The sequence below is a fragment of the Bacillus sp. FSL M7-0558 genome (assembly GCF_038003245.1).
In the GTDB taxonomy this organism is placed as follows: Bacteria; Bacillota; Bacilli; order Bacillales; family Bacillaceae; genus Bacillus; species Bacillus pumilus.
The window spans coordinates 230,686-346,028 of sequence record NZ_JBBOOU010000001.1 but is presented as its reverse complement, the minus strand read 5'-3'; the positions used below and the strand labels follow the sequence as shown (position 1 = coordinate 346,028).

At 42.7% G+C, this 115,343-nt stretch carries 106 protein-coding genes and 1 pseudogene (2 of these 107 only partly in view); 31 read left to right on the top strand and 76 right to left on the bottom strand.

Translation table 11 applies throughout. From position 1 onward, the window contains the following. The 3 genes from pruA to MHB79_RS01845 all read right to left on the bottom strand — a co-directional run. Positions 1 to 522, bottom strand: the 5' end (the start) of a protein-coding gene (gene pruA, locus MHB79_RS01855) for an L-glutamate gamma-semialdehyde dehydrogenase (protein WP_137055252.1). The gene continues 1,026 nt to the left of window position 1, outside the view; 522 of the gene's 1,548 nt are visible here — the first part of the coding sequence; the start codon lies at positions 520 to 522; the stop codon falls past the left edge of the window. Positions 523 to 545: 23 nt separating this feature from the next. Further along, positions 546 to 1,463, bottom strand: a complete 918-nt coding sequence (locus MHB79_RS01850) for a proline dehydrogenase family protein (protein WP_050943247.1) — start codon at positions 1,461 to 1,463, stop codon at positions 546 to 548. Between the two features lie 160 nt (positions 1,464 to 1,623). Further along, entirely contained in the window at positions 1,624 to 2,427 is an 804-nt protein-coding gene (locus MHB79_RS01845) for a nucleotidyltransferase domain-containing protein (RefSeq protein ID WP_050943249.1), read from the bottom strand. Positions 2,428 to 2,487: 60 nt separating this feature from the next. On the opposite strand from MHB79_RS01845, the gene MHB79_RS01840 reads away from it, so the two are divergent. Then, positions 2,488 to 2,802, top strand: a complete 315-nt coding sequence (locus MHB79_RS01840) for a hypothetical protein (RefSeq protein WP_003213913.1) — start codon at positions 2,488 to 2,490, stop codon at positions 2,800 to 2,802. A 35-nt stretch (positions 2,803 to 2,837) separates the two neighbouring features. On the opposite strand, the pseudogene MHB79_RS01835 reads toward MHB79_RS01840, so the two are convergent. After that, positions 2,838 to 3,783, bottom strand: a pseudogene (locus tag MHB79_RS01835) (acetylxylan esterase). A gap of 235 nt (positions 3,784 to 4,018) precedes the next feature. Here MHB79_RS01835 and MHB79_RS01830 point away from each other — a divergent pair. Next, positions 4,019 to 4,804 (top strand): carbon-nitrogen family hydrolase, encoded by a 786-nt coding sequence (locus tag MHB79_RS01830; protein WP_212046228.1) that lies wholly within the window; start codon positions 4,019 to 4,021, stop codon positions 4,802 to 4,804. Between the two features lie 45 nt (positions 4,805 to 4,849). Here the strand turns inward: MHB79_RS01830 and MHB79_RS01825 are convergent, their stop codons facing one another. Further along, complete coding sequence (locus MHB79_RS01825) at positions 4,850 to 5,746, bottom strand: LysR family transcriptional regulator (protein WP_335365127.1); 897 nt, start codon at positions 5,744 to 5,746, stop codon at positions 4,850 to 4,852. A gap of 117 nt (positions 5,747 to 5,863) precedes the next feature. On the opposite strand from MHB79_RS01825, the gene MHB79_RS01820 reads away from it, so the two are divergent. Further along, entirely contained in the window at positions 5,864 to 6,637 is a 774-nt protein-coding gene (locus MHB79_RS01820) for a class I SAM-dependent methyltransferase (RefSeq protein ID WP_340988782.1), read from the top strand. Positions 6,638 to 6,884: 247 nt separating this feature from the next. Here the strand turns inward: MHB79_RS01820 and MHB79_RS01815 are convergent, their stop codons facing one another. From MHB79_RS01815 to MHB79_RS01795, 5 genes are all read right to left on the bottom strand, one after another. Then, positions 6,885 to 8,258: an MFS transporter gene (locus MHB79_RS01815; RefSeq protein WP_106035951.1), complete on the bottom strand. Its 1,374-nt coding sequence runs from the start codon at positions 8,256 to 8,258 to the stop codon at positions 6,885 to 6,887. A 120-nt stretch (positions 8,259 to 8,378) separates the two neighbouring features. Further along, on the bottom strand, positions 8,379 to 9,386 hold the full coding sequence (locus tag MHB79_RS01810) for a LacI family DNA-binding transcriptional regulator (RefSeq protein ID WP_339161132.1): 1,008 nt from the start codon (positions 9,384 to 9,386) through the stop codon (positions 8,379 to 8,381). A 77-nt stretch (positions 9,387 to 9,463) separates the two neighbouring features. Continuing rightward, entirely contained in the window at positions 9,464 to 10,411 is a 948-nt protein-coding gene (locus MHB79_RS01805) for a dihydrodipicolinate synthase family protein (protein WP_003213849.1), read from the bottom strand. A 362-nt stretch (positions 10,412 to 10,773) separates the two neighbouring features. Next, positions 10,774 to 11,331 (bottom strand): shikimate kinase, encoded by a 558-nt coding sequence (locus tag MHB79_RS01800; protein ID WP_310025946.1) that lies wholly within the window; start codon positions 11,329 to 11,331, stop codon positions 10,774 to 10,776. An 85-nt stretch (positions 11,332 to 11,416) separates the two neighbouring features. Continuing rightward, on the bottom strand, positions 11,417 to 12,190 hold the full coding sequence (locus tag MHB79_RS01795; RefSeq protein ID WP_050943261.1) for an IclR family transcriptional regulator: 774 nt from the start codon (positions 12,188 to 12,190) through the stop codon (positions 11,417 to 11,419). A gap of 148 nt (positions 12,191 to 12,338) precedes the next feature. Here MHB79_RS01795 and MHB79_RS01790 point away from each other — a divergent pair, with 148 nt between their 5' ends. Beyond that, the gene (locus MHB79_RS01790; protein WP_050943263.1) at positions 12,339 to 13,697 is read left to right on the top strand and encodes a hypothetical protein; all 1,359 of its coding nucleotides are present in this window, start codon (positions 12,339 to 12,341) and stop codon (positions 13,695 to 13,697) included. 40 nt (positions 13,698 to 13,737) lie between these two features. Here MHB79_RS01790 and MHB79_RS01785 read toward each other — a convergent pair whose 3' ends face one another. The 9 genes from MHB79_RS01785 to MHB79_RS01745 all read right to left on the bottom strand — a co-directional run bounded on the left by MHB79_RS01785 (position 13,738) and on the right by MHB79_RS01745 (position 23,621). After that, entirely contained in the window at positions 13,738 to 15,054 is a 1,317-nt protein-coding gene (locus MHB79_RS01785) for an MFS transporter (protein ID WP_050943265.1), read from the bottom strand. A gap of 45 nt (positions 15,055 to 15,099) precedes the next feature. After that, entirely contained in the window at positions 15,100 to 16,302 is a 1,203-nt protein-coding gene (locus MHB79_RS01780) for a CaiB/BaiF CoA transferase family protein (RefSeq protein ID WP_080984713.1), read from the bottom strand. 124 nt (positions 16,303 to 16,426) lie between these two features. Beyond that, a complete protein-coding gene (locus MHB79_RS01775) occupies positions 16,427 to 16,807 on the bottom strand; it encodes a cupin domain-containing protein (protein ID WP_003216877.1) in 381 nt (126 codons plus the stop codon). A 22-nt stretch (positions 16,808 to 16,829) separates the two neighbouring features. Then, on the bottom strand, positions 16,830 to 18,590 hold the full coding sequence (locus tag MHB79_RS01770; RefSeq protein WP_340988779.1) for a thiamine pyrophosphate-binding protein: 1,761 nt from the start codon (positions 18,588 to 18,590) through the stop codon (positions 16,830 to 16,832). 24 nt (positions 18,591 to 18,614) lie between these two features. Next, a complete protein-coding gene (gene aroD, locus MHB79_RS01765; protein ID WP_340988777.1) occupies positions 18,615 to 19,391 on the bottom strand; it encodes a type I 3-dehydroquinate dehydratase in 777 nt (258 codons plus the stop codon). 9 nt (positions 19,392 to 19,400) lie between these two features. Then, complete coding sequence (locus MHB79_RS01760) at positions 19,401 to 20,834, bottom strand: aldehyde dehydrogenase family protein (protein WP_050943270.1); 1,434 nt, start codon at positions 20,832 to 20,834, stop codon at positions 19,401 to 19,403. Beyond that, the gene (locus tag MHB79_RS01755) at positions 20,831 to 21,688 is read right to left on the bottom strand and encodes a citryl-CoA lyase (RefSeq protein WP_226804624.1); all 858 of its coding nucleotides are present in this window, start codon (positions 21,686 to 21,688) and stop codon (positions 20,831 to 20,833) included. The genes MHB79_RS01760 and MHB79_RS01755 overlap by 4 nt, the downstream gene beginning before the upstream one ends. 320 nt (positions 21,689 to 22,008) lie before the next feature. After that, positions 22,009 to 22,830: an ammonia-dependent NAD(+) synthetase gene (gene nadE / locus MHB79_RS01750; RefSeq protein WP_050943271.1), complete on the bottom strand. Its 822-nt coding sequence runs from the start codon at positions 22,828 to 22,830 to the stop codon at positions 22,009 to 22,011. Positions 22,831 to 23,024: 194 nt separating this feature from the next. Then, positions 23,025 to 23,621 (bottom strand): DUF1989 domain-containing protein, encoded by a 597-nt coding sequence (locus MHB79_RS01745; protein WP_003217259.1) that lies wholly within the window; start codon positions 23,619 to 23,621, stop codon positions 23,025 to 23,027. A 79-nt stretch (positions 23,622 to 23,700) separates the two neighbouring features. Between MHB79_RS01745 and MHB79_RS01740 the strand changes: the two genes are divergently transcribed. After that, positions 23,701 to 25,053: an amino acid permease gene (locus tag MHB79_RS01740; RefSeq protein WP_003217176.1), complete on the top strand. Its 1,353-nt coding sequence runs from the start codon at positions 23,701 to 23,703 to the stop codon at positions 25,051 to 25,053. Here the strand turns inward: MHB79_RS01740 and MHB79_RS01735 are convergent. The 7 genes from MHB79_RS01735 to MHB79_RS01705 form a co-directional block, all read right to left on the bottom strand. Continuing rightward, a complete protein-coding gene (locus tag MHB79_RS01735; RefSeq protein ID WP_003216950.1) occupies positions 25,048 to 25,806 on the bottom strand; it encodes a YqcI/YcgG family protein in 759 nt (252 codons plus the stop codon). The genes MHB79_RS01740 and MHB79_RS01735 overlap by 6 nt on opposite strands. Before the next feature lie 179 nt (positions 25,807 to 25,985). Continuing rightward, the gene (locus tag MHB79_RS01730; RefSeq protein WP_003216904.1) at positions 25,986 to 26,369 is read right to left on the bottom strand and encodes a UPF0715 family protein; all 384 of its coding nucleotides are present in this window, start codon (positions 26,367 to 26,369) and stop codon (positions 25,986 to 25,988) included. 101 nt (positions 26,370 to 26,470) lie between these two features. Then, positions 26,471 to 27,100, bottom strand: a complete 630-nt coding sequence (locus MHB79_RS01725) for a LysE family translocator (protein ID WP_309216140.1) — start codon at positions 27,098 to 27,100, stop codon at positions 26,471 to 26,473. Between the two features lie 112 nt (positions 27,101 to 27,212). Beyond that, a complete protein-coding gene (locus MHB79_RS01720) occupies positions 27,213 to 28,400 on the bottom strand; it encodes an MFS transporter (RefSeq protein ID WP_340988774.1) in 1,188 nt (395 codons plus the stop codon). Between the two features lie 54 nt (positions 28,401 to 28,454). After that, positions 28,455 to 29,501, bottom strand: coding sequence for a Gfo/Idh/MocA family protein (locus tag MHB79_RS01715; RefSeq protein ID WP_050943283.1), 1,047 nt, complete (start codon positions 29,499 to 29,501; stop codon positions 28,455 to 28,457). Continuing rightward, the gene (locus tag MHB79_RS01710) at positions 29,498 to 30,364 is read right to left on the bottom strand and encodes an HAD-IIB family hydrolase (protein WP_251191162.1); all 867 of its coding nucleotides are present in this window, start codon (positions 30,362 to 30,364) and stop codon (positions 29,498 to 29,500) included. The genes MHB79_RS01715 and MHB79_RS01710 overlap by 4 nt, the downstream gene beginning before the upstream one ends. Beyond that, positions 30,339 to 31,664 (bottom strand): DegT/DnrJ/EryC1/StrS family aminotransferase, encoded by a 1,326-nt coding sequence (locus MHB79_RS01705; RefSeq protein WP_003217022.1) that lies wholly within the window; start codon positions 31,662 to 31,664, stop codon positions 30,339 to 30,341. Before MHB79_RS01705 ends, MHB79_RS01710 begins: the two co-directional genes overlap by 26 nt. Before the next feature lie 109 nt (positions 31,665 to 31,773). Here MHB79_RS01705 and MHB79_RS01700 point away from each other — a divergent pair, with 109 nt between their 5' ends. Continuing rightward, a complete protein-coding gene (locus MHB79_RS01700) occupies positions 31,774 to 32,763 on the top strand; it encodes a LacI family DNA-binding transcriptional regulator (protein WP_340988767.1) in 990 nt (329 codons plus the stop codon). 238 nt (positions 32,764 to 33,001) lie between these two features. Here the strand turns inward: MHB79_RS01700 and MHB79_RS01695 are convergent, their stop codons facing one another. The 3 genes from MHB79_RS01695 to MHB79_RS01685 form a co-directional block, all read right to left on the bottom strand. Further along, the gene (locus MHB79_RS01695; protein ID WP_050943287.1) at positions 33,002 to 34,624 is read right to left on the bottom strand and encodes an L-lactate permease; all 1,623 of its coding nucleotides are present in this window, start codon (positions 34,622 to 34,624) and stop codon (positions 33,002 to 33,004) included. Positions 34,625 to 34,663: 39 nt separating this feature from the next. Then, on the bottom strand, positions 34,664 to 35,611 hold the full coding sequence (locus MHB79_RS01690) for an L-lactate dehydrogenase (RefSeq protein WP_003217251.1): 948 nt from the start codon (positions 35,609 to 35,611) through the stop codon (positions 34,664 to 34,666). 216 nt (positions 35,612 to 35,827) lie between these two features. Further along, on the bottom strand, positions 35,828 to 37,258 hold the full coding sequence (locus MHB79_RS01685; protein WP_003217247.1) for a YfcC family protein: 1,431 nt from the start codon (positions 37,256 to 37,258) through the stop codon (positions 35,828 to 35,830). A 153-nt stretch (positions 37,259 to 37,411) separates the two neighbouring features. Between MHB79_RS01685 and MHB79_RS01680 the strand changes: the two genes are divergently transcribed. Continuing rightward, complete coding sequence (locus tag MHB79_RS01680) at positions 37,412 to 38,539, top strand: M20 peptidase aminoacylase family protein (protein ID WP_106032920.1); 1,128 nt, start codon at positions 37,412 to 37,414, stop codon at positions 38,537 to 38,539. Positions 38,540 to 38,586: 47 nt separating this feature from the next. On the opposite strand, the gene MHB79_RS01675 is transcribed toward MHB79_RS01680, so the two are convergent. The 15 genes from MHB79_RS01675 to MHB79_RS01605 form a co-directional block, all read right to left on the bottom strand. Further along, a complete protein-coding gene (locus MHB79_RS01675) occupies positions 38,587 to 39,309 on the bottom strand; it encodes an SDR family oxidoreductase (RefSeq protein WP_050943293.1) in 723 nt (240 codons plus the stop codon). 123 nt (positions 39,310 to 39,432) lie between these two features. Then, positions 39,433 to 40,257 carry an alpha/beta fold hydrolase gene (locus MHB79_RS01670; protein WP_003217161.1) on the bottom strand — a complete coding sequence of 275 codons (825 nt, stop codon included), beginning with the start codon at positions 40,255 to 40,257 and terminating at the stop codon, positions 39,433 to 39,435. 39 nt (positions 40,258 to 40,296) lie between these two features. Continuing rightward, complete coding sequence (locus MHB79_RS01665; protein ID WP_284905763.1) at positions 40,297 to 41,178, bottom strand: glycine betaine ABC transporter substrate-binding protein; 882 nt, start codon at positions 41,176 to 41,178, stop codon at positions 40,297 to 40,299. Next, positions 41,178 to 42,023: a glycine/proline betaine ABC transporter permease subunit OpuAB gene (gene opuAB, locus MHB79_RS01660; RefSeq protein ID WP_034620780.1), complete on the bottom strand. Its 846-nt coding sequence runs from the start codon at positions 42,021 to 42,023 to the stop codon at positions 41,178 to 41,180. Before opuAB ends, MHB79_RS01665 begins: the two co-directional genes overlap by 1 nt. A 10-nt stretch (positions 42,024 to 42,033) precedes the next feature. Next, positions 42,034 to 43,302 (bottom strand): glycine/proline betaine ABC transporter ATP-binding protein OpuAA, encoded by a 1,269-nt coding sequence (gene opuAA / locus MHB79_RS01655; protein ID WP_003216978.1) that lies wholly within the window; start codon positions 43,300 to 43,302, stop codon positions 42,034 to 42,036. A gap of 401 nt (positions 43,303 to 43,703) precedes the next feature. Next, positions 43,704 to 44,798 (bottom strand): toxic anion resistance protein, encoded by a 1,095-nt coding sequence (locus MHB79_RS01650; RefSeq protein ID WP_340988764.1) that lies wholly within the window; start codon positions 44,796 to 44,798, stop codon positions 43,704 to 43,706. Positions 44,799 to 44,812: 14 nt separating this feature from the next. Next, positions 44,813 to 46,429: a YceG family protein gene (locus MHB79_RS01645; RefSeq protein WP_340988762.1), complete on the bottom strand. Its 1,617-nt coding sequence runs from the start codon at positions 46,427 to 46,429 to the stop codon at positions 44,813 to 44,815. 70 nt (positions 46,430 to 46,499) lie between these two features. After that, complete coding sequence (locus tag MHB79_RS01640) at positions 46,500 to 47,315, bottom strand: HAD family hydrolase (RefSeq protein WP_137055217.1); 816 nt, start codon at positions 47,313 to 47,315, stop codon at positions 46,500 to 46,502. After that, positions 47,312 to 48,421: a cysteine protease StiP family protein gene (locus MHB79_RS01635; RefSeq protein ID WP_106029646.1), complete on the bottom strand. Its 1,110-nt coding sequence runs from the start codon at positions 48,419 to 48,421 to the stop codon at positions 47,312 to 47,314. The genes MHB79_RS01640 and MHB79_RS01635 overlap by 4 nt, the downstream gene beginning before the upstream one ends. After that, positions 48,414 to 49,745, bottom strand: coding sequence for a phosphoribosyltransferase family protein (locus MHB79_RS01630; RefSeq protein WP_335355843.1), 1,332 nt, complete (start codon positions 49,743 to 49,745; stop codon positions 48,414 to 48,416). Before MHB79_RS01630 ends, MHB79_RS01635 begins: the two co-directional genes overlap by 8 nt. Further along, positions 49,735 to 50,925, bottom strand: coding sequence for an HpcH/HpaI aldolase/citrate lyase family protein (locus MHB79_RS01625; protein WP_340865463.1), 1,191 nt, complete (start codon positions 50,923 to 50,925; stop codon positions 49,735 to 49,737). The genes MHB79_RS01630 and MHB79_RS01625 overlap by 11 nt, the downstream gene beginning before the upstream one ends. A gap of 95 nt (positions 50,926 to 51,020) precedes the next feature. Further along, positions 51,021 to 51,800 (bottom strand): TerC family protein, encoded by a 780-nt coding sequence (locus MHB79_RS01620; RefSeq protein WP_012008834.1) that lies wholly within the window; start codon positions 51,798 to 51,800, stop codon positions 51,021 to 51,023. Positions 51,801 to 51,937: 137 nt separating this feature from the next. Next, the gene (locus tag MHB79_RS01615) at positions 51,938 to 52,516 is read right to left on the bottom strand and encodes a TerD family protein (protein ID WP_003216935.1); all 579 of its coding nucleotides are present in this window, start codon (positions 52,514 to 52,516) and stop codon (positions 51,938 to 51,940) included. Positions 52,517 to 52,558: 42 nt separating this feature from the next. Further along, positions 52,559 to 53,140 carry a TerD family protein gene (locus MHB79_RS01610; protein ID WP_003217119.1) on the bottom strand — a complete coding sequence of 194 codons (582 nt, stop codon included), beginning with the start codon at positions 53,138 to 53,140 and terminating at the stop codon, positions 52,559 to 52,561. 21 nt (positions 53,141 to 53,161) lie between these two features. Next, entirely contained in the window at positions 53,162 to 53,764 is a 603-nt protein-coding gene (locus MHB79_RS01605) for a TerD family protein (RefSeq protein WP_044139240.1), read from the bottom strand. Positions 53,765 to 54,176: 412 nt separating this feature from the next. On the opposite strand from MHB79_RS01605, the gene MHB79_RS01600 reads away from it, so the two are divergent. Beyond that, positions 54,177 to 55,169, top strand: a complete 993-nt coding sequence (locus tag MHB79_RS01600) for an LLM class flavin-dependent oxidoreductase (RefSeq protein ID WP_340988759.1) — start codon at positions 54,177 to 54,179, stop codon at positions 55,167 to 55,169. Between the two features lie 210 nt (positions 55,170 to 55,379). After that, entirely contained in the window at positions 55,380 to 56,420 is a 1,041-nt protein-coding gene (locus MHB79_RS01595; protein ID WP_340988757.1) for an acyltransferase family protein, read from the top strand. Between the two features lie 20 nt (positions 56,421 to 56,440). Here the strand turns inward: MHB79_RS01595 and MHB79_RS01590 are convergent, their stop codons facing one another. Further along, on the bottom strand, positions 56,441 to 57,220 hold the full coding sequence (locus tag MHB79_RS01590; protein WP_340988756.1) for a glucose 1-dehydrogenase: 780 nt from the start codon (positions 57,218 to 57,220) through the stop codon (positions 56,441 to 56,443). Positions 57,221 to 57,339: 119 nt separating this feature from the next. Then, complete coding sequence (locus MHB79_RS01585) at positions 57,340 to 57,768, bottom strand: cell wall hydrolase (protein ID WP_003217242.1); 429 nt, start codon at positions 57,766 to 57,768, stop codon at positions 57,340 to 57,342. A gap of 536 nt (positions 57,769 to 58,304) precedes the next feature. Between MHB79_RS01585 and MHB79_RS01580 the strand changes: the two genes are divergently transcribed. Further along, positions 58,305 to 59,363 carry a DUF4352 domain-containing protein gene (locus MHB79_RS01580; RefSeq protein ID WP_003217128.1) on the top strand — a complete coding sequence of 353 codons (1,059 nt, stop codon included), beginning with the start codon at positions 58,305 to 58,307 and terminating at the stop codon, positions 59,361 to 59,363. A 97-nt stretch (positions 59,364 to 59,460) separates the two neighbouring features. Here the strand turns inward: MHB79_RS01580 and MHB79_RS01575 are convergent, their stop codons facing one another. From MHB79_RS01575 to MHB79_RS01565, 3 genes are all read right to left on the bottom strand, one after another. After that, positions 59,461 to 59,796 (bottom strand): hypothetical protein, encoded by a 336-nt coding sequence (locus MHB79_RS01575; RefSeq protein WP_106032914.1) that lies wholly within the window; start codon positions 59,794 to 59,796, stop codon positions 59,461 to 59,463. 148 nt (positions 59,797 to 59,944) lie between these two features. Continuing rightward, complete coding sequence (locus MHB79_RS01570; RefSeq protein WP_003216965.1) at positions 59,945 to 61,120, bottom strand: ABC transporter permease; 1,176 nt, start codon at positions 61,118 to 61,120, stop codon at positions 59,945 to 59,947. After that, positions 61,120 to 61,860, bottom strand: a complete 741-nt coding sequence (locus MHB79_RS01565; protein WP_003217123.1) for an ATP-binding cassette domain-containing protein — start codon at positions 61,858 to 61,860, stop codon at positions 61,120 to 61,122. Before MHB79_RS01565 ends, MHB79_RS01570 begins: the two co-directional genes overlap by 1 nt. 160 nt (positions 61,861 to 62,020) lie before the next feature. Between MHB79_RS01565 and MHB79_RS01560 the strand changes: the two genes are divergently transcribed. Next, a complete protein-coding gene (locus MHB79_RS01560; protein WP_106032912.1) occupies positions 62,021 to 62,722 on the top strand; it encodes a LytR/AlgR family response regulator transcription factor in 702 nt (233 codons plus the stop codon). Between the two features lie 11 nt (positions 62,723 to 62,733). Continuing rightward, positions 62,734 to 63,699, top strand: coding sequence for a sensor histidine kinase (locus tag MHB79_RS01555; protein ID WP_340988752.1), 966 nt, complete (start codon positions 62,734 to 62,736; stop codon positions 63,697 to 63,699). 30 nt (positions 63,700 to 63,729) lie between these two features. Here the strand turns inward: MHB79_RS01555 and MHB79_RS01550 are convergent, their stop codons facing one another. Continuing rightward, positions 63,730 to 64,659 carry an aldo/keto reductase gene (locus tag MHB79_RS01550; protein WP_034620710.1) on the bottom strand — a complete coding sequence of 310 codons (930 nt, stop codon included), beginning with the start codon at positions 64,657 to 64,659 and terminating at the stop codon, positions 63,730 to 63,732. Positions 64,660 to 65,055: 396 nt separating this feature from the next. Between MHB79_RS01550 and MHB79_RS01545 the strand changes: the two genes are divergently transcribed. Continuing rightward, positions 65,056 to 66,096, top strand: a complete 1,041-nt coding sequence (locus tag MHB79_RS01545) for a DUF4352 domain-containing protein (RefSeq protein WP_340988750.1) — start codon at positions 65,056 to 65,058, stop codon at positions 66,094 to 66,096. A gap of 53 nt (positions 66,097 to 66,149) precedes the next feature. On the opposite strand, the gene MHB79_RS01540 is transcribed toward MHB79_RS01545, so the two are convergent. The 3 genes from MHB79_RS01540 to MHB79_RS01530 all read right to left on the bottom strand — a co-directional run bounded on the left by MHB79_RS01540 (position 66,150) and on the right by MHB79_RS01530 (position 69,659). Next, positions 66,150 to 67,235 (bottom strand): SEC-C metal-binding domain-containing protein, encoded by a 1,086-nt coding sequence (locus MHB79_RS01540; protein WP_106035971.1) that lies wholly within the window; start codon positions 67,233 to 67,235, stop codon positions 66,150 to 66,152. A 191-nt stretch (positions 67,236 to 67,426) separates the two neighbouring features. Continuing rightward, the gene (locus MHB79_RS01535) at positions 67,427 to 68,368 is read right to left on the bottom strand and encodes a response regulator (RefSeq protein WP_003217000.1); all 942 of its coding nucleotides are present in this window, start codon (positions 68,366 to 68,368) and stop codon (positions 67,427 to 67,429) included. Between the two features lie 4 nt (positions 68,369 to 68,372). After that, entirely contained in the window at positions 68,373 to 69,659 is a 1,287-nt protein-coding gene (locus tag MHB79_RS01530; RefSeq protein WP_003216917.1) for an ATP-binding protein, read from the bottom strand. Between the two features lie 517 nt (positions 69,660 to 70,176). Here MHB79_RS01530 and MHB79_RS01525 point away from each other — a divergent pair. Continuing rightward, positions 70,177 to 71,157, top strand: a complete 981-nt coding sequence (locus MHB79_RS01525; RefSeq protein ID WP_003217260.1) for a glutaminase — start codon at positions 70,177 to 70,179, stop codon at positions 71,155 to 71,157. 33 nt (positions 71,158 to 71,190) lie between these two features. After that, a complete protein-coding gene (locus MHB79_RS01520) occupies positions 71,191 to 72,618 on the top strand; it encodes an alanine/glycine:cation symporter family protein (protein WP_003216901.1) in 1,428 nt (475 codons plus the stop codon). Between the two features lie 161 nt (positions 72,619 to 72,779). Here the strand turns inward: MHB79_RS01520 and MHB79_RS01515 are convergent, their stop codons facing one another. The 4 genes from MHB79_RS01515 to MHB79_RS01500 all read right to left on the bottom strand — a co-directional run bounded on the left by MHB79_RS01515 (position 72,780) and on the right by MHB79_RS01500 (position 77,373). Continuing rightward, positions 72,780 to 73,640 (bottom strand): alpha/beta fold hydrolase, encoded by an 861-nt coding sequence (locus MHB79_RS01515; RefSeq protein WP_034620713.1) that lies wholly within the window; start codon positions 73,638 to 73,640, stop codon positions 72,780 to 72,782. A 309-nt stretch (positions 73,641 to 73,949) separates the two neighbouring features. Continuing rightward, positions 73,950 to 74,315: a VOC family protein gene (locus tag MHB79_RS01510; RefSeq protein ID WP_003217104.1), complete on the bottom strand. Its 366-nt coding sequence runs from the start codon at positions 74,313 to 74,315 to the stop codon at positions 73,950 to 73,952. A 100-nt stretch (positions 74,316 to 74,415) separates the two neighbouring features. Beyond that, the gene (locus MHB79_RS01505; RefSeq protein ID WP_050943329.1) at positions 74,416 to 75,798 is read right to left on the bottom strand and encodes an amino acid permease; all 1,383 of its coding nucleotides are present in this window, start codon (positions 75,796 to 75,798) and stop codon (positions 74,416 to 74,418) included. 66 nt (positions 75,799 to 75,864) lie between these two features. Next, positions 75,865 to 77,373 carry a class I adenylate-forming enzyme family protein gene (locus tag MHB79_RS01500; protein ID WP_050943330.1) on the bottom strand — a complete coding sequence of 503 codons (1,509 nt, stop codon included), beginning with the start codon at positions 77,371 to 77,373 and terminating at the stop codon, positions 75,865 to 75,867. A gap of 261 nt (positions 77,374 to 77,634) precedes the next feature. On the opposite strand from MHB79_RS01500, the gene MHB79_RS01495 reads away from it, so the two are divergent. Beyond that, the gene (locus MHB79_RS01495) at positions 77,635 to 78,069 is read left to right on the top strand and encodes a MarR family winged helix-turn-helix transcriptional regulator (RefSeq protein ID WP_050943332.1); all 435 of its coding nucleotides are present in this window, start codon (positions 77,635 to 77,637) and stop codon (positions 78,067 to 78,069) included. Positions 78,070 to 78,236: 167 nt separating this feature from the next. Here the strand turns inward: MHB79_RS01495 and MHB79_RS01490 are convergent, their stop codons facing one another. The 4 genes from MHB79_RS01490 to MHB79_RS01475 all read right to left on the bottom strand — a co-directional run bounded on the left by MHB79_RS01490 (position 78,237) and on the right by MHB79_RS01475 (position 82,705). Next, on the bottom strand, positions 78,237 to 79,370 hold the full coding sequence (locus MHB79_RS01490; RefSeq protein ID WP_050943334.1) for a zinc-dependent alcohol dehydrogenase: 1,134 nt from the start codon (positions 79,368 to 79,370) through the stop codon (positions 78,237 to 78,239). A gap of 149 nt (positions 79,371 to 79,519) precedes the next feature. Then, entirely contained in the window at positions 79,520 to 80,542 is a 1,023-nt protein-coding gene (locus MHB79_RS01485) for a quercetin 2,3-dioxygenase (protein WP_050943335.1), read from the bottom strand. A gap of 80 nt (positions 80,543 to 80,622) precedes the next feature. After that, a complete protein-coding gene (locus MHB79_RS01480; RefSeq protein ID WP_340988743.1) occupies positions 80,623 to 81,186 on the bottom strand; it encodes a TetR/AcrR family transcriptional regulator in 564 nt (187 codons plus the stop codon). Between the two features lie 37 nt (positions 81,187 to 81,223). Next, positions 81,224 to 82,705 carry an amidase gene (locus MHB79_RS01475; RefSeq protein ID WP_340988741.1) on the bottom strand — a complete coding sequence of 494 codons (1,482 nt, stop codon included), beginning with the start codon at positions 82,703 to 82,705 and terminating at the stop codon, positions 81,224 to 81,226. 169 nt (positions 82,706 to 82,874) lie between these two features. Here MHB79_RS01475 and MHB79_RS01470 point away from each other — a divergent pair, with 169 nt between their 5' ends. Beyond that, positions 82,875 to 84,506, top strand: coding sequence for a S8 family serine peptidase (locus MHB79_RS01470; RefSeq protein ID WP_445661245.1), 1,632 nt, complete (start codon positions 82,875 to 82,877; stop codon positions 84,504 to 84,506). A 39-nt stretch (positions 84,507 to 84,545) separates the two neighbouring features. On the opposite strand, the gene MHB79_RS01465 is transcribed toward MHB79_RS01470, so the two are convergent. Further along, a complete protein-coding gene (locus tag MHB79_RS01465; RefSeq protein ID WP_340988738.1) occupies positions 84,546 to 85,085 on the bottom strand; it encodes a DUF402 domain-containing protein in 540 nt (179 codons plus the stop codon). Positions 85,086 to 85,200: 115 nt separating this feature from the next. Between MHB79_RS01465 and MHB79_RS01460 the strand changes: the two genes are divergently transcribed. After that, positions 85,201 to 85,404: a hypothetical protein gene (locus MHB79_RS01460; RefSeq protein ID WP_226804604.1), complete on the top strand. Its 204-nt coding sequence runs from the start codon at positions 85,201 to 85,203 to the stop codon at positions 85,402 to 85,404. A gap of 45 nt (positions 85,405 to 85,449) precedes the next feature. On the opposite strand, the gene MHB79_RS01455 is transcribed toward MHB79_RS01460, so the two are convergent. Continuing rightward, complete coding sequence (locus MHB79_RS01455) at positions 85,450 to 85,998, bottom strand: GNAT family N-acetyltransferase (RefSeq protein WP_050943341.1); 549 nt, start codon at positions 85,996 to 85,998, stop codon at positions 85,450 to 85,452. Positions 85,999 to 86,211: 213 nt separating this feature from the next. Here MHB79_RS01455 and MHB79_RS01450 point away from each other — a divergent pair, with 213 nt between their 5' ends. After that, positions 86,212 to 87,426 (top strand): multidrug effflux MFS transporter, encoded by a 1,215-nt coding sequence (locus MHB79_RS01450; protein WP_226804603.1) that lies wholly within the window; start codon positions 86,212 to 86,214, stop codon positions 87,424 to 87,426. A 209-nt stretch (positions 87,427 to 87,635) separates the two neighbouring features. Here the strand turns inward: MHB79_RS01450 and MHB79_RS01445 are convergent, their stop codons facing one another. The 4 genes from MHB79_RS01445 to MHB79_RS01430 form a co-directional block, all read right to left on the bottom strand. Continuing rightward, positions 87,636 to 87,806: a hypothetical protein gene (locus MHB79_RS01445; RefSeq protein WP_170966021.1), complete on the bottom strand. Its 171-nt coding sequence runs from the start codon at positions 87,804 to 87,806 to the stop codon at positions 87,636 to 87,638. Continuing rightward, positions 87,803 to 88,390, bottom strand: a complete 588-nt coding sequence (locus MHB79_RS01440; RefSeq protein WP_050943346.1) for a DUF1700 domain-containing protein — start codon at positions 88,388 to 88,390, stop codon at positions 87,803 to 87,805. The genes MHB79_RS01445 and MHB79_RS01440 overlap by 4 nt, the downstream gene beginning before the upstream one ends. Beyond that, positions 88,383 to 88,700: a PadR family transcriptional regulator gene (locus MHB79_RS01435; RefSeq protein WP_012008800.1), complete on the bottom strand. Its 318-nt coding sequence runs from the start codon at positions 88,698 to 88,700 to the stop codon at positions 88,383 to 88,385. Before MHB79_RS01435 ends, MHB79_RS01440 begins: the two co-directional genes overlap by 8 nt. A gap of 97 nt (positions 88,701 to 88,797) precedes the next feature. Then, entirely contained in the window at positions 88,798 to 89,628 is an 831-nt protein-coding gene (locus MHB79_RS01430; protein ID WP_034320763.1) for a YitT family protein, read from the bottom strand. A 332-nt stretch (positions 89,629 to 89,960) separates the two neighbouring features. Here MHB79_RS01430 and mmuM point away from each other — a divergent pair, with 332 nt between their 5' ends. The 3 genes from mmuM to MHB79_RS01415 all read left to right on the top strand — a co-directional run bounded on the left by mmuM (position 89,961) and on the right by MHB79_RS01415 (position 93,093). Continuing rightward, positions 89,961 to 90,899 carry a homocysteine S-methyltransferase gene (gene mmuM, locus MHB79_RS01425; RefSeq protein WP_284905816.1) on the top strand — a complete coding sequence of 313 codons (939 nt, stop codon included), beginning with the start codon at positions 89,961 to 89,963 and terminating at the stop codon, positions 90,897 to 90,899. Between the two features lie 46 nt (positions 90,900 to 90,945). Then, positions 90,946 to 92,349 (top strand): S-methylmethionine permease, encoded by a 1,404-nt coding sequence (mmuP, locus tag MHB79_RS01420; RefSeq protein WP_050943350.1) that lies wholly within the window; start codon positions 90,946 to 90,948, stop codon positions 92,347 to 92,349. 123 nt (positions 92,350 to 92,472) lie between these two features. Continuing rightward, entirely contained in the window at positions 92,473 to 93,093 is a 621-nt protein-coding gene (locus tag MHB79_RS01415; RefSeq protein WP_340988736.1) for a hypothetical protein, read from the top strand. Between the two features lie 331 nt (positions 93,094 to 93,424). On the opposite strand, the gene MHB79_RS01410 is transcribed toward MHB79_RS01415, so the two are convergent. Continuing rightward, entirely contained in the window at positions 93,425 to 93,907 is a 483-nt protein-coding gene (locus tag MHB79_RS01410; RefSeq protein WP_003217020.1) for a hypothetical protein, read from the bottom strand. 310 nt (positions 93,908 to 94,217) lie between these two features. Then, positions 94,218 to 96,887 carry a S8 family peptidase gene (locus MHB79_RS01405; RefSeq protein ID WP_340988734.1) on the bottom strand — a complete coding sequence of 890 codons (2,670 nt, stop codon included), beginning with the start codon at positions 96,885 to 96,887 and terminating at the stop codon, positions 94,218 to 94,220. 179 nt (positions 96,888 to 97,066) lie between these two features. On the opposite strand from MHB79_RS01405, the gene MHB79_RS01400 reads away from it, so the two are divergent. Genes MHB79_RS01400 through MHB79_RS01375 form a run of 6 tightly spaced genes read left to right on the top strand, consistent with a single transcriptional unit; the run spans position 97,067 to position 104,619 of the window. Then, the gene (locus MHB79_RS01400) at positions 97,067 to 97,588 is read left to right on the top strand and encodes a PTS sugar transporter subunit IIA (RefSeq protein WP_223251400.1); all 522 of its coding nucleotides are present in this window, start codon (positions 97,067 to 97,069) and stop codon (positions 97,586 to 97,588) included. Continuing rightward, complete coding sequence (locus tag MHB79_RS01395) at positions 97,585 to 97,914, top strand: PTS fructose transporter subunit IIB (RefSeq protein ID WP_034620720.1); 330 nt, start codon at positions 97,585 to 97,587, stop codon at positions 97,912 to 97,914. Before MHB79_RS01400 ends, MHB79_RS01395 begins: the two co-directional genes overlap by 4 nt. 36 nt (positions 97,915 to 97,950) lie before the next feature. Further along, positions 97,951 to 99,069 (top strand): PTS fructose transporter subunit IIC, encoded by a 1,119-nt coding sequence (locus MHB79_RS01390; protein WP_003217114.1) that lies wholly within the window; start codon positions 97,951 to 97,953, stop codon positions 99,067 to 99,069. A gap of 28 nt (positions 99,070 to 99,097) precedes the next feature. After that, a complete protein-coding gene (gene mngB / locus MHB79_RS01385; protein WP_340865438.1) occupies positions 99,098 to 101,761 on the top strand; it encodes a mannosylglycerate hydrolase in 2,664 nt (887 codons plus the stop codon). Between the two features lie 57 nt (positions 101,762 to 101,818). Further along, entirely contained in the window at positions 101,819 to 102,703 is an 885-nt protein-coding gene (locus MHB79_RS01380) for an ROK family protein (protein ID WP_284905826.1), read from the top strand. Then, on the top strand, positions 102,700 to 104,619 hold the full coding sequence (locus MHB79_RS01375) for a BglG family transcription antiterminator (protein WP_340865434.1): 1,920 nt from the start codon (positions 102,700 to 102,702) through the stop codon (positions 104,617 to 104,619). The genes MHB79_RS01380 and MHB79_RS01375 overlap by 4 nt, the downstream gene beginning before the upstream one ends. A 58-nt stretch (positions 104,620 to 104,677) precedes the next feature. On the opposite strand, the gene arr is transcribed toward MHB79_RS01375, so the two are convergent. Further along, positions 104,678 to 105,094: an NAD(+)--rifampin ADP-ribosyltransferase gene (arr, locus tag MHB79_RS01370; RefSeq protein ID WP_310427387.1), complete on the bottom strand. Its 417-nt coding sequence runs from the start codon at positions 105,092 to 105,094 to the stop codon at positions 104,678 to 104,680. Between the two features lie 438 nt (positions 105,095 to 105,532). Here arr and MHB79_RS01365 point away from each other — a divergent pair, with 438 nt between their 5' ends. Then, positions 105,533 to 105,853: a hypothetical protein gene (locus MHB79_RS01365; protein WP_223251399.1), complete on the top strand. Its 321-nt coding sequence runs from the start codon at positions 105,533 to 105,535 to the stop codon at positions 105,851 to 105,853. Positions 105,854 to 105,860: 7 nt separating this feature from the next. Here MHB79_RS01365 and MHB79_RS01360 read toward each other — a convergent pair whose 3' ends face one another. The 4 genes from MHB79_RS01360 to licT all read right to left on the bottom strand — a co-directional run bounded on the left by MHB79_RS01360 (position 105,861) and on the right by licT (position 111,617). Further along, entirely contained in the window at positions 105,861 to 106,598 is a 738-nt protein-coding gene (locus MHB79_RS01360) for a hypothetical protein (RefSeq protein WP_340988732.1), read from the bottom strand. A gap of 646 nt (positions 106,599 to 107,244) precedes the next feature. Beyond that, on the bottom strand, positions 107,245 to 108,666 hold the full coding sequence (locus tag MHB79_RS01355; protein ID WP_253621900.1) for a glycoside hydrolase family 1 protein: 1,422 nt from the start codon (positions 108,664 to 108,666) through the stop codon (positions 107,245 to 107,247). A gap of 19 nt (positions 108,667 to 108,685) precedes the next feature. Next, a complete protein-coding gene (locus tag MHB79_RS01350) occupies positions 108,686 to 110,545 on the bottom strand; it encodes a beta-glucoside-specific PTS transporter subunit IIABC (protein WP_003217262.1) in 1,860 nt (619 codons plus the stop codon). 235 nt (positions 110,546 to 110,780) lie between these two features. Next, positions 110,781 to 111,617, bottom strand: coding sequence for a BglG family transcription antiterminator LicT (gene licT, locus MHB79_RS01345; RefSeq protein ID WP_106029677.1), 837 nt, complete (start codon positions 111,615 to 111,617; stop codon positions 110,781 to 110,783). 185 nt (positions 111,618 to 111,802) lie between these two features. On the opposite strand from licT, the gene MHB79_RS01340 reads away from it, so the two are divergent. Continuing rightward, positions 111,803 to 112,003 (top strand): hypothetical protein, encoded by a 201-nt coding sequence (locus MHB79_RS01340; RefSeq protein ID WP_050943366.1) that lies wholly within the window; start codon positions 111,803 to 111,805, stop codon positions 112,001 to 112,003. A gap of 34 nt (positions 112,004 to 112,037) precedes the next feature. On the opposite strand, the gene MHB79_RS01335 is transcribed toward MHB79_RS01340, so the two are convergent. Then, a complete protein-coding gene (locus MHB79_RS01335) occupies positions 112,038 to 113,657 on the bottom strand; it encodes an APC family permease (protein WP_106032893.1) in 1,620 nt (539 codons plus the stop codon). A gap of 344 nt (positions 113,658 to 114,001) precedes the next feature. After that, positions 114,002 to 114,970 (bottom strand): oxygen-dependent tRNA uridine(34) hydroxylase TrhO, encoded by a 969-nt coding sequence (trhO, locus tag MHB79_RS01330; RefSeq protein ID WP_003217237.1) that lies wholly within the window; start codon positions 114,968 to 114,970, stop codon positions 114,002 to 114,004. A gap of 189 nt (positions 114,971 to 115,159) precedes the next feature. Here trhO and MHB79_RS01325 point away from each other — a divergent pair, with 189 nt between their 5' ends. Next, positions 115,160 to 115,343, top strand: the 5' portion of a protein-coding gene (locus tag MHB79_RS01325) for an iron-containing alcohol dehydrogenase family protein (RefSeq protein ID WP_137055281.1). Its footprint extends 890 nt past the window's final position; the window shows 184 of its 1,074 coding nt (coding positions 1-184); it begins with the start codon at positions 115,160 to 115,162; the stop codon falls past the right edge of the window.

Below are 115,343 nucleotides of genomic sequence, written 5' to 3'. Positions count from 1 at the left end.
CACGCCAGTTGGTGTGTATACGTATTGATTGTGTTCCCCTTCGCGGCTGTTCACTGGTTTGCCTTTCGCCAGCTCCAGCATTTGACGAGCATAATATTCAAGGAAGTCGATCGCTTCTGCTGTATCTGCGTCCGCCTCGTTCCAAGGCTTACCTGCTTCTTTGACAAGAAGGGCTGAATACTCATGCTTTTTACGGCGAATGCTTGCCGCAGCACGGAATATGACGCTGGCTCTTTCTTCTGGAGACGTATAGCGCCAAGTTTCAAATGCTTTGGCCGCAGCCTGAACCGCTTGTTCTGCCTCTTCTTTCCCGGCCTTTGATACGGTTCCAACAACTTCATCCTTTTTCGCTGGATTGATCGAGACAATTTGGTCTTTCGTTTCGATTTTTTCGCCATTAATCACGAGCGGATAGGTTTGACCCAGTGATTCTGTTACCTTTGCTAATGCTTGTTCAAACGCTTTGCGGTTTTCTTCCTGGCTAAAATCCGTGAATGGTTCATGTTTGTAAGGTGTTGTCATCTTTGTCACGCTCCCGTTTCAAATTATTTTTTCGTCATTCCTTTTAAAGCAAAGGCAATGTTTGCCGGCCGTTCTGCAAGACGTCTCATGTAGTAGCCATACCACTCTCGTCCATACGGGGTATAGACCCTCATTTGATAGCCTTCCTTCACAAGTGACTGCTGCGTTTCTGATCTCATGCCATACAGCATTTGAAATTCGAACTGACTTGTCGGTATATTGTGTTTTTTTACAATATTTTTCGTGAACTCGATCATTTGATCGTCATGTGTCGCAATGGCTGTATAGTTCCCTGTAAGTAATTGCTTTTCGATCAGTTTCTTGTAATTCTGATCAACGTCTTTTTTGTTCGGATACGCCACTTCGGCGGATTCCTTATAGGCACCCTTTACAAGTCGTAAAAATGGTTGCAGCTCATTGAGGTCATCAAGATCCTTTTCTGTTCTGTACAAATACGCCTGCAGGACCGTACTGACATACTCATATTGAGATTTCATCTCTTTAAAAATGTCCAGCGTTTTTTGACAGCGCTGTTCATCCTCCATATCGATTGTCACCATGATACGGTGTTTTTCTGCCGTATCTAAAATACGTTTCATATTGCGATACACAAGGTCATCGTCAATATCTAGTCCAAGTGATGTCATTTTGAGTGACACGTGGGAATTGAGCTTGGCCTCTGCAATCCGCTGAATGGTTTGAATACACTCATCCGTTCGCTCATTTGCAATCTCTGCCTTTGTGACAAACTCACCAAGGTGATCGACTGTTACAGCCATTCCTTGATCATTTAATCGTTTAATGACAGAGATAGCGCTCTCAAAATCTTTCCCACCGATGATTTTCTTAGATGCAACAGCACTTCCCCAATTACGAGCAATATGGTTCAAGAGACTGCTTTTTGACAAAAACAAGAAGAAATTTCTTGTGACCGACTCCATAAAGGGCACCTCCCACTCTTTGTAAGCTATGTCTTTATTGTAAGGCTCATAAGCTGTCCGCTACAATATTTGAAGATGACAAAAATTCTGACTTTTTTTGTGGTTTTATCACAATAAGAGATAAAAAAGAGCCTGCCGCTATCCGGCTGGCTCTTCCCTCCTACGCCCACACCTCATCAAGGGTAGACTGCAGCAGCTCATTTAATTCTTGCATCAGATTGTCTTTCGGTTGATTGTAGCTTTTCACCAATTCATCAAAACGCGCCAGCTCTTGATCAATAAATGGATGGACATGAGCGAGACGGTTCTCTACATCCATTTCTTCTCCGTCCATTTTACGTTTGAGCAGTTCGTGAATTTCTGCTAAAAGCGGGCCTTCCTCCACTAGCTCTTTGAGCAATTCATGAAAGTCCATTGGTGGAACTGTCCGGTAACGCTCAATCCACTGACAGGCAAGCAGCGGACGAAGCACATAGAAATACTTCTTGATTCGCACCTGCTCTCCTCGTAAATGCCGACTCTCATTCCGCTTTGCCATATTGAGGTAATGATACATCAAAGCCGCAGGGTAAAACGCTCGATCTTTTAATTCTCTTAGCTGCTTTGCCAAAGAGAAAGATTCAGCATAAATGATATCAGAAGACAGCCATTCCATAATGGACGGATTTGATTTATTGAATAAGCGAAGTGCCTTTCTAAGCTCCCAGCCGCTGATGTCAAGCATGTCATCAATCGGTCGTTCAATGACATCACGATGCTCTTCCATTGCCCAATACCATTCTTTCCGGGGAACATATAAAAAACGAACATCATAATCACTATCAGTCGAGGGAAATCCCCATGCCCTGCTGCCTGATTCGACGGCAAGGCAAATCTTTACGTCATACGTTTTTTCAATGATTTTCAGCTCTTCCTTAATTCTCTCTCTCAAGCGTCCATCAACTCTTTCTATAGAATTCTGCATGACTTCTTCACGTTTTGGGAAAATACGAATAAGACATATATGAAAAAGGAGTTGGATCTAATGTCTATATCTCGCATTATGAAATGGATCACTGGGATTTTTGAAGCCTGCCTTGCTATCCCTGTGATCGGAGGTCTATTCGTTATCAGTAATGGCTATACACCGCTCATGGTCATGCTTATTCTGCATATTATCACACTCGTCTTATCGAAGCGAGACCAGGGACCAATGATTGGAAGCATCATCGGAATTGTCACATCCTGTCTTGCCTGGATTCCGATTCTCGGATTCATTCTTCATATCATCACTGCCCTTGCTCTCATTATCACCGCGTTAGTGCCTGATGAAAAAACGAGACAGAATACGAGCTATTAAAAAAGAGGCCCTCCTAGAGAGTGGCCTCTTTTCTTTTAATTCGTTAAATGCTTTTGTAAGAAGGCAAGCTTCTCTGTTTGAAAAGCCGGGATGTACTCATGTCCAAAGTAGCGGTACACCTTTAAATCTTTATCTGTTTCTAAATGGTTGTATACCGCAAACACAGTAGATGGCGGGGTGATTTGGTCGATCAGACCGATCGCCATCAATGTGGGCTGTTTCACCCATCCGGCTAAATTGATTAAATCAAAATAGCTTAACCTTTTCTTCCGCTTCTGGATCGCTGTTTCTGCGAAAGTATGAATTGATTTCTAAATAAGGCTGCTCCAATGCCACATCCACTGCACGCTCGAAATTTGATAAGTACGGATAATCTGCCACGACGACCTTCGGAATGTCTGAAAGTGCTGCAGCTGCAACCGCTAGTGCACCACCCTGGCTGCCGCCCACCACGCCGATTCGGTGTTCATCCACTTCTGGGAAGGACTGAATCACGTCGAGCGCTCGAACCGCATCTAAATAAACACCACGATAATAGTAGGTCTCTTTCGATAAAATACCTTTTGTCATCCATCCCAGAGACTGCCCTGCTGGTGTCACTGTCTTATCTTCACTGCCGCCTTGACCGCGGACGAGCATGCCAAATGTCGCATAGCCATGCAGTGCCCAATTGACGATGTCATGAATGTCGCCGTCATAGCTTGCATTATAGCCATGAAAACGAACGAGTGCTGGATGCGGACCTGTTTGATCTGGTACCGCATACCAGCCTTCAATTTGAGATTGACCAAAGCTTTGAAACGTCAGGCGGTACACCTTAACGCCCTTTACTGGATAATCATAAGGTTCAAGTGCTGGCTCTGCCTCCACTTGGTTCAGTTCTTCAAGCGACGCCTTCCAAAAGTCTGAGAAATCAGGACGTGCTGTTTTCTTCGGTTTATACTTTTTTAGCTCATCTAACGGTAAATCAAACAATTGCATATCCTACTATCCCCCTTTGTTTTATTAGTTGTGTGTATCATATCACTGTTTTCTTGACGAAGAAAGACATTTTCACTACAAAAGACAAAACCTTCTGACATTTCTATTGGCAAAGAAGATTGAAACCTTTATGATAAAGAAACTGGCTTGAAAACTAGAGATTCTCAGTCAAAAAAATCGATCGATCCATTCATGGATTTCATATTTGCAATCATCGAATAAAGGAGGAACCTGTATGAAAATCGCCCTTGTCCAAATGGACGTACAAATTGGAGAACCTGATGTGAACTTTCAAAAAGCAGAAGCATTTTTAGAAGAAGCGATCCGCGAGCAGCCTGATCTGATCATTTTACCCGAAATGTGGAATACTGGTTACGCTCTTGAAAAAGCCGATCAGCTGGCGGATGTAAACGGTGAACGAACAAAACAGCTTTTCTCTTCCTTTGCCCGTAAGCACCAAGTCGTTCTCATTGCAGGAAGTGTATTGAACAAGCGTACAGAAGATGAGAGGATCACCAACACGATGTATGGATTTAATCGCCAAGGTGAGCTTTTAGTCGATTATGACAAAATTCATTTGTTCCGCTTAATGGATGAGCACAACTATTTAACCGCTGGTGATCAGCTTGGTTTATTTGACTATGATGAGGATGTGAAGATCGGGGCGATGATCTGCTACGACCTTCGCTTTCCGCAGCTTTCCAGAACACTTGTCAACAAAGGGGCGAAGGTGCTTATCAATACGGCGCAATGGCCGTCAGCAAGAGTGGATCATTGGCGCAGCTTGCTCATCGCAAGAGCAATAGAAAATCAGTCATTTATGATTGCTGTTAACAGAACAGGCACAAGCAGAGACACTGAATTCCCTGGACACTCCATGGTGATTGATCCACTTGGCCGTATTCTGCTTGAAACAAGTCATGAGGAAGACATTTATTATGCGGACATTGACCTTCAGCTAGTGGATGAAGTGAGACAGCAGATTCCTGTGATGACAGATCAGCGTCTGGATATTTATTAAAAAGCAGGGTGCTCCCCTGCTTTTTGCATTTAATTAAACGTTTGTTTAAGCTTTTTGATAAAGGTCCATTAGGGCTTGAGCTGCTTTCGTTAAATACCTTTCTTCCACATATGCAAACACAAGAGTGCGGGTTGGGCATGAATCAATTTTCAAATAAGTGACTTCGTTCCTGTCCTCTTGTGCCACCATTTTCGGCACAACTGTCACACCTAGTCCATTTTTGACCAATGCCTGCGCTGTTTGAATATGACTTGTTTCAAAGGTAATCTTCGGCTGAAAACCATGATGAAGACATAGTTCCGTGACCACTTGCCGAAAGCCGTATCCCTCTTTCAGCATAATGAATGCTGCGTCTTCCAGAAGGCGAAACGGAACAGCCCCTTTCTGATCTGCTTGATTGATGATTTCGTTCAATTCACCTGTTAACCAGGGCTGAGCAGTTTGCGGAACTGCGAGAAGAAGCGGCTCTGTCAGCATTTGTTTCGTTTTCAATGATTCATGCTCGACAGGCATAGATAAAATAGCCAAATCCAGCTGACCAGCCAATAGAAGTTTTTCTAGCTCACGAGGTGATTCTTCTATTAGCTGAACGTGAACATGAGGATACGTTTGACAAAAGGTTTTTAATAAACTGGGCAAGACATATCCTCCTGTGACTGCTGGCGCTCCAATGTTCAGCTCTTTCCCCACCTCATAAGCAGCTTCTCCCATTTCACGCAGCAAGTCATCTCTTTCCTTCAAAATGTTCTCAGCCCTTTTAATGAATCGACTCCCTTGAGGTGTAGGCGTGACTTGTCCATATTTTCGAATAAATAGGGGTGTATCTAATTCCTCTTCCAGCTTCTTAATTTGTTGGCTTAAAGAAGGCTGTGCAATGTGAAGCTGGTCCGCTGCTTTTGTAAAACTTTTCTGCCGGTACACTTCCATGACATATTCCATCATTCGTATATCCACTTACATCACCTCATAGGTTTTAACTATTCATGTCATATCTTTTATGTCTTAGACAAATAACAAAAGGAATTTTACGATAAAGAGACAACAAAAGGGGGAGAAGAAATGAATCCATATGCTAAAGCTGAAAACCAATTCTCACAAAATGCCGAGAACTATCGAGATTCACCTATATTTGCAGCCGGAGAAGAGTTGGAATGGATAAAAGAGGCAGCAAATACGAAGGGTCATGAGCATTTACTTGATATCGGCTGCGGAGCAGGGCATACCGTTTTTTCCTTTTCAAACACAATTTCTAAAGGCATCGGCATTGATGTCACGCAAAAAATGATCGAGGTTGCAGCAGCACTTGCAAAAGAACGCCAACTGGAACATATTACTTTTGAACAGGCGGCCGCAGAAGAATTGCCATTCGCTGATGAATCATTTGATATCGTGACATGCCGGTTTGCCGCTCACCACTTTCCAAACCTTCCCGCAGCCATGTCCGAAATCAGCCGGGTCTTAAAAAAAGGCGGCGCATTTCTGCTCGTCGACCATTATGCACCTGAGAATGCGGCACAGGATTCATTCATTAATCAATTAAACAGACTCAGAGATCCTTCTCATGTGCGAGAAAGCTCTTTATCAGAATGGGAAGAGCTTTTCGCTGCCAACAAACTGACTCAAAAAGAGGTTCGTTACTGGGATCTGCAAATTGATTATCAGGACTGGATCACACGTGGACGCACACCTGAGAATGTTCAAAAGGAGATCGTTTCCCACCTTCAAGCCGCAGACCCTGATACAATGCAGCTATTTCAGCTTCAATTCGATGCACAGCACCAGCCTATTTCCTTCTGCTTAAAAGCTGCACTCATTCAAGGAATCAAGAATTGAACTTATAGAAAAAGTCTACCTTCATCGGTAGACTTTTTTATTTCGAATATACATCTTCACTGTCTCACAGGTATTGCTTTTCATGTTCGTGACACGTCCCTCCTCACAACAAGGAGTGCTATATCGTGTTTCTATTATAAGATAAAAGAACGGAGATAGGTTAGGCATTTTAAAAATTGTACGTAGATCCTCTGAATAAAAAAAGAACCTACCCTCTTTGGAATAAGTTCTTCACTGCGTGCGTCAATCACGGTGCAATATCCTCTAATACTTTCTCACGCGTTTCGATCATTTTAAAAGCAAGAATTGCTCCCACTACAGTCACACTTGCGAAAAGAATAAAAATAGTTGAAACACCGCTCACCTCTAAAATAAAGCCTATCATAATAGGAGCAATCGCTGAGGCCAGCCTAAGCCAAGCAGTAGCAAATGCCGTTCCAATCACCCTCATACGTGTTGGATAAATTTCAGGTGTATATAAATAGAGAAGAACTGTAATTGTCCCCATCATTCCGTAAGCAGCGGACCCTAAATAGATCACACTTTCTGGAGAACTCGCTCCGCTGATCCATAAAGCCGTTAATAAAGCACCTGTTACGATAAATGCAATGGTTGCCCAGCGCTTTCGTCCTACTTTATCAATTAAAAATGCACAAGCGAATACACCTACGGTCTGTAAAATATTTGTCAGAGAGGCTGCCCTTAATGAATCTCCAACTGGCAAATTGTAAACCGTATTATAAAGACTTGGTAACCAGTTATTTAAACCATTCGATACAAAGTAGGCAGAAAACCATAGTCCCCATACGATCAATGTTCTTTTACGGTAAAAAGTTGAAAAAAGCTCTTTCCAATCGCCCTTTTCAGTACTATTATATACTTGTTTTACAGGCATTCGTTTGTCAGTACTAGCTTCAATTTCTTCAATAATTCTTTCGGCCTCATCTAATCTGCCTTTCGAAATAAGCCATCTTGGAGATTCACGTAACATAAAAAAGAATACAAAGACGATTAGACCTCCAATGCCTCCAATTAAAAACATCCACTTCCACCCAAAGCTAGGTACAACAAATGCGCCGATTTGAGCTGAGATCATTAACCCTAAAGGAAAAATCATCTCATAAAGCATAAAAAATCTGCCTCTCCCTTGAGCCCGGGATAGCTCATTGATATATGAGGCTGCTACCGGCACCTCTCCCCCTACCCCAATTCCTTGTATAAAACGAAAAATAAACAGTGCCATAAAATTACCTGAAAACACACATGCAATACTCATGACGGACATGAGGAGTATAGTCCACTTTGCACTAAAAACACGGCCACGCCTTTCTGCTAACCATCCAAAGAAAATGGCACCAATCGCTTGTCCTATATAACCAGACCCAATAAGAAGACCAATTTGAGCAGGTGATAAACTCCACATGCCGATGAGAACTGGGAGAACAAACGCTAAAGACAGAGCATCAAAAGCATCAAAAAAGGTGGCAGATCCCATAATGATACGAGGCTTTAAATGCCATCTAGAAAAAGGTACACTTTCCATTCTCGTCAATAGTTGTGAAGCTCTATCAACAACTTGCCCATCATGAGAATTTGAATTTCCGCTGACTTCTAACGTCATGATATCTCCTCCTTATTAGAGGAAATGATGCAAAAGTACATGCCGAAGAGCGCTAAAGAAATCGCTTACATTTTAAATCAAGAGACATTCTAGAGCGTTCATACGAGTTTTCAGCATCTATCATTTCTTTTTTGGCGTTCCCGTGGTGCCCCGATCTATATAGTACATAGGGAAGATATGTTCCATCGCCTCTAACTGTTCTCCTTCTAATACCTGTGTTAATAAAGAAACAGCTTTTCTCCCCATTCCAACTAAATCTACATGAACTGAAGATAAAGAAGGGGTTAGAAAACTTGCAATGGGCACATCATCGGCACCAACGACTGACAAGTCATGAGGTATGGACACATTTGCGTGATCTGCAGCTTTCATGACCCCCATCGCCAAAAAATCTGAAGAGCAAACAACTCCAGTCATGTGCTGGTTTCCTTGGAGAAATTGAGAAACCACTTCTACTACTTTTCCCCCATCAAATTCATCTAACTCAAACACAAGTTCTTTGTTCATTGTTAACCCTAAATTTTTAAGTGTGCGCTCATATCCCTTGTAGTACCTCACACTATGCATCGAACTCATTGGACCATTGACCAGCCCAATGGTTCGATGACCTTTCTCAAATAAGGCCGTTACGGATTGACACACACCTTGTTCATCATCTGGCCTGACACATGGGAAAGGAGAGTCCTTTAAGTAACTTCCAACAACAATAATGGGAATAGCTAAACTTTTTAACCAATCCATACTCAATTCTTCATTTCTTGGAGAAAATAAAATGGCACCATCTACAGCCTGTGTTTCAAGTAATCGCTGCTGCTGTATAGATGTAAATGACATCAACATATTGAATTCAGTTTCATCTAATTCCTTCGCAATACCATCTAAAATCGTCGAAAAAAATGGATTATTCAAAATATATGAACCACGCGGAACCACGACAGCTATATTGCCAGTCTTTCTTTTAACGAGCCCTCTAGCTCCTAAATTAGGGCGATAGCCTAACTCATCAATCACTTGTTTGATTCTTTCAGCCGTTTGAGCACCTACTCCTGGTTTACCACTTAATACTCTGGAAACAGAGGCGATAGACACTCCAGCTTTCAATGCGACATCTTTAATACTTACTGACACATTTCATACCTCCGGGAGTCTGTTGTTTTATACACTATTATAACCTGACTCACCTTCATCATGAAATCAATGGTCTGTTATCTACCGACGTTTTCCTTAAGCAAACCAACACTTTGAAGGCCCTGGCGAATTTCTTCTTTTTCCTCATCAGTTAAAGGTAATACCGGCTTCCTAGCAAGCGAGCTACTGATCAAACCTCGCTGATACATCGCTTCCTTCATGCGCAGATGAGAAGTAGATGAAGGTTCATCCATTTTATACACAGCATGCTTTAATTCAAAGATTCTATCGTAAACTTTATTAGCCGCTACAAGGTCTTTTTCTTCTACACATTTCACAAGTTCAGCGATCAAATCTGGCACGAAACAGCCGAAACCTACAAGTGCTCCATCAATGCCTTGAACCAATGTTGGCAATAAATATTCATCATGACATGTGAGTAACGATACATCTGGTGCATGTTTTTTCAATGCCCGTACATCGACCTCGTATTGTGCCATGTCTCTTTGACCAATTTTAAACGAAACAACATTCTCAATTTCCGACATTTCTAGTAATTGACTGGTTGTATATGAGGTTTTTGTCCATGTTGGATATTGATGGACAATGATTGAAATATCAATCGCTTCTGCAACATCTTTAAAGAATTGGACAGGTGATTCAGGCTGCATACCGAATCTTAGCCATGAATGTGGCGGCATGAGAAGTATACCTTCACCACCAGCTTCTTCAACGGCTTTTGCATGCTGGATCGCTTCAATTGTCCCTTCTGCAGAAACCCCAGAAATGACAGGTACTTCCCCTTTTAATTCGTCGGCTGCAATGCGCACTGCTTCAGCTCGTTCATGTGGCAGTAAAGTCATAATCTCGCCAGTATGTCCATTGACAACGATCCCGTTAATCCCTTTGTGATCCGCCACCCAACGGACAAGCTTACGAAAAGCAGGTTCATCAATTGAATAGTCATCTTTAAAAGGAATTAAGACAGCCGGGAATACACCGCTCCATTTTTCTTTATTTTTCATAAACAAATTCCTCCCCATTCGTTATAGTAAACGTTTACGGTAAGCGTTTACGTAAACTATCATAGAATGATATTGCCGGAGGTGTCAACATTATTTTTTTAAAATTATAATAATTCAAAAAACTATTGTTGAATTTTAGATACTATTTTATTTTTCCAAAAAAGAAAATAAGGGATATATTTTGTTTACCATATCAACCAAAAAAACCTCATCTTCATGAACTGGTTGAAGTATGATACCTCTTTTTCCAAACGTCAACACACCAAAAAAAGGATAAATAAATTTTACTGTCAAAACATCATCCTATCTACGAAGAAAAAGACATCAATAGAAAAAAGTCTACCCTAAACGGTAGACTTTTTTTATTTCGAATATAAATCCCAGCCAAGCTTGAGTGTGTCCACAATATAATTGGCGACTTCCTCAGCCTCTAAATGATCTGTTTCCACCCTGGAGTTATGAAGAGAATAAATCTCCCGGCGTTCTTCAAACAGCTCTTTCATTTCATCAAGCGTCCGGTTGTGAAGAACAGGGCGGTTTTCAATTAAAATATCAAGCCGCTGCTTCCAATTCTCCCAAGAAAGGTCAAGGAAAAGAACCGTACAATGCTTCAAGCAGGCACGTTTGATTTCTTCCTGTTTGAATGCACCGCCTCCAAGTGAGACGATCTTGAGTTGTGTATGTTCGCATAAATCGACGATATAATCCTTTTCAGCCTGTCTGAAGAATGCTTCTCCTTTTTGCTGAAACATCTCTGGAATCGTCATTTTGTATTTTTTTTCAATCTCCTGATCGACATCAATAAAATCTCGATATAGCTTTTTGGCAACTAGCTGACCAATGGTTGTTTTCCCAACACCCATAAAGCCAATGAGAACAATATTCCGCTGTCTTACAGGGATTTCTCTATTGATTTTCATGATCGTGACACGTCCTCCTTACGACAAGGAATGCTACATAACGTTTCTATTATATGATAAATGGAGCGCGAAAAGATAGGCAATCTTAAAAATTGTGTTTGACGACGTAGCCGAGCTGTTCAGAAAGCCTTTGTGCCTGTTCTTTCACTTTTTGCTGCAGCTTGGGAATGACTTCTTCAGTAAACCGTTGGGTTGGACCAGATATGGATAAACAAGCCTTCACTTCCCCATGAATGTTAAAGACTGGTGCCGCTACTGCCGCAGATCCTACCTCTCGTTCATCGATGCTGCAAGAAGTATACGTATCAAGAATATGTTTACATTCCTTTTGCCAGTCATCTCTCATCACATGATCAGCCTCAGACGCTAATACTTTTTGTTGAAATTCTTCACTTTGAAATGCCAATAATACCTTTCCGCCTGCACCTGCGTATAACGGCAGCTTCTCACCAACCTTGACAAGATGCCGAATCGATTGCAGCCCTTCCGCCTGTTCAATACAAACCCTGCTTGTTGCATCCAGTACATACAGGTTGACGGTTTCTTTTGTTTCATCACGAAGTGCGTACATGAGTGGTTTAGCCAGTTCTCTCAATTTAATGGACTTCCCTGCAATGTATCCAAGGAGATAAAGTCTTTGACCCAATCGGTATTTCATTGTGTCTGGATTCTTTTCCACAAAATGATTCATTTCAAGTGCCTTGAGCAGTCTCGTTGTAGTAGACATTGCTAAATTCATCTCTTTTGAAATTTCCGTTAGCGTCAGCTCTTGACGTTCTTCACTAAAACAATAAAGAATATCCAAAGCGCGCTGAACCGTACGCAGTCCTGATTCTTCTTTTGACTTCTTATCAGCCATGTTCACTTTCTCCTTTTCCCCTTTGATTTCTTATCGACATAAACGATCGATTTTGCTATAATCCATTTTAAACGTTCCACTAAAAGAAAACAAATTCCACCAGTCGGAATAAAAACGATTGGAGAGGTTTGATGGAGGAGATATTTGAATGTACCTGCTCGTTTTTACACTTCTTATTAGCCTATATATTGTTCATCAACTATTTCCCGCTCCCATACTCTCCTATTTTGTTGGTCTGCTGGCCGCTGCTTCGCTCATCATTTCTTTTAAGAAAGCAAGTGGGCTTTATTTGAAAACAGGTGCTATGTTTCTCATGATTGGCTTGTTCTTATTTTTCTTATCCGACGAGCCATTGCACACGTTTTTTCTTCACTTTCATTCCATGCTAGGCTTGCTTTCTCTATTTTTCATGCTGCCTTTTATTCATTCTCTCATACATGTTGGACATTTCGATACACAATTAAATAAACTGCTCACACTGCATACAACTAGCACAAACCAGCTTTATCGCAAGAGTTCATTTGTCACTCATATTCTTGGCATGTTTTTAAATATCGCGACGATCCCCTTACTATATACATCGCTCAAACCGTCGCTGGATTCCCTAAAAGAACAAGTGAGACAACATCTTTATACACGTAACCTTTTAAGGTCATATGCATTATGTTTAAGCTGGAGTCCTGTTGAAGTGCTCGTAAGCGTCACCATTGATGCAACCAAACTCAAATATTATCAAATCGCACCCGTTACTTTTGGTTTAATGGTCATCGTGCTGGCGACAGATTGGATGCTCTTCTCTCGTCAAAGCAAACGATTCCCAAACATCATTCAGTCCGCAGAAACAAACTCCAATCCTCGTCGAATTAAGCGAAAAACCCTTCAGCTTGCTTTCATGCTGCTGAGTTTTATGACAGCCGTCTCACTTGTCGATGCATGGATTGGGAAAGGCTATTTATTCGCTGTTGTGCTAACCATTATTCCATTTGCTCTATTATTCTCTTCTGTCATCAAAAAAAGAAAACAATATATCGCCGTCTCTGTCCCTCATTGGAAAGAAAGAACCCGTCAGCTCTCCAACTATATGTGTCTATTTTTAAGTGCTGGCTTCTTTGTCGATATGCTGCTTGCCACAAACAGTATGCAGCCGATCCAAGCATTTATTGTCAGTATATCAGACGATGCCATTTTGGTTTATTGTGTCATTGGGTTATATTTTCTGATCACCGCTCTTTGCGGTTTTCACCCGCTCGTCTCGCTTGCTTTGTTAGTCAGCATGATGGCACCTGTCATCCAAGAACTTCCTGCTCTTCCCATTGCCATCATGCTTATCGTTGCTGGAACATCAACTGTCATGTTTAGTCCTTTTAATGTTTCTGTCTCCCTATTAGCTGATTTGATGAAGGTCAACCCTTACCGTATCACTCGCTGGAATATATGGTTTGCTGGCTTTTATATCAGCATGGGTATCGCATGTGCAACGATCATCACTATTATCTTTTATTCATAAAAAAGAGAACTCAACTTGGTCTGAGTTCTCTTTTGCTTTCTCACTCTGGTTTTAATTGAATACGTTCAATTTTCCCTACGATAAAAATGTACGACAATGCCCCGCCTAATGCGACTAAACTGACGAATAAAATACCCCCGTTGTATGAGCCTGTCGCCGACACGATGAATCCGATAATAAGCGGAGTGATGATCCCAGCTAAATTAGCAAAAAAGTTAAATACACCGCCAGCCAGACCAACCATTTCCCTTGGTGCCACTTCAGACAGCATCGTCCAAGAGATATTAGACAGTCCTTGTGCAAATGAAGCGATGGATAAAATGGTCAGCACAAGCGGAATATTCGTTGTAAAGTTCGCTAAAACAATGGTACTCGTCAGAAGCAAGCCAATCACTACCGGCAGCTTCCTCGCTACATTAACGGATACGCCCTTTTTAAGCAGCCAATCAGACACATAACCTCCAAACAATACCCCAAAGAATGCAGCAATATAAGGAAGAGAAGCCGCAAAACCTACCTTAAGAAATGCCATATTTTTCGCCTCTGCTAAATAGGTCGGAAACCATGTTAAAAAGAAAAAAAGTGTAGACGCTACAGAGAATTGGCCAATATAGAGCCCAATCAATTTACGATATTTTAGAAGGGCGGCAAAGTCTGCCCATTTCAGCTTCCCCTGTGATGCTACTGTCAGTCCATCGCCTTGCCGAATCAATTCTAACTCCTCTTCATTCATCTTCGGATGCTCTTTCGGTTCGTGATAATACTTGTACCAAAAGAAAGCAAATATGATACCGAGCGCACCTGCTGTAATAAAGACGGTTCTCCAATCGAAAGTCGTCATGATCCAAAAAAGAAGAGGTGTCGCAAATGCAAGACCCACATACTCTCCAGCAGTATAAACACCTGTCGCAAAAGCCCGTTCCCGCCTTGGAAACCATGTGGTGACAATGCGGTTATTCGCAGGAAATGCGGGAGATTCTGTAATCCCAATAAACAAACGACAGCCGAATAAAAAGGCAAAGCTGTTCGCAAACGCCTGCAGGCCTGTGAAAATAGACCAAGTAATGAGTGATATCCCATACGTTACCTTTGAGCCAAATTTATCGAGAATAAAACCGCCTGGTATTTGCATCGCTGTATATGTCCAGCTAAATGCTGAAAAAATGAGGCCTAATAAGGCAGGATTTAATTGCAATGAAGATTGAATAGCAGGTGCAACAATAGATACACTGGCTCGATCAATATAATTAATGGCGGTAATAAAAAACAACAGAATCAATATGCCAAAACGGGCTTTCGTTGGCTTCATATAAGCGGGCCGCAATTCATTCCCCTTCAGTTCTGAATGCACTTTCATAACCATCCTCCTTTGTTTCCGCAGCGTGCGGTTCGGTTGAGCGCTTTAAATAACCCCTTTTTCCTCCAATTGTTTACACTCTTCTTCTGTTAAGCCAAGCATATTTGTTAAAATTTCATAATTATGTTCGCCTAAATCAGGTGCAATGTGCCGGATACTTCCGGGTGTTTTTTCAAACTTTGGAATGATCCCAGGCACCTTTACTTTTCCAAGACGGGGGTGATGCACCTCGACGATATTCTCTCGTGCTTTAAATTGCGGATGCTCGAAAATATCCTGAATACTTAAAATTGGGCTCACAGGAACGCCATGAGTATCTAGAATTTCTAATACGTCATCCCTTGTTTTCGACGCGATCCATTGAGAGACGATCGCATCCATCTCTTTGTTATGCTTCAGCCTAGATGCATTGACCGCGAATTTTTCATTCTCTAATAAATCTAATCGATTCATCGCCTCTGCCAATCGATTGAAGGTCGAATCCGTACTCGTCACAAGAACCAAATAATGCCCATCCTTTGTCACATAGGTGCCGGCAGGGCTTGAATGACCGCTTAACCCCGGTGAACGCTCACGCACCTTCCCAAGCTTGTCATATTCTGCAACCAAAAATTCTAACATACGAAACACAGATTCATAGAGGGCCAAATCCACCATTTGCCCAGTTCCTTCTGAATGTGTATCTCTGTAATACATCGCTGTCACAGTAGCAAACGCCACATATATGCCTGCAATATAATCTGTTAAAGAAAAGGAAGGACTGACTGGATGCCGGTCTGGAAACCCTTGAATATATGTAAATCCGCTAAACGCCGTCGCAGGTGTTCCAAATCCGGCCTTGTCCTTAAACGGACCCGTTTGTCCATAACCCGATACACGAATCATAATTAATTGAGGGTTGATTTCTTTTAATACGTCGTACCCTACGCCCCATTTTTCGAGTGTTCCAGGGCGGAAATTTTCAATCAACACATCGACCTGACCTGCAAGCTTTTTAAAAATGTCTTTTGCTTCGTCTTTGTGCAGATCCAGTGTTAGAGATTTCTTATTCCGTGAGAGACCTGACCATCTAAGTGGTTCACCTTCTGCAAAAGGGCCAACATGCCGCAGCGTATCGCCTTTACCAGGAATCTCGACTTTGATGACCTCTGCACCAAAATCCCCTAGAAGCACCGCGCCATAGGGTGCAGCGATCATCGTAGAGACGTCTAATATTTTCATTCCTTCGAGCGGTGTATTCATATTCATTGCTTGACTCCCTTTCATTCAAGTGATGAAGGGCTAAATAACTTTCTATTTTAGCCCTTGTCATCTTTCTGATTGACCCGGAAGACCCTGATGATTCAAAAGGAGGGCTTACCGGAGCAGTTTGTTAATCCTTCGGAAGCTGCCCTTGCGGTGTGTAAAGCCAAATCAGCCATAAAGGTTCATCTCCTGTATTTACATGCTGGTGCGAGACACCGTCTGGAATGAACATGAAATCATTTTGTTTAAAGGACTGCCTTTCTCCATCACAAATGACTTCGCCAGATCCTTTAATCACATAATCAAATTCCTCTGAACCTGGGTGATTGTGCACTGAACTTGCTTCTCCCGGTTCAAAAATGGTGAGACCTGCCATCATATGCTCGGACCCAACAGTATCTGGTGTAATGGTTTGAAATACCTTTCGAATCATTTGCTCCTCTGGATGATCTAAACCTAACCATAATGGGTTCCCATCTTGAAACGGATTCAATACTTTAATTTTCATTGTTACTTCCTCCTCGTTATGTTTAATTCACGCTGACATGTGAGCGCTTTGAATTTGGTGAATAAATATCATTAATATTCCAATGTCCATCCGTAGGGACAGGATCATTTTTCATTGCTACATCGATGACGCAAGGCTCTTGAGATGCAATTGCTTCAGCTAAAGCTTCTTTGAATTCAGAAGCAGAGGTGATTTTAATCCCCTTCATCCCATAACCTCTTGCAATGGCAGCAAAATCCGGAGAATAGCTTTCTCCACCTTTTCTGAAAACAGTACCGTACGTCGTTTCATAGTGCGCCATTTGCAAGCCAGCTATTGTTCCAAACGCACTGTTATTCATCACAATCCACACAACAGGAATGTTCTCTTCAACGGCTGTTGCGAGAACGGATGGATTTTGACCGAATCCGCCGTCCCCAACGAGTGACACAACGACACGGTCAGGCTGGGCAATCTTTGCCCCAAGTGCGGCAGGTGCTCCAAATCCCATCGTTGCAAAGCCGCCTGGTGTTAGAATGGTCCCTGGCGTGAGCACAGGAAATTGCTGTCCCACCCCATTTTTATTCCAGCCAACATCCGTTGTAATAAAGGCATCTGGCGGTAATACTTCTCGCACTTCCTGCAAAATACGCTGCGGCTTCATTGGGAAGGATTGATCTTGAATGTTCGTCAGGTTGCTCGCCTGAAACTCCTTACGATATGCCGCAATTTCCTTTTTCAATTCAGGTCGATTCAGCCCTTCTGGCAGTCTTTCTCTCGCCACTCGATTGAGTACAGTCAAGGCCTGCTTCAGATCAGCTACTGCTCCAATGTCAACAGGATAGTTACGTCCAATTTCATTCGGATCAATGTCAATATGAATGAGCTTGGTTGATGGGAAACGGAACGTATATTCTGATTCCCACGAACTCGCATCAGCTTCAGCAAAACGGGTGCCTAAAGCCAATATATAGTCCGCCGCTTTGCACTGATCATTGATAAATTTTGTCCCCCAAAATCCTGTCATTCCAAGGGTCATTGGGTGATCATCTGGCATGGCTCCTTTCCCCATCAAAGAATGGGCGACAGGGATACTTAGATGATCAGAGAATGCCTTTAATTCTTCAGCTGCGTCAGCTAGTAAAATGCCTCCCCCTACATATAAAAGCGGCCTTTCTGCCCGCAGCAATCGATCTAATATCCGATTGGCCGTTTGATCATCAATTGAAGGCTTTTCAATGGTCTGTGTATGATGGTTGATTTGTTCAAACAAGGACACATCTAGGTCTTTTGAGAACACATCCATTGGAACAGATATCAGCACTGGGCCAGGACGGCCGCTTTCAGCTAACTGAAATGCTTTTGATAAAATCTCTGGAAATAATTCTGGAATATCGACTCGCCATGCTCTTTTCACAAACGGCCGGTAAATTTCGTATTGAGAGGCATCGGAATGAAGATTGATCTCTTGATGTGGGTGCTTTCCGTAGTAATGACTCGGGACATCTCCTGCAATGACAACCATTGGAATGGAATCAAGTGCTGCATTCGCTACCCCTGTTGCCGCATTGGTGAGTCCAGGACCTAGATGACTGAGAACAACAGCTGTCTGTTTCTTTGCTCGCGCATAACCATCTGCTGCATGTGCCGCTATCTGTTCATGTCTGACATTTACAAATTGAATCGAGCTTTTTTCAAGCGCTGATAAAAAAGCAATATTCGTATGACCGCAGAGACCAAAAATATGCTCGACTCCCCGATTCTCTAAATACTGAATAACCTGTGTAGAAATATTCTTCTTCATGTTTCTCTCCTCTCACGGTATCTGCTACTCTCTTATTCTTTGAAAAACAATAGATAGAACGCTGTTCAAATCCTGTATTGCCACTTGCCCGGGAGCTGAGCTTTCTTTCCCTACAGCAAAGGTCATGACAGATCCAAAAAGTCCACCAACCATTCTTGTAAAAGCCCCATATTCCCCCATTGCCATCGAAATAACGGGAATCGACAGCTGCTTGTTCGCATGGCTGGTCGCAGAGAGCAGTGTTAATGCATCCTCATAGGAATGCGGCATCACTGCAATCTTTGCGATGTCGGCGCCGACTGATTCTGCATTGACGAAGAGCTGCACGAGACGATCCAACTCAGGGGTACGCTGGAAATCGTGATACGACACAATTAAGGTGACCCCATTACTTTTAGCCGCCTGACTGACTTGCTGTAAATGTGTCACATCATGCATCAATTCATAATCAACGGCGTCCACAAGCTGTGTGGAACAAAGCTCGACAAGCAGAGAAACCTTCTCATTTTCTGAGAGTGATATACTTTCGCCGCCCTCCTTTTCAGAGCGGATGGTGAATAAAAATGGTATGTCCTTTGCCTTTTCTACCATTCCCTTAAGGGTTTCTATGACTTGTTCCTTGTCATGAAGGTGATGAAAAAAATCCGCCCGCCACTCTATCACATCAGGCTTCTTCTCAGTTAATACCTCGACCTCATGAAACAATTCTTCCTTTGTTTGCCCGATGAGCGGCGTACAAATCATTGGCTGACCGCCTGTCTGCACACTTTTTACCTTTTGCTGAAATGCATTCACATCCAAACGCCCCTTTCACAGACCCTGTGGAAGCACGATCATTTTGGTTTCGGTCATCTCCTCAATAGCGAAACGCGGACCTTCTCTTCCAAGACCACTTCGCTTAATTCCTCCATAAGGCCAATGATCCAGTCTAAAATTTGATGTCCCATTGATGACAACACCGCCAGTTTCAAGCTCTTTTGCTGCGTGTAAAGCAACATCCAGCTGATTCGTAAAGATCCCTGCCTGCAAACCATATCGACTATCATTTGCTTCTTTAATTGCCTCCTCCAGCTCCGCATAAGGAAGAATGCTGACAACTGGGCCGAATACTTCCTCACAGACGACCTTGGCCTGTTTCGGAGGGTTCAGCAAAATAGCCGGTGTGATGCTCGCTCCATTTCTTTTTCCCCCACATAAAAGCTGTGCCCCCATACTCTCTGCCTCTTGTATCCATGTCTCAACACGCTGCGCGGCCTGTGCATCGACCATACAACCAATATCACTCTCGCTGGACAGCGGATCTCCAACGACAAGCTGCTCTACTTTTTGTTTTAATACCTCAGTAAACGACGGCATTATTTCCTGGTGGACATAAATTCTTTGAACAGAAATACAGCTTTGACCAGAATTACTAAAGCCTGTCTTGGCACAAAGGGATGCGGCTTGTTCAATATCAGCATCGTGATGAACAATCGTCGCGCCATTCCCTCCGAGTTCGAGCAATACTTTTTTTAATCCCGCAGAGGTTGTAATATGCTCTCCTCCGGCAGCCCCGCCGGTAAAAGAGATGAGATTCGTTCTTTCATCAGTGACTAACTGTTTCCCAGCCTCGACCCCGCCAATCACAAGCTGCAAACTCGCCTCAGGGAACCCTGCTTCGAGAAGGAGTTTGACAAACGCTGTAGCAACAGCTGATGTTTGCGGTGCAGGCTTCAAAATAATGACATTCCCTCCCGCAAAAGCTGGACCAACTTTGTGACAAATTAAGTTGAGCGGTGCATTAAAAGGAGTAATCGCCAGCACAACTCCGACTGGTATTTTAAATGTCATGGCCATTGCTCCCTGCCCACGCGATGATACATTGCCTGGAATGGTCTCACCTACTAATCGATTCGCTTCTTCCGCCGACTGCGCTAGCGTCTCGATTGATCGTGAGACTTCATCTCTTGTATTTTTAAGCGGTTTGCCTAATTCTAACGAAATCAGTTTTGCGAAATGGTCTTTTTGTTCTTCAAGCAAGGTGGCTGCTTTCGTTAGAAGCTTTGAGCGTTCGATTGCCGATATTCCCGCTATTTGTTTTTTAGCATGCTGCGCAATAGAAAGTGCCTGTTCTATGTCTTCTGATGAGGCGAGATATGATGTACCGATCCTTTCTCCTGAGTAAGGATTGATGATATCTGTTTTCACACGATCGGTATCCATCCACTCGCCGTTTATATATGATAATGCTTTTAAACTGCTCAAATTTTCTCTCCCTCCTTGAGGTGCCGCGTTCCATGTCCTGCATAACGAACCAATCTTTCTTCGTTCGGACAAGGTCCCTTCACGAGGGCTCCCTTTCTCAGCTCCTCATATGCATGCGCCACGATGCCCATTCCTCTGGATAAGGAAAAAATGCCTTTTGCTGCTTCTGCTGGAATGTTTAATTCACATTGGATTGCAGCAGATACACCGTCTATATTCATCGTGATTTTCTTCCCTTTCAGGTGTTCAAGCTCATGTCTAATCGCTTCGGCTAACCGTAAATATATCCCACTGATAAGACCTTGCTGGACATATGTGTGACTTAGCTCATATAGACGTCTAACCCTCGGATCATCATCATGAAGCTGATGGCCGATCCCCGGGATTTTTTCCTTGCGAGTTAACCATGTGTGACATACTTGCTTGGCCGCAGACTGTATATCCTTTTGATCATCGTAGATCGCTTTGGCTTCGTATAACATACGCATGGCCTTCTCTCCGGCTCCGCCATGAATATCACCTAATAAATTCACCCCTGTTGCAACAGAGGAATTAAACGAAATGCCGCAAGTCACCGCCATTCTGGCAGCTGCAATAGATGGCGCTCTTGGTCCATGGTCCGCGCCTGCGACAAGAACACTTTCAAAAAGAGCTGCTTTTGAATCATCCAATAATTCACCAACAAGCAGTAAATAAAGCATTTGTGGATACGACAGTTCGCCAATCAGTTCTTCAATCGGATAACCTCGAAGTTCAATTGAATTTTTTTGAATATGACTAATCTCAGTTTCCCACCAAGCGCCTCCCTCTTTGTAGATTTCCAGTGCACTTCGATTTTTCATTGTGTCAATCATTCCTTTAGCTTCTTATTTGGAGGTGAACCACCCCTTTATTCCATTCAGTGGAATCTAATTTCACTTTTCGGAATGTGGTTTCATTGTAAGCGCATTCTTTTTCTTCGTCAATCATTTTTTCTGAAAATACTGTAAATAGCAGTGAAATTAAGTGAATCGAACTAATTATGCTTGCTTTTTTTGATCAAAAAAATCTTTATTTAGTTAAATGGACTTAAGTAGATCGTTCTACTAATTTAATGAATTTTTGGTTATTTTGTCAAACCCATTTAAAAATTCAACATAAAAAAACCTCTCCGTCTACTGGAGAGGTCGCTTTTTTATTTCCACCAGTCATCAAACATGGAAGCGGGTACTTGGCGTTTATGCTCTGATTGAACATAGCGCTTTTCAATCGCTTCTGCTGCTTGTTCTGACACGGGCTTACCTTCTAAGTAATCATCAATTTCATTGTACGTAATGCCTAGTTCTGTTTCATCCGTTTGCTGAGGTTTGTCATCAAGCAGATCGGCTGTCGGTTTCTTTAAGTATAGGCGCTCTGGTGCTTGCAGCGCTTCTAGCAGTGTCCGGCCTTGGCGTTTCGTCAGACCTGTGAGCGGGAGAACGTCTGCACCGCCGTCACCATATTTCGTGAAAAACCCAGTGACTGCTTCGGCTGCATGATCTGTACCAATGACAAGTAATCCTTCTTCTCCTCCAACAGCATATTGCGCGATCATTCGCATGCGTGCTTTGACATTCCCTTTATTAAAATCAGACAACGGTCCGCCTGTGTCTTTTTGATATTGTTCACTGAATGCCGTCACGGCAGGCGCAATATCATATTTCCACGACTTGTCCGGCTGAATAAATGATAAAGCGAGCTGGGCATCATCTTCATCCTGCTGCACGCCATGCGGGAGACGCACCGCAATAAAGACTACCTCTTCCTTTCCTTCTTGACGCAGTTCAGATGCAGCGAGCTGTGCAAGACGGCCAGCGAGCGTTGAATCCTGTCCGCCGCTAATGCCGAGAACGAATCCTTTCGCGCCGGTTTTTTTCAAGTAGTCCTTTAAAAATCCAACCCGTTTTTCAATCTCCTGCTTCGGGTCAATTGAGGGCTGCACATGCAACTCTTGGCTGATCTTTTTTTGCAAACTCATACACTTTTCCTCCTAAGCATCCTCTACATGAAGAGAACAGGTTTTACTCTAAATTCATTGATTTGACAACGTTTTTTGAATCTTCATTATACCATGTTTTCAGGAAGAACATTTTGTAAGACGTTCCCCTATTTCATCAATGATCAAACATTCACAAATGAAAAAGACCCTGTCGATACGGACTGGCCTTTTTTTCAATCAATTTCTACCCGTATAGATGTACAGCTTGCGCCATTACACTTCCCAATATCAGCAGGGCATGCGGATACGGCCACAATGAGGTCCATTTCGGCTCGCAGACGAATGTAATCACCGGGAAGAGATTTTGGCAGCTCCACAGACAGCTTTCCTTTTTCATCAATGACTGTATTCATAAAGGCATTAAAAGGATAGTACATATCCTCCTTCGGAATCCCAAATGGTTCAAAGGCAGTCCTTAAATTATCGTAGCATGTATGCATGACCTCTAAATGCGTCCGTCCGTATAAAAGCTGGTACATTTCTTGCCGGCAGGCGGGCATATATAAATCATGGCACTCGACTGTATCTTCAATGACCGTAAACATCGGTTTGTATAAATTAGAATAGAGCTTATCGCCTTTTTTCACTTTGGACGAAAATAGGCTGTCCATTGTCGCGCCTTGGTCAAATTTTTCATAAAAATCCTTTTCGTGATAGGCCATGACATCTGCTACTTGCTGGCCTTCAACATCAACCACCCGCATACATTGGCCTTTTCCTAAACGAAAGCCCAGTCTGCCCTTTGGTAAAATGACATATTCTCCGTTCATCACATACACTCCTTTCCTTGACAGTATGCCCAAAACGTCCTTTTGATCATGTATAAAAAAAAGAGGCGGTCACAAGCTAATGTCATTGAAACAGAAAGGTGTTGCGCATGCATTGAAAGAAGAACAAACTTTATCTTGGTGGCAGCTTTCTCTCATCGGAGTCGGCTGTACGATTGGCACTGGTTTCTTCCTTGGTTCCAGCATTGCCATTACAAAGTCCGGTTTTTCCGTCTGCATTTCTTTTTTACTTGCTGCGGTTGGAACCTATCTCGTCTTTAAACATTTGGCTGCGATGACAGCCGATAATCCTGATAAAGGGTCATTTTGTTCCTATGCTCGTAAAGCATATGGACGCTGGGCAGGGTTTAGCAATGGCTGGGTGTATTGGTTCGCAGAAATGCTGATTACAGGAAGTCAGTTAACAGCAATTTCTCTTTTTACCCGCCACTGGTTTCCATCTGTGCCGCTCTGGGTGTTTTCTGCAATTTATTCCGCTCTTGCCCTGCTCGTGATTATCATAGGGCTCTCTTCTTTTCAAAAGACAGAAAATGTCCTTGCGGTACTGAAGACAGCGGCGATTTTTCTATTTATGATCCTTGCTGTGCTTGTGTTATTCGGTATTCTGACAGATCATAAACCAACCCTTCACCTCCCAAACAAAGATCACGAATGGATGCCGCTCGGTCCGCTTGGTCTTTGGAATGGATTGATTTACGCGTTTTATGCATTTGGGGGAATAGAAGTCATGGGGCTGATGGCGGTTCATTTAAAGGACCCGAAAGATGCAGCAAAGTCTGGACGCGTCATGCTGATCATTCTAGCGGTGATCTATATCGTCTCAATTGGACTTGCTCTCTTGCTTGTCCCAGTGACAGCCTTTAATGAGAACAGCAGTCCCTTTATTACATCATTAGAGCCATTTCATTTATCGATCTTTCTTCATATCTTTAATGGCATTTTCATTATTGCCGGCTTTTCGACATTGGTTGCCTCTCTCTATGCAGTCACGACGCTGCTTGGCACGATGTCAGAGCATCAAGATGCACCTGCTTGTTTTAAACAAAAAGACCCATCTCATGTCAGATGGTCTTCGATTATCTTAACTGCTGCTGGATTAATTGTCTCGATTTTGCTTGCGCTCTTTTTGTCCAAACACATCTACGAGCACCTCACAACAGCAGCCGGCCTTACCCTTCTGTACACGTGGGTCTTCATTCTGTTCTCAAGTAAAAAGCTATCAAAGCCATCCACTCGCCAAACGTGCGAAATGTTTCTTGCACTGCTCCTGATTGGAGCCGCCATTTCAGGCACTTTAACAGAGGCAAGCGGACGACCTGGCTTTTTTATCAGCCTTGGGATCATTGCAGTGATTGCCATCATGGTGCTATTTATGAGGAAAAAGTGGAAGCAGCAGGATCAGACCGCATCATAATTTCATCATGTTTCTTAATGCAGTAAAAGGACATTTGGCGGAGGCTGGTTTCTCCGCCTCTTCATCTGGGAGAAAGTATTGCTTCCATTCATGATTGGTCGGATCACCGTACCATTTTAATGATGGATGAACGCCGACCTCATCATACGCTTTGAGCCGCTTGCGAACGAGCTGGCTCATTTTTTGACCAAACTTGGTCGATCCATTCAATTTCTCAAACACCCATCTAGGCTGAAATGCCATTAAGACATAAGGAAAGTGGCGGCTTTTTCTGAGCTTATGAGCCGGTGTGGAGCATAAAATAAAATACGCTTCCCCGTGAAAGCAATACTCCCACTCATGATGATGAGCATCTAGCGGAATATCCTCAGGCCATGGCACTTCATCTTTCTGGTGCAGTCGTTGAAGCAATGACCAAAACTGCTGCTCAAGCTCTTCAAGCGAACTTTCCTTTAAATCCTGTGGTGTTTCAAAAAAGCATATAAATGAAGCATATTGACCCGTTTCTTTCGCACAGCTTTGATATTCTCTCAGCAGCTGCGCTAATTCCTCAACAGCTTCCTCTTTTCTCGGATCACCCACAAACCCATAGCGTAAATGATCGAGAAAAAATCCCTGTCTTCCTGGGACACAAGGGAATGTATCTGCCTCATCTCCTACCATCTCTCCAAATAGCGTAAAAGCATCCTGCTTCCATTCTTCTAGTGATCGTAGATTTTGATCAAGGCAACTTTTTGCATACAACTGGGCCATTTCCTTCCACCTCGTTTTAGCGTCTTCTCCATAGCCTATGAGAAAAAAAGGCTGTGGTGACTGTCCCTAAGCGACTTTCCTTGCGCATTCCAGAGGTGGATGTTCTCATTCAAATTCAGCATGTATGTGCGTCTTTCACTCCATGCTGCTTCTTTTAATAGAGCGCTTTTGTATCTTCCCTATGATCGGTTCTTCATCAAAAAGACAGAATCGAGCACCCAATAAATGAGAGCTGAGCAAAAGCTAAACAGATAGACTTTGTAGCTAATGAACACAACCAGTCCATAATCAATCCATAACGCTAACGCAGAGCAAATCACCCACGCCGCAAGAAAATAAACAAGTAAGTCACGGCCTCGAAACCTTCTAGGATGCCTGTGTAAAACAAGCTGAATCGGTGCAGCAAACACTACATAAGCGATTAAAATCAGCAGACTTGTCATCTCCACATAACCAAAGCCTGATTCAGTCGGGATAAATAGCATGGTATATACGAATGTCGCTGTGATGACTGATAAGATCAGCATGCACAAATAGTTGAATACTGGAAGAAAAATACGCATGGCAAAGCTCCTTGAATCCATTTTATATCTCACCATTATTCAAGAATGTGTTATGTCTGTCAATCCTTACAAAAAAAGCAGACTGACATGAGTCTGCTTTTCTACCCAATCAACGCCATGATCCCTTGATACCCGAAATAAGCGCCGAAACCAAGTAAAGATAAGCCTGCAAGCACGGATAAGCCATGTAAGACACGTTCACTTAAATAGCGCCTAAACGAACTAGCAAGCAGCGCCATGCTGAAATCCCAGATCAACATGCCGATAAAAATAGCCAAGCTGTACATCAGCATTTGAGATGCCCCATACTTTTCGATCGTATTGGCCAAAATACTGCCGTAGATACCAAGCCAAAATAAAATACTGAGCGGATTGGAAAGAGAAATGAAAAACCCCGTCATAAATGACTGACCCATCGAAGTGTTTCCTCCATCCTTTTTCGGGCTCTCCTGCAAATTGATTTTACGTAGGCTCTCAATGCCGGTATAGGTCAAAACAAAAAAGCCGAATAGCCACAAAAAGGTTTTCACAAGAGGTGCGGTCAAAAGCTGGGCGACACCAAAATAGATGAGGAGCATATAGACAATATCCGCAGCCATTGCCCCCACACCAAAAATCCACGCGTGCCAAAATCCACTTTTAATCCCTCTGTCGATTTGAGCTGCATTGACTGGCCCAACAGGCGCTGAAAGTGACAACCCTAAAAAGATATAACCAAAAAACACCGCCACATAGACGTCCTCCTTTTGATGCTGACTTGTACATATTATTCAAACGTTCTATGGTTTAGTACAAGTCCTTTGCCATCTTTTCAGGTGGACTCAAGGGAGCATCGGGTATTGCTTATCGATCGGCTTTCAGCGCAGATTGTTGCGGCAGGACCGTTTCCTTTTTCGTAGCACGTTTCATTTGAATCGCAGCTGCACACAGAAGAACAGCTAAGAAGGCGAAAACAAAGACGGCACTTGCTGCTCCTGCCCATTCAAGACTAAAGCCGATCAAGAAGGACAAGCAGGCTCCGCCTAAACTTGCGGCTGCAATAAAGTAACTCGTCGCCTCGTCGATCGCATTTTCAATCATTAATGCAGATGCAGTCAGTGCGATTGGGAACATACCAGCTGCACACAGACCGATGAAAAAGATGAGAAGCAGCTGCGCGGCGATGTGGGTTGTCAGGGCAAATACAACGAGCAGCAGAATCATGAGTGCTGCGCTTAGCTTTAAAAAACGCAGCGGGTGCAACTTATCAGCTTTTCTCGCAATGACAGTTCTGCCAATGACGATCGCTGTCCAAAAGGTAGAGACTGCAAAGAGACCCCAATTGTCTCCCCCCTTCTCCAGCATGATCGACGGCAAAAAGTTCGCAAAGTTCGTTTCAATCCCTGCGTAGAAAAAGGCAAAGCAAATCATGATCACCACAATGATTCGATTGTTTCGATCAACAAGTAAGGACGGTTTTCTTACCTCATTGGAAGGAGCAGTCATCTGTCCACTAGGCAATTTGTTCATGAAGGCAAGCCAGAGCATAAGGAAGAATGTCAGTGCACCGACTTGAAATAAAAACACATAGTGCCACGTCTGTTCATTGACAGTTAGTAAAATCACAAGCGGAAATAACAGTGCTCCTAACCCAAAGAAGACCTCCATGATGCTGATTCGCTTCGCACTGTTTGCCATCGAAATCACATACGCTCCGGCTGTTGTCTCAAGACTGCCTGCCCCGCTCCCAAGAAAAAAACCTGCCAGCACAAGTGTTGACCAGCCAGGAACCAAAAGCCCAAGCAGAAGTGACCCGATCATCAGCAAAAGACCCATGGTCAGAACAGCGCCGTAGCCTTTTTTCCTCACAAGGATGGGGGATAAAAGAACCCCTGTCAAAAAACCAATAAACTGAAAAAAGATTAAAGAAGATAATTCCCCAGGACCCTTATCGTAACTAGACAGTAAATAAGGAGTTAAGCTGCCAAAAAACACATGAATGGTCCCAATAAAAAAATAAAAGACACAGCCAAAATAAAATACTTTTTTCATCTTTTCACTTCCTCTAAAAAGGAGCGGAGTTTTGACATCCTCCGCTCCACCTCTTTAATATGTCTGGGCAGACTCGACAGCCTCTTCCCTCTCGAAGCACGTATTAAGCGCTGCTTGTGCGCGATACCCGTCTACAAAATCAGCGACTTTCATATGAGATGGATATGGATCTGTATTCACCCAGTGCATCAGCTGATCACGGAACGTATCAGACCATCCGTAAAATTCGTTTGGCGGATCTGTCAGCAAGGTTTGCGGCATTTGATGACGCTCCACACACAAGCCATCACTGATCTCGTATTCGTTTTTCATGTTCGTATGGTATTTGAATACCTTGTCATGACCAACGACTTCAACACTAAATCCGCATTCCTCAGGCTGCGTGCTTTTGGATGTGACCAAGTGAAAGAACACTTGATTCTCCATCTGACCGAAAATTTCGGTATGATCATCCACCTGCACCTTTTTCTCTTCTTTTTCCTTTACATGTGTCAGCATCTTCGTATTAAGTGATTCTTTCTTCATGTCACTGCCAAATAAGTACCACAGCATATCAATTAAATGAATACCAAGATCTCCTAAAGCGCCGCTCGTGCGCAGACTCTCACCGCTGTCTCTCCATGAAAATGTCTTTCTTCTGAGGGCACTGTTTTTCTTAAAATGAGTCCTGACAGTCAAAATGCGGCCTAATTCACCATTGGCAATCAAGTTCTTCAAAATATTCACAAAGGATAAGTAACGATAGTTAAAGCCCATACTGGCTTGAACCTGGAACTGTTTGGCTGTCTCCACCATTTCCTCCGCTTCCTTCAGCGACACAGCCATCGGCTTTTCACATAAAATGGGCTGTCCTGCTCTTAGTGCCTGAAGGGCATGGTCTTTGTGACAAAAATTAGGGGAGGCAATGATCAACCCATCAGATGCATCTGCTAAAGTTTCGATACTTGAATACACGCGTCCGCCATACTGTTTAATGAATCCCTGTGCAACTGATTCATGTAAATCATAGACACCGGATAACTCTGCACCTTTGATCGTTGATAATGCTCTTGCATGTGCTTTTGCAATATTCCCTGCTCCAACAATTCCAATTTTCTTCATGAATGTGCCTCCTCATGTTTATACATCACTGTTTTCAGTGTTTCATAGATTCCTTTTGCATACCCATGATGACAAATTTGATGATGGTGCCGCTTGGCTTCGGCCGTCGCATTTTGGACGAGAAAACCATGCGTGACGGATTGAAGCATCCGCAAATCGTTCCCACTATCTCCAAAGGCAAAGCCTTGATCTTTCGATAAATCATATTGGTTCAGCATAAAGCGGACAATTTCATCCTTCCCTGTGCCGACTGGTAAAAAATCGACATCATAGCAGTCAGCAGGGTCTCCTGCGAGCGGATTGCATTTGTTGATGTTGACCGCCACCCCGCGCTCTTTGGCAAGTGTTTGGATGAATGATAGATGATGAAGATCTGTCCGTTCATCCTGCTCCTGATAATAGAAATTCTTCTTATACCCTGAGCTGCCCAGCTGCGTTTGCGGTCTGAGATGAATTCCCTTTTCACGTATGGTTTCGAGGATGTCTTCAATTTTTTCATCTGAGAAGCCCTGTGCATCCAGCCGCTTCATCCACTCCGCATCTGGCTGTCCAAAACGAGCATCCGATGTATACACAATCTCAGTCCCTAAGTTCGACGCAATAAAATGCGGGAATTGATAAAAACCGCCTGTTTCCATTTTACTTGTGACAGAATCGAGGCTACTTCCCGTGACCCAGCCAAGCATGAGCTGTCCTGCTTCACTCTTTTCTGCCACAAAGGCTTCCAGCCGCTTGACATCCTCTCTCTGCTCATCGGTCATTTTGTGAGAATAATAGGTTTCATCAAAGTCACAGAAGACGATCCATTTCGGATTTTCCGGCTGATTCAGCAGCTTTTTATTGAATGGAAGACTTGATAACATGATGAACCCCCTCGATGACCTTCTCCTGATCTTGCAGCGGCATGCCTGGATACAGCGGCAAGTGAAGTAATTCCTGTGCTGCTTTTTCCGTTTGTGGAAGTGTCGTTTGTTTATACTTTTGAGAAACAAGATTTGTTTGATGCTGATGCGATAGAATTGGGTAATAAACATCCGTTTCTATGCCCATTTTCAGCAATTTTGCTGCAAGCTCATCTCGCTCTCCCTTCATCACTCTAATCGGGAACAGATGCCAGACGTGATCATCCGTTAGCTTCGGAAGCTTCAAGTATCCTTCTTCCTCAAGCGTTTGTAGCTGGTCAATGTATCGCTTTGCTAAGTAGAAACGTTTAAAGTTTTGTAACCCTAAATACTTCATACGTTCGAGTCCGATCGCTGCCTGCAAATTATCAATTTTCGAATTAAAGCCGTAGTCACTGCGTTTGACATTTTTCTTTCCTACTTCAAAGCCGTGATAGCTGATCTCCATGCATTTTTCCGCTAAGGCTTCATCATTTGTCGCGATGGCTCCGGCCTTGCCGCAGACACCAAGATTTTTGTATGGATTAAAGCTGAGAACAAGCCCATCTCCATATGCTCCAAGACCAGTGCTCCCGATCGCCTGACAGCCATCTTCAATGATTTTTAGCCCATGCTTTTTTGCAATCGCCGAAATGGCCTTCATATCCGCTTGTTTTCCATATAAATGAACCGGAAGAATGCATGCCGTTTGATCTGTGATATGCTTCTCTATTTCACTCGGTGCCAAGCAGTAAGTATCTGGATCAATATCGGCATAGACTGGAACAGCCCCAATCGCAAGCACTGCATTTTCTGTTGCAGCAAAGCTATTCGCTGGCAAAATGACCTCATCTCCTGGAGTGACGCCTGCTGATATAAGGCTGATCATTAGGGCATCTGTTCCACTTGACGTGGCAATGACATATTTCTTCCCTAAGTACTCAGCGAGCTGCTTTTCAAACGCCGGGATATATGGCCCTGAAGTAAAACGGCCAGAACTCAATACTTCTTTCAGCACCTGCATAATATCATCGATTTCATCCTCTGAAATCAGTTTATCAACTGGCAGAAACGGTATCTTTTTTTCCTTATTTTGTTTATAATGGAAGAGAATTTTTTCCAATCCTGTGTGCCCTATATCTTGCTCGAGGAACGTCACCAGCTTTTCATTTGCTAGGTGCTTCTCAACTGAATCAGACTTTACTTGAACACCTTGATTGATCATATCCAGCAAAGGAAGATAATCCTTGCTTTTACCTGATATCTTCGTCAATATTTGCATTCCATTCCCTCCAATTAATCAATTCCATTTGTTAATATTTAACTTGTTTCACATTGTAAATGATGTTATCGATTTCAGAACAATAACTTTGTGTAAAGGATTTGTTAATATGTGTACAATTTATGAAATTGCCAAACGCTGCGGGGTTTCAACCACCACCGTTTCCAGAGTGCTGAATCATCATCCATATGTGTCAGAGGAAAAGCGCCAGCTCATTTTACAGGTGATGAAAGAAATGGAATATACACCGAGTTCAGCGGCTCGCACCCTTCGTTCACATCAGACAAAAACCATTGCTGTGTCTGTCCCGGCTGTGGACCATCCTTTTTTTGCACAATTCATTAAAGGAATTTCAAAAGAAGCACTGGATCAAGGCTATAAAGCCATCGTGCTTCAGACGTTTTATCAGGAATCATTAGAGCTTGAAGGGCTTCAATTATTAAAAAGAAGAGAAGTAGATGGGGTCATATTAGGGGCATTAGAAAATCCGTGGGAAAAGATCGAGCCATTTTTAACGAACGGCCCTATTGTCATGGCGAATGAATATCATCAAACAGCAGACATCCCGATTATTGGATACGATGAGCGGGAAGCTGCCTATAAAGCAGTTGACTACTTGATTCAGTCGGGGCGGAAATCGATCGGGTTTTGCTTTGATACAGAAAGCAGTGAAGCACAGAAACAAAGGAAACAGGGCTATCTCGATGCTCTTTCTGCACACGGCTTGCCGCTGCATGACGATTGGCTGTTCGGCGAGGCCTTCACCATTGAAGACGGTTTTCGCTTAATGGATGTCATCCATAACATGAAGAATGCACCTGATGCCATTTTCACCGGTAATGATCAAGTCGCAGCAGGACTCATTAAACAGGCCATTTCATATGGTTATCACATTCCTAAGGATCTAGCGGTGATTGGCTATGACAATCAAGACATTTGCGAGGTGACGGCTCCAACGATCACCACAATCGACATCCCGATCGTAGAGCTTGGCCAGCGGTCTGTGCAGCAAATAATCGAGATCCTGCAAGACCAAAAACCATTACAGCGTGAACATATCCAGCTGCCTACCTGGCTCGTGATAAGGGAATCGACATAAACAAAAAAGACTAAGAGCTGTCTCAGTCTTTTTTGGTGACAAAGGGCTAAAATGATCTTTATTTTAGCCCTTTGTTTTCCTTTTTTCAGCGTGATAGAAAACCTTTGCAGTCTAGGAAGGACGAGCAACGGAGCGGAGCGAATTTGACATTCGTGAGCACCGGAGCACAGGCCTGACAAAGAATGCGAAGATTTGTCTACACGCTGTGACTGAGAGCTGTCTCAGTCTTTTTTTAAACCTATATAAATTGAGCAAGAATGAATGTCCATACACACACTATGCCGAGCAGGATGAAGCTGTACTTCACAGTCTTTTGGAAGAGCTCAGATTCTTTACCTGTTTCTCCAACTGCTGCTGTAGCAATGGCGATAGATTGTGGAGAAATTAATTTTGCCATGACCCCGCCTGTTGTATTTGCTCCGATTAACAAACCTGCTTGAGAGCCGATTTGAGAAGCAGTAACTGCTTGAAGGTTACCGAATAAGGCGTTGTTACTCACGACAGATCCTGTAATAAACACCCCGATCCAGCCAAGCACTGGGCTGACAAGCGGGAACAAATCGCCTGTTTTGGCAAGTGCAAGCCCAATGGCTGAACTTAGTCCAGCAAAGTTCGCCAAGTTGGCAAAGCCCATGACAAAACAAATAGTGAGAACTGGTACCCAAAGCTCTTTCACTGATGCTTTTAAGCAGGCAGCGCCTTCTGTTAATGTAATATGTCTGCTAAACAAACCTGTCAGCATCACCGCAATCAGAATGGCAGTACCCGTTGCACTGATCACATCAATTTTAAAGATCGCATCAATAGGTGTTGCTGTTTGTGCAATTGGTGGTAATTTCACAATTTGCTGATGCAAAAATGGCATTTTCACTAAAATGGTTGTCCAGTTGAGAGGTCCTCCTACAGCAAACAATGCTTTAAATGCTGGCAGACTCCATACCGTAATCACGGCAGTTAAAATATAGAATGGAGACCATGCTTTCAGCACTTCAACGCCGCGATACGTTTGTTTCTGTTCAATGTCTGGTGCCCCTTCTTCACGATAAATATGTTTCGGCTGCCATTTTCGAAGAAATAAAGCCAAAATCCCCATACTTGCTAAAGCTGAAATAATATTGGCAAGCTCAGGACCCATTGTCACCATTGTGACAGCTTGCAAAATGGCATAGCTTCCACTCACAACAAGCAAGGCAGGGAGCGTTTCTTTAATCCCTTTGAATCCGTCCACAATGAGAATGAGTAGGAACGGAATACAGAATGAAATAAACGGAATCGTAAACACAAGGGTTTGAGATAATGCAAGCGGCGTCATATTGCCCATTTGCGCCCCTGTAATGACTGGGATACCCACAGCACCAAATGCGCCAGACGCAGCATTGGCAATTAAGCAGAGCATCGCAGCTTTCAGCGGTTTAAACCCAAGCTCTGTTAAGAGAGCGGCACTAATCGCAATCGGTACACCAAACCCAGCGGCTCCCTCTAAAAATGCGTTAAAACTAAAACCAATTAATAAGAGCTGAAGACGTTGATCTTGAGAGATTCCTGCAATACTAGAACGAATAACATCGAATTTACCAGATTTCACAGCAATTTTATAGAGCCACACCGCCATGATGACGATATATCCAATCGGCCACAGCCCATTAGATATACCGAGCAGCACAGCAGATAATGCTTTTTCAATTGGCATATGAAAGAAGAAAACCGCTGTTACAAAACTGACGATTAAGGTAAAACAAGCGGCTAAAACACCTTTTAACTTAAATACGGTTAATGCAAGTAGGAAAAACAAAATTGGAAGCATTGCTACCAATGCACTCACGAACTCATTACCAAACGGATTATATATTTGCTGCCACATAGTGATTCATCCTTTTCTGCTCAGATAGGTTGCTTTTGATTAAAAATGAGGAGCCAAAATCTCTTTTAACACATTCACACTGTGCGCGAATTGTTCTTTTTCTGTATCATTCAGTGCAAGCTCTATCACTTCTGTTGCGCCATTTCGATTCACAAGGGCAGGTACACCAATGTAGACATCTTCTGCTCCGTACTCTCCATCTAAGTAAGTGCTGACAGTCAAAATACTGTTTTCATTGTGCAGAATCGCTCTTGTTATGCGGGCCAAACTCATCGCTACGCCGTAGTAAGTAGCGCCTTTTTTCTCAATGATTTGATAAGCGGCATGACGGACATTTTCCATCATCTCATCTAAATCTTCTTGTTTGTATTGATCATTTTTCTTCATTAATTCTGTAATCGGTACACTTCCGATATTCGCATGACTCCAAACAGCAAGCTCTGTATCCCCATGCTCTCCAATGATGTACGCATGCACATTGTGTGCCGCTGCGTCAAAGTACTCACTAAGCATGTATCTAAATCTTGCAGTATCAAGTGTAGTTCCACTGCCGATCACTCGTTCTTTTGGCAGTCCACTGAATTTCCAAGTCGCATATGTTAAAATATCAACAGGGTTTGTGGCGACTAAGAAAATACCATCGAATCCACTTTTCATCACATTGTCTACAATGCCTTTAAATATATTTAAGTTTTTTTCAACAAGGTCAAGTCTCGTTTCACCTGGCTTTTGGTTCGCTCCAGCACAGATACACACAATGTCCGCATCCTTACAATCCTCATAATCTCCATACCATGTGTTCACCGGATGCGGAGCAAATGCTTTCCCGTGGTTTAAATCCATGACGTCACCCATTGCTTTATCTTGATTCAAATCGATGACAACCAATTCATCTGTGATCACTTGATTTATTAATGTAAAGGCATAACTGCTACCTACAAAACCTGCTCCAATAAGTGCTACTTTGTTTACTTTTTCGTTTGTCATTTATCTCATCCTCCTGAGTAAAACTAGGTTGTTTTCTGTATGTGAAGTATTTCACATTCTTATTGTGCAACACTTCACAAACTTTTTCAAGGGGGTTTCTGAAAAAAAATATGTTGCGAATTTGTGAACACACTTATTGTGCTTTCAAAGCGCTGTCTCCATGCATATTTCCACAAGAAAAAAGCTGCCAAGCCATTGTCAGCAGCTTTATACATGTTAATAAGGTCCCCAATTGATCATCACGCCGATGCAAATAAAGACAAGGCCAATGACAAACCAAATGAGCGCAAGCGGCACCATAAAACGAAGCCACTTCACATAAGGAATACCACTTGCAGCAAGCACAGCCATGAGCACACCTGACGTCGGATTGATACAGTTAACCACCCCTTCACCAAGCATCACCGCTTCTACAGCGACCTGTCTTGTGATGCCCATTAAGTCAGCCAGCGGCGCAAGAATTGGAATAAAGACAACCGCTTCTCCTGATCCTGATGAAATCAAAAAGTGAAGAAGTGCACTCGCAATATACATCCCGATCGCACCAGCAATTGGACTAAATCCTGTCAACATACTCGCCAAGCCATTAACCACAGTATCAAGCAGCTTACCGTTTTCCAAAATGACAGAAATGCAGCGTGCCATCCCAACAATGAGTGCGCCGTAAACAAGACTTTGACAGCCGATGATAAACGTTTTCGCAATATCATTGGCTGCTAATCCGCCAAGCAATCCAGCAGCAATGGCCATGAAAATGAAGACTCCTGCCATTTCCTTATCGGTCCAGCCAAGCTGAAGCGCGCCATATAAGAAGCCCCCAAGAGACAATCCACACACTGCTAAAATCAGCTTATGTCTGCCCGTAAATGCAGGCTTGTCCACAGATTCTGCATCAGATCCGCCAAGTCCCTTCGCAGGAAACCATTCATCTCCAAGAAGACTTCCCTTCTCTTTATTCTTTAGGCGTCTTGTATATAAATAGATGTACACAATACTAGATATAAGAAAACAAAGATAAATAATGACACGCAGGCCAATGCCAGAAAAAATCGGCAGCTCTGCAATCGTCTGAGATAACCCCAGTGGAGATGGAGACAATATGGTTGCGTTAAACCCGGCATAACAGCCGATATAAATGACCGCAGCTCCTGCCACAGCATCCCATTTCAAGGATCTTGCCACAATGATCCCGATTGGAATAAATCCTATAACAGAGTTCACGACAATTCCGGTCGTTCCAAGCACTGAAAATAATCCTCCAACAATACAAATAAACAATAATTGCTTAGTTTGAAATCTGCTGATGACATGGTGAATCATTCCGTTAATGGCACCTGTTTTCTCCAAAATGGCTATGGTTCCACCAGTAAATAGAATGAGAAAAATAATAGAAGAAGACCCTACCATCCCTTCCTGAATGGCTGTAAAAAAGCCCACTGGACTTACGGGTGATTGATCAATGCGGTGATAGCTGCCAGGAACAGCTGTTGTAATTTCCCCTGACGTCTTTCGGTCAAATTCACCTGCTGGCACAAAATACGTTGCAACGGTACAAATGAGCGCAATGATAAATAAGAGAACATACGCATCCGGCATTTGAAGTTTTCTTTTTTGTTTCTCTGGTGGTAATACTGCTGCTGTTTTCATGTGTCAAAACCCCTTTGTCTCGATTGGAATTTCACTTAATTTTCTGAATAATCAAATGATGTGTTATATTATAAACACTGATGATATTTAAGATCAATATTATTTCACTAAAAGAATATTTTGACAGATTTTCTGTCAGCAAGGAGGCTATTCATGACAACTTTGACAAACGACATGCAGCAAACGGTGAAAGACATCTTTGATCACCTGCACGCCCACCCTGAAATCAGCTGGGAAGAAACGAATACGACGGCTTATCTTGAGGACTTATTAAAGAAAATGGGCTGTCAAACTCGAACATTTGACGACTGTACAGGGGTGATCGGTGAAATGGGAGAAGGTTCACCAGTGGTCGCTGTGAGAGCCGATATTGATGCACTTTGGCAGGAAGTAGATGGTGAGTTTCAAGCCAATCATTCATGTGGTCACGATGCACACATGACAATGGCTCTCGGCACCTTCATGGCATTAAAAGAAAAGGAGCTCCCAAACGGCACCATCCGCTTCATTTTTCAGCCTGCTGAGGAAAAAGGCGGCGGTGCGCTGAAAATGATTGAAAAAGGTGTGCTAGCAGACGTTGATTACTTATACGGAGTGCATGTGCGCCCAATTCAAGAAACATTAAACGGACGCTGCGCACCTGCGATCTTACATGGATCGAGTAATCATTACATCGGCACAATTATTGGTGAGGAAGCCCACGGTGCACGCCCGCATCTAGGGGTCAACGTCATTGAAGTCGCTTCTACCCTCGTGCAAAGACTCGCGCATATTCATGTCGACCCAAGAGTTGCACATTCTGTGAAAATGACCAACCTACATGCTGGCGGAGGTAGTTCAAACATCATCCCCGGCAAAGCTTCTTTTACATTAGATGTCAGAGCACAAACAAATGAAGTGATGGATGAACTAGAAAAAGAAATTGAAAGAGCCGTACATGCTGTAGCGGATGCCTTTGGCGCTTCCATTACCCTTTCAACAGATCATCGTCTGCCTGCCGCTACCTTAAATGAGGAAGCCGTTCAGATGATGTCTCAAGCCATTGAAAAGATTTTAGGGAAAGAACAGCTTGATCCTCCGATCGTAACGACAGGCGGAGAGGATTTTCACTTTTATGCAGCGAAGGTTCCGCATATCAAATCCACGATGCTTGGTTTAGGCTGTGATCTAAAGCCCGGTCTACATCATCCGTATATGACATTCGACCGCTCTGCTATTTTTACCGGCATTGAGATTTTGACTGAAGCTGTTTATCAAACCCTTCAGCAGCATTCATCATAAAATCAAAAAACCACCCGTTTTTTCTTTAAACGGGTGGTCTGCTTGTTTTACGCATTCAAATCTGTCATGGCTGGGACGTTGATTTCTTTAACACAGGATACCCTTGATAAATGAATCACACATCTCGCAAGCTCTACTATATCCTGTACAGGAATTCTCGTTTCATCATATAGAGCGATGGCTTTTTCGGCACCATCTTCATATGGTACCTCTGCCGCCAGCTCTCCTGGATTAATACAGGTGACAGATATTTTATCTTTTCTCACATGCTCTCTTAGTGCATTCACAATTCCGCGCAGGCCAAATTTAGATGCAACAAAAGAAACTTGCGGTAGGTTTGTATGATCAAGTCCCGCCGTTGAACCAATCACGATGATTTTTCCATTCTCCGATTTTCTTACGTGCGGAAGCAGTGCTTGGATGTAAGTAATCGTAGACGTGACGTTCACATTGATTAAATGAGCGATATCCTCTGGCTGATCGTGATCAAATGAATAATCATCTTCAAAGCCTCGTTTTTCCCATAAGCCGACGTTATAGATCAGGACATCAATGGTTTTGTCCCCCAATGCTTCGATCATGTATGGGATATGAGATTGGCTTGATAAATCAATTTTCAGCCAAATTCTATGTACACCGTCATCTAATTTCAAACTGCTCGGTTCACTTCGAGACACAATCCAAACTGTATCTCCGCTTGAAGGAAGACCTTTAACAAAAGCATCCCCTAATCCTTGACTTGCACCGAATATGATATAGTTTTTACTCATAGCTCCTCCTTCTACGTCTCGTGAGCTTTCAGTCAGACAGTAGCTCATCTGTAAGCGTTTTATACCTCTATCATATAGGTTCTAAGATTTGGCTGCCTCTTTTATGCCTGTCTTTACTTTCGGTTACTTGATTTCCTTTAATTCCACTGGTAATGCGCGTTCCTCTATAAAGCATTGAACCATATCCATAAACAGTTCTTTCTTCTCAAACGTAAATGTATGTCCAATAGCGGGAACGACGACACCTGCTGCCTGCGGATGTGAATTCGTTATTTTCTTTGCTGACCGTTTCATGATGCCTTTTTCCTTTTCTCCCACTGTGACAAGAATTCGTGCCTTCGCTTGTTGAAACGTGTCTGGGAGCTTGTAATGGAGATTTTCTTGAAACATCGTCAGAAGGGTTTTCTTCTGCAAATTCTTCGAATCCGCCACATAGTGATTGAGTACATCGTTTGGAAGCCCCATTTTTTCAGCTTGGAGCTCGATAAACCAATCTTTCTTTAATAATGGATACGTAAGAGGTAAAAGAGGTCTCACCATCAAGTAAAGCCATGGCAGCGGCATTACAAGAGCGCTATTGATGACGGCTATGTCTACGATGTCAGGCTCTTTTGATAACACCTCAACGGCAACCTGTGCACCTAGAGAGAAGCCAACGAGTATTACTTTATGTCCGTGCGCATGCTGCTTGATCCATGAGATGACTTCAAGAGCACTTTCTCGCATGGAAAAGGACTGTTCATCTGCTCTAGTCCCGTGACCAATGAGATCAGGCGTATAGCATTCATACGCTTCTTTGAATGTTTTTATCTGCTCCTGCCACATCCAGCTACTTACTCCTCCGCCATGCAGGAAAATCATGATTGGCTTAACCATCATCGACAACTCGTCCACCTTCCTTATATATAAGAAAAAAGCAGCCGCTTTTTGAGCAGACTGCTTTTTCATATGCTCCCTTCTATTATAAGGGAACCTCATCATAATTAGCTATTTTTTCAAATCCTCAATCGAGTTGATGTTCTTCATATATGTCGGAACAACTAGACCCATGCGAAGACCTTTCATACTTGTGCCTAGATCATCATATTTCCCTTTAAACTTCGCTGCATACGTTTTATGCGTATTTGGCAGCCAAGCAGATAACGAGGCATCCGCACTTCCAGTTGCAATTGCTGTCCACATTGGACCTGCTTCCACCTGAGTCAAGGTCACTTTAAATCCGAGCTCACGCAGTACTTCTGCAGCAACATTGGTACTTGCAATCTCACTATCCCACGCAACGTAGGCAAGATTGACTTTTTCACCATTCGACTTTTTCACGCCTTTTGTCCATTTCGCTACTTGGTCTTTATGTTTCTTCACATATTTAACGGCGGCATCCTTTGGATTGATACCATCTTGGATATCCATCATGACTTCGCCCATGTCATCTTGAGACCATTTAAACTGACCAAGCATTTTGGCTGCATCCGGCTGATCCTTTGCAAACCCTTTACGTGAAATCGTATGAATCTCTTCCGCTTCACCGTAAGATTTCTTTGGGTCCTCTAAATATTTTAAATCATATCGAGAAAACATCCAGTGTGGATTCCAGCCAGTGATGATGATTGGCTTTTTACGGTCGTAAGATTTCTTGAGCGTTGCAGTCATGGCTGCACTTGATGCAGACACAACCGTCCAATCCTCTAAGCCGTAATCCTTTTTCGCTTGATCCGTTAGCGCCATAATCCCTGAACCAGGATCAATACCGATAATGGTTTTATTCACCTGCTGTGCTGCACTCGCATTTGAGTCCGACTTTGCGCCACAAGCGGCTAGTAAAAAGACAAGCAGGGCGGTCATCCCAATGTAGAGAGACTTTTTCCACATTAAGCATTCCCCCTGGTTTTTTTCGTTTTAATGTTTTGTGTAATACGGTCAAGTGTAATCGCCACAATGACAATGGCAATACCTGCTTCAAATCCAATTCCTGTTTTCAGCTGCGTTACCGCACTATATACTTCTGAACCAAGTCCTGGTGCACCTACCATTGCCGCAATGACGACCATTGATAGAGCAAGCATGATACTTTGGTTAATACCAGCTAGGATGGTTTTTGTTGCAAGTGGAAGCTGAACTTTGAACAAACGCTGGAATGTCGTTGAACCAAATGCTTCTGTTGCTTCAATTAAATCAGCTGGTACTTGTTTAATACCGAGAATCGTCATACGAATCGTTGGCGGCATAGAGAAAATAACCGATGCCACAACTCCAGGCACAACGCCAATGTTAAAGAAGAAGATGGCTGGTAATAGATAAACGAATGCAGGCATTGTCTGCATTAAATCTAAAATCGGTGTCACAATTTTACGCACAGTTTCCTTCTGTGATGCCCAAATACCGATCGGAACCCCGATTACGATGGAAATGACCACAGCTGTTAAAACGAGCGCAAGGGTTTGAAGCATTGGATGCCAGTAGCCTAAATAGTCAATCAGCAAGAATCCAATAAGTGTGAAAAGAGCAATTCCTCTTGTACTGATCCACCAAGCAATGCCGGCAAAAATAAGGGTTAAAATAATGGATGGAATCACACCAAGTACTGCCACAATTCCATTTACTGTACCTGCTAATCCATTTGTGATCCCATCAAAGAAACCACCAAACGTTAATGTTAACCAGTCAACAAATTGATCGATGTAATCCGCGAACGGAATTCTAGGTAAATCACTCATACTAAACATCTTATTCTACCTCCTGTGCAGAAGGCTCTTGTGTTTTAATTTCCTCAAGCTTGTTAGAAGACATGTTGATATACTCATCATTACCTGATAACGCACCAATTAATGCACCTCTGACCACAATACCCTTCATTCTGTTTTTCTCATCGACAACGGCAATTGGAATGTTTGCCGCATCAGACACTGCATCAAAGATTTCTGTCAAATACGTAGATTCCAATACTGTCGTGAATTCTTTATCAAGAACAGTTTCAAGCGATGCTCCCATTTCTGCCGCCTTTTTCGCTGCTTGTGCAGAAATAACACCTAATAAATGCTTTTTCTTATCAACTGCATAGATTGACGAAATTCCAAGGTTTTTCATGAGCGTGAGCGCAACACGTGCCCCTTTGTCGAGCTGGACTGTTTCTGCACGTTTCATAATATGACCAGCGGTTAATACTTTAGAAAGGTCGACATCTTCAACGAAACGTTCAACATATTCATTCGATGGGTTCATCAAAATTTCTTCTGGTGTTCCGATTTGGACGATATTCCCGTCCTTCATGAGCACAATGCGGTCGCCAATCCGAAGCGCCTCATCTAAATCATGGGTAATGAAAATGATCGTTTTTCCTACAGATGTGTGAAGCTCAAGCAATTCATCCTGCATGTCTTTACGAATTAATGGATCGAGTGCGCTGAATGCTTCATCCATTAATAAGATGTCAGGGTCATTTGCTAATGCACGTGCCAATCCAACACGCTGCTGCATCCCACCACTTAATTGGTTTGGATACTGCTCTTCAAAGCCTTCAAGTCCAACAAGCTTTAAAGATTCAAGCGCTTTTGAGTGGCGCTCTTCTTTGTCTACACCTTGTAATTCAAGACCATACTCTGTGTTCTCAAGAATGGTGCGGTGCGGGAACAATGCGAAGTTTTGGAAGACCATGCTGATCTTTTTCCGTCTGACTTCACGCAATTGATCCTTTGACATATTTGTTATCATATCCCCATCAATATATATTTCGCCGGAGGTTGGTTCGATTAACCTATTTAGCAGCCGCACAAGTGTGGACTTTCCGCTCCCTGATAGCCCCATGATGACAAATATCTCGCCGTCATACACATCAAAATTTGCTCGATTGACACCAACTGTTGCGCCGGTCTCTTTTAGGATCTCTCTTTTTGTTTTTCCTTTTTCAAGCATTTGAGTTGCTTTTTTAGCATTTTTACCGAAAATTTTAGATACATTATTTATCTTGATTTTGATATTTCTCTCTTCAGAATTCATATTTTCCCTCCAAATTAGCATCTTTATAACCGTAACATAAGCGTTATGATGCGAACAATCTTTAGAATTCGCTTATTTCCGCACAATATGTATGAATTCCATATAAGAGGTCTGGTGATTAGAGTTTATACGCCGTATTACTCGTAAATCCTATAGAATGCTTCATAAACAACATCATTTACGGGGTATTTCCTCTCATCAGACAATATTTTACTGGAAATTCCTAATTGTGCTAAAAAATAACTCAAATCCTCACCATAGCGAACTTTTTCGAACATGGGTGAACCATTCCCCTGAACAGGATTTACCCGAAAATGGTCACATAGAAACCTTTTTCATTCAAATTTTAATTAAAATATTAATAAACTGCCTGCAACTTTAGTTACAGACAGCTTATTTTTTTAGGACTCTAGTGTAGCTCGCTTAATATTATCTTGCAATTCAAGCATACGCTTTGTTCCATCTTCGCGTAATCGTTTGTTTTCTTCTTCGATCTGTTTTGTCTCTTTCATCCCTTGTACAATCGTATTAAAGGAAGATTCGATCGTTTCAATGTCGATACTTGGACGTCCAGACAATTTGGCAATCTCTACACTTTGGCTTGAGATGTTTTCAGCATTTCGTTTCAGCATTTCATTTGTTCTTCTATCCAGCTCACTCATTGAATCAGCCACAAGCTTTTGTCTTTTCGCTGTCACAGCTTGAATGATGCCATTTTTAAAGATCGGAATCGTGATAATGAACGCTGAGTTGATTTTACCGATTAGTTTCGTATTCCCACGCTGCAGCAAACGAATTTGCGGTGCTGTTTGAAGAGCCACCATCCGTGCCATATCAAGGTCATATACACGCTCTTCCAACGCTTGAATGCCGTTACGAAGTGTATCAAGCTCCATTTGTGCGAGCTGGTTTCCACTAGCTGCTTTTTCTTCATAAGAAGGAACCAATTGCTTTAATTCCTCGATTTTCATTTGACCTGCAACGACATACTTTTCAAGCTCCATATAGTATTGAATGTTATGCTCATACATTTCTTCAAGCGTCACAGTCGATTTGGTCATTTCGTCTTTATATTTACTGATCTCTACATTAATTTTTTCAATCTCTGCACCGAGCGTTTGATATTTACTGAAAATCTTTTCAATCATGCTGCCGCCGCGCTTAAAGATTTTTGACAGTAAACCACCCTTTGGCTCGTCAAAATCATTTTTATCAAAACGATCCATAATTTTTCCAAGCTGCGTCAGCATCGTTCCTGAGTCAGTGACACTAGTTGAACGCATCATCGAAAGAATACGATCAGAGAACTTAGAGATTTCAACGGCCGGCTGTTTTCCGTATTCAAGCAGCTCCAGCTGATTTTTCGCATCGATCTGTCTCGCAATATTTTGCACTTCTGGTTCATTTCGAAGCTGAACGCGAATATCGTCTGCCTTCTCAATGGAGATTTCCTCTTTATCAATTGAAATGATGTCATTTCCGTTTGTATTTGTCATAAGCTTTGATCTCCTTATCGGTTTTTAATGGATTGAAATAATTTTCTAACGATGGACGGCTCTTTAAACTCCTGGTTCATAACCATCTCATCAAGCCAATGGGTATCAAATAATTGGTCATCTATATACCGCTCAATACACTGGTATCCCGCCGGATGATACACGAAGAGATCCACACCCATTTCATTTAGAAAAATCAGGGCAGCCGCATCAGAACGAGTCAGCTCACCATTATATTCCGTATGATATAAAATCACTTTCGGTACGGTTTGTGCATAATCAAAGGTTTGAATGAGTTCAATGAGCTCCTGGCCGATATGCAGTACCTGTTTGAATAAATAAATACGGACATCTAATTCAGTCTCATTGCCTTCTTTTAATAGCTTCGGATGCTGACAGATTCGAGATATCGCCTCTGCTATCGCACGCTGCGTCCCCTCATATAGATGAGAAAACTGCCACACGTTGCTTTTCATTAATAATTCAGGATCAATCTCTCCAGCAGACGAAAGGGCATGCTGATAATGAAATTGATAATTCGAAGACACTTCTTTCGTAAAAGGAAAATGGCGAATGGTCTTCGTCTCTTTCCATTCCATTAACGTGTGGATACGATCCCAGTATTCACGCTTGTCTCGTGTGACTCCCATCATTTTCGCAAAGAGATTCGGAATCTGTATCGTGTCGCGGTCTGCTTGAAAATTAGGGCGGATAAAGGAACGTTCCTTTGCAATTAAAAACAGCTCATCATACGTTGTCTTCAGCGTAATAGAATGAGGAGTATGATCTCTGAATTGCCAAGGCTTATACAGCATTGAATCTTCCGTGTGGAGCACCTCTTCAAGCTCTCTTGTCGAGCGGTACGCCACCGTTGACTTCCTCTCAGGCTTTTCAGTAGGGAACGGTTCCAGCTTTGAAGTCCCCGGATACTGATCAATAAAAGTCAGCTTTTCTTCTGGATCTAGTTCGCGGAACGAATCCTCGCCCTCTGGATGAAATAGCACAACATCACAGCCAATCAGCATGACATAGTAAAGAAAATAAAGCTGACTTTTATTCGCCTCTCCATACCAAATGACAGTCGGCATTTTTTCTTCTATATTGACTTCCTTCAGCCATGGACCTAGATGATTATTTGAAAACTTCACTACATCCAGGAGTACCCGGCGGAAATCGGGATGCTGAAATCCCCCTTCATGCAGCTGTTTGAAATGCTCAAACACCTTGATCAATGAAAGGCGGATATGCCGGTTCATCACAGGGTTTGGATGGCGTACAATCAGCTGTTCACCATCTAAGAAAGCCACAAAGCGATTCACAGATAATCCTTTTTCTTCTTGGTTAATCAAATGAATGCGTTGAAGCGCTTGAAAATGCTCTGGCTCAATATGACGATTGAGCGTTTCACTTAAAATGTGAACGCCATCTGTTTCATATAATTCATGTAAATAAATAAAATAATCGGTTGCATCATGCGGAGTTCCAAGGACCCGGGCGGCGAGACGCGGCAAGGACAATGTATGCTCGTCCTTTACATAACCGTCTCTTTCAGGGAGCGGCTTTTTCAGCACGTTTTTCCAGGCTTCCTGCTCCGCCCGTGTTTGGTTAACATTGATTTCTTTATAACTCACGCCGCTCCTTCCTTTCTCCTATATTTTCTCGAAAGCTACTACTATCATATCATTCACCCTTCTACTTCTGCTATCGAATCGAAGGCTTTTTTGCGGTCGTCATCTGGTTCATGACACAAGCGGTGATTTCATCTGCTGCTGCCATGCCAGATGCTGCTGTCGGCTCGAGCAATGGATCAAAGTCGAGCACTTCTCCATGCCTTGGGGCAAAGCCCATATCTGCCTGACGAATGAGACCTGCATCTAAGAGGGAATCACCCGCACCGTATACATATTCAAGCTCCAGCCGCTCCTTTAGAAAAGCAACAGCATCCCACTTATTGAGAGGTGACGGAATAAAGTAAAGCTTCCGTCCTTGTAGAGACACCTGCCAGCCTCTCTCCTCGCCCCACTGCTTCAATTCAGCAAGTGGAATGCGAGACAGATCCTCATCTTTCATAATCAAATAAAGAAATCTTCCCTCGGCTGTCCGGGTACGCTTCACCCATGCGGCAACTGGAAGTTCGGAGATGGCTCTTAGCATCTCTCTGACTGACATACACGCTTTGAGCCTCTCATCAACGATGACCTGCCAATCCTCAAGCGGCTTGCCGTGATGAAGGATACAGCCCCCATTTGTCGTGATGGCATACTCCGGTTTGAGCTCTTGCTGAAAGAAGGTGATCCGTTCATACTGAGCGGTCGTTCTTGTCGTCACTGGAATGAACCAGCCCAATTGATGAATCTTCTGCAAGGATTTTTTCGTTTCAACCGACATATAGGAAAGCGGACGTTCATCCAGCATCTCAACTAAATCATAATCTCCTTCATACTCATACTGATCCAGCACTCGGTGTGAGTAAATCAGTGTCCGGTCTAAATCGCTGGCAAACGCACTTGTCTTCATGACGTCTGCTCCAGCGGACGAATGAGTCCACAGCACGTATAGGACATATTGGCATATTCAATGACAGGAACGCCTCTGTCCTCTGCCAAAAGCAAAATATGCTTTAGCTTCTCCTGAGACCCAGGCTGAATCAAGATTTTCCAAGGGATTCTTCTCAGCAGCACACGAGTCGTCTCACCAACACCCGGCTTAATCAAATGGGTGTTTTCAATTTGAAACTCCTGACCGATCGCTTCAATGGACGCCATCCCTCGCCAATCCGCAGGCATTCCGTGCGCGAGGATGGTTTCTGCTTTCTCTTCTACATTTGGTTCGAGGCTAGAAAATGCTTCTTCGATTGTATCCACATACAGATTGGATACATCCTCTTCAAGCAGCTCTTCATAATATTTTGCCCCATGGAAATCATCGGCATTGATCCAGCGGTTGTTTAGTACCGTACGACTAACAAGTCCAGATACAGTCGAATTCAGGCAAGCACTTGGAATGAGAAAATCCTCTCTCGTTCCGTAGACATGTGTACAATAGCCAGGATCAGCGAGTACAGCTAGTTCACTAGAAAGACGAATACCGTACTTTCTTTCAAAATCAATCACCGCTTTTTGGAGCTCTCTCGAAATCGCACCTTTTCCGGTCCATCCATCAATAAAGGCAATCTCATAGCCCGGATGTTCCTTGAGCATATAATGCAGCGCATTCTCATCTATTCCTCGATCACGAATAATCGAGATGCTGTAATGAGGCAGTTCAAGACCATATGTCTTTCGAATATATCGTTTGATAAGTACCCCGATCGGCGTTCCCGCTCTAGCCAAACTGCAAAGCACCGTTTGGAAGCCTCGCTTTTTCACAATCTGTTCTGCTACAACAGCTACTGCTTCTGCTACCTTCTCCTTACTTTCTTTCAGAGATTCATAGAATAAATCCATATAAGATTCCGTTGGTTTATATTCAATCGGCAGCATTTCTGAATAATGCGCACCACTCTGAATCGAACGTTCCCGCTCCTCTGTACTTTTCTCCATCTCAATGGATGATAAATCTTTGAGTAAGAAGGTTACATCCTGCTCTGGATAGCTTCCCATCTTTGTATACACATTAGCCATTCACCTTCACCTCGTCTGATAAAGTCACAATATGCACATGCCTCACATGCCGCTCGGCAAATAAATGAACAAGCGGAAGCAATGCCTCCTGAGAGACCTTTTTCTCAAAGAAGAGAAATACATCATCGTATTGACCTTTTGGTATGTTGTACACGTAATGCTGGATTCGAGCATCCTCTGGACTCACAAAGGTGAACCCGTTTTGAACAGCGTATCCATCCTTTTCAACGGGATGAATTGGGCTTCTCGTCGTTGAATGAAAGAGAACACCTTCTCCCATATGTGCAGCCACTCTCATCGGCACATACATCAGCTCACCCGTTCCTAAACAAAGTGTCTGTTTTCCTTTGCGCTCCTGCTTTAGTTGAAGCCCAGCCTCTGCAGCTGCTTGGTCGATGACTGCCGTATCTGCTGCGTTTAAACCAAAACGACCCGTTTCATGTATATATGGCGAATGACCAGCCGAATTGGTTGCATGAGAACGTGCATATGGCTCTTGCTGAAAGAAAGATTGAAGGGAGTGAACAGAGAGACTTGGCAGATCCTTTTGCTCAGCTATCTCATACGAATAAGCTGGTTCATCTAGCGTTTTGCCTCGAAAAACCATTTGCCCTTTTAATAAAGACAATGAGGTGATGTGAATACCAAGCTCCTTTTCAAGCTCACACATGGCTTTCTCGTGCTCCTCTGTTCGCCAGTCTAAAATAGAAAGAATCGTGTAAGAATGCCGTGGGTGCTTTGCATGAAGGTCCCGAATGATATTGATATTCGTACGGCCTGTCGTGACTTCATCATCTACTAGCACGATGGGACGGTTTGTGCGAAGTAATGCTTCGTCTGCATAACAAAGCTGATCCGTTGCATGCGAATGCTCTTCTTCAAATACCAATGAAGGATCAAGATCCAGCAGCTGTTCACGTGTCGTATGAATGTAAGATGCTCCTTCTAATACGTCATACACACCGTGACCAAGAGCTGTGGCTGTTTCTGCAAAGCCGATCACGATCGGCTGTTTTCCTGTTGAAAGCTTCTCTTTTTTGAGCGCTTCGTAGGCTTTAGTTAATACCGTGTGGTCATCCGTCTTGAGTGCTTCTACTAAAAGCTCTTGATATGGAGACGTCTTGCCTGTTTGCTCTTTGGCATACGCCATGGCTAAAAGTCCCGAGACAAGGAGCGGTTTTACTGGATGAACAGGAATGTGCTTACCGAGCACCTTACTAACGAATAAAAAGGCTCTTTTTTTGTTCACCCTTGCAGCCATGTCAAAAAGATGCTCTTTTTCTAGCTGAAGCGCACCTTCTTTGAGAACAAGCTCAACTTCCATATGTTCCAAGATGCTCAGCGTATGCGGCTTCTGTTTCTGTGAGTATGTCGATATAGCTTCTATTTTCATGAAACACCCCGTAAATATCTGACTTCATTAAAATGTGCTCTGCCCACCGGTAATGCGGCTTCGTTTCATTCATTTTATTAGAGAAGGTACTCTTCATTACGCCAACTGTGCCGTCTGCATGTTCCAGAATGCTTAATGCATCCATATACTCTTCCTTCGTCACAACATACATGCTTTGAACCGGCTTGAGATGTGTTGGATGAATGACCGTCTTTCCATGAATGCCGTTAGCCACATCGAGTTTTGTCTCCTTGAGTAAACCTTGTACGTCATCAAATTCAGATGAAGACGATTCACCACTCTTATGAGAAAGTGCCCGGATGAATGGCTTTTGTTCCTTTCGTGCAGGGCCAAAATGCTCCCACACAGCACCTGATACCACAAAGGAACGGCCAAAATAATTGATGATATCTGTGATCAGATCAGCAATCAAATTAATTTCATAAATGGTCGTGTCACGATCACGGCGAATCCCGTACAAACCGCAAAGATCTGTTGCCCCAATGCGAATATTCAAAATATATTCCTCGTCATTCAGCAAGATCTGCTTTAACTCTGACAACACCGTATATCTTGTTTCTTTTTCTAGTAAATCAGGTGTTTCCAAAATGGGCATCCCATAAAGTGTTGTCTGCGTTTGGGACGATGCCTGTTTCAGACTGTCCAAATAATCCTTCGCATTATGAACCGAGTACTTCGGGAACACAAAACCGGTAAGTAATTGAAGAGAGGAACCGAGCAAGTCTGCCATTTTGAGCAGCTGTTTCGGCGAACGAACGCGAATAAATATAAGAGGCAAATGTTCAGCCGTTTCAGGCGCATGCGTGACTTTCTCTTTGAGACTGGCCAGTTGTGCCACTAGATTCTGTTCAGCCATGTCCACTTCTTGATCACCGATGGCATCCTCCAAGCAAAATACAACAGAGCAAAGCGCTTCATATTTCTGCGACAGCAGCATATCTGCTATATCTTGTCTTGTCGCAGGCATATACAAAGTAGCACCTAATGCATGCGCAAGTACATGCCTCGGTGTCAGTGAATGCATCGCCCCCGGCCGCTTGAAAAAAAGATCGTGCTGCCTCGCCTCTGATAAAAAACGAAAATACCGCATGCTGTGCCACCTCCTGTTGTTTAGAGAAAATCAATAACCTGATGATTCAAAAAAGGATGGAGCCGCTAGTTCAACTCCATTCCTTTTTGATCGTCCTATTCTTCTTTTGAAGCCGCAGCTTCATTTGTCACATCTTGATGTTTCTTCTTATTGATTTTATGAACAATAAACGTTCCGATAAACGCTAGAATAATAATCGCAAAGAATGCAAGATGCGGAATTTCAATATGTGCAGCACTTAAGCCCATTTTGATAGCAATAATCCCGATGAGAATAAACGCGGTATTCTCAAGCTCTGGGATACGGTCAATGAGGACAAGGAATAACTGTGCTACTGTACGCATCATGAGAATGCCAAGCATTCCGCCTAATAGAAGAATCCATACTTCCTCAGATACAGCGAATGCCGCAAGAATACTGTCCACCGAGAAGGCAAGGTCCATAATTTCCACAGAAATAACGGTTGCCCAGAACACGCCAAATACGCGAATCATCCAGCCTTCTTTTTTCAATTCCTTCGCTTCGTCATCGCCGTCACCTAACCAGAAGTGCTTAATGACAAGCCATGCTAAATATGCAGCTCCGAGAACCTTAATCCACCAGAACTTAATAAGCAGCATCCCCACGCCAATGAATAGAAAACGGAAGAAATAAGCGCCAATTAATCCGTAGGTTAATGCCTTTTTACGCTGCTTTTCTGGTAAATGTTTCACCATGACAGCTAATACAAGTGCGTTATCTGCTGATAACAATCCTTCAAGCACAACAAGGGTCCCAATGAGCCCCCAAGAGACAGGGTTTGTTAATACCTCTGCCCACATATGCCAATCAAAAAACGAGGCATACGTGTCCAACATATGTTTCAAAATGTCCAACTGGTTTTCCTCCTATAAGTGTAGAAGCATCAGCAGGCTTTCGCCTGCTGTTATTCTTGATCGCTGTTTCTTTCTCACTTTGGAAAAGGCCCTCATATGAGTCATTGGCAGCGCCTCTTGAATTTTGTTTCTCTCGTTTATACTTCTAACCCATAATTTTGACAAAGAGCTGCAAGTCCGCCAGAGAATCCGCTTCCGATGGCGTTAAACTTCCAATCGCTTTCGTGTCGGTACAATTCACATACCACAACAGCTGTTTCGATTGAGAAGTCTTCCCCTAAATCAAAGCGAATCAATTCTTCCCCGCCCTCTTCATTTACAACACGAACAAACGCATTTGAGACTTGTCCAAAATTCTGGCTGCGCGTCTCTGCATCATGAATCGTCACTGTAATTCCGATACGATCAATGTTAGCAGGAATTTTTGAGAAATCAACGAGAATTTGCTCGTCATCTCCATCTCCTTCACCCGTCCGGTTATCACCTGTATGAGTGACACTGCCGCTTGGGTGCTGAAGGTTATTATAGAAAACAAAGTCTGTGTCTTGCTGACAACGATTGTTTGCATCCACTAAGAATGCCGAAGCGTCCAAATCAAATTCGGCTCCGCCAGAATATTTATTCGTATCCCAGCCAAGACCGATCATCACTTTCGTCAGTCCTGGGTTGGTTTTTGTTAAATCGACACGTTGTCCTTTTGAAAGCTGAATCGCCATATTCGTATCTCTCCTGTCTCCTGAAAATATGAAAACGGGTCGTTACCCGATATCTAAACCGAAGTCTGTTGCAATGCGGGCAAGTCCGCCTTGATAGCCCGATCCAACAGCCGAGAATTTCCATTCTCCGCCATGACGGTATAATTCACCTACAATAATCGCTGTCTCAATGGAAAAGTCTTCCGCCAAATCATAGCGAATGAGTTCTTCATTTGATGCTGCATTTAAAATACGCACATATGCGTTCGTGACTTGTCCGAAATTTTGACTGCGCGCTTCTGCATCATGAATCGTGATGACAAATGAAATCTTCTCAATACTCGCTGGTACAGCTGATAAGTCGATGTTGACCTGCTCGTCATCTCCGTCACCTTCACCAGTGCGGTTATCGCCTGTATGTACGACACTGCCGCCACCGCCAGTTGTTTGATTGTAAAAGACAAAATCAGACGGTGAGCTTGCCTTACCTGCCGCATCTAAAAGAAATACACTTGCGTCTAGATCAAAGTCTTGTCCGCCGTCATACTTATTGACATCCCAGCCAAGACCTACGACCACTTTTGTTAAACCTGGATTTGTTTTTGTTAAATCAATTTTTTGACCTTTCGCTAAAGAAATTCCCACTAGGAACCTCTCCCTTCTAATTTAAATGTAGTTTCTCGTAATATCGGCAAGCTTCGCATCATTTGTACCGTCCCCAACAGCCGCAAACTTCCACTCATTCTCGTGACGATAAAGCTCTCCGACGATTAATGATGTTTTCCCTGCATACTCATCTTTTAAATTATATTTCACTAATTCTTGATTGTTTGAACGATCCACGATGCGAATGTACGCATTTTGAATCATACCAAAGTGTTGATTTCTTCTTAGTGCATCATAGATGTTCACAACAAACACCAATTTATTCACATTGCCCGGCACCTTGCTCAAGTTGACGAGGACTTGTTCATCATCTCCGTCTCCTTCACCAGTCAGGTTGTCACCTGTATGCTCGACACTGCCGCATTTGCTTTTCAAGTTGCCAAAATAAATCAAATCTTTATTTTCCGTAAACTTATCATTTTTCAGCATGAGCACTGAAGCATCACAATCAATATCAGCGCCGCCTCCGCCGCCAAACAGCTTTCCTAAAAATCCGCCGCCTTGTGATACAGGGTCCCAGCCAAGTCCAACTAGGATATTCGTTAGTCCTGCCTTCCCTTTTGTTAAATCAATACGTTGACCTTTTTCTAATGTAATCGCCAAATCAATCACTCCTCCAGCATAATAAAAATCTATTTATTAAGCGATGGACCCTATTAAAATCATCATACATGAAAATTCGACAAAATTCATGAAATGACATTGGAGCCTCTTACTCTTTTTTCTATTTACTAGTATATACGATCTACGTTCAAGATAGGTTTCAAACAGATGATATTTTTTTAACGAAAGATCCATGTTGAAAATGGTTCATGTCGTAAATGAAGTGTTTCATGTGAAACATTGTCGAAAATTCTTGTCCACAGCTCTTGCTGATAAATAGCGTATTGAAGTGGTTTCATATGTTGATATAGAAAAGATAAAGCATGAGATCAAAGGATAAACCCTTTCGTTTCCTTCCATCCGTGGATTTCTTTATACTTATATCCAACGTATTATCGAAAGGATGTTGATGATGCCATCACTTCACATATTAGATCAAGTCGCTATTCCTAAAGGTCAGACAGCGCAAGAGACATTGATTCACACAACACAGCTAGCTCAGCTTGCGGAAACTCTTGGATATGAGCGTTATTGGTTTGCTGAACACCACAGCACAAGAGGGCTCGCTAGTACAGCACCTGAAATATTAATGGCACATATTGCCGCTCATACATCGACCTTACGTACCGGGTCTGGCGGCATTTTACTTCCGCAGTACAGCCCCTTTAAAGTAGCAGAGGTCACGCGGCAGCTTGAGGCTCTGTATCCTGGACGAATTGAAATCGGTGTCGGCAAATCTCCGGGCGGAATTGAAAGGACGAGACTTGCTTTGACAGACGGCGTGCATAAAGATCTATCTCAGTTTGACCGACAGCTGAAGGATCTTCTATTTTACTTATCAGACAGCCTGCCTTCTAGGCACCCGCATGCAGGAGTCAAAGCTTCTCCGCTTGTTGATGCTCATCCGCCAGTTTGGCTGCTTGGTTTAGGAGAAAATAGTGCCGTGCAGGCAGCGGAACTTGGGATCAACTATATTTTTGGTCACTTTATCCACCCTGCACGCGGCAAACAAGCATTTGAGACGTATCGGTCTCACTTTTCTCCATCTGTCTTTTCCACCCAGCCGCACGCTATGTTCGCCGTGTTTGTCATTTGTGGTGAAACCGATGAAGAGGCCGAACGGATCGCCAGCAGTACAGATTTATGGCTGCTGCGTGTTGAAAAAGGACTGGACAGCCGCGTCCCTTCTATAAAAGAAGCCAGTACCTATCACTACACCACGCAGGAAAAGAAAAAAGTGTTACAAAACCGCCAGCGGATGATCGTCGGCTCAAAGGCAACGGTGAAAGAGCAATTACTTAGCTTGATGGACCGCTATCAAACGGATGACATCATGATTCTAAACAATTCATTTGATCCGATAGAAAAACAGCGCTCCTTCAAACGAATCGCCGAATTATTTTGAAGCCAATTCCCTTGGCTTCTTTTTTTACATTGTCATAAAAAATGGGGAATGTAACATCAAGATGTCAAAATCCTTCCGCCTGTCATCTGATCGCAAATGTGTCTTCTAATCGTTAGCGAACTGTAAACGCATAAGGGGTGTACCTTTTATATAGTAGAGGTACATATAAAAGAACCGTTTACGACGCTAGAAGGAAGGAGATGACAGGCCATGAATAAGAGACTCGAATGGGTCGATGCGGCTAAAGGGATCGGGATTCTGCTCGTGGTCATGGCGCATGTGCCCATTCCAGATCCGCTCAAGCAATTCATTTACTCTTTTCATATGCCGCTTTTCTTTTTACTATCCGGCATGATGTTTCGATCATCCTCACGCCCTGCTCTGTCATTTATTCAGAAGAAAGCCCAAAGCTTACTCTTGCCCTATCTCTATTTCTCCATCATTACGTATGTTTTTTGGTTCACCGTTACTCGTTTTTTTGCCTTTAAGGGACAAACGGATATTGACCCTTTCGTTCCGTTTACAGGTATTTTTATATCCAATGCAGATGAAGCTAGACTAACGCATAACCCTGCCATCTGGTTTTTAACGACACTCTTTTTAGTGGAAATGATCTTTTTCTTTATGCACCGTCTGACAAAAGGAAAACCTGCTGTCTTGATCTTACTGACCGTTCTTTGCGGAGGTGCTGGATATGCCTCTACCTTGCTTTTAGACCAAAGTCTACCGTGGAATGCCAATGTCGCCTTGACGGCTGTTGTGTTTTATTCAATTGGCTTTTTGGCAAAGCAATGGTTTGTGGAATTAAAGACAGACCCAACCCTTCTTCTATGTACAGGTCTGCTTGTACTGACGGCTTACATGCAAAGCTTTAATTCACGTGTCGATATGCGCGTGAACGACTATGGTGATCTTTTTCTTTTCTATGCATGTGCACTGCTCGGTTCAGCTGCCGTGATTTATTTAAGTTTTAAATTCAAAACGTCCCCTATTTTGACGTATCTCGGTCGAAATTCCATTGTTATTCTTGTCTTGCAGTTTGCCGGCATCGATATCATGAAAGCATTTGTTTATTATGGACTTGGCATCAATATTGCAGATACAGCGCAGCTCTCTTGGACTCTCTTTTACACGATCGGAACATTGCTGCTCATGGTGCCATGTATCTCCTTCCTAAGCAAATACCCGATGTTACTCGGCAAACCAGCCAAAGCCGCACACCGCTACGAACAAAAAACATCCGCCAGCTGATTGGGCGGATGTTTTTTGGATTAATCATTGATTTGAGAAGGGTAAAGCGTCATTCCTCCATCTACAAATAAAGTGGTGCCTGTGATATACGAAGCTTCCTTAGATACGAGGAATGCAGCGGCTGACCCAATCTCCTTCGGTTCACCAAATGCTCTCATCGGAATCTTTTCAAGCTGCTTTTGTTTTTTCTGTTCATCCTGCAAATCATCATTCGATTCGGTCGCCATTGTACCTGGTGCAATTGCATTGATCCGAATCCCTGCTTCTGCATAATCAAGAGCCAGCGTTTTTGTCATCATGTTCATTCCGCCTTTGGAAGTGGAATAGTGAACATTGAACGGGCGCGGTATTTCCTGATGGACACTGGATATATTTAAAATAGACCCTTTGATGTCATGCTCCATCATATAGGCGATTGCAGCCTTTGCCCCTAAAAAGGCGCCTGTGATATTCACATCAATGACTTTTTGCCATTGCTTGAGCGTCATCTCATGCGGCATCGCTTCTTCACCATTAAAGCCTGAATTATTGACGAACACATCGACTGTTCCGAAATGCTCCAGTGCTGTACCCATGATGGATTGAATTCCTTCCTCTTTGGAGACATCTGCGTGTACTTTCACCGCCCTACCTCCGCGCTGCTGAATGGCTTGGACCGTTTCTTCAGCACCCTCTTCATCACCTTTATAGTTCACAACCACATTCATCTGCTCTTGTCCAAATCGTAATGCGATGGCTTGTCCGATTCCTTTTGAAGAACCTGTGACAATGGCTGTTTTCCCTTTTAAATCTTGATACATCTTTATTTCCTCCTATCACGTGCTTCATCTTGTTGATACACAATGGTTACCCATTTTGAAAAAAAGAAAAACACAATCCTCTGCAATCGTTGACTAAGAGGATTGTGCTGTTCATCAAGCTAAAAGGTGTTATAGACATTTTCACAAGTTTCAGCGGTTGGCTGATAAAAGCAATGAGACTTATACCTTGCCACAAACGGCTGATTGTACCATGTCGGTGGACAATTACCAGGCGGCTTAAAATACCAAAGGCTGAATTTTGCTGGCCAAAATCGTTCTCCGTTAATATTCCTCCGTGCAAGTGTTTTTTCTGTTTCTCGTGCTCGTTGATAAAAATAACCATGCGTGACTGCTTCAAATGCATGCTCCTGATAAATCATTTGTGGAATCGTACGCAGCCCTTTAAAGTCAGAGCAGTTGGCACGCAACCGGTTGATGCCCACATTTCCTACAAGCAGCATCCCTTGCTTCCCTTCACCTTCTGCCTCCGCTCTCAGCAGTCTGGCCATGAGGTCAATATCAGAGCTTGTCGCTCTTACCACTGCCATACATCCACCTCCATTCGTTTCTCTTTTATTTTATGTAGGGTTTCTGTGTAGATGACTGCCATTTTGAAGGGAAAAGACACATTCCGTGTCGAGAGCCTGTCTAAACACCTCAACATTTGCTGGACATGTATCTCTCTGCCAACAACACACAAACCTAGTGATCATGCACATTACAGGAAAAAATATTCATTACTATAGACTCACTTACAAGTCATAAAAATCCTTCTAATTGCTACACCATCATCAAAAACAGTCATTTGAACCTATTCAACAATCCGACTCAAAACCTTAAAATATAAAATATTGAGTTTTTACAGGAGACATCAAATCATATTTTACAAGTTTCTCCTTTCAACTTAGTGTCATTTTTACTACTTGAAGCTGTACAACCTTGGAAACGCACTGAAGTATTGACAGTACTTTCGCTTCATTCTACAGTAAAAAACATACAGTATTTTTCTTTTTGTGCAAAAAGAATGATATGAACTAAAGCTTTCCAATGAAATTCATCATAAACCCGAGGAGGAAAACACGTCATGTTTAAAAAGAAATTATCCCTGTTTCTTCTGATCTTATGTGTCACTGTTGTCGCTGCTGCTTGTAGTGGTGGAAAAGAAAAGTCAGCTGCAAAGGAAAAAGATACAAAATCTCTTGATGCCGCAGAGGTAAAGGTAGAAAGTGCTGAGTACACATTACCACCTCAATACGATACATCTGTACAGGATGATCAGTATGTACTAAAAGTGAACGTATCTGTAAAAAATATCAGCAAAGAGCCTTTAAATGTTGATAAAAGCAACTTTACGCTTTACCAAGATGACTCACAGGTGTCTACGATCTCTCCAGATGACTACAATGAAGTATTATCTTCAAGCTCTCTAAATGCAGACAAAGTATCAAAAGGCGGTCTTTTCTTTGTTGTTGATAAAGACAAAGACTATCAGCTCGTGTACAATGAGCCAGGTAGTGGTTCTAAAAAAGATGACAAAACACTAGAATTCGATATTAAAGGTAAAGACTTAATGAAAAAAGCAGATACACTTCAAGCATCTGCAAAAGCTCTTTCTTCTTATATTGATGTCATGATTTTTGGTAAGAATAACGACGAGTTTGAAAAACTAACAGGTGATAACAAATCAACTGTTGTCAACCAATTTGATAAATCATTCAAACAAGGCTACATCACGTCATCAGGTATTTCTTCTAGCTCAGCGAAGGACGAAAACCTTGATAAGCTTCTAAAAGCTGTAAAAGAAACATTAGCTGAAAAATCAAAAGTATCAACAAAAACAAAAGCCATCAGTGGTGATAAAGCTGTTGTGACTGTAACTCTTACACCAATTGATGCAAGCCCGCTTGTCGATCGTTTAAAAGAAAAAGCGACTGAGTTCTACAGCAAAAACCGTTCAGCTTCTTACGATGAAGCTCAAAAATACCTACTCTCGATCTACCCAGAAGAGTTCAAAAAATTAGGACCATCATCTTCTGAAGAAACAGTAGAAGTCAACATGAAGAAAAATGACATCGACCAATGGAAACTTGATTTGAACGATTACAAAACAAGCTCATTGGTTGAAAAGTTCATCAAGAACTAAGGAAAAACCCCCGATGCCGGGGGTTTTTTCTTAACGTTTTTCGTTTGATCCCTATATTTAATTCCGAATTACAGCACAGAAAGCAAGATACGGTCTATTATGAAGAATTTTCTTTTACAGCTTCATACTCTTTTATCACCTCAACCGGATCAACCGCATCCTCCTCTTGTCCGTATTCCTCTACATAAGGATCCATTAATTTCTCAAACTTTTGCTCATCGTCTACTAAAGCAACATACGTTTCATATCCTTCAAAATCAGATGGATATAAATGTGCAACGGAACTACCCGTTTCTAATGCCTCATCTATCGCTTTTCTTAATTCCAATAACCCTTTCCTGTTTCCCAAAATAAAAGCTTCAAAATGGTGTGTTTGTTGAGCATATATATTACATAGCTCTAGCACATCATCGTCTTCTGTTTGATAAGACATAAACGAATCACCTCTTTAAATAAATTAGGATAATAATGTAAGTTCCCCCTTCCATTATGCCATTCCTTTCACCCGATCGTGAATCTCTTTTATATAAATCTCTGGATATAAAAAACTTGTAGATAAAATCTACAAGTTTTTACTTTCTTTATTTTGCAAGCATCCACTTTTCTTTCATAAACAAGCTTCTCACGATGACAAACAAGATGACGACTGCGAGGGCTGAGGAGCCGAGTGTCAGAGTGACGGCCATCGGATCAATGATTCCAAACATCAATTGCTTACAGAGCGCATGAATATTGAGGAATGGGACAGCAAAGTAATACGTATCTAGCTGCGTAGCACCTGCTCTCATGGTAAAGAACATTGGGATCACACCTAATGTAATGATCATGGACATGTACGATTGCGCTTCTTTCACTGAGCTTGAAACGACACTGAGTAGCAGTTCAATCATCGATACCATGAAGGAGAAGATGATGAGCGCCGCAAACATGACACCGATAATACTCCACATTTGATCACCAAAGTTCAGTGCTTGTTTTAGCTTTTCTGTAAAGAGCAGCGTGGATAAAAGCAGCATGCCGATCGCCACAATTCCACTTAAAATCCCGAACATGGAGACAGCCAGCCATTTTCCGATGAGAATTTGGAGTCTGCTGGCAGGTGTCAGGAACAACGCTTCAATGGATTTTCGGTCTTTTTCACCCGCTACAATATCAAGAGCAGCTGGCAAAGCACCTGAGATGACGGAGGTCACCAAAATCATCGGAAGGAGAATCGACAAAAGCATAGAGGTCATGCCATTTTCTCCTTCATCGCCCTCTTCTACATCAACAGCCTGCACCTGAAATGGATGAACAACAGACGTATTGATTTGATCAGCGGCTAAACGCTTTTCTACGACTTGGTTTTGATACTGCTCCAGTAAGGATTGCAGCATTTGAACCGTTATCACCGAATCATCATCTGTTGTGTACCCATGAATTTTAATCGCAAATGATTGTTGATGCTGAAGCATGTCGTCTGCCTCTTTCGGCATTTCCAGATAAGCATTCGCCTTTCCATCTTTGACAGCTTGCTGCGGGTCATCAAATGTTTCAAGTGTGAGGTTTTTAACCTCTTTGATCATTTGATTCATTTCAGTTGGAAGCTTTTCATTCACTGCGACCGTATAGGTTTCATCTCCTGGATCTGCAATCATGCTTTCATAAAAGAACACCAGTCCAAGCATCGTCAAAAGAGGAATCAGCACTGTTAAGAGTAGCGTTTTTCGGTCTCTTAGCGCATCTGTCATTTCTTTTAAGAATACGGTTTTCCACATTATGAAATCCCCCTAGCGAGCTTCGACATAAAGATATAGTTCAAGTCATCACTTTGTTCCTGTGTATATAATTCTGGAAGTGTCCCTTTATACACAAGCTCTCCTTGATGAATCATCATGACACTGTCACAAAGCTGGCTGACTTCTTCCATGATGTGGCTTGAAAAAAGGATGGTTTTATTTTGCTGCTTGAGCTGATGAATAAAGTCTCTGAAAATATTACTTGATGTAATATCCAAGCCTGTTGTCGGCTCATCAAATAAAATAATGTCAGGATCATGAATCAAGGTTCTGGCAATCGCCACCTTTTGTTTCATTCCTCTTGAGAATCCTTTCACCTTTCGATCCATATATTGTCTCATCCCAAAACGCTTTGCCAAATCCTCTATTCTTGCTTTGATTTCATGCTGATCTAAGCCATACAATTTGCCAAAGTATTCAAGGTTTTCTCGTGCCGTCAAACGATCGTAAAGCCCTGTTTCACCGCCAAACAAGACACCAATTCGCTTTTTCACTTCCGTTGATTCTTTCACCGTATCAAAGCCTGCGACAGTGACTGATCCGTGCGTAGGTTCTAACAATGTGGCTACGGCGCGTAATAACGTGGTTTTCCCTGCACCATTTTCTCCTAGGATGCCAACGACTTCCCCTTCCTTCACGGAGAACGTCATATGTTTCATCGCTTTCACGACTTTTTTCTTATCTTTAAACCAGCAGCTGCAATCGCTGAGAGTAATCATGTGGTTCGCCCCTTTCAACTTTCTAAGTCTATGATAGAAAAAATAACGCTTCCCTGACATAAAAATGTCGCGAAACGTCCTTTTTCTGTCTTGAAATGATCTATTTTAAAAAACAAATGATAAAATAGACAAATAATACGATGAGTCATAGGTGATTTTTATGATAAAAGTAGGTCTCGTTGACGATTACCGAGTAGATTTAGAAAAACTGCATGCCATTGTAGGCAGAATGGAGACTGTGGAGATTGTCTTTGTCACGCAGTCAGCAGAGGATGCTTACGAGAAGGTCAAAAAAGGAGATATTGATCTGTTGTTCGCAGACATTGAAATGCCCGGAATGTCCGGTTATGAATTAGCGGATCTCATTCACTCTCATGCACTGAATGTCGATGTTGTCTTTGTGACAGGAAACAGCGGATATGCGGTCCATGCGTTTGATTTAAATGTTCACGATTATATTATGAAGCCCTACCAAGCCGATCGAATTGCCAAATCCTTAGAACGCTACATGTCCACCAAGCAGGAGAAAAGCATTCATGGACGGCTTCTCATTAAACAGCAGTCAGATATTCATGTGCTGCAAAAGAAGGATGTCATTTTTGTTGAGCGAACAGGCAGGTCAACCACCATTGTCACAACAACAGGAGATATCCAAACATATCAGACATTAAACGAGTTAAAGGGCGATCTAGCTGAAAAAGATTTTATCCGCTCCCACCGATCGTTTATCATCAATATTCATTACATTAAGAACTTCTCGGCGTATGCCAAAAATTCATTTATCGTGTCTTTTGAAGGTACAGATAAAAAAGCCATGATAACCAAGCAGCAATTAGAATACTTTAAGAAATACTATTTTTAAGGAGAACGAACGTGAACGCTTTCTATCTTGGATTCCGCATGTATGCTCTCATATGGCTAGGTCTTGCGTTTCATGCAGCTGCTGAAGCTATTCTGCCGCTATCATCAGGAGTGCTGTGGCTCCTCACTTTTTGTGTGATTTGTCTTTATACATTTTTCATATACAAAAGGTTTTTGCCTCAGGTGAGTGGTTATGTGATGTTGGGCGCTTTTGTGCTCTTTACCTGTGCAGGTCTTTCCCTTTTTCTGACGCAAGGAAATGGATTGAGCTCTCTTTTAGTTTTGATCATCATCATGACAACAGATATCCTTTCATTGAAGATGATGCAGACGGAGAAACGATTAAACGGGCGGCTTCAAGAGCTGATCAATGCAGAATCAAGAACCAATGAATTGCTGCTTGAGCTGCGCAGTAAACATCATGAAACAGCTAGACATTTAAATGCCTTTTCCGCGTCGAACGACGAGCATGAGATCAAGGATTTGATTCAGCAATACGTAAAACATTTCCCTTGGATGAAAGGAGAAAATGCCTATTTGGCCTCAACCCTGCATTCCTTTTTTCAACGGGCTGAAAAAGAGGACATTGCTCTTTCTCTAGACCTTCAAGCGCCTTTTTCATCGCTCCCTTTTTCTAAGGCGGATCAGGTTAGTTTCACTGGAAACTTGCTTGATAATGCCCTAGACGCAGCGATTGAAGCGAAGCAAGCCGGGAAAGAGGGCAGCATCTCGATTACGACCTCTATTCGGAGCGGGCTCTTTTTAATCCATTGTGAGAACAGCACAAAAGGAATGGAAAAACACGTGTTAGACCATTTGTTTAAAAACTTTGGCCGCTCGACAAAAGGCGGGGATCATCAAGGAATGGGCACGTATATCATTCATCAGCTTGTTGAAAAGGCAGACGGTACTCTTGATTTCACTTACCGTTCTCCACATTTGCGGCTTGTCATCAAAATCCCTCTCACGATGTCATAAAAAAAAGGTGCAGCCAAGCACCTTTTTTGATTAAGAGAAAATGTGGTCAATTTGATTGATTTCCTCTTTTGTTAATTGAACTTCGTTTGTTTTTAGGTTTTGCTGAACTTGCTCAGCTCGTTTTGCACCTGGAATAATGGCGTCGATGCCGTCCTGTGCTAAAAGCCAAGCGAGTGCAACGTGTGCCGTTTCGGCGTTCTTTGATTGTGCAATTGCCTTCAGCTTGTCTACTTTTTCGAGGTTTTGAAGGAACGCCTCGCCTTGGAAAAGCGGATCTTTTGCTCGAATATCATCAAATGTGGCATCCTTCGTAAATTTACCAGTCAACAAACCTGACGCCAACGGGAAATACGGAATAAAGGAAATACGATGCTCGACGCAGTATGGGAGAAGATCCTGCTCTGCCTCACGTTTCAGCAAAGAATACTCCGACTGAAGCACATCTAAGTAGCCATCTCGATTAAAGGCTTGAAGCTGTTCAAAATCAAGATTTGATGCACCAATGGCCCTGATTTTCCCTTCATCCTTCAATTCCTTTAATGTGCCTGCTACTTCTTCCAGCGGTGTCCGGCCGTCCGGGAAATGCATATAGTATAAATCAATATAATCTGTTTGCAGTCGTTTCAGGCTATTTTCGACCTGCTCTCTTAAAAAGTCTCGGCTGTTATCCAATTCAATTTGTCCGTTTACTTCTTTATGAGCCCCCTTTGTCGCAAGGACAAGGTTTTCTCTACCGCCTCTTTTGGCAATAATCTCACCAATCAACTCCTCTGAACGGCCCAGCCCATAAATAAAAGCAGAATCTAAGAAATTGACACCTTGATCAAGAGCTGTCTCCACAAGCTCTCGTCCGGCATCTTCACTCAGGTTCGGGAACAAATTATGTCCACCTACCGCATTCGTACCAAGCCCTATCGGATTCACCTGTAAATTAGTTCGTCCAAGCGTTACCTTTTTCAAAAGCTCATCTCCCTTATCTGCTTAATCATCCTTATTTTCCCATGAATCCTTTCCAACATTCAAGTATCCTGCTCTCTGAAGCACCAACACCCTCACTTCAAGATTTTTACGTAAAAAACATTTAAAACCGATCATAAATCTACAAATTAATTCTTATTAACCGGTATATTAGACTTACGCATTTCCTTTTATTATTGGCTTTTGTGTAAATTCCTTTCAAAGATAGGGACTAAAACCTATTCCTCATCATGATTGAATTTCGATAGAATGAAAAGTGCAAATCGTCATAAGGAGATTTTCCCCTGTAACACCCGAATATACCATCCTATCTGTTTCTTTTTTCATAGTCAGATAGCGGGAATGAAATGACGAAAGAAAAGCAAAGGAGCATCAACTGTGAATCTTAAAAAAATAAGTGCACTCCTCATGATTTCGTTCGTGATGATCATCTCTGCAGCTTGCCAGAGCTCAGCAAAATCAAGCAACACTGATCAAAAATCAACAAAAACAGCAGAGGTAAAAGTCGATAGCTACGAATATACGTTACCAGAAGACTCAACAACTACGCTAAGAGACAATGAATTGGTGCTAAAAGTCAACCTGACGATTACAAACAAAGGTGACAAAGCTCTATCATTATATAGCTCTGACTTCTCCCTTTATCAGGATGATGCCAAAGTATCTGATTTAAAATTTTACGGCAGTAAAGACCGTCTTGACCTCGGTTCATTGAACAAAGGAAAATCTCAATCAGGTGCTCTTTATTTCCTAGTAGACAAAGGGAAAAAATATCAGTTCGTGTACCAAGACAGCATCAAGAAAAACAGTGATTCAATCGAAATCAACCTAGATGGAAACAAAATATTGGATACAGCGAAAAAGCTGGATAACCCTGCAAAAGCGCTATCCGCTTATACGGATATCATTGTATTTGACAAAAAGAACGATCAATTTGCAGATTTAACAGGTGACAACCAATCCGATGTCGTGAATAAATACCACGACATGTTCGTAAAAGACTTCAAAAGAAGCGCTGGGATGTACGGCAATGAAGTAAGTGACCGTGATATCCTGTCTATGTACAAACGGATTCAAGACACCATGAAGGATAAAACCAAAGTAGAAACAAGTGTAAAAACCATCTCTAATGACGAGGCGAAGGTTGTCGCTCAAGTAACAGGCATTGATGCTTCTAACTTAAAAGACAAGCTGGACAAGCAAAGAGACGAGTTTTACAACGGCAAGATCCGCTCTAAAGAAGAATTGTATAAGAAAAGCTTAAACTTGTACGCATCTGAATTCGAAAAGCTTCCTCCAGTCTCCAGCCCGGCTGAATACGAAGTGAAAATGAAACGTAATGGGGATGGTCAGTGGAAAATTGACCTTAACGATTACAATACATCGCAGTACATGAGCGGTTTTATTAAAACAAGATAATCATGAACTAAAAAAGACGCTGGCCCAATGAAGGTGCCGCGTCTTTTCTGATGCTATACAGTCGCCTCTTGCTCTTCTTTCACCGCTTTTTCAATATCTTTAAAACGGCTCGATACAGTAGACGCACTAATGCCATACTTTTTCGCTATTTGCGCTTGAGAAAGCGGGGCATCGCTTGCAAGTGAGTGAATGTAATATTCGATTCCCGCAGCAAATGATGCTGCTTTACGGATCACAGGTGATTTCTGATCACAATAGGCTTTCCACACAGTTAAAGCGCCATCAGTCAAGCTTTGGTCCCCGTGTTCCTTCATTCCGTCTTCAATCAGCTTAGCTGTTTCCAGTTGAACGTCATTTGCCCAGTCCATGCGATCTGCTGTTAGACCTGTATCGCCTTCTGTTTCAGCAGATGTTTCTGATTCTTCTACTTCTTGCTTTGCAAACATGCACTTCAACACGTCAGGGAATGATTCTCTCATAAATGTGCTGCGCGTTCCTCCATTTGCCTCATATGCTTCAACAAGCTGACGTACTTGAAGAAGAAGCGTATCTGTAAACTCTTTCGCAAACATCGTATATTGAATGAAAAACTCTGCTTTTTCTTCAAATTGAACAGGGAATCCAAGCACGAGACTTCCCTTTTCAGGCAGCACTGTTTGATCCGGTTTTACATCTACTTCAACCTTTTCAGCTGTCACCATATTCTCAAAGTAAAGAGACTCGTCCGTTTTTTCATTTAATAAAAGCAAAGATGGCTCCATGTCTGTCCATGATTGAACCACTTGTTTTGTTTTCGGACGGGTAATATCCTCCGCTTTCTTTGTCAGGAATTCTTGGAAGATGGTTTCTTTCTGATCCGTTAATGGACGGAAGAAGATGCCCCATACACTCAAATGAAAGACTGAGATTTGTTGCGTTTCTTTATCCATATCTGCAAGAAAAGAAAAATCATTAATGAATTGATTGATGGCTCTCTGATGTTTAGAGAATGCGTAATTCATTAAATCCTTTTGAACTTGTACAGCTTCCTTAAACACAAGCTCAGACGTTTGTTCTACGCCTGACTTTTGACCACAGCAATGTTTATATTTTTTTCCGCTTCCGCAAGGGCAGAGCGCATTTCGTTTAATTTTTCCCAAAATAAAACCTCCGACATTCTAGTCTAACCTCACTATTTTAACAAACGATTGCACAAGAGAGTTTTATTTTCAAGAAAAAAGAAAAATCAGAATGATCAGTTAAATAATAAAGATACTTGAAGATCACGACAGATCATAGGAATAGCGGTCTTTTTCTGTTTATTTTCTCCAATCATTCCAATAGATTTTCTTCAGCTCATTCCCTCAAATAGCTGCTTTGCTTCAAAATAAAAGATTTGAACAAACTTCTTCGTATTGACTCTGCCCGTTGATCCTGTGGATGAAGAGGTCTTCTGCATTTCTTTCATTCTTTGGCTGACATCGGTAAAGTCAAAAAACTTCGACGCATAGTGCTCAAACTTAGGATTCGAGAAATCTGTTAATCCTAGTGAAGCAAAATGATTCAAGGAATGATGAATAGCGCGTCTAATCCGCTGCTCTGCCGCTTTCACTTCCCTCATCACTTCTACATCGGTCGCCCCATGATCCAGCTTCCTCTCCGCTGTTTTGATAAAGAGCTGCTTTAGCGGCGGGAAATTGACCTCATGAGAATTGGCTGACTGTGTTTCATATAAGTAGATCAGGATCTCTAGTAAATCCTTAGATCCGCTCTCTCCAACAATTCCTAGTTCGGATAAGAGAAATTCCCCCGCCTCTTTCATCGTCCTTTTCTTCAACCCAGCACCCGTTGTGCTATGAGAAGTCACTGGCTCTAACGGCAGCACATGGCGAAGGGAAGCTTGAATATCGTAAATCGATTTCTCCAGCTTGATCCGCTCTATGACTTTTCGAATCACACTGACGATCTCAATTCGATTGACAGGTTTATGAATATAATATTCGATCCCTAATTCATAGGCTTCTGCCATCATCTCTTTCGCCTCTACTTGGGAAATCATCATGATTTTACCTTTGAATTCAGGGTGAATATGACGAATCGTTTGAATGCCATCTCTAGCAGGCATTAAAAGGTCTATCAGAAGGATGTCTATTTTTTTTAGGTTCAATGAATGTGCTTCTAATCCCACTCCGTCATCGGCTTCATCCACGACCTCTCCCAAATCTTCATCTTCTATGATTTGACCTAAAATCGAGCGTATTGCACGATCATCATCTGCAATGAAAAATCGCATACACTCACCCTCTCTGTATTAAATTTTGTATAGGAAGGAGTAGCTGAAAAGCCGTTCCCTTTGTTTCTCTTTGTTCGATTTTAATTGTACCGCCAAGCTCTTTAACCAGCTCTTTCACATAGGATAAGCCAATCCCAGTTGATGGTGTTCCATATGCATCAAATTTAGAAGTATAGCCTGGATCAAATACTATTTCTCTCATTTTTTCAGGAATCCCCGGGCCATCATCTTCAATCCGAATCTCTATTTTATCATGACTTCCTTTCAATACGAGTGAGATCATTCCGTCATCCTTTATGGCTTCAACCGCATTTGCCATTAAATTATTAATGAGCGATAAGAAAATGAACACATGATAATCATGCAAATGAATGCCTCTTATATCAGATGTAAAGGAGATGTTTTTCCCTAGAGAGAGCGCATACTTTTCTTGAATGCGAAGGACAATTTGAACGAGCTCTTCCGCCTTCATATAGTCTTGCATATTTTCCTTAGAAATCAGCTTCGAAAGCCCAGCATAAATACGTTGATTGTCCTTTTTCACCTCATGGATTTCTCCTGCGAGCTTCAACAGCTCCTGACTCACTTTCTTCCCTGCTTCGTGTTCATGCAAGAGACGGTAAAGCCTGTATGATTCTTGCGTAATATGCTCTGTATGTTTTAACGTTTTCTTTAAATGAACCGTTTCTTCATATAAATTTGAAATGACCATCATCATATGCTCATTTTGTTTCATGATCTGCTTCTCTCTTGATTGTGCCTCATACAGCTTCATCATATTAAAAAAGCTGATTACGACAAAGCTGTGAGCAAACGCAATGAGAAACATATCACTCAGCTTTGATAGCGTCATCGTCGTATCAAACACTAAAAATTGTACAAACAGCTCAACAAAATCAGCCACTAATTCAATCATGAGACCAATGATCCCAATAAAAATAGAACGCTGTTTAAAACGTCCCGTACGGACGGCAAAGAACAAGAAAGCATATGTAAAATAAAAAAAGAAACTTGGGAATTGCTGATAAAATGATGTAGCGAGATCAGCATGATGCTGCATCAGATCTAAACCTACTCGAAAAAGCACAATGGCTGCGCCTGTTAAAAACCCGGGCAAGAACGGTCTAGATTTCCTTAAGAGTAATAAACAAAAGAAAAACGCAGGTGCCCCAAAGCTGATCCGGAACGTTTCATTCACAGGATAAAACTTCAGTTCTCCTGCAAGCGGCACAATAACCACCATAAAAATTAATATGAATGCGTCTTTTTTAACAAGCTGGTTTAAACTCAAATGACTGACATCCCTTCCCCTTTTTGCATAGCCACAGTATACAAGGAGACTCTTTTCTTCACAACGTACAAAAAAATAATTTTCACGGCTCCTTCTTTCCTCAAAATCCTTTTTTATGACTATTCACCGAGGCGCCATGGTGACCTTTCAGCTATTCAGCATTTTGGTGATTGTCTACAATAATGGGAATTGTTTAGACAATGATCGACAAACCGATTTTTATTTGTAAGTTTTTCTGTAGATTTTCGTCAGATTGTGTAGTTTCCAAGATAAATTGAATGAACAATTTTAGTGAAACTATATGTAAGCGTTTTCTGAATTTTCACTAAAAACCCTTTTTGTTTTTTCGCCGCCAAAGCCTTCATTTCAACATATATTTAGGTGTAAAGGAGTGGTACAAGCAGCGCATGACAAGTTCTTTGAAGATGTGTAACATGTTTTCGTGCCTATTTGATCGCATTTTTTGTCATCCGCCAATTCAATAGGGTACTTTTTGATTTTTGATTGGAGGAATCGTATGAAAACAGCAATTTCTAATAATACACAACACGCATGCCAGTCTTCTGTTAATCAATGGGCAGAAGAAATACGTCCGTATTACAAAAACGGACAGAATGCTGGCTACATTCCAGCACTCGGAAAAGTGAATTCCTCTCAACTTGGTATCAGCGTGATAGGCCCAGACGGATCATCTGTACGATATGGTGATTGGGACGTTCCCTTTACCCTGCAAAGTATCTCAAAAGTCATCAGCTTTATAGCTGCCTGTTTAGGAAGAGGCGTACCATACGTCTTGGACCGGGTAGATGTAGAGCCAACTGGTGATGCATTTAATTCCATCTACCGTCTTGAGATGCATAAACCAGGGAAGCCCTTTAATCCAATGATTAATGCTGGAGCTATTACCGTATCCTCCATCCTTCCCGGAAAGACTTCTACAGAAAAGCTAGCATATATTTTCGATTTAATCGAAAACTTAATAGGTAAGCGTCCCTCTGTTAATGAAGAGGTTTATCAATCAGAATGGGCAACTGCGCACCGCAATCGTGCTCTTGCTTATTACTTAAAAGAAACCAATTACTTAGAATCAGATGTCGAGGACACATTAGAAGTGTACTTAAAGCAATGTTCCATCGAGGTTACAACAGAGGACATCGCCTTGATTGGGCTGATTATATCAAGTGATGGCTATCACCCCTTTAAACAGGTCCAAGTCATTCCAAAGGATATCGCAAGACTAACAAAGGCATTGATGCTGACATGCGGCATGTATAATGCGTCTGGTAATTTTGCTGCTTTTGTAGGCGTTCCAGCCAAAAGTGGTGTGTCTGGAGGAATTATGGCTTGCGTTCCGCCAAGCGCAAGAAGAGAATTCCCATTTCAAACAGGCTGCGGAATCGGCATTTATGGTCCCGCCATTGACGATTGCGGAAATAGTATTACCGGTGTCATGATGCTGAAAAAGCTCGCAAAAGAGTGGGATCTCAGTATTTTTTAAAATGAACAGTCATGAATTCGAAGAGGTGATGTTATGAACGAAAAAGCTTTGCTATCTTATTTAACACATACAAATGATTTTATTTGGACTTATATTGTCATTGCTCTGTTACTTGGAGTTGGTGTCTACTTCACATATAGAACACGCTTCCTGCAAGTGAGAATGATTAAAGAAATGGTGCGTGTCCTGAAAGAAGGAAGAAAAGAAAAAGAAGGGATATCACCGTTCCAAGCATTTGCCATCAGTATGGCGGCACGTGTAGGAACAGGGAATATTACAGGGATTGCCATCGCCATTGCAATTGGTGGACCTGGCGCAATCTTCTGGATGTGGATCGTAGCCATTATCGGTTCTGCCTCAAGCTTTGTTGAAAGTACATTAGCCCAAGTGTATAAAGTGAAAGATAAAACAGGATTCCGCGGTGGACCTGCTTATTACATGGAAAAAGGGTTAAACAAGCGCTGGATGGGAATTTTATTTGCGATTCTGATTACAATTTCTTTTGGAATCGTCTTTAATGCGGTGCAATCAAATACAATTACTGTCGCTTTTGAAAACTCCTTTGGATTAGACCGTTTAACAGTCGGTATTGTGATGGCTGTTATTTTTGCAGCAATTATTTTCAAGGGAATCCAAGCCATTGCAAAAGCTTCTGAATACATTGTCGTTGTGCTGGCTCTAGCCTATATCGGAATTGCATTCTTTGTTATTGTGACAAATATCACTGAACTTCCTGGTGTCATCAGTACGATTGTGAAACACGCCTTCGGGTTTGAACAGTTTGCTGGTGGAACATTAGGCGGCGCATTATTACAAGGGATTAAACGCGGTCTTTTCTCGAATGAGGCTGGTATGGGTAGTGCACCTAACGCAGCAGCAACAGCTGTGACAAGTCACCCTGTAAAACAAGGATTAATTCAGGCGTTTGGCGTGTTAACAGATACATTAATTATTTGTACAAGCACAGCCTTCCTTGTCCTGTTCTCTGATGCATACAAAACAACGAACCTGCAAGGAATTGAATTAACACAGGCTTCACTCAGTCAGCACATTGGACCATGGGCCTCTGGATTCCTTGCTATCATGATTTTCCTATTCGCCTTTAGTACATTAATCGGTAACTATTACTACGGCGAAACGAACATTGAATTCCTTGGAGCCAACAAAGTTTGGCTTAACATTTATCGAATTGCCGTTATTGGAATGGTTCTTTTCGGTGCAGTTGCTACTGTTCCTCTCGTGTGGGGTCTAGCCGATCTCTTCATGGGACTCATGGTCATCGTCAACCTCATCGCCATCACCATGCTGTCTAAGGTCGCCTTTGCAGCATTGAAGGATTATACGAGACAGAAAAAAGAAGGCAAGGATCCTGTCTTTTATAAAAATGTCGTTCCAAACAATGAGAAAATTGAATGCTGGGACGACGAACCTGCTTCGTTGAAAAAGAATCGAATCGGTTAAATCAAAAAAGCTCTGGTCCTCTTGGGACTGACCCCATAAGATGAGACAAATAAAAAACACCTTCAAGTTTGAAAACGGATCGTTGTGATCCGAAAAAACATGGAGGTGTTTTTTCTATGGGGACAAGAGTGAGTTTCCCCCTCTGATCAGAGCTTCTTTCTTTAGTTCAAAAATTCGAGTATGAGTTTGTTCACCACTTCTGGTTTTTCATGATTGATCCAATGAGAAGCATCATCAACAAAAATTAGTTGTCCATTTGGGCAAATCTTCATCGTTTCCTTCGCCAGCTTTCTGCTTAAAAACTTGTCCTCCATCCCCCAGATCATGCGAACAGGTACTAAAATGCGCTTTGATATCGGCTTTTCAAAGCCGCCCTTTTTGATGGCGCGGTACCAATTCAGCATTGAGGTCATGGCACCTGGCTGCGTCCAAGCCAGCTTATAGCTTGATACATCTTCCTTCGTGAACAAATGGGGTCTTGCAGTCAGCCCAATGGCTTCATCCAGCTTTTGAAAGTGATTTTCCTGAAGAGCTGCCTCTGGCACATTCGGAAGCTGAAAGAATGCGATATAGGAGCTCTTCTTCCACTGCGGGGGATAAAATGGAAGAACCTTCATCATCACCCGCGGATGCGGCATGTTGACAATGATTAGTTTCTCTACATATTGAGAACGTGTGGATGCCAAATGCCAAGCAACTGCTCCGCCCCAATCATGACCACCCACAATCGCCTTTTGATTCGGACTAAGCGTCTTAATCAGCCCTACGATATCATCTCTCAGTTGATCTAATACATAGGATTCAATTCCTTCTGGTTTATCACTTAGATGGTAGCCCCTTTGATCAGGAACGACGACACGATAACCTGCCTCGGCTAGGGGCATAATTTGGTTCTTCCAGCCGTACCAGAACTCAGGAAATCCATGCAGCAGTATAAGCAGCGGGCCATCCTCAGGTCCAGCTATTGCTGTGTGAAGTGTTACACCATTTGTTTGGATTGATTGAAATTCAATTTGCTCCATCCCTTTGCCACCTTTCTCCTTGTTCTTTATTCTTCCAACATAGCATATTTCCCATTTTTCAGAAAATAAAAGCACTCCCAAAAAAACCTTCACGAAGGTGAAGGTCCAGATTGTTGACAAAGGGCTAGAATGATCTTGATTTTAGCCTTTTGTCTTCTTTTCAGCGTGATAGAAAACCTTTGCAGCCCTAGAAAGGACGAGTACTGGCGCGGAGCGAATTTGTCATTCGTGAGCACCAGTACGCAGGACTGACACCGAATGCGAGGGTTTGTCTACACGCTGAACCTTCAAGAAGGTGAAGGTCTTGGTTTATTTCATATAATTCAGCACCCAGATCAACCCATTTTTGCGGTCCTGTACTTGCCCGTGAAGTGCGCCAAAGAACGTATCCTGTAATTCGACCAGTACATCTCCATCAGCTTCTAGCGCTTCATATACAGCCTTTAGTTCTTCTTCATTGTCAAACTGCATAATCAATCTGAGATTCTCGGGCTTTGGTGTGCGGTCAAACGTATCTGAAAAGTGAAGCAGCGATTCTCCAAGGTGCAGTTCTGCATGCAGCACACGGTCTTGATGTTCATTTAAAATATGAATATCACCGCCAAAAATCCCTTGATAATATTGAAGAGATTCCTTCACATCGTCTACCACAATATAAGGACTAACACTAATCATACCCCTCATCCTCCTCTTGTTCCGTCCATCTTCTCTTTTATAGCTTATCCCAAATCGTATGAAAAAAGGCACAAATCGTCAACGGATTTGCACCTTTTTCTCATGAAGATTTCGCTAATTCACTATGTTTGTTTGAATACGCTGCGTACATGACAACACCGATTAACAGCCAAACACCAAAGTAAAGCCACGTCCGGCCTGGTAAGTTGAACATAAGGAACAAGCAGCAGCCCATTGAAATAATCGGCAAGACCGGCACAAATGGAACCCGGAATCCCCTCTCAAGCTGCTGATGTGTCTTTCTCAAAATGAGGACAGATAAACTCACCATTGCAAACGTCAATAAAGCACCGATATTCGCTAAATTGGACAAGTCCTTTAAATCAATAAACCCTGAAATAACAGCTGTCATGCCGCCAATCATCCATATGCTTGCAACAGGCGTATCACTTTTGTTTGTTTTCGAAAACACTTTCGGCAAAAGACCATCTCGTCCCATCGCATAGGCAATTCGAGTTGCTGCATAATTATTGGCGAAAATCACAGCCATCAATCCAATGACCGCACCGACAGAAATAATACCGGCTACACTATTTTGATGTACACTTTGCAAGACATAGGACATCGCCTCTGTGACATTCAGTTTTGTATAGTGCACCATACCTGTCATAATCAAACAAACGACAATGTAAATGATCGTGCAAATGAGTAATGAGCCAATAATGCCAATTGGCAGGTTCCGCTGCGGATTTTTCACCTCTTCTGCAGAAGCAGAAATCGCATCAAATCCTAAGAAGGCAAAAAACACAGCAGCAGCACCAGCAATGACGCCTTCTGCACCAAACGGCATGAACGGCTGCCAATTGGATGGCTGTACATAAAACCCGCCTACTACAATGAAAAGAACAATAATACCGAGTTTCACAAACACCATGATATTATTAAATTTTTTACTTTCCTTCGTTCCTCTAGATAAGATCCACGCAATCAGTAAGGCAATGATAATGGCTGGCAGATTCATATATCCGCCTTGTTCCGGTCCCGCTAAAAATTGATGGGGGATTGAAATCCCAAACCCCTCAAGCAAGCTGTTGAAATAGCTCGACCAGCCACTGGCGACAGCTGAAGCAGTCAGCATATAAACGGACAATAACGTCCATCCCATTAGATGCCCGACAAGCTCACCCATCGTTGTATATGAATAAATGTACGCACTGCCGAATACAGGCAGTGCTGAAGCCATTTCTGCATAGCAAAGTGCTGCCAAACTGCACACAATCGCTGCGATGGCAAAGGAAAAAATGACAGCCGGCCCTGCATCATTAGCCGCTGTAATTCCGGTTAACACCATGACCCCCGTGCCGATCACTGCCCCTATACCAAGGAGCGTGAGATCGAGCCCGCCTAGCGTTTTCTTTACCTTTTGCTGCCTGCTCTGTTCTAACAAATCGTGAATGTGTTTCTTACGTAGAATATGTCGCAAACCCTTTCCCTCCAAAACGTTAGCAAAACAAAAAATCATTCAAATTTCATTATAGCAGAATAGGTACTACGCATTCACAACCAATTCACGTAAATCTTTCTTCATGATTTTACCAAGCTTGTTTTTTGGCAGCTCCTGTGTGAAATGAATGGAGGGCACTTTGTAATCTGCCAAACGTTCCTGGCAATAGTTCACCACATCTTCTTCGCAAAAATCGACAGAATCGTCTTTTACGATATACGCACTTGGCACTTCACCATATAATTCGTCTGGTACCCCAATGACAGCTGATTCAATCACACCTGGAATTTGATCAATGACCTCTTCTACTTGGTCAGGGTAGATATTATCCCCACCGTACAGAATCACATCTTTGTATCTCCCTGTGATGAAAAGAAAACCGTCTTCATCTAGATAGCCTGCATCTCCCATATGGAACCAGCCATCTTTCAGCACCTTCTCTGTAGCGTCAGGCTGATGATAGTAGCCTAGAAAATAGAATGGGCTTCTCATAACGACTTCGCCAATTTCTCCAGCTGGCAATGTCTCCTCTGTCTCAGGGTGCATGATTTTCACTTCTACATCCGGATCCACTTTACCTGCAGAGCCCATTTTATCCTCGCCCATCGCTGGATGCCACGCACTCACAACCCATGCTTCGGTACTTCCATAGCCATGCATCATCTGAATGCCTACTTCTTTGTAATCTTTAATTAAGCGTACCGGCACCTTCGTACCGCCAGAAATCGCAATTTCAAAAGATGAGAGATCGTACGAACCGCGTTTCATTTCTTCTAGCATGTACGTGTAAGCTGATGGGAAAGCCATCATGAACGTAATTCTTTCTTTCTCTATCGTTTCTAAAATGCGCTTCGGTGTTGCATCATGTAAGAAGACAAGCGTATATCCTTCAATCGCAGCTGCGATTAGATGATTAATCGAACTCATATGATACAGAGGGTGACTCGCCAAGTACCGTTTTCCTTTCAGATCGAATCCTCGATTCCCATGTCTTGTTAAAAATTGATAGATTCGTCCATGTCCGACCATACAGCCCTTTGGATTTCCCGTTGTCCCAGAGGTGAATAAAATCATCGCTAGATCCTCTTCTGATACCTCTTCAGCAAGGTTACTTCCATCATTTGAAGCCAACATGTCTTCAAATAGCTGTGTTGTATTCGCATTGGCACCGGATTCCACCATCAGGCAATTTTCTAAAGACACATTCACTGCCGCAATGATGTCACGGAATTCACGGTCAAAAAATAAAGCCTTTGGCTCTGCTTTTTTCAAAATACCTTCCAGCTCAAAAGAAGTAAGCTGCCAGCTAAGCGGAACTGCGACTGCACCTGCTTTAATGGCTGCCAGCATAATTGTTGAAAAGTGATGATGGTTTTGACAAATAAAGCAAACACGGTCCCCTTTTCGAATCCCCTTTTGATGTAAATAATGAGCGAGCTGGTCAATACGCTTTGCATATTCTTCAAATGTATAAGACACACCCCCGCCAGTTACCGCTTCAATTTGTGAAGAGCGTTCCATTCTGTCGTTAAGTAATGCCTGTAATGTATTCAATATCTTCATCTCCAAACGTTTGATTTACAATAGCCAATTTCCAGTGAATGGGTTGGCAGATTTTATCTCATTCACATTCTAAAATAAAACCAGCTGAAAGTAAAATCATTTCAATTTGGAATTGTTCTTTATATTAATTGATAATATAGGTAATTTTATAGCCGTCTTCCATTTTGGTTTAAATGATGATAACTATTATGATAAGATAGACCTAGTAATTGATCGGAAAATGCGAATGCAATAGGAAAAGAGGTATGGAGAATGCAACATTTCGAGCTAGAGGCAAGTTTATTAGACCATGCGCTGACAAAGTATTTAAAGGCGACGAAACAAATAGATGAAGAGAACATTCCGAAAAACGTCACGAATGTGAAAGGGTTTATTTTACGCATCATTTATCGTCATCAATCATGTACTGTGAAAAATATTCTGCAGGAAGTTTCATTATCTCCCTCTGCAACAACAACCGCTCTCAATCACTTAGAAGATGAAGGGATGATTATCCGCTCTCGAAATAATAATGACCGCCGCACTGTATGGATTGAACTCTCTGAATCAGGTGAACAAATTGCAAAACAAATGATCGACAACCGCCAGCTGCTTGTCAATCAGCTGTTCAACCACCTTTCAGAAGAAGATAAAAAAACATTTTTTGAATTAATCGAAAAAATGATGGACGAGCCATTAAAGGCTTAGGAAGATTCCTAAGCCTTTGTCCTCTTTTCAACCTTTGCAGAGTCTAGGAAGGACGAGTACCGGAGCGGAGCGAATTTAGATTCGTGAGCACCGGAACGCAGACCTGACACCGAATGCGAGGGTTTGTCTAAACGCTGAGGCTTAGGAGAATTCCTAAGCCTTCTTTTTTATGGCTTTAAGATGACCTTTATACAATCATCCTTCTTATCATTAAATATGTGATACGCATGAGCGGCATCATCTAACGGCAATTGGTGTGTGATGATCGCTTTAGGATCAATTTCACCGGTTGTCACTTTTTGATAGAGCTTTGACATGTAGCCTCTCGCCGGGGCCTGCCCCATTTTCAGGGTGACGTTTCTTGCGAAAAAGGCACCTAATGGGAACATATTATATAGGCCGCCGTACACACCCGTCATCTGCACCGTTCCACATTTACGGACGGCTTTTGTGGCAATTTGAATCGGTCCGATCGTTCCACCTTGTAGCTTAAGTTTCTGCTCAATTTTTTCAAGCGGCGACTTCTTCCCGTCCATTCCCACACAATCGATCACAACATCGGCTCCACCTTTGGTCAGCTCCTTTAACGTTTCTCCCATGTCTGGGTCTTCTGTAAAATCAAATACTTCTACGCCGCTCATTCGTTTTGCATGTCGCAGACGGTAATCAATGTAATCGACCGCAATCACACGGTCTGCCCCTTTTTGCCATGCAAATTGCTGTGCCATTAACCCAACAGGTCCACAGCCTAACACAATGACCGTATCACCTTTTTTCACACCGGCGTGCTCCACGCTCCAATAAGCAGTTGGAAGAACATCCGATAAGAACAGCAATTGTTCATCCTCCAGCTCACAATCATCTGGGATCTTAAACGGAGTGTAGTTCCCAAAAGGCACGCGTAAATATTCTGCCTGTCCTCCAGGGTAGTTCCCATATTTCTCACTATATCCAAAAAGTCCACCCGAATCATAGTGCGGGTTTGAGTTGTCGCATTGGCTTTCTAAGTGGTGATGACAATATTGGCATTGACCACATGCAACGGTAAATGGAATAACGACACGGTCTCCCTTTTTTACTGCCGTGACATCCGGGCCAACTTCCTCCACAATCCCCATTGGCTCATGCCCAATCACATAGCCGATTGGGAGCGGGAAATTCCCCTGATACAAATGTAAATCAGATCCACAAATTGCTGTTGATGTAATTCGGATGATCACATCTTCCCGATCTTGAATAGATGGCGCATCTACTTTCTTCACTGCAATGCTATTTTTCCCCTGATAAGTAACAGCTCTCACATGCATTTCCTCCTTTAGCGAAAATCATCTGTACATAGCTTCACCTTGAATGGATGGTTCATGCATCAGATCAGGATTATTAAAAAACAAAAAAGCCCGTCGATCGGTTCGACAGGCACTTATACAATCATGTGTAACGCGTTACCTATTTATCCTTTTTCGATAAAGACCAAATCATATTGAGAGGAAGTCTCTCGATCAATCATCAAGTTCCCTTCTTGAATAAAATAAGGACATATACTCGGGCTTTGTGATTCTTCAAACTGCTCATACAACTGCTCAATCTTTCCAGGAAGCAGCAATAGCAAAAATTTATTAGAATGGGACACGAGTTCAGAAGAGTGAATTGTATCCGGCGGTATATAGGCAAAGTCACCCGGCATCAGGCATATATCTTCTCCGTTCAATTGCAGATTCATTTTTCCCTCAACGCAATAGAGTGCTTCTGTATGTACTTGATGATAATGCGGAGGAAAATACTTTCCCTTCGCGCCTTCAATCACAAAATGACTGAACCCGCCTCCAGTTGTTTCTGTTGTTGCGATCAGCTCATGAAGCTGACCATCAATAATGTATTGCTTCCCTTCACCAGCCTCTAATACGTAGGGCTGCACCGCCTGAGGGAGCTGACTATGAAATAAAACGGAGGGCTTAGTTGTATTTGACAGCTGCCGGATACCATGCATCAATATGATATCGCTTTCTTTTTCAGCTTGTTCAAAGCTGTCTGCATCGAAAGCATGATCGGTCATCGGCCATTCGTTCCGCTGAAGCCTTTTCCCAATTTGCTGATAGACATCTGTCATTTGTCCGCCCAACGTATATGAAATAAATCTTGTTTTGTGACTATGCATTCTGTAGCCATGGATCGTTTTGGGTGGGATATGAATATAATCGAAGGCTGTGACCATATATTTTTTACCGTCCAAGATCACTTCAAGCTTTCCTTCCAGCACAAAAATGGTTTCAAATAAGTGCTCATGACAGTGAAGTGGAAAATAAGCTCCTTTCCCACCTGTGATTAAGACAAGCTCAAACAGCTGATTCGTTTGATTTACTTCTGCCAGCACATGAACAAGCTGATTTTCCAGCCCATACAGCTTCCCTGAACCAGACACGGTATAAAAAGAGGTTCCTTCGGATTGCTTGATCGATTGCGGTTGCTCCGACATCCCATCACTCCTCATGACTAATTGACTATCTTTATTATATAGACCAATTGATATAATAGATAGACAATATGCGAGAGATTTTACTCTTCTCGCATAAATAAGTGTCTAAGGTAACATTTCACATGTTCTAACGGGGTCGTTTGTTTGAGTGCGGTGGTCATCGATAGACCCCCAATCACCATTGAATGAAGGAGAGAAGCCAGCTCATCCGCTTTGTTTTCTTCATATCCGCTGTTCATGAGCTTTTCTTTCACAAGCTTTTGCCAGCGGATCATTTCTTGTTTACATGCAGTATGAAGCTGCGTATGTTCTGGCTTGGATTCTGCCGCCAGCAAGACAATCGGAATGCCTCTTTCATTTTCTTGCTCCGTAAACCCCCAGATGATGTTTGTCATAAAGCGGTCGATGGCGATATAAGGATCATCCGAATAGGCAAAGCTTTCTTCAATTCGATTGATGACCTTTTGACTAATATATTCAACGGCTGCTATGGCTAGCTCTTCTTTTCCGTTTGGAAAATAATAATAAAGAGATCCTTTAGGCGTGCCGCTCTCTCTAATGATTTGATTCAATCCTGTCGCATGATACCCCTGTTTGCGTAAAAGAAGTGCGGCCGTTTGAATAATTCTATCCTTCGTACTCACGTGTGACACTCCTTTCCCTCCATAGACCAATGTCGTTTCAACGTATGAGTTGATTTGTTCCTTTCCAAATCGAGGATGTCTCCATCTCTGCTGCAAGCCGCAGCAGCCAATCCTCTTTCCCCTTAGGTGCTGTGACCTGTACCCCTAAAGGCATGCCCGCCTTAGTGAGATGAACAGGAACGCTCATAGAAGGCTGACCCGTTAAGTTGGCAAGCTGTGTAAATGGTGTGTAGGTCAGACTCTTTAAGAACATGTCATAAATGAGATCCTGCTGCGCTTGCATTGAGAGAGATGACACACGTAAAAGTTCTGTGATTTCTTCTTTCGAATGCATCAACTCACCAACCTTAGGAGCTGAATAGGCAGTCGCTGGTGTCACAAAGAGATCATAGGTTTGATGAAATGACGCCATTTGTGCAGCCGCCATATCCCATGCATCAAGACTTTCTGTGTAAGCAGCAGCGGTTACATTCTTGCCAGCCTCTGCCAACACCCATGCCACGATGTCTGTTTCCTCCGGATTGACTGGACGTCCTAATGAACGATTCAAGGACGTGAATAGTGCAGACATTTCTCCGCTGTTCATGACGTAGTATTGCTGCATCAGATGAATTCCATCGATTGCAGGCCTTGCTTCTTCTACTTGGTGCCCTTGATCACTCAGCCATTTCACTGTTTGCTGCACCGCCTGCTTCGCTTCCTCACTGACCTTCGTACCAACTGGAGATTCTACAATGTAAGCAATTCGCATAGAAGATGTACGTTTCTCTAGATCTTCTTGATAGCTGCCGTCGTATAATGGCGTTTGGAAAGCCGCTTCAGGCTGAATGACTTGAAGTAGATCAAGAAGGGCTGCACTGTCCCGCACTGTTTTTGTAAGTGTAAAGTCAATGGATGCCCCTTGCCACTGCCTTCCTGCGCCTGGTCCTACCGGCGTTCTTCCTCTTGTTGGTTTGAGACCGAACAAACCTGTAAAGGATGCTGGAATCCGAATGGACCCTCCACCATCACTTGCTCCACCAGCAGGTACGATGCCGCTCGCAACAGCTGCTGCCGTCCCGCCGCTTGAACCGCCAGGAGAATAGTCAGGATGCCAAGGGTTCCTCGTTGGACCATGTAAAGCAGGTTCTGTTACATTTCTTAATCCGAATTCTGGTGTGTTTGTATGTCCCATCATGAGAAATCCAGCCTGCTTCAATCGCTGGACAAAGTGGGAGTCCGTTTTTGCCTTTACATCCTTTAATAATGCAGCTCCTGCTGTCAGCGGTTCATTTTCCAGCCCTTGCGATATATTTTTCAGTACAAATGGAACGCCCGCAAACGGCTGATTCGTATGTAATGTCTTGATTTCTTTTAATACTTGATCTTGTCTTGTCTGAATCAACGCATTTAGTTCAGGATTGACCTCATTCAGTCTAGCAAATGCAGCTTGTACAAGCTCGTCTGGCGTTACCTGCTTATTCCGTACAAGTGCCGCCAAGCCAATCGCATCATACGTCATATACTCTTTTACGTTCATCAGCATATCCTACTTTCTCTTATTATGTTCTCTCTATTGTCTACTAGATTTGTATGAATTTCAATTTCAGGTTACTTGTAAAAAAAACTTTCTGACAAACAATATGATTCTTCTAACCATCCTTCTCATTTCTCCGATATAATAGAGAAAAAAAGACGGAGGTCATCGTATGCAAGGGGCTATCGCCTTGAAAAAGAAAATATTCGTAGTCATCGCGTTTCTTCTTGCGTTGACAACTGCCTTGCCTTACCATTCGCAGGCAGCTGCACCGCCAAAAGAAACAGATGTCATCATCGTCTATAAAAACCAAAAAGGAAAGCAAACAGCGATTGAAGAAAGTGAAAAAGTGAACGCACAGTACATACATCTTCCTGCTGTCGCTGTGACAGCAGATGAACAAGCGGTCACGTCACTCAAAAAAGACCCTAACATCGCGTATGTCTCAAAAAACATAAAAGTCAAACTCGCTTCTTCTACGATGAAAAAAACCGCTGCCTCTACGAATCAGGATGCATTGGTTCAAAAATCTTACAACCTGCAAAAGCTGAATGTAAAGCAAGCGATAAAAGAAGGCGTCACGGGGAAAAATGTGAAGGTAGCCGTTTTGGATACTGGTATTTCTCCCCATGAGGATTTAAAGATATCCGGCGGTAAATCATTCGTGAACTACACTTCCTCCTATAAAGATGATGAAGGACACGGCACACATGTCGCAGGAACGATTGGTGCCCTCAATAACGATTACGGCACAGTCGGCGTCGCTTCTGGCGCGAAGCTGTATGCTGTGAAAGTGTTAGATAAAAAGGGAGAAGGCGACTTGTACAGTCTGCTTCGAGGAATCGATTGGGCTATTAGCAACAAGATGGATATTATGAATTTAAGTCTAGGTTTTGAAGACAATATCCCTATTTTGCGTTCAGCAGTGGATGAAGCATACAAAAGAGGACTGCTTGTGGTCGCTGCAAGCGGGAATGATGGGAAGAAGAATCATATCAGCTATCCTGCCGCCTACAATAGCGTCATTGCCGTTTCTGCAACGACGGACAAAGACAAACTCGCTTCTATCTCAAATACAGGGAAAGGTATTGAATTTTCTGCCCCTGGTCAGAACGTCATTAGCACTTATTTAAAAAATGAATATTGGTATGCAACAGGTACATCACAAGCTGCACCGCATGTCACAGGCATGCTGGCACTGTTGAAGCAGCTTCATCCGAAGAAAACAAATGTTCAGCTTCGCACCTTATTGCGCAGCTATACAGTGGATCTTGGCGCAAAAGGAAAAGATCCACAATTCGGCTATGGCCGCGTGCAATATATACCACAATCAAGCTTTTTGAAGGCTGCGACTAGCGCTGTCAAAACAGCCGAAACTTCTAAAAAGCAGGCAGATGTCAATCAAGCCAAAACGAGAATTGGCCGACTCACTGCAAGTAAGCAAAAAACAGCACTCACTGAACGGGTGAAAAAGGTACAAGGAACCATTGATATCCGCTTGGCACGTGCAAAGGTTCAAACAGCCGAAAAAAGCAAAACACAAGGCGCCATTAAAAGCGCACAAGCGGCCATCAAAAAGTTAAACAAAGGCAAAGAAAAAACAAGCCTGCAAAATCGGCTCGACAAAGTCAAAAAACAGGTCGCCTATCAAAAGAAAGTGACAGACGCCAAACAAAAGGTCAAAAAAGCGGAAACCAAACGAACGAAGAAAACAAAAGCAGCGGCGCAATCCGCTGTCAAACAGCTAAAAGCTTCTAAAACGAAAACCAGTTTACAAAAACGATTAAACCGTATCAAGGTGTAACAGAAAAAACGATTCCTCGCTGAAAGGAATCGTTTTTTTCTATTTTAACAGCGGTGCAAACAAGCTGTGATGATATTTTCCATCAACATCTGCCCTCACTTGATCAAGTATGTTTTCTAACGAAGCCATCACACTCTCTAATGCTCGGTGCACTGAACCTTGTTCAAAATCCACTAAACTCTCTGGCAACTCATCTTCATCCAATACAAAAAAATCACCATTCGGAAGAACGAGAAGATCAACAATGAGGTCTTCAAACATGACCAGCTGGCCGTTGAACGATGTATTCCCCACAATATTAAAATAAGAACCTAGTTCCTTCCCTTGATCATCTCTCCAGAAATACATATTGTAAGGACGATCCTTCCAATAATAAGCGGTCGTATAGCTCCCTTTTGGAATCGTCAGAGCACCATCACCTGCCCTCATCGTAAACGTGTCTTCAATCTTGTGAAACAGCACAGCCTGCTGTCCCTGTGCGTCTAACAGCTGACAAGTATGTTCCACAATCTTCTGATCGTATTTGATTTTTCTCTCGATTACTTCATCCCACCGATCCGCATGTAGCGAAAACAACATGTCACAACTCCCTCTTGCATCTAGATTCTCTCTTTCCAGTATACACCGATTTTTTTTGAAAAAATAAAGGGTTGCTACATTCACATATGGAAGACCTATTGATGAGGTGAAATAAATGAACGGAATCACGATTCTTGAAAACCTTACACAGCTTGGACAAATCATCCTCATTTTTTGCGGCTATGCCCTTTATTGGCGGCTGGTGAAAACGAAGAGAGAACGAAGGCTATCTCCTTATGAGCGCATGTTAAAATTCTTTGTTATGTTCGGTTTAATCTCGTGGGGGATATCATATTGGGCGCTTATACTGTGGGCGTAAATAAAAAAAGAAGAGCTGTCCATCGAGGACGTGCTCTTCCTTTTATTATGCGTGATGTGATGAACCAGCTGGTTGTTCTTTCTGGATGACATATTGATAGCTTTTAACATGCGTCCCATTTTGATTCACAAATTCTTTATCTAGTGCACGCTCAAAGCCCATTCTTTCATAAAGACGAATGGCAGCCTGCATTTTATCAGAGGTATGAAGGTACAGAACATTTTCGCCCCATGATTGCGTGAGCTCAATACTTTTACGTAACAATGACTCTGCAATTCCTTTTCCTCTGACATCGGGATCTACTCCTAAAAACCGGACGATGGCTGATGTAATGCCCATTTCGGGTTTGTCATACGCTTGCTCTGATGATCGGAACATTTGAAGCGTCCCTACGACCTGACCTTCAAGCTCCGCCACAAGCATCAGCTCCATGTTTGGATTATCTACAGCTGCTGCAAGCGCAGCAGAATAATTTTGCCAGCCTTCCTCTGTAAATTGAGGCTCATACTGTGAATAGGATTTGATTAGTACGTGTCTAATGGCCTCATGATCTTCTTTGACTGCTTGACGAATGATCAGCTCTTGCTGCTCCATGTCAGCACCTCCTGTTGTTTAATTGCCAGATATACGTATCATGCAAATACTGCATGTCGATGACCTTGTTCTTTTCTCTACTCATTCAATGTAAAGAGTCTCCTTCGAAAGATCAATTATTTTGCACGGAATCCTCTTTGAAAATTTCCATTGAAAAGGGACGCTCGATTCATTATGCTGTTTTGAGGAAGTATACGAGGAGTGTAATGTCATATGAGTTCTTTATCTTATTCCCAAGAATCGAAAAAAAACCGATTTCTCCTTGCTGCATTGCTTGGTTCTTTAACCGCCCTTGCACCGCTTGCAATGGATATGTATTTACCTGCATTGCCTCATATTGCACGAGATTTTGAAGCAAGCACTGCTTTGTCCCAATTAAGTCTGATGGCTTGTCTGATTGGACTCGCGCTTGGACAACTGATTGCAGGTCCTATTAGTGATACGATCGGCAGAAGAAAACCGCTGATGATCGGCTTAATCATTTTTATCGCCGCCTCTCTTTTATGTACGGTGGTCTCGTCGATTTGGATGTTCATTCTCTTAAGATTGATTCAAGGACTCGCCGGTTCAGCAGGCATTGTCATTGCACGAGCCATTGTGCGAGATCATTATGAAGGCTCAGAAATGACGAAATTCTTTGCACTGCTCATGTTGGTCAACGGGGTTGCTCCGGCAGCGGCACCTATTGTGGGCGGACAGATGTTACGCTTCACCACATGGCAGGGTGTATTTGTTCTATTAGGCATCCTCGGGGCCTTGATGCTGCTGAGATCTATTTTTTCACTTCAAGAAAGTTTACCTACGGAGCGCAGACAGACAGGAGGCTTTCAACAGATTGTAAGTGCCATGAAAATTTTAGCGAGTGATCGTCTCTTTGTAGGGTATGCCCTCTCGCAAGGTCTTGTATTCGCAGCGATGTTTGCTTATATTTCTGGCTCACCGTTTGTGCTTCAGGAGCTTTTCCACCTTTCTCCACAAGGATTCAGTGCTGCCTTTGCAGTGAATAGTCTTGGGATCATCACAGCTGGACAAGTATTTGCCCGCGTCGCTGCTAAAATCGGCGAAGAGAAGGTTCTTCGCATTGGGTTGCTGACAGCTGCCTTAGGCGGCATCACCTTATTTTTGATGATCTCCATTGATGCTGGATTATATGGCATTCTCATTCCGCTCTTTTTTGTGGTCTCAAGCGTTGGAATTGTCGGCACCTCTGCCCCGTCTCTTGCGATGCAGCATCACGGCGCACATGCAGGAAGTGCGGCTGCCCTGATCGGTGTGGCACAAATGCTGCTAGGCGCCTGCATGACACCTCTTGTCGGACTAGCCGGAAGCCAAACAGCCTTTCCAATGGGCCTGATCATTATGCTTTGTGAACTAGGTGCACTTTGCTGTTATTTCTTCTTTGTAGCCAGAGCAAAAAAACCCGCATAAGCGGGTTTTTCAGATTGTTGACAAAGGGCTAAAATGATCTTGATTTTAGCCCTTTGTCTTCTTTTCAGCGTGATAGAAAACCTTTGAAGTCTAGGAAGGACGAGTACTGGCGCGGAGCGAATTTGACATTCGTGAGCACCAGCACGCAGGACTGACACCGAATGCGAGGGTTTGTCTACACGCTGAACCCGCATAAGCGGGTTTTTCATTTAAGGCTTGCTCCAATTGATAGTGCGGAACACATTGTTCTGGTCATTGTTGTGATATGCATCTAGGTCAAAGCCCGATAGTCCAAAACCGATTGCCATGATCATTCCTCCGGCAACGGTGAAGATGATCCCCCATTTGATGCATTGCTTTTTTAAATCATTCACATTCATATTCTCACGACCTTCTTTTTAAACATTCCCATGAATGCCTTAGTGGTTTGAACAGTCATTTGAACAAATAGCTTTGTCAAATACACCGTGGCCATGCCGCATAATAATCCGACACCTAATAGAAGAATACCAACGCCAATTTGCGTCACCACCACATGCAAACCGTCCTGAAAGATAAATGGAGAACCAATGATGCTCCAAAAACCTCCGAGCAGACCAACTAGCGTCACTGTACCTGTCACGAGCGGAATGCACCAAATCACCATATACACAGAAAGAATTAGTAGGAAGACTGTTGCTAGAATACTGCCCCATAATGGAAAGCCTAAAATGAGGATGGAGAGCCTTGTGGCTTTTTCTCCAAACGTCGGCACCTGAACGGTTTTAATTCCTTGTTCCTTCAAAATCCCTTCAGCGATGATAGCAGGCTGCCCGACTTGATCGACCGCTTCCTGTTCACTGTATCCATCTTCTTGATAATCCTCGATCATTTCATCGTAATACTCGATGAACCGGTCACTTTCTTTTTCGCCTAGACGATGCAGGTGCTTCTCTAAGCTGGCTAAAAATTCTTTTTTATTCATTGCCCTGTCCTCCAGAAATAAAGTCGTAAATCGCCATCACTTGATCCCATTCCGCTAAAAACTGCGCCATATGCTCACGGCCGCTTTGTGTCATCCGGTAGTATTTTCTTAATCGACTATTATGTTCCTGGGAATAGGTCTCCACATAATTGTTTTGCTCTAATCGCTTTAATATCGGATATAATGTCGATTCTGAAATCTCAATACAATGGGACATATCTTTAATCATTTGATAACCATAGGAATCGCCTTTCTTTAATACCGCCAGTACACAGAATTCCAGTAAACCTTTTTTTAATTGTGCATTCATGATTACAACTCCTAACCATTTATACTATACATTACATAGTATAATGTGACAAGAGGTATAAATATAAAAAAAAGACCCTTTTGGGGTCCTTTCGTTTTTATATATTCACAAATCCTTCTCCGAACACATCACGCACGTCATGGACAACAACGAATGCGTCTCGATCAATTTTCTTAATGATTTTCTTTAGACGCATAAGCTCTTGTTTTTGAATGACTGCATAGAGAATTTCCTTCGATTCCTTTGAATAATGACCGCGTCCGTTTAAAATCGTCACGCCTCGATCCAAGGTGTGATTGATTTCTTCGGCAATATCATCTTTGCATGAAGAAATGATCGTCACTGCCTTTTTCGTGTTAAGCCCTTCTATCACGAAGTCCATCACCTTTGTCGCCACGTACAGCATCACAATCGTGAACATTAATTTTTCCGCACCAATAATAAAGTAGGAAGCAAATACGACGATCAGATCAAAGAACAAGATGGCGTAGCTCACGTTCCAGTCTAAATACTTGTTGGCAATTCTTCCGAGTATGGCAGAACCCGCCGTTGTACCGCCTGCTCTTAGCACAAGACCAATCCCAATTCCGATAATGATTCCTGCGAAAATGGCCCCAATGATCAATTCGTGAACATTCACGACCCATGTTGTGGTCAGGTGTAAAAATAGGGAGTTACTTGCGACGGCAACCACAGTATAAATCGTCGTCTTCTTGTCCAAATATTTATACCCGACAAGCAGCAGAATGGCATTAAACACTAGGTTCGTCAGCCATGGTGCAATTTCAAACAAATAATAGAAAATGATGGACAGCCCCGTTACACCGCCTTCACCAAATTCAAGCGGAATGACAAACATGTTCACTGCGGCGGCAAATAAAAAAGAACCAATTAGAATCATTGCGATATCTTTTACACATTTTTTCAATTTCTTCTTTCCTCCTTTTTAAAGCATATAAAAAACCCTCTTTCTGCACGAAAGAAGACAGTCGTTGAACAAAAAAAATCAAAAGACAGCGCCTTTTGACGAAGCTTTCTGAAATGAACCTTTCCATAATATATATCTCTTTTTAGAGGCTGTCAATGACTTGGTTTTCTATTATTTTGACTGCATGTTTATGCATGGAAACCCGCATGTTTTCAGGGTTTTTCCGCGGTCACATGCTTTTTCCTCTCCTTGACAAAAACACTTTAGTCATTTAAACTACTGCCTCATATCATATCCATCATTTCCGACTAAAAAGGAGGGTGTTCCATTCGATGAATCCTATTCAAAGCCGTTTACAGGCTCACGCACCTTTAATTTTAGACGGTGCACTTGCAACAGAGCTTGAACGAAAGGGCTGCAATTTAAACGACAGTTTATGGTCAGCCAAAATACTGATTGAACAGCCAGAATTGATTCAGCAAGTACACTTGGATTACTTCCAAGCCGGAGCTGACTGTGCCACAACAGCGAGCTACCAAACAACGATTGATGGCTTCGCTGAAAAAGGCTATTCAAAAGAAGAAGCCATTGAACTAATGAAACGATCTGTCACTTTAGCAAAAGAGGCACGCGATCTTTTTTGGCAGGATGAAGCGCGTCGTAAAGGGCGGACAAAACCATTTGTCGCAGGATCTGTGGGGCCATTCGGCGCTTATTTATCTGATGGTTCAGAATATAAAGGAAATTACGGACTCACAGAGCAGACACTCATTGATTTTCATAGACCAAGGATTCAGGCATTAGTAGAAGCTGGTGCAGATATTCTTGCGTGTGAAACGATCCCTTGTCTCATTGAAGCAACGGCCATTGCAAAGCTGCTGCAAGATGAATTCAGTGGTGTATCTGCTTGGATTACATTCAGCGCGAAGGACGACCTTCATATTAGTGAAGGAGATTTGCTCAGAGAATGTGTACAAGCACTGGAACCTTATGAACAGATCGCTGCTGTGGGTGTAAACTGTACGCCGCCGCAATTTATCTCGTCTCTCATTCAAGAGATGAAAAAGGGGACGAGCAAACCGATTGTCGTGTATCCAAACTCAGGGGAATTATATGATCCTGAAGAAAAGGTATGGAGCGGAGATACGCCTCAGCATACATTTGGTGAATGTGCGCATCAATGGTATCAAGACGGCGCGCATATCATCGGCGGCTGCTGCCGGACGACCCCAGAAGATATCACGGACATCTTAAAACTTACCACAGCATAGCACCATGAATCATCACACATACTTCTAAGCAAAAGGGCGGGAAGACATGGAACAAGCAAAAGATCAGTCACAACAATATCAACGAAAAATGACGAGCCGCCACCTGTTCATGCTTTCTCTAGGCGGCGTCATTGGAACAGGGCTCTTTTTAAGCTCTGGGTATACCATCAATCAAGCAGGACCCGCGGGGACGATCCTTGCCTATCTTGTCGGGGCATTAATTGTGTATCTCGTGATGCTCTGTTTAGGTGAGCTGTCTGTGGCAATGCCGGTTACAGGGGCCTTTCATACGTATGCAACAAAGTATATTGGACCCGGCACAGGCTATACAGTCGCTTGGCTCTACTGGCTGACATGGACAGTCGCGCTCGGATCGGAATTTACAGCGGCAGGGCTTTTAATGCAGCGCTGGTTCCCGGACACATCGGTTTGGATGTGGAGCGGTGTCTTTGCTCTTCTTATCTTTTTACTCAATGCGTTTACAGTTAAATTTTTTGCAGAATCAGAGTTTTGGTTTTCCAGCATTAAAGTAATGGCTATTATTCTCTTTATTATTCTTGGCGGAGCTGCGATGTTTGGCTTGATTCCGTTAAAAGGCGGTGAGGCCGCTCCGTTCCTTTCTAACTTCACCGGGGAAGGCGGTCTTTTCCCAAACGGCTTTTTACCGATTTTAATGACGATGCTTGCCGTCAATTTCGCTTTTTCAGGTACGGAGTTAATTGGGATTGCTGCGGGTGAAAGCGTCAATCCTGACGAGACCATTCCAAGAGCGATTCGCACAACCGTACTGCGTCTTGTCTTGTTTTTCGTTGGAACGATCGTGGTCTTAGCCGGCTTGATCCCAGTGGAAGAAGCCGGGGTGATCAAAAGTCCATTTGTTGTGGTGTTTGATCGCATCGGGATTCCATATGCCGCAGATTTCATGAATTTTGTCATTTTGACAGCGATCTTATCTGCCGCAAACTCTGGACTATACGCGTCATCCCGTATGCTCTGGTCACTTTCTGAGGAACGGACACTGCCTAAGAAACTGGCGAAGCTGACATCTAAAGGAATTCCTTTGAACGCACTGATTTTAAGTATGATCGGTGGGATTCTTTCTTTGTTCTCAAGTGTCATCGCACCAGAAACGGTATACCTTGTCCTTGTTTCGATCTCTGGACTGGCCGTTGTGATCGTGTGGATGGGGATTGCTGCCTCACAATTTATGTTTCGGAAACGTTTTTTACAGGAAGGCGGACAGCTCCATGATCTTTCCTTTCGAACCCCGCTCTATCCAGTGGTTCCGATTGCTGCCTTCTTCCTGTGTCTTGCCTCTGTGATTGGCATTGCCTTTGATCCAAATCAGCGGATTGCCCTTATCTGCGGCATTCCTTTCATCGCGCTCTGCTATGCTGCCTATTATGTGACAGCTTGGATTCAGAAAAAACGTGAAGAACCTGGTGTTTAACGCCAGGTTTTTTTCTATCGAAAACAATTTGACAAAAAAGGATATCGCTAGTAAAAGAAGCACACTTTGGTATATGATAGGAATCTATGATTTTCAGGATGAATCAAGGGAGTTGTCACTAATATGGACATGACCATTACAAGAGCATTAAGTGAACTGAAAATGTTAGATAAGAGAATCAACCGAACCGTTGATGAAGCCGTACTTGGTGGATTGATGATCGGGAAACATATACAACACGGATTTCAACATCAAGAAGACATCGAAAAGAAGGCGAAGGCTGATGACCAATCGATTCAAGCATTAATCAAGCGCCGGAATGCCATCAAATCAGCCATCGTTGTGTCGAATGCGACGACAACGATTGATGTTGCGGGTGTCAGCATGACGGTGGCAGAAGCGATTGAACGGAAGACGTCGATAGAATACGATATTCGTTATTTACGGAAATTGAAAAAGGTGTACACAGAGCTAGTAGACAAAGCAGAACAAACCAATGAAGATGTGAAGAAGAGGCTCGACCAGCATTTAGAAACCTTGTTTGGAAAAGACGGAAAAACACAAGCGGCTGCCAACCAAGAGATCGTCAAGTCGTTCCTCGCTGAAAACGAGGCGACGATCATCGATCCGCTTCGTCTTCGAGTGAAGATTGAAAAGCTTTCGACCGAGATTGAGGATTTTCAAATGGAAGTTGATTTTTCCTTGTCAGAAAGCAATACACTAACGAAAATACAGATCGATTAATCAATTTTGTTAGTGAGCCGAAAATCGATAGAACTAAACACCTCCGAGGGAAAGGTCATTCCCTCCTCATCTGATCATCTCTGGATGATCCTTGATAAAAGTTCAAGGATCAACGTTCAAGTGTAAAAGTTCTTATCCATCAAAGCTCAGAATTAAAAGGTAAACGCTCGATCGAATCTGGGAGTCACGGCTCATGAGTGTTTGTTTATCGACTCTTTCGGTTGCCGCCCAGCAGGTTTGCTAACAAAAAGAAAAGGATGTCACATGAAGACATCCTTTTTTCTATGAAAAAAAACGACAAGGCTTTCGCCAAGTCGCTTCTTCCAGCAGATTAGTAACGGGATGTATATGCCAAATGGTACACACTTGTGACATTTGAAGATAGCTTGATGTCGTTTGAAGTGAACGTCACTGGAACGATATCGTAGTAATGTGTAGACCAGCCTGCATTATTGTATGTTTGGTAGCCTGCACCTGCAGGAACTTGAAACGTCAGTGAAAATTGTCCATTTACGTCTGTTGTGCCTGTCGCTGTTTGAGCATATGATTTAATTGCTGCTTCAAAATAAAGCTGAATCGGCTGATTAGGCATGAGATTTCCACTTGTATCTTTTAGTGTTCCTTTAAACGTAGCTGGATAATAAGAACCCACGCGATATTTACTGCCATAGCCGTAATTCACTAATCCACTATCGGCTGCGGTGACACTTGTTACTTGAACGGAAGCTGGTACTGCCCCTGTTTCCTCTGCATGTGCAAAGGTTGGGAATACGAGAAGCAATGATAGAAAGAAAGCAAACATGATTTTTTTCATCGATAAATCCTCCTTTTTTTCCTGCTATATTACTATCGACATTAATTGGTATTTTTCCAGTAACAAGCAAAAAAACTTCCCTTTTTTAGAAAAGGAAGTTCCAGATTGTTGACAAAGGGCTAAAATGATCTTCATTTTAGCCCTTTGTCTTCTTTTCAGCGTGATAGAAAACCTTTGCAGTCTAGGAAGGGCGAGCACAGGAGCGGAGCGAATTTGACATTCGTGAGCACCGGAGCACAGTCCTGACAAAGAATGCGAGGGTTTGTCTACACGCTGAAACTTCCCTTCTTTAGAAAGGGAAGCTCTCCTCTTACTTTTTCACAACAACAACCTTCACCGCTTTGCTTTCTCTTTTTCTCACATCAGAAGCGGTCACATACAAGACTGTTTTGGCTTTTTGCGGTTTTATTTGGGCAGTAAATGCGCCCTTGTTATTTGTTTTTACCGTTTTGATGACTTTCTTTGATTTATTTTTCACTTTAATGGTCAATCCTGCACCCGCAGTCCCTTTGACCGTTTTACTTTTAACCGTTACTTTGCCCACTTTCGGCTTAGCTGGTGCTTTGCCTTTTTTGACGACTGTTTTGAGCGTTGTAGCGGCCTTTCCTTTTGAAATCTTAATGTGAAGGACTTTGTTTTTGTTCTGATGCTTGATCTTCACGCTAAAGGTTCCATTTTTGCCTGCTATGCCTTTTCCAAGCAGTGTTTTGCCTCTATACACAGAAATAGCAGCGCCAGCCTTTGCTTTACCTGTCACCTTTTGATGCTGATCCTCCACTTTGCTCACAGATGCGTTCAGTTCGACAGCACTTAAAGCAGCAAATGCATTCAGTCTGCCATGTCCTGTCATCCAATCGATCCCTGGAATTTTCGGATCGACAATTGGCTCATCGTTTTCATCATAGAAAACGTCATCTGTTCCATCAACAGAAGTAAAGGAGATATTATCGGCTGTTCTTTGCAAGATATTCCTTACTTGATTCGGCTTCAAGGTTGGATTTTTAGAAAGAAGTAATCCTGCTGCCGCGGCCACATATGGTGTCGCCATTGATGTCCCGCTCAGGTATGAGACATTCCCATCTGGCATTAAGCTTGGAATATCAGATCCTGGTGCAGACATGCTCAGTCCTTTACCAAAGCTTGAGAATTCAGCGGCAATATCCATACGGTTGCTTGCGCCAATGGCCATTGCGTATTTTGATGTCGCAGGATAGCCCATTTCTGGAACGCCATCATTTCCACTCGCCACAACCACTAGTACATTTCTTTGAGCCGCATAGTTCATTGCATATTCAATTACCCGGCTGTAGTAGCCGCCAAGGCTCATGTTGATGACCTTTGCGCCTTTATCTACTGCATGCTTAATTCCAAGTGCAATATGCTCTGTATCGCCAAAGCCATAGGCATCCAGCACCTTTACAGGAATGATGCCCGTATGTTGGTTAAGACCTGCCATTGAGTAATGATTATCGGATTTTGCGGCAATGATGCCCGCCACATGCGTACCGTGTCCATTGTCATCAATCGCATCTTTGTTTCTTCCAATGAGATTCGCACCTAAGTCCGTACGAACAGTCCCGCTTAAATCAGTCAAACGGCTGTCTACACCTGTATCCACAACTGCAATTAATGTTTGCTTCATTTTGCTTGTGCCAATCAGTGTATTCATTTGTTCAAATTTGACGTCAGCGCCTTTTTTCCCGCTGTTTTGCGCACTGTTTTTCAGCGGCCACTGGTAACCATACTGCACGTCATTGCTTAGTGCACGATAGGTTTGAACAGGCTCCGCAAATTCAACATTCGGCATGCTGGACAGCTTTCTTGCAGTGCTTTTGATGACAGCTTTGCCTGCTTTTAAAGTCTTTCCAGCTGATTCTTGCCCTGCTGGCACATCATAGACATACATTCCTTTAAACAAAGGACTTACTGACTGCGATGTCACGCGGTTTTCTTGGATTCCATAGCTTTTCATCTTCTTTTTCGCAGATTGAAGCGTGTGGCCATCCTTTAATTTAAAAATGATCTTATTCGTCTTCACTTTCTCTTCTTTTACAAGCTTTTGCTTTTCTAATACATAACCGATCGATTTTCCTTCAAGCTGATCGATTCCAATGTTTTGACTCACTGCTTCTAATTCCTTCTTTAAATAGGCAGGACTTGCTTCTTTGAGCATATTAAAAAGGGAACGGATCGCCTGTTGTTCTTTCTCTGTCACAATATGACCGCTAAAAGCACCATTTTTCTCTACGTCATTTAGCAGTGACTTTAATGTCAGCAGATGATTGTATACCTTTTGCTGCTCATTTTTTTGTTTGATGAGTTTCGATTTGAGAAATGGCTTTGTTTTTTGGAGCACACGGCTCAGCTTCTGACCATTTGGTGTTTCATTAAAACGTTTATCTTCGATTGTACGAATCGATTGGAGAATTTCTCGCCCGTACTTTTTCTCAATAATAATGATACCAGGCTCATCGTCTTCAGGGAAAACGGGTTCAGAGGGCGGAAGGTTAGCTCCTTTATACCCGATTGCATAAGCCGCATCCTCTTCCTCATCACGGCTGTCTTCCTCCGACCCTAAATAGAGCACTTTGACAAAGTAAGGACCTGACCATGCATGAGGGAAGTCGATCTCTGTCTCTCCACTTGCAGTGTCCACACGATATCTCGAATAAGTGTCATCCTTCATCGCTCTGTCTTTACTTGGATAGACCGATACGGATAATACTTGTTTACTTTTCACAGAAATTTTCATATGTGTATGTTTTGCCACCTCTTGTGCTGATGGCGTGATTTGGTACCATGACTCTTCCATTTCATTCTGTAATGTCCCTGAGATGACTTCACCATTTTTTAACCCAATGGCTTCATTGACATTTGTTCCTTTACTGGCAGCTGCTGCCTCGTATCCAGGTAATGCCGCCATACAGAGAATGATGGCCATGAGTACGATCACACAGGATTTGACCTGCTTTTTGAACATGAAAAGACCCCCTTATCTTTTGTAATACCTTGGAAGAATATCACAGAAATGCATTTAGTAGAATCTGTTTTTTACATAATTAAACTCGTTTTAAGCTAGGATTTGAGATATACAGACAGCAAGACGAATAGCTTCATAAACTTTTTGCCATTTCAAACGGAAAATGATGCTATTTAACCATGTCGAAAAGTACATTACAATCAACTTGTAAGCGCTTAACAAACAAGAGAGAAGGGATCAGCTTGTTCCAAAAAGATCATGTTTTCACACAAGTAGACGGACGATCAAAGAATGAGATTTTACAATACATTGCCGAGAAAGCTGAAGACCTTCAGATTACAAACGATCAGGCGGGGTTATTATCAGATTTGTTGACTCGCGAAGACGAAGTCTCAACAGGACTTCAGCAAGGCTTCGCCATTCCTCATACAAAAAGCTCCGCTGTTCAAACGGCTTCACTTCTTTTTTTAGAGTTAGAACAACCGATTGAATGGGGAAGCTTTGACGATTTACCCACAAGTTATTTATTTACACTGCTCGTTCCATTAGAAGAAGCAAACATCACACACCTGAAATTACTGTCAGGCATTGCGACAAGCCTCATGGAACCTGCTTTCATCGAAAAGATTCAACCAGGTCAAACCGCTGACTATTATTACGAAGTCATTGAACAACAATTGAAAGAGGGGATTACACAATGAAAATTGTCGGTGTCACTTCATGTCCAGCAGGGTTAGCTCATACACCAATGGCAGCAAAAGCGTTAGAAAATGCGGGTAAACAGCTCGGACACGAGATCAAAATCGAGCAGCAAGGAATTATGGGACAGGTGAATGGCATTACACCAGAGGAAGCAAGACAGGCAGACCTTTGTATCATTGCCTCCAATCAGCATATCAACGATGCGGAACGTTTTTCAGGCATTCCCACAGTACGTGTCGAGATCGGACGCGCCTTAAAAAATGCCGAGCAAATCATCACAAAAGCTGTAGCACTTGTTGAAAAGAAAAAATCTGAATCTCAATAAACGTGAGCAATGCCATATAGAAAGGAGCAAAGCAAAATGAAAGCAAAATTAAAAGTCATTGAAGGCCATCTCATGACCGGTATTTCTTATATTCTTCCTGTAATCATCGGTGCCTCCCTTATCGTTGGTTTAGCAAAACTAGTCGGATTAGGATTTGGTGTTTCAGATTTAAACGCCTATAAGGATGCTGGTGGCATACTGCACGGCGCCTATTTAATGGAGCAGGTTGGTTGGACAGGGATTGGCTTAATGAACGTCCTGCTCGCTGGATTTATCGCCTATTCGATTGCGGATAAATCAGGGCTTTCGGCCGGTTTCATCGGTGGTGCCCTTGCCAGCTCAACGAATGCTGGATTTATCGGTGCCGTTATTGCAGGCTTCTTCGCAGGATATGTCGCTCTTTTTGTGAAACGAAAAATTCAAATTAAAGGCTCCGCAGCCGGACTTGTTCCTCTGCTCATCTTACCGCTCATTACCGTTGGCTTAACTGGACTTCTCATGTCCGTTCTGCTGGGCGGGCCATTAGGTGCTTTGAACACAGCATTAATTGAATGGATCAAAGGCATGGTCGCTGACGGGACAAGCACACTCGCACTCGCTCTCATTCTAGGTGCGATGATTGGCTTTGACCTTGGCGGACCAGTGAATAAATCTGCTTGGATGGCAGGTAACGCGCTCTTCCTATCAGGCGTCTACCTCCCTGCCATTCTCGTCAATATTGCGATTGTCATTCCGCCGCTTGGATACGGGCTTGCGACATTGATTCGAAAACGCAATTTCTCTCCAACCTTTAGAGAAGCAGGACGTGGCGGCCTTGTCATGGGCATTATCGGTATTACGGAAGGGGCGATCCCTTTTACCCTCGTCAATCCATTGAAATTGATTCCGCTCAATGTTGTCGCATGTGCTGCTGGAAGCGGGGTTGCTGCATTATTAGGTGTCCATGACATCATGCCGCCAATTGGCGGGCTATACGGCTTCTTCTCAGTCGGAAACTGGTGGGCTTATTTAATTGGAGCTCTCACTGGCGCACTCGTCATCGGTATTGGCGCCAACCTGCTTGTCAATTTCTCTGAGAAAAAAGAACCAAAAACGCCGGAACATGATCAGAAGCAGAAAGAAGAAGACGATTTTGACCTTGTGCTAGAAGGATAATTTGAACAAAGAAAGGTGTCGTTACTCAATGACTGTTAATGTACATGTGATTCCACATACTCACTGGGACCGGGAATGGTATTTCACCACCTCCCGCTCCCGTATCTACTTAATGAAAAGCGTAATGGACATTTTAGACACTCTTGAAACAGATGAAAGGTTCCATTACTTCATGCTCGATGCCCAAGCATCCTTACTGGATGATTACCTCAAATGGCGTCCAGAGGATGAGAATCGAATCAAAAAGCTCGTCACAGCCAAACGTCTCATCATCGGCCCGTGGTATACCCAAACCGACCAGCTCGTCATTTCAGGTGAATCCATTGTACGGAACCTGCAATATGGAATTGAACGCTGTCAGCAGTTCGGTCATGTGATGAAAGTCGGTTATGTCCCTGATTCCTTTGGTCAATCCGCACAAATGCCTCAAATTTACCGCGGCTTCGGCATTGTGGATACAGCTTTTTGGCGCGGCGTTTCAGACCATATGACGAATCACACTGAATTCAATTGGCAAGGGGCTGACGGCAGTGAAGTCTTTGCGGTGAACCTGCCATTTGGCTACTACTACGGTGGTAATATTCCTGAAAAGGATGAGGACTTACAAGCCTTTTTATCTGAAAAAATCGGTGCGCTGCAAGCAAAGGCAACCACAAAGAATGTCTATTTCCCAAATGGCTTTGACCAGGCACCGATCCGCAAAAACCTGCCTGACTTATTAGAAAAAGCCAATGAACTGAACGAGCACCACTATCAAATCAGCAGTTTAGAAGATTACATTGCAGCAGTGAAAAAAGAGCGGACGTCTTTTGAAACTTTAAAAGGAGAGCTCATTCATGCGAAGCATATGCGGATTCACAAATCTATTTTTTCAACACGAGCTGATTTAAAAATCTTAAACAATCAAATTGAAAACTATCTCGTCAATGTGATGGAGCCTATCCTCACGATTAGCTATTCACTCGGACACGACTTTCCGCATGATACGGTTCGTGATATTTGGTACCTCATGTTTGAAAATGCAGCGCATGACAGCATTGGCGGCTGTAATAGTGATACGACGAATCAAGATGTCTTCTTCCGCTACAAGCAGGCAAAGGAAATCGCCGAGAACCTTGTGGACTTACACATGCGTCTCATCGCCATTCGACTGCAAACAGAGCAAGAAATCACGTTTACTTTATTTAATACACTGCCTTCAAAGCGTTCTGAAGTTATTGAAGTTGAAACCTTTATCACAGAACGTCCTTTTACACTAAAAGATGCCAATGGAAAAACGCTTCACTACACAGTAAAAAGCAAAACTGATGTCACAGATTATGTGCTGGCACAGCAAATTTCTCTTAACCCAAGTAAAGATGTGTACATGCCAAAACAAGTATGGAAAGCCGTTTTACTGATCGAAGCCACCAGCTTACCATCCGTTGGTTATACACAAGTCAGCATGGTTTTCGATGAATCAAGCGAATCTGCATGGGAACAAACAGAAGGACACGCGATTGAAAATACGTATTACCGCATTGCGGCAAATGACAACGGATCGCTGGAGATCACAGATAAACAAACTGGCCGGACATTCTCTGAGCAAATGATCTTTGAAGACAATGGAGACGATGGGGATTCCTACAACTATTCCCCGCCGCGTGAGGATCTGTATGTGTCATCCAAGGATCTTTCATCAGCAGACATCACAGTGTCTAAAAGCGGCTTGCAAGAAGAGCTCACCGTCCTGCTTACTCTTACTGTCCCTTATGACTTAGAAGAGCGCTCTCAGCAATCAGTCACGACTTCACTCCCGATTACAGCAAAGGTAGCATTAAATAAAGATGAGCCTGTCATCCGTTTTCATGTCGATGTCGACAATCATGCGTTAGACCATCGTCTGCGTGTCCTCTTTGATACAGGCATCGCATCAAAGGTATCACTGAGCGATCAGCAGTTTGGAACCATCGAACGCCCGACAGAGCTCACGCAAGAGCTTGAATGGTGGAGTAATGAGCATTGGGAAGAAAAACCGATCACCATTGAACCGATGCAATCCTTTACTGCACTTCGTGATGAAGCATATGGTGTCGCTCTATTGACGGACTGCGTGAGAGAATATCAGATCACAGGAGAAGGCTACACAACAATTGCGTATACGCTTTTCCGCTGTTTCGGAAAAATGGGGAAAGAAAATCTTCTTTACCGTCCAGGACGCGCATCTGGTGAAAAAATTGTTGAGACACCTGACGCTCAGCTACAAGGTGCACTGTCGTTCTCATTTGGCATGCACTATAGCAAGGATGCTGTCAGCGAGGGGCACTTAGCGCAGCTTGCCAAGCGGTATACAACCCCAGTTCAATGCTACGAACGGGCAGACTTTTTAAACGGTCGTTTAATTTTCTCTTTCCGAGATGAAAAAGAAGACTTACAATCTACTTATAGCCTGCTTGACATTGAGACAGACGGAGCCATTCTAAGCGCTCTGAAAAAAGAAGAGCATGGAACAGGCATTGTCATCCGTCTCTTCAATCCATTTTTAACGCGTCAAACAGCCGCTTCAATCAATAGTTCATCTCTACAGCACGGAGAAACAGCGAATTTAGGCGAAACACCTGAAGGACATATACTCAAAGCACAACATGGATCATTACACATTGAACCGCTCACACCTTGTCAGGTACAAACCTACATTGTAAAGAAAAAATGAACATGTAGGGGCGGGGTCCATTTGGATTCCGCCCCTCTTTAATGGAGGGCATTGATCATGCGAATTGGAGGCATTGAAGCAGGCGGAACAAAATTTGTCTGCGGCTACGGAACAACAGATGGAACGATTGAACACACGACTTCCTTTGCAACAGGTAATCCAGATGAAACATGCCGGCAAGTAATCGATTACTTTACAAAGCATCCTGTCGATGCCATTGGCATTGGGGCATTCGGGCCTGTCGATGTAAAAGAACAAAGCCCAAGCTATGGGACGATTTTAGAGACACCCAAAACAGCCTGGCGCCAATTCCCTTTCCTTTCTACTTTAAAACAAGCCCTTGGACTCCCTATGAAGCTTGATACAGACGTGAACTGTGCAGCACTCGGGGAAGCCCGCTTTTCGGTTGAAGCAGAAAAGCCTGCTTCTTTGGTCTATATCACTGTTGGAACCGGAATAGGCGGCGGTGCCTATATTGAACACCGCCTCATTCACGGGTTGCTGCATCCAGAAATGGGTCATATCACAGTGCAGCGGCACCCTCATGATTCCTACGGTGGCTGCTGCCCTATACACCATGACTGTTTAGAGGGACTGGCATCAGGACCTGCCATAGAAGGGCGCTATCATACACTGGCACAAATACTGCCAGAGGATCATCCTGCCTGGTCACTTCATGCCTACTATCTCGGACAGATGACCGCCAATTTATTACTCACCCTTTCGCCAGAGCGCATCATTCTCGGTGGAGGTGTGATGAAACAGCCCGCTATGCTGCCGCTCATTCTTGATGAAACAGAAAAGCGGCTTCATGGGTATTTACAACTGCCAAAGCCTTTAAATGAAATTATCACCAAGCCATCCTTTGATGGATTATCAGGTTTAATGGGCGCCATCGCTCTTGGTACTGATGCCTTACAGGCGCAAGGAGCCGCGCAATGATGATGACGGCAGATCCTCGAACCTATCAGCTGATTCAGCAGCTATTTGAAACGAAGGGGTTCGTGAAGCTGGAGGAGCTCACTGCCTCTTTTCGCTTATCTGACCGCTCCATCCGTCATTTAATCAAAGAAGCAAATGAGCAATTAAAGGAAGCTGGAGCCAAGATTAAAACGATCCGCGGAAAGGGATACACCCTATTAACGAGTGACCAAGATGCCTTCCTGCTTTGGCTTCATCAACAAAAGCTTCCTGCCCGCTCTCTCGTCCCCGTCATGCCAGAAGAGCGTGTACGATTTATCATGAGGAAGCTATTGCTTCAACAGGATTACTTAAAAATTGACCAGCTGGCTGAAGAACTGTTCATCAGCCGCATGACGGTCAGCAGTGATTTGAAAAAAGGACGAGAGCTGTTAGCCCGTTACGGTATGACCCTTGTGTCAAAGCCTGGATTTGGCTTAAAAATTGAGGGAGACGAATTGCAAAAAAGAACATGCTATGCAGACTTACTCCTTGAAGAAGAGCCTGCACTTTCTCATATCACCGAGCGGGAGCAGCTCCATTTTCCCGATATTTCTCTTGAAACCATTCGATCTATTGTCCTGACGAACCTGCATCAAGAGTCATTGCTCATTAAAGACATTGCCTTAAAAAACTTAGTCATTCACTTAGCAATTGCGATTCAGCAAACACGAAAAAACCAGCGGATACCCGCCAGTACCACTCGTACACAACGATCACCCGTCTTGATGAGAATTGCCCAAAAGATCATACAGCAGGTGAGTGACACCTTTCATGTCACCTTATCAGAGGATGAAACAGATTACTTAGTCATGCATCTATTGGCAAATCAAACGTGGAAAGAAGCCGCCCAGCATCAGACGACAGTGGAAGTTCAGCAGGCGGTTGCGGTCTTTCTACAGCACATTGAGAAAATGAGCGGCCACCACTTTGCAGATGACAACATCCTGCAGCAAGACTTGATGCTTCATATGAAGCCATTATTAAATCGAATCCAATATGGCGTATCCTTACAAAATCCGCTGTTGCATGAAATCAAAGCGTCCTATCCATACCCGTTTGATTTAGCTGTCAGCGGACTGAATGCCTTACAGCTGGTGCGGACGCCAAATGAAGATGAGGCGGCATATGTTGCCCTGCATATCGCTGCTTCTTTTGAAAGAAGTCAGCTCGATACATCGCAAAAAAAGAAAGCCATTATCGTGTGCGGTTCTGGACTAGGGACGGCAAGACTGCTTGAAATTAAATTGAAGGCAGCCTTTCAGCACGAACTGGACATCGTCGAGCTTTATTCCTATCAGGATTATCTCATGAGCACCACCCTTCCCTGTGACGTCATCATTACAACCGTCCCGCTCGCATCAAAGGGAAAACCAGTGATACAGGTTAGCGCCTTTTTTGAACAACATGATGTACAGCGGGTGAATGAGGTCATTCATTTATTAAATGGACACGGGACTCCCTCGCAAGAACTGATGGCGTTTTTTCAAGAACGATTAACCTTATTGAACGCTGACCTATCCAGTAAGGACGAGGTATTAGACACACTATGCAGCCATTTAGAAACGTATCAGCTAGTATCGTCATCTTTTCGGTCCTCGGTGCTTGAGCGGGAGCAAATGTCGTCTACCTACCTTGGAAAAGGGATTGCCATGCCGCACCCGCTCATCACAAATGAAGGCACATCCTGCGTAGCCATCGCACACTTAAAACAGCCGATTGACTGGCAGGGAAACCAAGTATCACTTGTCTTTTTATTAGCCATTCATAAAGATGACGCAGCCTGCATGAATCAATTCTTTGAACAAGCCGTTGATTTACTGGATAATCCAAACCGCATTCACGCTCTGAATCAATCAAAAACATTCGATGAGCTGATGAATGCGTTGTTTCAATAAGATCAAACAAAAGGCCGCCCAGCTGTTGATGAGGCGGCCTTCGTGTGATTGAGAATCATCAATCGTATATGACATTTTTCCCTTCTTCACTTAATTTCTTTAAAGAGCTCAGCATATGATCGATTTCTTCATCGGAATGTCTTTCCCATGAACCTAATTCTGCGACGATTTTCAAAGGGGATTTCGACCGATAAGAACGTGTTGGGTTACCCGGAAATTTTTTGTCAGTCAAATTCGGATCATTTTCAAACTCGCCTAACGGTTCTACAACATAAATTCTCTCTTTCGCATCAGATCTTGCTAACTCAGCACCCCACTTGGCTGCGTTTAATGTTCCGGTGAAATAGATATGGTTTGATTTTTGATCCTGATAATTCGATAAATACTGCGGTTCAAGCAGATCTCCAATCTTCAATTCCGCTTTCATCCCATGAAAAAATGGTCCAGGGTCTAAAACCTGCTCATTGTCATTCATACAGCCGCACCCCTTATCGTTTTTGGACTTGCGTATAACAGTATACGGCCTGATCTAGGCGGAAAACAGTCTATAAATGAGATTGAATTCGGGGTATGATGATAGTAGAGAGTAAGATGTGATTTGTAAACTCCAGCAAGTTGAAAAAGCAGCAAGAATACATACAAAGCAGTCTTCTTGAAAGAGATAAAAAGCTGTTAGAGGCCATAAAGAGAAACTCAAGAAACTAAAAAATTAATTGCGGCAATTGAGCAGGTGGAAAAGAAGGACAAAAAAATGTTGGTGGCAGTTTTGGAAATAGCGTATTGATGCCTAGGAAGGAGATCTGATCAGGATTGAAGAAGATGAGGATAAAGTAGCCAATGAGACGTTTGATGTTATAGCTGGTTGGCGTGTTGGCACATAATCAATTAAATTTTTCAGGAAGGGTGTAATGAGATGATGAAAGATAGAGATAAGATTTGTCATATATATGCTCAAAAAAGTTGGCATATGGATTCTTATATTATTGGTAATCGTGAGGGTTTAATAGAATTAAAGAGTGCTATTGACCAAGCATTGAAAAGTAATGTTGGTCAAGCTGAATTGTTTCCATCAGATTTAGAGGATTATACAACTTACGTTGCTTTAGTTGATGATAAAGAAGAGTTGGATTCACTTATTATGCCTTACATTGATGAGGATAATGATGATGAAAACTTGATACATCCAGTTGATATAGTTACAAGTCTTGAAGAGAAAAAAACCCCTGAAAATTAGGGGTTTTTTAGTGTAATATTGTTTCTCCTGGACTTGCTTTGTATTTCTTTGGTACTGATGCTCTGAGAGCATGGTGTATTTTATCTTTTGGAGCTACATGGAAATGCCAATACCAAGTTGAGGTTTTTGGTATTAAAGGGATTTTTCCATTGTCTACAGCAAATACTCTTGTTGTTTTTTTCTTTCCTTTGTGTAGGACGACAACTAAACTTCTAAGTTGTCCTTTATCATTTCTTACATCCCATTTAATTTTGTAATTTTTACCGAATCCTTTTATTCGATTTTTTAGATATTTAAGTGCAGTTCTTGCGCCTTTTGATCTGATAGCCATTAAAGCAACTCTTCCTACGGTCATTGCGATAGGTATGAAGAATACTGGTAGTGCTTGTGTTGTTATTTCACTCTGATTACTTTTGGAGTCAAGTTGTTTCATTCGGTTTTCTATAGCTAAAAATTCTTCATTGTTGAAATATTGATCTATCTCTTTATTTTGTTCTGTCTCTGACATGTTTTCGAATTCTTTTTCTGTAAATGGAAGGTTTTCTATGTATTCCCCCATTTTCATTTCAAGTTCGTCTAATTCTTTGGTAGTTTGTTCATTTTGTAGAACTGTTGGTGTTACTAACGCTTCTAATTCTTGTGAATTGATAGAGTGTGTTTTTGCTGATGCTTCTGATGAAAATGGAGTCCATATCGATATGACAAGAGCTAGGGTAATTAGGGTTAAAAGTGTTTTTTTGAACATTTTGTTTATATTCCTCCTTTTGTATTAAATTCCAAAATCAAGGTTATAAAATCAAAATGAGTGTATCAATGGATTTAAGTTAGATTTAAGAGAATTACTTTTTGGTTGCGGTGTCCGCAATCATTTTTTTATTTTTTAAGACTTCGTTTTGATGAAAATTTCTGTAGTAGAATTCGTTCACTGTGGAGGTGAACATGATGACCATTGAAATTCATGTGATGGATGGACAAATGACACAAGCCGAAATGCATATGTTCCTAAACAATGGTGCACGATATTCCCACCACAATCTAAAGAAGCCCAAACTAAAAATATCGTCACTACAATAGCAAAAAACTTGCTGTTCAGGCTCTTCACAAGTCAGGCACATATTTAGAAAAACCCTTTATTGAAAGTAATAGACAAGAAATATGCAAAGAAAGCTAAATCAGGTTTTTACAAAGTAGCGCAATTTTTATACAGGCAGGCCTTCCACCTGATGTAGCATTCGAAACAGCAAAATTTCTTTGGATTATAAAAGAAAGTAGTTTATTAGGCTGTTAAAATCAGGCTATCTTTTTAAAACAACTCGAACGTTATAATCTTGCCAATAGAGTGAACGAAAAAAAGCCAACCACCCGCATAAGGTGATTGGCTTTTTTATTTGTTACCCCCCGATCTTCTCTCCATTTTGCTGAATTAATGTTTCATACCAGTAAGAGCTCTTTTTACGAATTCTCTTCAGGTCTTTTAGGTCAAATTCATCGCGATTCACGTAAATGAATCCGTAGCGCTTGGAGCATCCTTGGTGTGTGCTGATTAAGTCGATAGCGGACCACGGGCAGTATCCGAAGACCTCGACGCCGTCTGTGATCGCCCATTTGATTTGTTCGATATGCTTTTCTAAATAGTCAATTCGATAATCATCTTGAATCGATCCATCTTCTTCTAATTTGTCGAAAGCACCCAATCCGTTTTCCGTGATAATAAGAGGCAGCTGATAACGGTCGTAAATCTCACGCATCGTTGATCGGAAGCCGACAGGGTCAATCTCCCAGCCAAACGCATTTTTACTTAGGAACGGGTTGTTGCCGCCTTTGTATACGCCATCTTCACCAGATTTCAAATGCTGGTCTCCGCCGCGCGCAAATTCATCCTTGCCATCTCCTTTACTCGCTTCAACCGTTTGAGATGTGTAGTAGTTAAAGGCAATGAAGTCCGGCTTCGCACTTTTCAAAATATCCATATCTCCCTCTTCAATCACAGGAAGAATGTCTTTTTCTTTCATATACGCCCAAGCAAGGTTGTTATAACGGCCGAAGACTGCCATATCAAGATACAGCCAGTTGCGGATCGCATTGTAATTCGCCGCAGCAAGCACATCCTCAGGCTTTGGAGATGCCGGATAAATGAGCGCAATGTTTGGCGCTGGTCCAATTTTCGCTTCAGGCAACATTTGATGACAAAGCGTCATGGCTTTCGCCTGAGCGACGAGCATATGATGGTTCTGCTGATACAGTTCTTTTTTCGGATTTTCTAAATTTGGATCAAGTGTACCGAGCGCTGATCCATGTAAGATCATCATGTTTTGTTCATTAATGGTCAGCCAATAGTTTACCTTCTCGCCATACTCCTGAAATAGAACCTTTGCATACCGTTCAAACGCATCTACTGTCGCACGATTTGACCAACCGCCTTTTACTTGAAGTGCATGAGGCAGATCAAAATGATACATCGTCACGATTGGTTCAATATCATAGCGGCGCAATTCATCGATGAGAGAATGATAGAATTCAATCCCCTTTTGATTGATCTCCCCATCTCCATTTGGAATGATCCGTGTCCATGCAATAGAGAAGCGATAAGCCTTCAAACCCATTTCTGCAAACATCTTCACATCCTCTTTATAGCGGTGATAGTGATCGCTTGCGACTTTAAAATCTGTTGTTCCTTCAGGATAACTTGCTCTCATATCAATGACAGATGGCCCTTTGCCATCTTCGTTCCACGCACCTTCTACTTGGTAGGCGGATGTAGATCCGCCCCAAAAAAAGTCCTTTGGAAATGGTGCTAGTGTTGAATATCTCATGATTTCTTCCTCCTCTTGATTAAACGAGATGTAAAAATGATTGTCCTGGTGTGATTTGTTTTTCTTCTGTTTCTATGATATCGCTAAACTCACCTGAATTGGTAATAATCACTGGTGTTGTGACGGACAGACCGGAAGCTTGGATGGCTTCAATATCAAACTCCGCAAGCAATTCGCCCTCAGTGATGGTTTGCCCCTGTACGACCTTCGGGGTAAAATGCTGACCGCCTAATTGTACGGTATCAAGTCCAATGTGAATGAGCACTTCTGCTCCGCTTTCAGAAGTAAGACCGTACGCATGACCTGTTGGGAACACCGTTGTCACGACTCCTGATACTGGTGCAAACAGCTTGCCTTCTGATGGAATGATGGCTGCGCCCTTTCCTAGTGCACCAGATGAGAATGCCTTATCCTGTACTTCCTCCAGCTTGATTACCTCACCCTTTAAAGGACTTTTCACATGAGCTGCTTTGACCCCATGTTCGTTTTCCATTGTTGGTGCGGCAACCGGTGCTGGGGTTTCATCTTCATCTACTGGATCCTTAAATCCAATCAAATAAGTCAAGACGATGGATAGAACAAATGAGACCGAGATTCCGATGATGAACCCTGTAAACCCTTGTCCGTAGAAAATCGGAAGTGTCAGTAAACTTGGAAGCCCTGACGCAATCGCAATACTTTGTGAATAACCGATGATCGCACCGCCGACTCCGGCAGAGATAACGGCTGCAATAAATGGTTTTTTCAAACGAAGCGTGACCCCGTATACAGCTGGCTCTGTGATCCCAAACACGGCAGAAACCGCTGTCGATCCAGCCAATGATTTCAGCTTTTTATTCTTTGTTTTCAGCATAACCCCGATGGAAGCACCGGCTTGTGAAAATACAGCTGGCGCAGTCGCCGGCTTGATATGATCTTTTCCATGGACGGCAATATTATTTAAAATCACTGGCACTAGACCCCAGTGGATACCGAAGATCACAAGAACCTGCCATGCCATCGCAATTAAAGCACCTGCAAGTGTAGGACTAAAGGAGAATACTTTCAGCAAGACAGCGGCAATGCCGTTCCCTGCATACACACCAAATGGTCCGAATACAATGAGTGTCAGCGGAACAACCGTGACAAGTAAAATCAGTGGAGTAATAAAGTTTTTGACACTTTCATGAATGACTTTGTTAAAGAAACGTTCGATATATCCCATGACAAACACTGCCAAAATGATTGGAATAACCGTTGATGTATAAGACATTAAGACGACTGGAATACCGAAGAAGGTCACATCTCCGCCGCCTTTTGACAATTCTTGAATGGTTGGGTAAATGAGTGCACCAGCAATCGTCACAGCCACAAATGGATTCGCTTTAAACTTCCTCGCCGAAGTGAATGCGAGAAGTAATGGCAGGAAGTAGAACAAGCTGTCAGACGCAGCAAATAAAATTTGATACGACGTATCTTCAGGTGATAACCATTTTGCATTGATACAGATACCTAGTAGACCTTTTAAAATACCAGCACCTGCCATGACACCGAGAAGTGGTGTGAAAATACCAGAGACAATGTCAACGAATTTTCCGAAAAGGCTTGTGCTCTCTCCACCTGATTTTGCAGATGAAGAAGTGGAATCCTCTAATAAATTTGTAAACTCCCCAATCTCTCGATAAACCTCTGGTACGGTATTGCCAATGACTACTTGAAATTGGCCACCGCTTTCCATAACGGTCACAACGCCATTTAATTTTTCAATGGCTGCTTTGTCTGCTTTTGATCGGTCATTTAATGTGAAGCGAAGTCTTGTAGCGCAATGGACCAGTGAATGAACGTTTTTCTCTGTGCCAATGTGTTTGATAATGTCTTCTGCTAATTGACGATAACTCATACAAAAACCCCCTTTTTTTCAAAAAAATACGTTTTTAGGCAAAATAAAAACCTAAACGGGCACCAAAAATAGTCGCAACTTGCTATTGCGCTTTTTCAGTGAACGTTTAGGTTTTGCCTGCCGAACAGTCACAATCCTCTAAGACGATCATTGTGAAACCGTATTCTTTTATGTTTATGAGCAAATAGTACCACTCAGCTTTTCTCATGTCAACGCTTTCTTTTGAAAACTACCTTTATTTTTCTCGTTTGATCAATCGATTCAAATGAATGGATAGATACAGCATCTCCTCTGATGTGAGATCTCGGTGATAGGTTTGATAGACGTATTCTGCGATTTTCTTTGCACATTCGTATGCCTTCGGATATTTTACCTTGATCAGCTGATACAAATCCTGATCTTCGCTGACAAGCATTGTTTCGTTTATCAGACGCTGGACGAAAAAGCGTAAATGTGTGAGAAAACGATAAAAGTTGAGTGAGTCTTCATCAAATTCCATATTGAGATGATATTTCACAATGGTGAGGATGGCGTTTACTTCTTTTGTAATATTGACCGTTGTATTCATGTCCTCATTGAGCTCTGCATTAATGATATGCATGGCAATAAAGCCTGCTTCATCCTCAGGCAGTTCAATATGAAGACGCTCTCTAATCATCTCAAGACAGTCCTTTGCCACAAGAAATTCATCTTTGTATAAGCGTTTAATCTCCCAAATGAGCGAATTCTCAATGAGATGATTTTTCTTCAGTCGTTCGATGGCGTAATGAATATGGTCTGCGAGCGATACATGCAGACTTTCGTTTAATCTTCGGTTCAGCTTTGTATGTGCATATTGAATCATTTCTTCGGTTACCTTGACCACATCATACGGAACCTCCAGAAGCAGCATTTTCATTCGCTCATGAACGGAATGATCCTCCAGGCGGAAAACTTTATCGATTAACGATTCGTCTACCGAATCCCCGGGCCGCCGCTGGAAGGCGATACCTCTTCCCATGACGACGATTTCTTTTCCTTGTTCATCTATCACACTAATGACATTATTGTTTAGAACTTTTTGTATCTGCAACCCCAAACACCTCCGTCTATGAACCACAATCTTCACTCAAAATATGCTCTCATCTTAACACAACTGTCAAATCACTTGGTGTTTTTATCTGACTTTTGCAATAGATTTCACCATAATTCTACCCCGTCATAGCTGGTCTGATCCTTCAATTGCCTGCATACAATACTCCAAGGAGGTGACCTTCAGTGAAGGCTTTTTTCTGGTCTGCATCATTTTTATTCGTGCTTCTATTCACACTCGTCTTTCTAGGAATCGTGTTTTTGCTTAGTGGACAAGGTATGAATCTGCTTTGGAAGTATGTGCTCATCTCATTTGTCACAGCAGCCGTTTTGCGCGGTGTCACCACTTGGCTGAGGCAGCACGTGATGCATCATTTATCAAAATAAAACGGCTGCCCATGATATTCAGGCAGCCGTTCCTTTATTCTTTGGATGATGCGGCTTCTTGCGAAGAAGTACGCAGCTCATCATTGATTTTTTTCGCATCCTCTAGAAATTCTGTTTCAAATCCACTTTTGAGTGCCCACATATAAAATAGCAAGGAAACCACTGTAATAAGAGCCATATCCCAGCCATAATGAATGACGTTATAGCCGCCGAATTTGTCACTGCCCAGGCAGGAAATCGTCATCATCACAAGCAAGTACACGACCATCCAAGCACCCGCCTTGAAGTTGCGGCCGAAGCCTTTCCATTTCGCTTTTGCTTGATAGTAAAAATAGATCGGAAGACCGATGAGAATAATGAACAGCACCTGACCTGTTAACGGCCATCTCGCCCAATACAGCGTCAATGACGCAAAGACAAAGCCGAGAGGAGCAATGATGCTAAGTCCTTTTATTCGCAGCGGACGATATAAATCTGTCCCTGTCTTTCTCAGTGTCATGACAGTTACTGGGCCTGTCAGATAAGAAATAAGTGTCGCAACAGAAATGATTTCCGCAAGTACACCCCAGCCTCTAAATAAAAACAGAAAGATAAACGATACGGCTAAGTTAAAAAACATCGCTGGACGAGGCACGCCATAAATAGGGTGCAGACGACCAAGTACACTTGGCATGTATTTGTTTTTTTCCATTCCATAAATCATACGGGATGTCGTCGCCGTATACGTAATCCCTGTACCAGAAGGTGATACAAACGCATCTGCATATAAAATCAGAACCAGCCAGTTAATCCCAAGCGCAATGGCAAGGTCGGCAAATGGCGAATTAAAATTCAAATGACCCCATCCATTCACAATCATGGACGGATCGACAGCACCGATAAAGGCGATTTGTAAAAGCACATAAATCACAGTCGCAATCAAAATAGATCCAACAATAGCAATCGGAATGGATCTGCCTGGATTTTTCGCCTCACCCGCCATATTAATCGGGCTTTGGAAGCCATTGAAGGCAAACACAATTCCTGATGTCGCAACAGCTGTCAGCACACTCGCCCAGCCGTTAGGAGCAATACTTGTTCCAGAAGTAAAATTCTCACTATGAAAACCTACGAATAAGAGCGCACCAATTGTTAATCCTGGAATGACAATTTTAAACACGGTAATGAATGTATTCGCTTTTGAAAATAACCCAACGGTCCAATAATTGAGCAGAAAGTAAATCACAAGAAGCACACTGGCCACCATGAGCCCTTCTGTCGTCAACACCCCTTTTGTGACCAAATGGGTTGTCCACTTTGCCCATTCCCAAGGCCATGAGCTCATATACTGGACAGAAGCCACCGCCTCAACCGGAATGACGGAGACAATGGCGATCCAGTTTGCCCAAGCGGCAATAAACCCGATAAAAGAGCCGTGTGAATATTGCGTATATTTCACCATTCCGCCTGCCTCTGGAAACATCGATCCGAGTTCACTATAAGACAAAGCGATAAATAAAATCACGACCATCCCAATCAACCAGGATAAAATAGCAGCAGGGCCGGCAATTTGAGCGGCACGCCAAGCACCGAATAGCCAACCTGAACCAATGATTGAGCCAAGACCTACCATCATTAAAGCAAAAGTTCCCATTCTACGATGTAAATGATTCATGTTCATAACACCTTTCGATTAAATTACAAAGCATGTGCCTAAGTAAGCACCTTTCTTTCATTGCAGCTCACTTTTCATTCAATTGACAAATATTTCTTAAACTGAATCTTTACCCTTGTTCATTTTTTCGCCTGTTTTATTATCTCTCAATTCTCCATTTTCTGAAATAGTCGAACATGCTTATTTCTTAAGAAAGCGCTTTTTCAATGATTCAATCTATTAGACTGAATAACTACCTTTACCCTTATTTTGAAAAAAACAAAACAAAAAAGAAAGAGGAAATGAATCCCTCTTCCTTCTGAGCCCTATCATGAATAGAAAAAAAGGATAAAGGGTGGTTCCCTCTATCCTTGTGAGATCGCTTGTTCTTGTTCAATCACAGCTAGTCTTTCTTGCACTTCTTCTTCAGACAGGTTGTGCTGTTTCACATAAAGGTTACGTTCACTTGTACGACATTCATGGCTGCAGCTACGCATATATTTATGCTCGCTTTCTTCTGTTGCAATCATTTTGCGGTTACATGCAGGATTTGCACAGTTCACATAACGCTCGCAAGGCTCACCAGTGAAGAAATCTTTTCCGACAACCACATGCTCTGTTTGATTCACGGGCACTGTTAAACGAGTATCAAACACATAGCATTGACCATCCCAAAGCTTCCCTTGAACTTCTGGATCTTTTCCGTACGTGACTATTCCGCCGTCAAGCTGAGAGACATCTTCAAAGCCTTCACGCTTTAACCAGCCTGAGAATTTCTCACAGCGTACGCCGCCTGTGCAATACGTCAGGATTTTTTTCCCTTCAAGAATCTCTTTATTGTCACGAATCCACTCCGGTAATTCGCGGAATGTCTCAATATCAGGACGAACTGCCCCTCTAAAGTGGCCGACATCAAACTCGTAATCATTACGTGCATCTATCACAACGGTATCAGGTGATTGCATTTGCTCGTAAAATTCAACCGGGCTAAGATGCTTACCTGTTAATTCTAACGGGTTCACATCATCTTCAAGGCTCAGATTCACTAGTTCATTTCGATGGCGGACGTGCATTTTTTTAAACGCATGACCGTCTGCTTCGTCAATTTTGATCGGCATAGACGCAAAGCGCGGATCTTCCTTTAATGCTTGCATGTACTTGTCCGTTTGCTCAATGGTACCAGAAACAGTTCCGTTTATGCCTTCTGCTGAGATAAGGATACGGCCTAACAAACCAAGCTCCTTACAGAATGCTAGATGCTCTGCTGTAAACGTCTCTGGGTCCTCGATGGGGACATATTGATAGTAAAGTAAGACACGATATTGTTTTTCCATATATATAAACACCTCTTAAATTTAATCAAAACATACCGTTCTTTATCATACAGGAAATACATACCTAAAGGCAATGACAGCGGCTTAATTCCATAAAACGGAAGGGTCTTTCTTCTCATATTTGACAGAACTTTCTGTAAAATGAGATGATTTATCAAATATGATGTTGTAAAGGAGCAGAACGCAATGATACAGCCAGAAGATATCGTCAGAAGCGGTCCAAACCAATTTATTTCTCAAAAAGGCATTTATCATGAACTCGATTCACTTGTTTCTCCATCCTTCCGGTCACCCGCTGTCGTGACAGGATATGATTCATTTCATGCTTTTTCACAGTATACAAAGCTTCCGTCTCATTGGTCTGTTGTCCAGC

Excerpts from the sequence above, each read along its gene's own strand:
- MHB79_RS01850 (WP_050943247.1), bottom strand. The coding sequence starts at position 1,463 with ATGGAGTCGGTCACAAGAAATTTCTTCTTGTTTTTGTCAAAAAGCAGT.
- MHB79_RS01845 (WP_050943249.1), bottom strand. The coding sequence starts at position 2,427 with ATGCAGAATTCTATAGAAAGAGTTGATGGACGCTTGAGAGAGAGAATT.
- MHB79_RS01840 (WP_003213913.1), top strand. The coding sequence starts at position 2,488 with ATGTCTATATCTCGCATTATGAAATGGATCACTGGGATTTTTGAAGCC.
- MHB79_RS01830 (WP_212046228.1), top strand. The coding sequence starts at position 4,019 with ATGAAAATCGCCCTTGTCCAAATGGACGTACAAATTGGAGAACCTGAT.
- MHB79_RS01825 (WP_335365127.1), bottom strand. The coding sequence starts at position 5,746 with ATGATGGAATATGTCATGGAAGTGTACCGGCAGAAAAGTTTTACAAAA.
- MHB79_RS01820 (WP_340988782.1), top strand. The coding sequence starts at position 5,864 with ATGAATCCATATGCTAAAGCTGAAAACCAATTCTCACAAAATGCCGAG.
- MHB79_RS01815 (WP_106035951.1), bottom strand. The coding sequence starts at position 8,258 with ATGACGTTAGAAGTCAGCGGAAATTCAAATTCTCATGATGGGCAAGTT.
- MHB79_RS01805 (WP_003213849.1), bottom strand. The coding sequence starts at position 10,411 with ATGAAAAATAAAGAAAAATGGAGCGGTGTATTCCCGGCTGTCTTAATT.
- MHB79_RS01800 (WP_310025946.1), bottom strand. The coding sequence starts at position 11,331 with ATGAAAATCAATAGAGAAATCCCTGTAAGACAGCGGAATATTGTTCTC.
- MHB79_RS01795 (WP_050943261.1), bottom strand. The coding sequence starts at position 12,190 with ATGGCTGATAAGAAGTCAAAAGAAGAATCAGGACTGCGTACGGTTCAG.
- MHB79_RS01790 (WP_050943263.1), top strand. The coding sequence starts at position 12,339 with ATGTACCTGCTCGTTTTTACACTTCTTATTAGCCTATATATTGTTCAT.
- MHB79_RS01785 (WP_050943265.1), bottom strand. The coding sequence starts at position 15,054 with ATGAAAGTGCATTCAGAACTGAAGGGGAATGAATTGCGGCCCGCTTAT.
- MHB79_RS01780 (WP_080984713.1), bottom strand. The coding sequence starts at position 16,302 with ATGAATATGAATACACCGCTCGAAGGAATGAAAATATTAGACGTCTCT.
- MHB79_RS01775 (WP_003216877.1), bottom strand. The coding sequence starts at position 16,807 with ATGAAAATTAAAGTATTGAATCCGTTTCAAGATGGGAACCCATTATGG.
- MHB79_RS01770 (WP_340988779.1), bottom strand. The coding sequence starts at position 18,590 with ATGAAGAAGAATATTTCTACACAGGTTATTCAGTATTTAGAGAATCGG.
- MHB79_RS01755 (WP_226804624.1), bottom strand. The coding sequence starts at position 21,688 with ATGATTGACACAATGAAAAATCGAAGTGCACTGGAAATCTACAAAGAG.
- nadE (WP_050943271.1), bottom strand. The coding sequence starts at position 22,830 with ATGAGTTTGCAAAAAAAGATCAGCCAAGAGTTGCATGTGCAGCCCTCA.
- MHB79_RS01745 (WP_003217259.1), bottom strand. The coding sequence starts at position 23,621 with ATGAACGGAGAATATGTCATTTTACCAAAGGGCAGACTGGGCTTTCGT.
- MHB79_RS01740 (WP_003217176.1), top strand. The coding sequence starts at position 23,701 with ATGTCATTGAAACAGAAAGGTGTTGCGCATGCATTGAAAGAAGAACAA.
- MHB79_RS01735 (WP_003216950.1), bottom strand. The coding sequence starts at position 25,806 with ATGGCCCAGTTGTATGCAAAAAGTTGCCTTGATCAAAATCTACGATCA.
- MHB79_RS01730 (WP_003216904.1), bottom strand. The coding sequence starts at position 26,369 with ATGCGTATTTTTCTTCCAGTATTCAACTATTTGTGCATGCTGATCTTA.
- MHB79_RS01720 (WP_340988774.1), bottom strand. The coding sequence starts at position 28,400 with ATGAAAAAAGTATTTTATTTTGGCTGTGTCTTTTATTTTTTTATTGGG.
- MHB79_RS01715 (WP_050943283.1), bottom strand. The coding sequence starts at position 29,501 with ATGAAGAAAATTGGAATTGTTGGAGCAGGGAATATTGCAAAAGCACAT.
- MHB79_RS01710 (WP_251191162.1), bottom strand. The coding sequence starts at position 30,364 with ATGTTATCAAGTCTTCCATTCAATAAAAAGCTGCTGAATCAGCCGGAA.
- MHB79_RS01705 (WP_003217022.1), bottom strand. The coding sequence starts at position 31,664 with ATGCAAATATTGACGAAGATATCAGGTAAAAGCAAGGATTATCTTCCT.
- MHB79_RS01700 (WP_340988767.1), top strand. The coding sequence starts at position 31,774 with ATGTGTACAATTTATGAAATTGCCAAACGCTGCGGGGTTTCAACCACC.
- MHB79_RS01695 (WP_050943287.1), bottom strand. The coding sequence starts at position 34,624 with ATGTGGCAGCAAATATATAATCCGTTTGGTAATGAGTTCGTGAGTGCA.
- MHB79_RS01690 (WP_003217251.1), bottom strand. The coding sequence starts at position 35,611 with ATGACAAACGAAAAAGTAAACAAAGTAGCACTTATTGGAGCAGGTTTT.
- MHB79_RS01685 (WP_003217247.1), bottom strand. The coding sequence starts at position 37,258 with ATGAAAACAGCAGCAGTATTACCACCAGAGAAACAAAAAAGAAAACTT.
- MHB79_RS01680 (WP_106032920.1), top strand. The coding sequence starts at position 37,412 with ATGACAACTTTGACAAACGACATGCAGCAAACGGTGAAAGACATCTTT.
- MHB79_RS01675 (WP_050943293.1), bottom strand. The coding sequence starts at position 39,309 with ATGAGTAAAAACTATATCATATTCGGTGCAAGTCAAGGATTAGGGGAT.
- MHB79_RS01670 (WP_003217161.1), bottom strand. The coding sequence starts at position 40,257 with ATGAAAAAGCAGTCTGCTCAAAAAGCGGCTGCTTTTTTCTTATATATA.
- MHB79_RS01665 (WP_284905763.1), bottom strand. The coding sequence starts at position 41,178 with ATGTGGAAAAAGTCTCTCTACATTGGGATGACCGCCCTGCTTGTCTTT.
- opuAB (WP_034620780.1), bottom strand. The coding sequence starts at position 42,023 with ATGAGTGATTTACCTAGAATTCCGTTCGCGGATTACATCGATCAATTT.
- opuAA (WP_003216978.1), bottom strand. The coding sequence starts at position 43,302 with ATGAATTCTGAAGAGAGAAATATCAAAATCAAGATAAATAATGTATCT.
- MHB79_RS01650 (WP_340988764.1), bottom strand. The coding sequence starts at position 44,798 with ATGACAAATACAAACGGAAATGACATCATTTCAATTGATAAAGAGGAA.
- MHB79_RS01640 (WP_137055217.1), bottom strand. The coding sequence starts at position 47,315 with ATGAAGACAAGTGCGTTTGCCAGCGATTTAGACCGGACACTGATTTAC.
- MHB79_RS01635 (WP_106029646.1), bottom strand. The coding sequence starts at position 48,421 with ATGGCTAATGTGTATACAAAGATGGGAAGCTATCCAGAGCAGGATGTA.
- MHB79_RS01630 (WP_335355843.1), bottom strand. The coding sequence starts at position 49,745 with ATGGAAGTTGAGCTTGTTCTCAAAGAAGGTGCGCTTCAGCTAGAAAAA.
- MHB79_RS01625 (WP_340865463.1), bottom strand. The coding sequence starts at position 50,925 with ATGCGGTATTTTCGTTTTTTATCAGAGGCGAGGCAGCACGATCTTTTT.
- MHB79_RS01615 (WP_003216935.1), bottom strand. The coding sequence starts at position 52,516 with ATGGCGATTCAGCTTTCAAAAGGACAACGTGTCGATTTAACAAAAACC.
- MHB79_RS01600 (WP_340988759.1), top strand. The coding sequence starts at position 54,177 with ATGCCATCACTTCACATATTAGATCAAGTCGCTATTCCTAAAGGTCAG.
- MHB79_RS01595 (WP_340988757.1), top strand. The coding sequence starts at position 55,380 with ATGAATAAGAGACTCGAATGGGTCGATGCGGCTAAAGGGATCGGGATT.
- MHB79_RS01590 (WP_340988756.1), bottom strand. The coding sequence starts at position 57,220 with ATGTATCAAGATTTAAAAGGGAAAACAGCCATTGTCACAGGTTCTTCA.
- MHB79_RS01585 (WP_003217242.1), bottom strand. The coding sequence starts at position 57,768 with ATGGCAGTGGTAAGAGCGACAAGCTCTGATATTGACCTCATGGCCAGA.
- MHB79_RS01580 (WP_003217128.1), top strand. The coding sequence starts at position 58,305 with ATGTTTAAAAAGAAATTATCCCTGTTTCTTCTGATCTTATGTGTCACT.
- MHB79_RS01575 (WP_106032914.1), bottom strand. The coding sequence starts at position 59,796 with ATGTCTTATCAAACAGAAGACGATGATGTGCTAGAGCTATGTAATATA.
- MHB79_RS01570 (WP_003216965.1), bottom strand. The coding sequence starts at position 61,120 with ATGTGGAAAACCGTATTCTTAAAAGAAATGACAGATGCGCTAAGAGAC.
- MHB79_RS01565 (WP_003217123.1), bottom strand. The coding sequence starts at position 61,860 with ATGATTACTCTCAGCGATTGCAGCTGCTGGTTTAAAGATAAGAAAAAA.
- MHB79_RS01560 (WP_106032912.1), top strand. The coding sequence starts at position 62,021 with ATGATAAAAGTAGGTCTCGTTGACGATTACCGAGTAGATTTAGAAAAA.
- MHB79_RS01535 (WP_003217000.1), bottom strand. The coding sequence starts at position 68,368 with ATGCGATTTTTCATTGCAGATGATGATCGTGCAATACGCTCGATTTTA.
- MHB79_RS01525 (WP_003217260.1), top strand. The coding sequence starts at position 70,177 with ATGAAAACAGCAATTTCTAATAATACACAACACGCATGCCAGTCTTCT.
- MHB79_RS01520 (WP_003216901.1), top strand. The coding sequence starts at position 71,191 with ATGAACGAAAAAGCTTTGCTATCTTATTTAACACATACAAATGATTTT.
- MHB79_RS01515 (WP_034620713.1), bottom strand. The coding sequence starts at position 73,640 with ATGGAGCAAATTGAATTTCAATCAATCCAAACAAATGGTGTAACACTT.
- MHB79_RS01510 (WP_003217104.1), bottom strand. The coding sequence starts at position 74,315 with ATGATTAGTGTTAGTCCTTATATTGTGGTAGACGATGTGAAGGAATCT.
- MHB79_RS01495 (WP_050943332.1), top strand. The coding sequence starts at position 77,635 with ATGCAACATTTCGAGCTAGAGGCAAGTTTATTAGACCATGCGCTGACA.
- MHB79_RS01485 (WP_050943335.1), bottom strand. The coding sequence starts at position 80,542 with ATGTCGGAGCAACCGCAATCGATCAAGCAATCCGAAGGAACCTCTTTT.
- MHB79_RS01475 (WP_340988741.1), bottom strand. The coding sequence starts at position 82,705 with ATGAACGTAAAAGAGTATATGACGTATGATGCGATTGGCTTGGCGGCA.
- MHB79_RS01470 (WP_445661245.1), top strand. The coding sequence starts at position 82,875 with ATGCAAGGGGCTATCGCCTTGAAAAAGAAAATATTCGTAGTCATCGCG.
- MHB79_RS01465 (WP_340988738.1), bottom strand. The coding sequence starts at position 85,085 with ATGTTGTTTTCGCTACATGCGGATCGGTGGGATGAAGTAATCGAGAGA.
- MHB79_RS01460 (WP_226804604.1), top strand. The coding sequence starts at position 85,201 with ATGAACGGAATCACGATTCTTGAAAACCTTACACAGCTTGGACAAATC.
- MHB79_RS01455 (WP_050943341.1), bottom strand. The coding sequence starts at position 85,998 with ATGGAGCAGCAAGAGCTGATCATTCGTCAAGCAGTCAAAGAAGATCAT.
- MHB79_RS01450 (WP_226804603.1), top strand. The coding sequence starts at position 86,212 with ATGAGTTCTTTATCTTATTCCCAAGAATCGAAAAAAAACCGATTTCTC.
- MHB79_RS01445 (WP_170966021.1), bottom strand. The coding sequence starts at position 87,806 with ATGAATGTGAATGATTTAAAAAAGCAATGCATCAAATGGGGGATCATC.
- MHB79_RS01440 (WP_050943346.1), bottom strand. The coding sequence starts at position 88,390 with ATGAATAAAAAAGAATTTTTAGCCAGCTTAGAGAAGCACCTGCATCGT.
- MHB79_RS01435 (WP_012008800.1), bottom strand. The coding sequence starts at position 88,700 with ATGAATGCACAATTAAAAAAAGGTTTACTGGAATTCTGTGTACTGGCG.
- mmuM (WP_284905816.1), top strand. The coding sequence starts at position 89,961 with ATGAATCCTATTCAAAGCCGTTTACAGGCTCACGCACCTTTAATTTTA.
- mmuP (WP_050943350.1), top strand. The coding sequence starts at position 90,946 with ATGGAACAAGCAAAAGATCAGTCACAACAATATCAACGAAAAATGACG.
- MHB79_RS01415 (WP_340988736.1), top strand. The coding sequence starts at position 92,473 with ATGGACATGACCATTACAAGAGCATTAAGTGAACTGAAAATGTTAGAT.
- MHB79_RS01410 (WP_003217020.1), bottom strand. The coding sequence starts at position 93,907 with ATGAAAAAAATCATGTTTGCTTTCTTTCTATCATTGCTTCTCGTATTC.
- MHB79_RS01405 (WP_340988734.1), bottom strand. The coding sequence starts at position 96,887 with ATGTTCAAAAAGCAGGTCAAATCCTGTGTGATCGTACTCATGGCCATC.
- MHB79_RS01400 (WP_223251400.1), top strand. The coding sequence starts at position 97,067 with ATGTCGAAAAGTACATTACAATCAACTTGTAAGCGCTTAACAAACAAG.
- MHB79_RS01395 (WP_034620720.1), top strand. The coding sequence starts at position 97,585 with ATGAAAATTGTCGGTGTCACTTCATGTCCAGCAGGGTTAGCTCATACA.
- MHB79_RS01390 (WP_003217114.1), top strand. The coding sequence starts at position 97,951 with ATGAAAGCAAAATTAAAAGTCATTGAAGGCCATCTCATGACCGGTATT.
- mngB (WP_340865438.1), top strand. The coding sequence starts at position 99,098 with ATGACTGTTAATGTACATGTGATTCCACATACTCACTGGGACCGGGAA.
- MHB79_RS01380 (WP_284905826.1), top strand. The coding sequence starts at position 101,819 with ATGCGAATTGGAGGCATTGAAGCAGGCGGAACAAAATTTGTCTGCGGC.
- MHB79_RS01375 (WP_340865434.1), top strand. The coding sequence starts at position 102,700 with ATGATGATGACGGCAGATCCTCGAACCTATCAGCTGATTCAGCAGCTA.
- arr (WP_310427387.1), bottom strand. The coding sequence starts at position 105,094 with ATGAATGACAATGAGCAGGTTTTAGACCCTGGACCATTTTTTCATGGG.
- MHB79_RS01365 (WP_223251399.1), top strand. The coding sequence starts at position 105,533 with ATGATGAAAGATAGAGATAAGATTTGTCATATATATGCTCAAAAAAGT.
- MHB79_RS01360 (WP_340988732.1), bottom strand. The coding sequence starts at position 106,598 with ATGTTCAAAAAAACACTTTTAACCCTAATTACCCTAGCTCTTGTCATA.
- MHB79_RS01355 (WP_253621900.1), bottom strand. The coding sequence starts at position 108,666 with ATGAGATATTCAACACTAGCACCATTTCCAAAGGACTTTTTTTGGGGC.
- MHB79_RS01350 (WP_003217262.1), bottom strand. The coding sequence starts at position 110,545 with ATGAGTTATCGTCAATTAGCAGAAGACATTATCAAACACATTGGCACA.
- MHB79_RS01335 (WP_106032893.1), bottom strand. The coding sequence starts at position 113,657 with ATGAATCATTTACATCGTAGAATGGGAACTTTTGCTTTAATGATGGTA.
- trhO (WP_003217237.1), bottom strand. The coding sequence starts at position 114,970 with ATGGAAAAACAATATCGTGTCTTACTTTACTATCAATATGTCCCCATC.